General features: G+C 70.7%; 86 protein-coding genes, 1 tRNA gene and 1 pseudogene (1 of these 88 only partly in view). 52 read left to right on the forward strand and 36 right to left on the reverse strand.

All coding sequences use genetic code 11. The features are described 5' to 3' along the window. Positions 1–85, forward strand: partial view of an EF-P beta-lysylation protein EpmB gene (gene epmB / locus RIC11_RS15240; RefSeq protein ID WP_350212798.1) — the final stretch only. It extends 965 nt beyond the left edge of the window; 85 of the gene's 1050 nt are visible here — the last part of the coding sequence; its start codon lies off the left edge, out of view; its stop codon occupies positions 83–85. Beyond that, positions 82–1173: a 23S rRNA (adenine(2503)-C(2))-methyltransferase RlmN gene (gene rlmN / locus RIC11_RS15245; protein WP_350212800.1), complete on the forward strand. Its 1092-nt coding sequence runs from the start codon at positions 82–84 to the stop codon at positions 1171–1173. Before epmB ends, rlmN begins: the two co-directional genes overlap by 4 nt. 10 nt (positions 1174–1183) lie before the next feature. On the opposite strand, the gene RIC11_RS15250 is transcribed toward rlmN, so the two are convergent. The 18 genes from RIC11_RS15250 to RIC11_RS15335 form a co-directional block, all read right to left on the reverse strand. Then, entirely contained in the window at positions 1184–1825 is a 642-nt protein-coding gene (locus RIC11_RS15250; protein WP_350212802.1) for a hypothetical protein, read from the reverse strand. After that, entirely contained in the window at positions 1825–2040 is a 216-nt protein-coding gene (locus tag RIC11_RS15255; RefSeq protein WP_350212804.1) for a hypothetical protein, read from the reverse strand. The genes RIC11_RS15250 and RIC11_RS15255 overlap by 1 nt, the downstream gene beginning before the upstream one ends. Before the next feature lie 4 nt (positions 2041–2044). Continuing rightward, complete coding sequence (locus tag RIC11_RS15260; RefSeq protein WP_350212806.1) at positions 2045–2437, reverse strand: hypothetical protein; 393 nt, start codon at positions 2435–2437, stop codon at positions 2045–2047. Positions 2438–2456: 19 nt separating this feature from the next. After that, the gene (locus RIC11_RS15265) at positions 2457–5210 is read right to left on the reverse strand and encodes a LamG-like jellyroll fold domain-containing protein (protein WP_350212808.1); all 2754 of its coding nucleotides are present in this window, start codon (positions 5208–5210) and stop codon (positions 2457–2459) included. A gap of 95 nt (positions 5211–5305) precedes the next feature. After that, the gene (locus RIC11_RS15270; RefSeq protein WP_350212810.1) at positions 5306–6469 is read right to left on the reverse strand and encodes a phage major capsid protein; all 1164 of its coding nucleotides are present in this window, start codon (positions 6467–6469) and stop codon (positions 5306–5308) included. 73 nt (positions 6470–6542) lie between these two features. After that, complete coding sequence (locus tag RIC11_RS15275; RefSeq protein WP_350212812.1) at positions 6543–7016, reverse strand: hypothetical protein; 474 nt, start codon at positions 7014–7016, stop codon at positions 6543–6545. A 48-nt stretch (positions 7017–7064) separates the two neighbouring features. Beyond that, positions 7065–7970: a hypothetical protein gene (locus RIC11_RS15280; RefSeq protein WP_350212814.1), complete on the reverse strand. Its 906-nt coding sequence runs from the start codon at positions 7968–7970 to the stop codon at positions 7065–7067. Between the two features lie 161 nt (positions 7971–8131). Further along, positions 8132–8326 carry a hypothetical protein gene (locus RIC11_RS15285; protein ID WP_350212815.1) on the reverse strand — a complete coding sequence of 65 codons (195 nt, stop codon included), beginning with the start codon at positions 8324–8326 and terminating at the stop codon, positions 8132–8134. Between the two features lie 59 nt (positions 8327–8385). Then, positions 8386–9747, reverse strand: a complete 1362-nt coding sequence (locus RIC11_RS15290) for a phage portal protein (protein WP_350212817.1) — start codon at positions 9745–9747, stop codon at positions 8386–8388. A 4-nt stretch (positions 9748–9751) separates the two neighbouring features. Continuing rightward, on the reverse strand, positions 9752–11353 hold the full coding sequence (locus RIC11_RS15295) for a phage terminase large subunit family protein (protein WP_350212819.1): 1602 nt from the start codon (positions 11351–11353) through the stop codon (positions 9752–9754). After that, complete coding sequence (locus RIC11_RS15300) at positions 11350–11814, reverse strand: hypothetical protein (protein WP_350212820.1); 465 nt, start codon at positions 11812–11814, stop codon at positions 11350–11352. The genes RIC11_RS15295 and RIC11_RS15300 overlap by 4 nt, the downstream gene beginning before the upstream one ends. A gap of 37 nt (positions 11815–11851) precedes the next feature. Continuing rightward, the gene (locus tag RIC11_RS15305) at positions 11852–12979 is read right to left on the reverse strand and encodes a GNAT family N-acetyltransferase (RefSeq protein ID WP_350212822.1); all 1128 of its coding nucleotides are present in this window, start codon (positions 12977–12979) and stop codon (positions 11852–11854) included. Between the two features lie 20 nt (positions 12980–12999). Further along, the gene (locus tag RIC11_RS15310; protein ID WP_350212824.1) at positions 13000–13548 is read right to left on the reverse strand and encodes a ParB/RepB/Spo0J family partition protein; all 549 of its coding nucleotides are present in this window, start codon (positions 13546–13548) and stop codon (positions 13000–13002) included. Further along, the gene (locus RIC11_RS15315) at positions 13545–13781 is read right to left on the reverse strand and encodes a hypothetical protein (RefSeq protein ID WP_350212826.1); all 237 of its coding nucleotides are present in this window, start codon (positions 13779–13781) and stop codon (positions 13545–13547) included. Before RIC11_RS15315 ends, RIC11_RS15310 begins: the two co-directional genes overlap by 4 nt. Before the next feature lie 122 nt (positions 13782–13903). Then, the gene (locus tag RIC11_RS15320; protein WP_350212828.1) at positions 13904–14752 is read right to left on the reverse strand and encodes a hypothetical protein; all 849 of its coding nucleotides are present in this window, start codon (positions 14750–14752) and stop codon (positions 13904–13906) included. A gap of 41 nt (positions 14753–14793) precedes the next feature. After that, positions 14794–16035, reverse strand: a complete 1242-nt coding sequence (locus RIC11_RS15325) for a S1 family peptidase (protein WP_350212830.1) — start codon at positions 16033–16035, stop codon at positions 14794–14796. A 2-nt stretch (positions 16036–16037) separates the two neighbouring features. Next, positions 16038–16616, reverse strand: a complete 579-nt coding sequence (locus tag RIC11_RS15330) for a hypothetical protein (RefSeq protein ID WP_350212832.1) — start codon at positions 16614–16616, stop codon at positions 16038–16040. Positions 16617–16841: 225 nt separating this feature from the next. Continuing rightward, entirely contained in the window at positions 16842–17936 is a 1095-nt protein-coding gene (locus RIC11_RS15335; RefSeq protein WP_350212834.1) for an endonuclease/exonuclease/phosphatase family protein, read from the reverse strand. A gap of 149 nt (positions 17937–18085) precedes the next feature. Between RIC11_RS15335 and RIC11_RS15340 the strand changes: the two genes are divergently transcribed. Further along, on the forward strand, positions 18086–19321 hold the full coding sequence (locus tag RIC11_RS15340) for a HEAT repeat domain-containing protein (RefSeq protein WP_350212836.1): 1236 nt from the start codon (positions 18086–18088) through the stop codon (positions 19319–19321). 41 nt (positions 19322–19362) lie between these two features. Then, on the forward strand, positions 19363–19740 hold the full coding sequence (locus RIC11_RS15345; RefSeq protein WP_350212838.1) for a CoA-binding protein: 378 nt from the start codon (positions 19363–19365) through the stop codon (positions 19738–19740). 180 nt (positions 19741–19920) lie between these two features. Here the strand turns inward: RIC11_RS15345 and RIC11_RS15350 are convergent, their stop codons facing one another. From RIC11_RS15350 to RIC11_RS15360, 3 genes are all read right to left on the reverse strand, one after another. Next, the gene (locus RIC11_RS15350) at positions 19921–21246 is read right to left on the reverse strand and encodes a hypothetical protein (protein WP_350212840.1); all 1326 of its coding nucleotides are present in this window, start codon (positions 21244–21246) and stop codon (positions 19921–19923) included. An 82-nt stretch (positions 21247–21328) separates the two neighbouring features. Then, positions 21329–22351 carry a MerR family transcriptional regulator gene (locus tag RIC11_RS15355; protein WP_350212842.1) on the reverse strand — a complete coding sequence of 341 codons (1023 nt, stop codon included), beginning with the start codon at positions 22349–22351 and terminating at the stop codon, positions 21329–21331. 109 nt (positions 22352–22460) lie between these two features. Further along, entirely contained in the window at positions 22461–23627 is a 1167-nt protein-coding gene (locus tag RIC11_RS15360) for a hypothetical protein (protein ID WP_350212844.1), read from the reverse strand. A gap of 293 nt (positions 23628–23920) precedes the next feature. On the opposite strand from RIC11_RS15360, the gene RIC11_RS15365 reads away from it, so the two are divergent. From RIC11_RS15365 to can, 4 genes are all read left to right on the forward strand, one after another. Next, entirely contained in the window at positions 23921–24640 is a 720-nt protein-coding gene (locus RIC11_RS15365; protein WP_350212846.1) for a lipoate--protein ligase family protein, read from the forward strand. Then, on the forward strand, positions 24637–25239 hold the full coding sequence (locus tag RIC11_RS15370; protein ID WP_350212847.1) for an NUDIX hydrolase: 603 nt from the start codon (positions 24637–24639) through the stop codon (positions 25237–25239). The genes RIC11_RS15365 and RIC11_RS15370 overlap by 4 nt, the downstream gene beginning before the upstream one ends. Before the next feature lie 29 nt (positions 25240–25268). Then, positions 25269–26894, forward strand: a complete 1626-nt coding sequence (locus tag RIC11_RS15375; protein WP_350212849.1) for a SulP family inorganic anion transporter — start codon at positions 25269–25271, stop codon at positions 26892–26894. Between the two features lie 126 nt (positions 26895–27020). Continuing rightward, on the forward strand, positions 27021–27668 hold the full coding sequence (can, locus tag RIC11_RS15380) for a carbonate dehydratase (protein WP_350212851.1): 648 nt from the start codon (positions 27021–27023) through the stop codon (positions 27666–27668). Here can and RIC11_RS15385 read toward each other — a convergent pair. Both RIC11_RS15385 and RIC11_RS15390 read right to left on the reverse strand, forming a co-directional pair. Next, entirely contained in the window at positions 27665–28183 is a 519-nt protein-coding gene (locus RIC11_RS15385; RefSeq protein WP_350212853.1) for a DNA-deoxyinosine glycosylase, read from the reverse strand. The two genes, can and RIC11_RS15385, sit on opposite strands and share 4 nt — an antisense overlap. Before the next feature lie 7 nt (positions 28184–28190). After that, a complete protein-coding gene (locus RIC11_RS15390) occupies positions 28191–29495 on the reverse strand; it encodes a beta-ketoacyl-[acyl-carrier-protein] synthase family protein (protein ID WP_350212855.1) in 1305 nt (434 codons plus the stop codon). A 216-nt stretch (positions 29496–29711) separates the two neighbouring features. On the opposite strand from RIC11_RS15390, the gene RIC11_RS15395 reads away from it, so the two are divergent. Then, on the forward strand, positions 29712–30875 hold the full coding sequence (locus RIC11_RS15395; protein WP_350212857.1) for a fatty acid desaturase family protein: 1164 nt from the start codon (positions 29712–29714) through the stop codon (positions 30873–30875). 8 nt (positions 30876–30883) lie between these two features. On the opposite strand, the gene RIC11_RS15400 is transcribed toward RIC11_RS15395, so the two are convergent. Then, on the reverse strand, positions 30884–32056 hold the full coding sequence (locus tag RIC11_RS15400; protein ID WP_350212859.1) for a GNAT family N-acetyltransferase: 1173 nt from the start codon (positions 32054–32056) through the stop codon (positions 30884–30886). Positions 32057–32152: 96 nt separating this feature from the next. Between RIC11_RS15400 and RIC11_RS15405 the strand changes: the two genes are divergently transcribed. The 7 genes from RIC11_RS15405 (at position 32153) to RIC11_RS15435 (ending at position 35896) form a co-directional block, all read left to right on the forward strand. Further along, positions 32153–33178 carry an NAD-dependent epimerase/dehydratase family protein gene (locus RIC11_RS15405; RefSeq protein WP_350212861.1) on the forward strand — a complete coding sequence of 342 codons (1026 nt, stop codon included), beginning with the start codon at positions 32153–32155 and terminating at the stop codon, positions 33176–33178. 187 nt (positions 33179–33365) lie between these two features. Further along, a complete protein-coding gene (locus RIC11_RS15410) occupies positions 33366–33998 on the forward strand; it encodes a DUF6677 family protein (protein ID WP_350212862.1) in 633 nt (210 codons plus the stop codon). A gap of 51 nt (positions 33999–34049) precedes the next feature. Next, entirely contained in the window at positions 34050–34247 is a 198-nt protein-coding gene (locus RIC11_RS15415; protein ID WP_350212864.1) for a hypothetical protein, read from the forward strand. Positions 34248–34294: 47 nt separating this feature from the next. Next, a tRNA-Arg gene (locus RIC11_RS15420) sits at positions 34295–34368 on the forward strand. Between the two features lie 416 nt (positions 34369–34784). Further along, a complete protein-coding gene (locus RIC11_RS15425; protein WP_350212866.1) occupies positions 34785–34964 on the forward strand; it encodes a hypothetical protein in 180 nt (59 codons plus the stop codon). A gap of 269 nt (positions 34965–35233) precedes the next feature. Next, a complete protein-coding gene (locus tag RIC11_RS15430) occupies positions 35234–35704 on the forward strand; it encodes a hypothetical protein (RefSeq protein WP_350212868.1) in 471 nt (156 codons plus the stop codon). Positions 35705–35710: 6 nt separating this feature from the next. Beyond that, positions 35711–35896: a hypothetical protein gene (locus RIC11_RS15435; RefSeq protein WP_350212870.1), complete on the forward strand. Its 186-nt coding sequence runs from the start codon at positions 35711–35713 to the stop codon at positions 35894–35896. Between the two features lie 31 nt (positions 35897–35927). On the opposite strand, the gene RIC11_RS15440 is transcribed toward RIC11_RS15435, so the two are convergent. From RIC11_RS15440 to priA, 5 genes are all read right to left on the reverse strand, one after another. Further along, complete coding sequence (locus RIC11_RS15440; RefSeq protein WP_350212872.1) at positions 35928–37361, reverse strand: C25 family cysteine peptidase; 1434 nt, start codon at positions 37359–37361, stop codon at positions 35928–35930. 157 nt (positions 37362–37518) lie between these two features. Beyond that, on the reverse strand, positions 37519–39480 hold the full coding sequence (locus tag RIC11_RS15445) for a UbiD family decarboxylase domain-containing protein (RefSeq protein WP_350212874.1): 1962 nt from the start codon (positions 39478–39480) through the stop codon (positions 37519–37521). Between the two features lie 94 nt (positions 39481–39574). Then, on the reverse strand, positions 39575–40522 hold the full coding sequence (locus RIC11_RS15450) for an ABC transporter ATP-binding protein (RefSeq protein ID WP_350212875.1): 948 nt from the start codon (positions 40520–40522) through the stop codon (positions 39575–39577). Between the two features lie 70 nt (positions 40523–40592). Then, a complete protein-coding gene (locus RIC11_RS15455) occupies positions 40593–42821 on the reverse strand; it encodes a DUF8725 domain-containing protein (RefSeq protein WP_350212877.1) in 2229 nt (742 codons plus the stop codon). A 95-nt stretch (positions 42822–42916) separates the two neighbouring features. Next, the gene (priA, locus tag RIC11_RS15460; RefSeq protein WP_350212879.1) at positions 42917–45235 is read right to left on the reverse strand and encodes a replication restart helicase PriA; all 2319 of its coding nucleotides are present in this window, start codon (positions 45233–45235) and stop codon (positions 42917–42919) included. A 101-nt stretch (positions 45236–45336) separates the two neighbouring features. On the opposite strand from priA, the gene nadD reads away from it, so the two are divergent. The 15 genes from nadD to RIC11_RS15535 all read left to right on the forward strand — a co-directional run bounded on the left by nadD (position 45337) and on the right by RIC11_RS15535 (position 73531). Next, positions 45337–45915, forward strand: coding sequence for a nicotinate-nucleotide adenylyltransferase (gene nadD, locus RIC11_RS15465; RefSeq protein WP_350212881.1), 579 nt, complete (start codon positions 45337–45339; stop codon positions 45913–45915). Positions 45916–46213: 298 nt separating this feature from the next. Continuing rightward, positions 46214–46909, forward strand: coding sequence for a hypothetical protein (locus RIC11_RS15470; RefSeq protein WP_350212883.1), 696 nt, complete (start codon positions 46214–46216; stop codon positions 46907–46909). A 392-nt stretch (positions 46910–47301) separates the two neighbouring features. Beyond that, positions 47302–49002 carry a GspE/PulE family protein gene (locus RIC11_RS15475; RefSeq protein WP_350212885.1) on the forward strand — a complete coding sequence of 567 codons (1701 nt, stop codon included), beginning with the start codon at positions 47302–47304 and terminating at the stop codon, positions 49000–49002. A gap of 559 nt (positions 49003–49561) precedes the next feature. Next, positions 49562–50671: a type IV pilus twitching motility protein PilT gene (locus RIC11_RS15480; RefSeq protein WP_350212887.1), complete on the forward strand. Its 1110-nt coding sequence runs from the start codon at positions 49562–49564 to the stop codon at positions 50669–50671. A gap of 60 nt (positions 50672–50731) precedes the next feature. Beyond that, on the forward strand, positions 50732–52456 hold the full coding sequence (locus RIC11_RS15485; protein WP_350212889.1) for a GspE/PulE family protein: 1725 nt from the start codon (positions 50732–50734) through the stop codon (positions 52454–52456). 116 nt (positions 52457–52572) lie between these two features. After that, positions 52573–53898 (forward strand): type II secretion system F family protein, encoded by a 1326-nt coding sequence (locus RIC11_RS15490; RefSeq protein WP_350212891.1) that lies wholly within the window; start codon positions 52573–52575, stop codon positions 53896–53898. Between the two features lie 78 nt (positions 53899–53976). After that, positions 53977–55167, forward strand: a complete 1191-nt coding sequence (locus RIC11_RS15495) for a prepilin-type N-terminal cleavage/methylation domain-containing protein (protein WP_350212893.1) — start codon at positions 53977–53979, stop codon at positions 55165–55167. Positions 55168–55250: 83 nt separating this feature from the next. Next, entirely contained in the window at positions 55251–56438 is a 1188-nt protein-coding gene (locus tag RIC11_RS15500; RefSeq protein ID WP_350212895.1) for a prepilin-type N-terminal cleavage/methylation domain-containing protein, read from the forward strand. A gap of 348 nt (positions 56439–56786) precedes the next feature. Beyond that, the gene (locus RIC11_RS15505) at positions 56787–58313 is read left to right on the forward strand and encodes a prepilin-type N-terminal cleavage/methylation domain-containing protein (protein WP_350212897.1); all 1527 of its coding nucleotides are present in this window, start codon (positions 56787–56789) and stop codon (positions 58311–58313) included. Between the two features lie 194 nt (positions 58314–58507). Beyond that, positions 58508–59923 carry a hypothetical protein gene (locus tag RIC11_RS15510; RefSeq protein ID WP_350212899.1) on the forward strand — a complete coding sequence of 472 codons (1416 nt, stop codon included), beginning with the start codon at positions 58508–58510 and terminating at the stop codon, positions 59921–59923. 208 nt (positions 59924–60131) lie between these two features. After that, positions 60132–69155, forward strand: a complete 9024-nt coding sequence (locus RIC11_RS15515; protein ID WP_350212900.1) for a hypothetical protein — start codon at positions 60132–60134, stop codon at positions 69153–69155. Then, positions 69152–69739: a TlpA disulfide reductase family protein gene (locus RIC11_RS15520; RefSeq protein ID WP_350212902.1), complete on the forward strand. Its 588-nt coding sequence runs from the start codon at positions 69152–69154 to the stop codon at positions 69737–69739. The genes RIC11_RS15515 and RIC11_RS15520 overlap by 4 nt, the downstream gene beginning before the upstream one ends. 250 nt (positions 69740–69989) lie before the next feature. Continuing rightward, positions 69990–71099: a UDP-3-O-(3-hydroxymyristoyl)glucosamine N-acyltransferase gene (gene lpxD, locus RIC11_RS15525; RefSeq protein ID WP_350212904.1), complete on the forward strand. Its 1110-nt coding sequence runs from the start codon at positions 69990–69992 to the stop codon at positions 71097–71099. Further along, positions 71089–71988 (forward strand): LpxI family protein, encoded by a 900-nt coding sequence (locus tag RIC11_RS15530; protein WP_350212905.1) that lies wholly within the window; start codon positions 71089–71091, stop codon positions 71986–71988. Before lpxD ends, RIC11_RS15530 begins: the two co-directional genes overlap by 11 nt. A gap of 556 nt (positions 71989–72544) precedes the next feature. Beyond that, complete coding sequence (locus RIC11_RS15535) at positions 72545–73531, forward strand: sigma-54 interaction domain-containing protein (RefSeq protein ID WP_350212907.1); 987 nt, start codon at positions 72545–72547, stop codon at positions 73529–73531. 34 nt (positions 73532–73565) lie between these two features. Here the strand turns inward: RIC11_RS15535 and RIC11_RS15540 are convergent, their stop codons facing one another. Next, positions 73566–75857 (reverse strand): sulfatase-like hydrolase/transferase, encoded by a 2292-nt coding sequence (locus RIC11_RS15540; protein ID WP_350212908.1) that lies wholly within the window; start codon positions 75855–75857, stop codon positions 73566–73568. A 128-nt stretch (positions 75858–75985) separates the two neighbouring features. On the opposite strand from RIC11_RS15540, the gene RIC11_RS15545 reads away from it, so the two are divergent. Further along, positions 75986–77587: a sulfatase family protein gene (locus tag RIC11_RS15545; RefSeq protein WP_350212910.1), complete on the forward strand. Its 1602-nt coding sequence runs from the start codon at positions 75986–75988 to the stop codon at positions 77585–77587. Between the two features lie 67 nt (positions 77588–77654). Here RIC11_RS15545 and RIC11_RS15550 read toward each other — a convergent pair whose 3' ends face one another. The 4 genes from RIC11_RS15550 to infA all read right to left on the reverse strand — a co-directional run bounded on the left by RIC11_RS15550 (position 77655) and on the right by infA (position 83482). Then, complete coding sequence (locus RIC11_RS15550) at positions 77655–79607, reverse strand: DNA-methyltransferase (protein ID WP_350212912.1); 1953 nt, start codon at positions 79605–79607, stop codon at positions 77655–77657. A 158-nt stretch (positions 79608–79765) separates the two neighbouring features. Then, on the reverse strand, positions 79766–81151 hold the full coding sequence (lysA, locus tag RIC11_RS15555) for a diaminopimelate decarboxylase (RefSeq protein WP_350212914.1): 1386 nt from the start codon (positions 81149–81151) through the stop codon (positions 79766–79768). 79 nt (positions 81152–81230) lie between these two features. Further along, positions 81231–83006 (reverse strand): hypothetical protein, encoded by a 1776-nt coding sequence (locus RIC11_RS15560; protein WP_350212916.1) that lies wholly within the window; start codon positions 83004–83006, stop codon positions 81231–81233. Positions 83007–83248: 242 nt separating this feature from the next. After that, positions 83249–83482 carry a translation initiation factor IF-1 gene (gene infA, locus RIC11_RS15565; RefSeq protein WP_350212918.1) on the reverse strand — a complete coding sequence of 78 codons (234 nt, stop codon included), beginning with the start codon at positions 83480–83482 and terminating at the stop codon, positions 83249–83251. Positions 83483–83766: 284 nt separating this feature from the next. On the opposite strand from infA, the gene RIC11_RS15570 reads away from it, so the two are divergent. The 9 genes from RIC11_RS15570 to RIC11_RS15610 all read left to right on the forward strand — a co-directional run bounded on the left by RIC11_RS15570 (position 83767) and on the right by RIC11_RS15610 (position 99261). Further along, the gene (locus RIC11_RS15570) at positions 83767–85962 is read left to right on the forward strand and encodes an efflux RND transporter periplasmic adaptor subunit (protein ID WP_350212920.1); all 2196 of its coding nucleotides are present in this window, start codon (positions 83767–83769) and stop codon (positions 85960–85962) included. 65 nt (positions 85963–86027) lie between these two features. Continuing rightward, a complete protein-coding gene (locus tag RIC11_RS15575) occupies positions 86028–86996 on the forward strand; it encodes an HlyD family secretion protein (RefSeq protein WP_350212922.1) in 969 nt (322 codons plus the stop codon). A gap of 98 nt (positions 86997–87094) precedes the next feature. After that, the gene (locus tag RIC11_RS15580) at positions 87095–89365 is read left to right on the forward strand and encodes an HlyD family efflux transporter periplasmic adaptor subunit (RefSeq protein ID WP_350212924.1); all 2271 of its coding nucleotides are present in this window, start codon (positions 87095–87097) and stop codon (positions 89363–89365) included. Between the two features lie 202 nt (positions 89366–89567). Further along, positions 89568–93134 (forward strand): hypothetical protein, encoded by a 3567-nt coding sequence (locus RIC11_RS15585; RefSeq protein WP_350212926.1) that lies wholly within the window; start codon positions 89568–89570, stop codon positions 93132–93134. A 3-nt stretch (positions 93135–93137) separates the two neighbouring features. Beyond that, the gene (locus RIC11_RS15590; protein WP_350212928.1) at positions 93138–94466 is read left to right on the forward strand and encodes a hypothetical protein; all 1329 of its coding nucleotides are present in this window, start codon (positions 93138–93140) and stop codon (positions 94464–94466) included. A 201-nt stretch (positions 94467–94667) separates the two neighbouring features. Next, positions 94668–95954 (forward strand): serine hydroxymethyltransferase, encoded by a 1287-nt coding sequence (gene glyA / locus RIC11_RS15595; protein ID WP_350212930.1) that lies wholly within the window; start codon positions 94668–94670, stop codon positions 95952–95954. A gap of 127 nt (positions 95955–96081) precedes the next feature. Further along, positions 96082–96531, forward strand: coding sequence for a response regulator (locus tag RIC11_RS15600; RefSeq protein ID WP_350212932.1), 450 nt, complete (start codon positions 96082–96084; stop codon positions 96529–96531). Next, a complete protein-coding gene (locus RIC11_RS15605; RefSeq protein ID WP_350212933.1) occupies positions 96528–98432 on the forward strand; it encodes a tetratricopeptide repeat protein in 1905 nt (634 codons plus the stop codon). Before RIC11_RS15600 ends, RIC11_RS15605 begins: the two co-directional genes overlap by 4 nt. Positions 98433–98436: 4 nt before the next feature. Continuing rightward, positions 98437–99261 (forward strand): alpha/beta fold hydrolase, encoded by an 825-nt coding sequence (locus RIC11_RS15610; RefSeq protein ID WP_350212935.1) that lies wholly within the window; start codon positions 98437–98439, stop codon positions 99259–99261. A 46-nt stretch (positions 99262–99307) separates the two neighbouring features. Here the strand turns inward: RIC11_RS15610 and RIC11_RS15615 are convergent, their stop codons facing one another. Then, positions 99308–99952: a DUF2617 family protein gene (locus tag RIC11_RS15615; RefSeq protein WP_350212937.1), complete on the reverse strand. Its 645-nt coding sequence runs from the start codon at positions 99950–99952 to the stop codon at positions 99308–99310. Positions 99953–100263: 311 nt separating this feature from the next. Here RIC11_RS15615 and RIC11_RS15620 point away from each other — a divergent pair, with 311 nt between their 5' ends. Next, on the forward strand, positions 100264–100959 hold the full coding sequence (locus tag RIC11_RS15620; protein WP_350212939.1) for an endonuclease III domain-containing protein: 696 nt from the start codon (positions 100264–100266) through the stop codon (positions 100957–100959). On the opposite strand, the gene RIC11_RS15625 is transcribed toward RIC11_RS15620, so the two are convergent. After that, positions 100946–101485, reverse strand: a complete 540-nt coding sequence (locus RIC11_RS15625) for a DUF1499 domain-containing protein (RefSeq protein ID WP_350212941.1) — start codon at positions 101483–101485, stop codon at positions 100946–100948. The genes RIC11_RS15620 and RIC11_RS15625 overlap by 14 nt on opposite strands. Positions 101486–101653: 168 nt before the next feature. On the opposite strand from RIC11_RS15625, the gene RIC11_RS15630 reads away from it, so the two are divergent. The 10 genes and pseudogenes from RIC11_RS15630 to RIC11_RS15675 all read left to right on the forward strand — a co-directional run. Next, positions 101654–102823, forward strand: a complete 1170-nt coding sequence (locus tag RIC11_RS15630) for a LysM peptidoglycan-binding domain-containing protein (RefSeq protein ID WP_350212943.1) — start codon at positions 101654–101656, stop codon at positions 102821–102823. 130 nt (positions 102824–102953) lie between these two features. Beyond that, positions 102954–103517 (forward strand): orotate phosphoribosyltransferase, encoded by a 564-nt coding sequence (gene pyrE, locus RIC11_RS15635; protein WP_350212945.1) that lies wholly within the window; start codon positions 102954–102956, stop codon positions 103515–103517. A gap of 92 nt (positions 103518–103609) precedes the next feature. Then, positions 103610–104296, forward strand: coding sequence for a DUF8091 domain-containing protein (locus RIC11_RS15640; protein WP_350212947.1), 687 nt, complete (start codon positions 103610–103612; stop codon positions 104294–104296). A 137-nt stretch (positions 104297–104433) separates the two neighbouring features. Next, a complete protein-coding gene (locus tag RIC11_RS15645; RefSeq protein ID WP_350212949.1) occupies positions 104434–105471 on the forward strand; it encodes a 3-oxoacyl-ACP synthase III family protein in 1038 nt (345 codons plus the stop codon). Between the two features lie 103 nt (positions 105472–105574). Next, positions 105575–107371, forward strand: a complete 1797-nt coding sequence (pepF, locus tag RIC11_RS15650) for an oligoendopeptidase F (RefSeq protein WP_350212951.1) — start codon at positions 105575–105577, stop codon at positions 107369–107371. A 215-nt stretch (positions 107372–107586) separates the two neighbouring features. Further along, complete coding sequence (locus RIC11_RS15655) at positions 107587–108735, forward strand: type IV pilus twitching motility protein PilT (RefSeq protein ID WP_350212953.1); 1149 nt, start codon at positions 107587–107589, stop codon at positions 108733–108735. Then, positions 108735–110699: an ATPase, T2SS/T4P/T4SS family gene (locus RIC11_RS15660; protein WP_350212955.1), complete on the forward strand. Its 1965-nt coding sequence runs from the start codon at positions 108735–108737 to the stop codon at positions 110697–110699. Before RIC11_RS15655 ends, RIC11_RS15660 begins: the two co-directional genes overlap by 1 nt. Before the next feature lie 53 nt (positions 110700–110752). Then, the gene (locus RIC11_RS15665) at positions 110753–111376 is read left to right on the forward strand and encodes a hypothetical protein (RefSeq protein WP_350212957.1); all 624 of its coding nucleotides are present in this window, start codon (positions 110753–110755) and stop codon (positions 111374–111376) included. A gap of 24 nt (positions 111377–111400) precedes the next feature. After that, a complete protein-coding gene (locus tag RIC11_RS15670; RefSeq protein WP_350212959.1) occupies positions 111401–112138 on the forward strand; it encodes a hypothetical protein in 738 nt (245 codons plus the stop codon). A gap of 267 nt (positions 112139–112405) precedes the next feature. Next, a pseudogene (locus RIC11_RS15675) lies at positions 112406–112830 on the forward strand (hypothetical protein); the annotation flags it as partial.

Consider the following 112830-nt stretch of genomic DNA (forward strand, 5'->3'; position numbering starts at 1 on the left):
GCTCCGGCTCCGCCTGCCGGGCTACGCGGTGCCGCGCTTCGTCCGCGAGGACCCGGGCGCCCCAGCGAAGACGGTGCTCGCATGAGTGCGCAACCGGTTTCCTTTTACGACAAGGCGGCGATCGACGGCCTCGCCGCCCGATCGAAGATCGACCCGCACCGCGTGCGTCGAGCCCGGACCGCCTTCTTCAAACGGGCCCTCGGGAGCGAGGCGACTCTGGCCGAGTTGCCCGAGCGGGTCCGACCGGAGTGGCGGGAGCGCGTCGCGTTTCACCCGCTGGCCCTCGCCCGCCGGCACGCGTCGCGCGTCGACGAGGCGCAGAAGCTTGTCTTCCGGACCGGAGCGGGATTCTCGATCGAGTCGGTGCTGATGCAGCCCAAGACCGGCAGGGTAGCGCTCTGCATTTCGAGTCAGGTGGGCTGTGCGGCGGCGTGCCGCTTCTGTGCGACCGGCCAGATGGGCGTCGCGAAGAGCCTCTCGCCGGGCGAAATCGCCGCCCAAGTCGCCGCCGCGAATGAACTCCTGCGAGGGTCGGGGCGCCGGGTGCGGAACGTGGTGTTTATGGGAATGGGCGAGCCGATGCACAACGCGGCGGCGGTTCGCAAAACGCTCGGGGCGCTAACCGACCCGGCCATGTTCGACTACTCGCCGGCGAGGATCCTCCTCAGCACGGTAGGGGCGCCCGCTCCGTGGATCGAAACGGTCCGTGCCTACCCGGGCGTCAACTACGCACTGAGCCTCCACTCGGCAGTCGATTCGACTCGCCGCCAGATCATCCCGCTCGCAGCGAAGCACGGCCTCGCGGAGCTCCGAGACGCGGTCCGTGCCGTGAACGAGCTCCAGCCAGAACGGCGGGCGGTGATGATCGAGTACCTCGTTCTCGAGGGATTGACCGATTCGACGTCCGACGCGGACGCCCTAATCGGTTGGCTCGACGGCTTACGTGTCCACGTGAACCTCATCCCCTACAACCCAGTGGCCGGGGCCCCGGACCTGCGCCGTGCGCCGCGGGACGTGACGGAGCGATTCGGGGCTCGAGTCAAAGCGGCCGGCTACCCGACGACGATCCGCTACTCCATGGGACAGGACATCGACGCCGCGTGCGGCCAGCTCGTACGCGACGAGAATCGGGCCGTCCAAGCCGAACTCGCAACAGCCTTACTTCGGCATTGACGCCGAGCGGCTATTTCCCTTCTGCCGGCGCTACTAGGAGCGTCTGAGGCCCCGTTGGCGAGCGCGGCGCCGAGATCTCCTCGATCAAGAAAGCCCCGGACTGCGCCGACCGAAGCCGGTCGCCCGGCCACAGCGTGGCGCCACAATCCAGCAGCAGCCGACGCCGCTCGGCGAGGGAGAAGCCCTCGTACCCAGGCAGCCAAACGCCCGGCAGCGCCGGCCGAAGCAGACGCCAGCCAACGAACGCACGCCCGAAGGGGTGTTGGGCAAAGGCGGGCGTCTCTGCGTCGAAGAGTTCCGCCTGCGCCCCCGATAATTCCACCCGCCGAGTACGGCAAAGCCAGCGGGTCCTTGCCCGTAGCCACCTGGCCGAAAGGACGACTCCGGCCCGGCCCTCGGAGTCGACGATCGAGTCCCCGACCGCGGGCGCGATCCCGTCGCCGGGCGTGGGCAGTTGCCAGTCGGTGGTTTTGGTCCACGCGGTGGTGATGCTCCCGTGCGGCGGATCGTCGAGCGCGATGGCCTCGCTATCGAATCGCCAAGCGGCCACGTCGATCGACGGCGCGGCCGACGACCGACGCACAAGCCGGACGGTCTCCAGCGTGTCGACGACCGATCCGAAGTCGGCGTCGGCGTCCCAGTCGATCGGCATCAGCTCGTTCCTCCCGACCGCAGCTCGTAGGGCGCCAGCTCGTTCAGCTTCCGGTCGCACCAGTCGACCGTCCGCTGCAACGACTCGACGTACTGCTCCCAGTGCACTCGCTGACCGTCCACCCAGTAGGTCGGCTTGAGCCCGCTACGCACCTCGTGGATCTGGGCCAGGGTGTTTGCGCGGATCGTAGCGATCTGTTCGGCTTCTTCGTTCATAGGCTCAAAGGACCTCCAAGCGGAAACGAAACACGACCGGCTGGCCGTCTGCGTCACGGAGCTCGTATCGGACCAGGCACCGGTTGCCGCTCGTGGGAAACGCCGGGGCGTCCGTCACGTCGATCCGGTGGCGGAAGTTGTAGCCAAGCTCGTCGACGAGCCAGTGGTCGTCGTTTTGCAACGTTGCGAAAAGCACGTCGTCCGCTTCGAGATCGATTGCTTGATGGCCCGCCACCGGCGAGGTGGCCGACGCGTCGGACAGCTCTTCGATCGAGTAGCTCGCCGACGCGATCCCCGCAGGGCCCAGCGGCGCGCCCCCGTCGTCGACCACGCGGGCCAGGAGGGTCGCTGTCGCGCCGCGGTGCACGGCGCCACACAGGTCATGGGCGGTCAACATTGCTGAGGCAGTCCAAGAGTTAGAGAAAGTCGACGCCACCCACGGCGACCGTTCCGGCCACCGCGCCGGCGACACGCACCGCGCCGGCCACCGAGGGCGGCGCCGACCGATCAGGACGGGGCGGAAAGGCCACCGCGTTCGAAACGATTGCCTTTTCGGGATCTGCCCCACCGAGATTTGAGGCAGCCAGAACGACGTCGAACACGCCCGGCAGGCCGCTCGTTACCTCAAAAGACGCCCCATCCGGACCGCTGAGAATCGGCCCGTTAAGCGGCAGGCCGCTCCGCCGGACCGTCGACGTGGTCACCACCGCGCCATTGCCGAACGAGTCCCACTCGACCGCCCGCGAACCGTTGGAGCCGTCCCAGTGGAGCACGCCGCTCCGGTAGAGCAGTTCAGCAAACCCCATCGGCGCCGGCTCGGGCCCGCTCGCCTCTTCGGCCAACTCGCTCGGCCACAAGGCCCGGGCGTAGACGCGTACGTCCCAAACGGCGCCCGCAAAGACGTCTGCCTCGTCGACGGTCGCGCCGATCCGAGCGTCAGGCGTCGCGGTGTCGAGCGTGACCTCCGCGCCACTCGCGGTTGCGACCGCTCGTTCGGACCCGTCGACATAGAGCCGCGCTGCGCCAGAAGCTTCCGCCCCGTCGGGGATCACGATTGCAACGTGCGTCCACTCGTCCTCTGCGATCTGCGCGCCAACGGTGCGAATCACGTGTCCGCCGAAGTCCACTTCGAGCTCGCCCGCCGCGACCCCGAGCGACAGACCTCGTCCCGCCAAGCCGGCGGCGTATCCGAGCAAGCCGCGATTCGCCGTGACCTGATCCGCCCGGAACCAGCAGCAGATCGTCCGCGACGCCGCGCCCGAGGGCCAGTCGTCCCGTACGCCGAGCCGGACAAACGAAGCGCCATTTGTTGCGAAGGCATTGCCGAGCGTGAACGGTCCCGCCGCGTAGCCCGCCGTGTTTATCCATTCGCCCGGACTGCCTTGGACCGTGTCGCTGGCGTCTGGCATTCCGTCCGCGTCGCCATCGCCGTCGTATCGCGCGGCTAGGCTCGGGTCGGTTGCCAAAGCCCACCAACTCGCCGCGGTCGTTGGCGGCTCGACGGGACCCCCGTCGCTGCTCGCAATCACCCCCGTCGGCGCGGTCGGCGTGTCCTCCGCCGCATCGAACCCGCCCGTGTTCGTCCGCCGCTCGACCGCCCGCACGTACTTGGTGACATCTGCCGCTTGCAGCACGTACGTCGAAGCCGTCGCCCCGCTGATCGCGGCCCAGCCGGTTGTGCCGTTGTCGGAGCGCTCCCACGTCCAGGAGGAGCTAGCCGAGCCGTCGCCGTAGTCGTTCCAGATGCCGGCGGTGGCGGTGAGGGTCTCGCCTTCGGTCTCGGTGCCGGCGATCGTGCCGGGGTCGGTGTTCTGGGGTTCGGGGCCGGCTTCTAGCTCGCCCGCTTCGGCGGAGCTGATCGTCTCGTCGAAGAGCGCCACGTCGGCCACGTCCACGTCACAAAAGCGGGCCAGTGCCGTGTCGACTTGGTAGCCGACCGACAACCGGTGCCGCCAGTAGATGTACGAAAGGTCGAGCCCCGACACGTCCACCGCCGCGCCTTCCTGGACGCCGTCGATGTAGAGCGTCAGCGTTTGGGCCGAAGCGTCGATCGAGATCGCGTAGTGTTTCCAGGCGGTGAAGCTCAGGCCCGTGAAGTCGTGCGTTACCTTCGTGCCCGAACCGAAACCGTCCGCTATAAAGAAGCGGAGCGTCGTGTCGTCCGAAAGGATGTAGGCCCCGATGCCCCGCTCCTCGTCGTCCTGCGCCGCGCTTTCGCCGACAGGGTCGCCCAGCGCCCACACCGCTTCGGTCGCGTCGACGCCCGAAGTCTTCATCCACCACGACATCCCGAAGTCGCGGTTGTCGGCTAGCGGGATACGCACCACGCGGTTGCCGCCGGTCTTCGACTGGTGGTACTCGTCATCCATCGTGACGAACACGTCGCTGCCCTTGACCGTCACGTCTTCGACAGCCGCCGGCGCCGCGTAGGCCGCCGTGATCGATCCGTCCGCGGGGTTGACCACCAGAACGCGGTCGGGCAAGCCGGCTTGGGCGGCGTTCCGGTCGGCGCAGACGTACATCGTCGAAGCGTCTACCCAATGGCAGCCGTCTAGCGAGAAGTAGCCGCCCGTTCCGATCGTGACCGAGATGCTCTTGGTGCTCTGGAGCGAACCGCCGGTCGTGTACTCCAGCAGGTTGTTCGTGCCCGCAGCGTAGGCGATCACCAGCAGGTTGCCCGATCCGTTCAGCGTCACGCCGGTCGGACTGATGCTCAGGCTGATCTCGGCGCCGGTGTCTTCCGTGCCCGTGCTCTTGGAGAACTTGCGGAGCGATTGGCCGGTGAAGTCGGCGACCCACAGATCGGTCGAGGTGGCGACGATGCCTTGCGGGGCGAAGCCGAGCGCGATCGTGTCGAGAACCGAGAAGTCGTCCGGGTCGATCAGCTTGGCGGCGCTGTTGGTGAAGTCCCCGACCCAGAAGCCGCCGGCGGCCGAGTCGTAGTGCAGCCCCGTGCAGGTGAAGCCGCCGGGAACCTCGAAGTTGCGGGGCAAGTCGCGCGGCTGGAGGATCGCCCCGTCGTCGGTCCCGTCAAACGACAACGCCCCGCCCGCATTGCCCCACGGCCCGGTGATCGACGACGGCGCGCCGACGACAGCGTTAGACGCTTCGACCCCACCGTCGAGGCGGTCGTAGAGCAGGGCGGCGGCGATCTTGCTGTGGTAGCTCATTCCGTCGGAGGGCTAGGCGATCGAATCGGAGGCACGTCGACGCAACGAAAGCCAGCGGGCGGCCGGCTGGCCGCCCGCTGGCGCGAAGCCACGCGTCACCCGGTGCACTTCACGACGTACCGAGGGTTCATCACCGCGGCGGCGCCCCGTTCGCTCGCTTTGAAACGGAGCACGATGTCGTTCGTGAAATCGGCCTCGCTGCCCATCGGCGATTGGGTGACGGTGATCGGCCAGTTCTCCATGTAGGCGAACGCGCGGCGGAAGTCGCCCAGGAACCACCACTTCTTCGCGTCGTCGGCCGCCACGCCCGACGCCAGCACACGCCGGTAAGCGAGGCGGCTCTCCTCCACCCGGTACGAGCCCAGCGGGTTCGCCGCCACGGTCGTCGACTGTCCGCCGGCAGGCGCGTAGGCCACCTCGGACGCGTTGAACGTGCGGTGGGCGGCGTGGCGGTAGGCTGGCATGACGAGGGCCGTGGTCGCCCCCAACAGCACGGGCTCGCCGGTGGTGGGGTCGAGCATCTCGGCGAACAGCTGCTCCGCCGCGTCGACGCTGGTCCAGTCGACCAGCTCGTTGCCCGTGATCACGTTCACCCACGGGCCCGACGATTGGTACGTGTCGTACGCCACTCCGTTGTAGTTGTACGGGTTGCTCACGCCGACGATCAGGTCGAGCAGCCGCTTCTCTTTGTTGAGCCCGAGCACCTCGCCGACCTCCGCGGCGCGGCTGAGCACGAGGTTCGTCCGGTCGAAGAAGATCGCTTCGCGGGTGACCGGCACGATGAACCCGTGCTTGGTCGTCTGGGGCGTCTCGACGTACTCCTCTCCGAAGCCGAGGCTCGGGTAGGGCATCCCCGGCCCGACCTCGTCGACCAGGTCGCTGATGCGGCCCACGCCAGGGATCTTCTCGCCGTCGAACCGCGTCGGGATCGTATCGACCAGCCGCGACGCAACGAACGCTTCCTGGTTGTACGCCTCCATGATCTTCGACTGCACCACCTGCGCCGTCACGTTCTGGAAAGCCGTGGCGTCGACGCCATCGCCGCTCTCCAGCAGCGCCGTCCCGCCGGACGAGCGGGGGTCGAGCGACCGCACCCACTCGCGCCCGTCTGGCACGAGCGCCTCGGCGAGGTCGCGTAGGCTGAAGTCCTCGGGTTTCAGGCTCTGCTCGCGCAGGGCCTCTTGGAGGTGGTTGACCGTCTTGGCGGCGCCGTCCAACTCGTACCGGCGTCGGAGTTCCCGGTAATTGAGGCTGCTCATACAAACTCGCGGGTGTAGGGAGAACGGCCTTGCGAGGGCCGAGGGAGTTAGCACATCGCAACAAGGCCGACGCTCAAGCGACCGGCTGTGGGCCGCCACGCGCCACGGTGCTCACGATGTCGATCAGCACGCGGGGCGTGGCGTCCGGCTGCTGTTTCGCGCAGCGGCCCAGCGCCGAGTCGATCGTCGCGCCCGCGGCGACCTGCTGGTCGAACAGCTCGTCCCCCGAAGGCGCCACGCCGACCGACAACAGGTCGCCCAACTCGTGGGCGGCAGCGTCGCAGTCGAATTCGAAGACGCCCGTCGTCGCGATCCGGATCGCCGACTCCTGGCCCGCCGGCGAGGCCTGCATCGCCACGCCGACAAACGCGTCGTGGAAGGCGTGCAGGTTCAGCAACGACGTGCCTTGATCGGCTTGAGCCGAAGCGGGTTTCGCTTCTCCCGCTTCGAGGTAAACCAGGTCGCCGATCTCGATCTCGGTGTCGGACGCGACCGGCAGCCGCACCGGGTTGGTGTCGCCGTAGCGCCAGCGCATGGTGTTCGCCATCTAGAACTCCGAAAGGGGGCAAGTAAGGACTGACTTGGTCGCTCCGGCTCAACGGGCTGCGCCGGTCACGGCGGCGAGGAAGCCGTCGTAGCCGCCCTCGGCGGACTGCTCCCGGAGCACGGCTTGCTCTTGCGACTGGGGGCGGCCGGCGGGCCGCCGGCGCCACACGCCGAGCCGGTCCTGGATCAGCGCCAGGGCGTCGTCGTCGGAAGCCGCCTCGATCAGCTGGCGCGCGAAACGCTCGCTGAGGATCTGCGCCCGGTCGCCCGCCTCGACGCCGTGAGAAACGAGCGCCTGCTCAACGAGCGCCTGCCGCGATTGCCGCGCGACCTGGGCCTTGAGCCGGTCGACCTCTTCCCGCAGGCGGAGCAGCGCGTCGCCGGGAGCGGGGTCCGCTCCGCCCTCGCCCCGGTCGTTTGCTTCGTAGAGCCCGCAGGTCGTCGCCGGGTCGGCGACCAGGTCGACGCTCTGCACCCGTGTGATCGCCTCGACGATCACCCCGCCGGCCGCGTTGCGGGTGCGGGCCAGCACGTTGTGCGACAGCCCGAGGTTCTCGGGCGCGTGCCGCGCGTCCCACGCGAGCTGTTCCGCCAGCGGGTGCCGCGGGTTGTAGTGCAGGTCGCCGAACAGCCCCTCGCCGGGGCGCATCCGCACGTTGCGGATCGTGCCAAGCCGGTCGCGGTAGTCGCGCGGCGCCAGGGGGCCGCGCTCGGGGTGGTTCACGTTGACCTTCGAGCCCTCGTAGAGGGCAATCGCCTTGCCCAGGGCGGACTCCAGGTAACGCCGGCCGTTGCGCGATCGCAGTCCGAGCAGCTTCACGCCGCGGAGCACGTGCGTTGCCGAGTCGGTGTGTAGCGAAGCGCCGGCGGAGCTCACGAACTCTTGCAAAGCCTCTTCTCGCGGCTGCGAGCCTTCGGGACTCGAGCCGGCCCCGGTGGCGGGAGCATTGGTCACGGGCGTTCGCCTCTTAAAAAGAAAAAGCCCACGCCAGCACGACAGGTGCGCGGGCGTGGGCTCGAGGGGGGACGCCGCCCGCCCCCGCGAAGGGGCCAGAGCGGCTCGGCTCGATGCCGGATCGGATGGAGCCGGCGCCCTCTGGCGCCGGCGGGCGTCGGTTAACGCAGCAAGCGATCGACGCCGAGGCGCGTCTGCTGGACGCAGCCGTCTTGCACGGAGAGCGTCAGGCTCACCGACCCGAAGAAGCCGCGCTGCGAAGCGACCCGCATCAGCTCGTCGAACGCGGCCTCGGCTTGCGCCGCCTTGGCGCCGCCGCGTTGCTTCGTCGTCGCTCGGTGCTCGTTGTTGATCATGGGCGTGATTCTATCGCGCCGCGCGGCCAACCCTTGCGGAATTGGCCGGCGACGGCCGGTCACGAATGCGGCCGCGTGTGGTACAGCCGGTTCTGTTGCTCCTGGTCGTAGTCCAGACCGAGCCGCTGGCTCCACGTCTGCGCCGACAGCACGCCGTTGCGGTAAGCGACCTCGTTGACCCGCGTCTCCTCGAGCGGGTTCCGCACACTCAGCGACGGCGCGGTGACCTGCACCTCGACCGCCGCGTGCACGTCGGGCGACAGCCGGCCCGCGGCGACCGCCGTGTCGATCACGCGGCTCAGCACCGCCCGGTCTTGCTCGATCATCGTCGATTGCAGCCGCTCGAACATCTTCACGGCCGGCCCCTCGGCGACCATCGTCGACGCGAAGTTGGCGTTCGACGCGTCGGACGTGAACATGAACTCCGGCATCACGAGCCGCGCGGCGATCGCCCGCAGCTCCGCCTGCAGGATCGCCACGTACGCGCCGGCGTCGATGCCGGTCGCGGGGAAGTCGTATTCGAGGCCGGCCGGCGCGTCGAGGATCGTGCCCGGGCCGTACTCGGTGACCCGCCGGGTGGCGCCGCCGCGGGCGGTCTGCGTGGCGGTCGCCCCGCTCGCGACGAACTGCTCCACCCCGGTGCGCGACGCGCTGCGGTGCTTGCGGATCAGGGCGATCGCCGATTGGACCTCGGCCACCACGCTCATGTTCCGCAGCAGCTTCTCCGCGCGCCGCAGGTTGGTCCGGACGGGCGTGTAGAGCGGCAAGCCGCGTTTCACGTTGCGGTCCACGTTGGCTTTGCGGTGCTGCACGTCCGCCGCGTCGACCAGCTCGCCATTGATCCAGTACCCAACGACCGACTCCACGTCGTGCGCCTCGGTCTGCACCCCGTGGCTCGCGCGGGGGTCGGTCGAGGCCGCCACCGGCGCGGCGACCGCTTCGGGCTCGACGAAGCGGACGAGCGTGTCGCCGGCGGGGCTCGTGAAGAACCGCAGGAACGCCTCGCCGTCGCGGTCCACGCGGCGAACGATCTCTTGTTGGCGGTCGTGCCAAGCGTTGGTCGCCAGGAAGCGATCGATCACCTGTTGCGTGTCGGTCGCCAGGTCGAACGGCGCGTCGATGCCCTTGCGGATCGTCGCGCGGTAGACGTGGCCGGCGCCCACGACATAGCTGATGCGGTTCTCGTGGCCGTTGATAGCGAATTCGTTGGCCAGCGCCAGGCGGCGGCACTCCTCCCGGAGGGTCGCCAGCCCCGGGGCGGCCGCCCCGGAAAGCCCGGCGCCCCCGCCGACGCCCGCCCAATACAGGCCGTCGTCGCCCTGGAACGCCTCACGGGGATCGACGTACCCGTCCCAGAGGCTGGCGATCGCCTCGGCCAGCGCCGACTCGAGGGCGGTGCTCGTGGTTTCGCGTTGGTTCACGCTGTCACTCCGGGGATCGAGGACCGGGGGTTGTTTCGACCAAGGGCTCTTCGGTGCGGCGCCGCCACACGTCCTCCGCCAGGCGGAGCGCCATCTCCAGCGCGTCGGGGCCGTCGTCGTGGGCGGCCAGCGGAAAGTCGCGGAGTTGTTCGACAAGCAGCACGGTCGACGCGCTCCCGCGGCGGAAGCGGAACCGCCGCTGCGACAGGTACGCGCCCAAACGCCGCACACGCATCGGCTTGTTCTTGTAGTTGGTGAGCTCGCACGGCGCGACACCGAGCAGGCCCTGGCGCTGGAACTCCGCCAGGAACTCACCGGCCAGCAACTGCTGCCACTGGTTCGACTCGACCCCGAACGCGTGCGGCCGGAACCGCGTGCACAGCCGCACGCCGTCGGCGACCATCCGCGCGACGGGCCGGCGGTCGAGGTCCGCCTCGACGTGCAACAAGCCGGAGCGATCCACCCCCAGCAGCACGTAGGCCGAGTAGTCGCCGTGCCGCGCGTCGGCGCCCTTGCTCGGGTCCAACGCGATCACGCGGAGCGTGAGGTCCCGCGGCCAGTCGTCGAACCAAACCGACTCGTCGAAGTAGCTCTCGGGCCACTCGCAGCGCGTGGGGTCGATCGGCTGGGACTGCTTCTCACGCTCGAAAGCCGCTTCGCCGAGCTCGATCCGCAGCCGCATCAGCGTGTAGAGGTCCTCTTCCTCGGGCCACAACACCGCCGCCCCGCGGTCCATCGCCGCGCGATTGGCCTCGTAGAACCGCCGCGCGTCCCCCGCCGGGTCTGGCCGGTCGGCGGAGCGGAGCACCTCGGCCCATTCGTCCCACAGGCCCTCGGCCTCGGGCCACCGCACGAGCGCGGCGAACGTGCGCGACGCCCAGCCCGGCGAGCGCGTGAGCTTCACGGCGACCGCTTCGCGGTGCAGCGCCGTCGCGACGTTCACGACGTTCGTCCTCCGCGTGCCGGCCGGCAGCAGCGTGCTGTGGAACCACTCGGCCGAAGCCTCGCGCAGCGCAGCCGACGCGATGTGCCGCTCGTTCTGCAGGTCGTCGCAAACGATCAGCGTGGGTCGACTCGCGCCGCGGCGCCGGCCGCGGAGCCGCTGACCGGCCCCGAACGCTTCGATCACCACGCCGTTCCGCAGCTCGATCGACCCCTCCCGCCACCGCGGCCCCCGGCCGCACGCGTCGGGCCACGCGTCGGCCAACGCGGAGTTCTCTACCAGCTCGACCCGCAGGTTCTCCAAGTGGGCCCGCGCTTGGGACTTTGTGTCGGACACGATCCACACGTAGGGTTCGGTCGCCTCGACGGCGCACCGCAGCGGGTAAGCCAGCGTGGCGATGGTGCTCTTGGCCGCCCCCCGTGGCCCGATGGCGTTGACCTTCAGCCCACGGGCCCCTTGCATCGTGTCGAGTCGGTCGGCCAACCACACGTGCATCGCCGAGGGCGGCTTAGAGAAATGATGCGGCAAGTGCCGCCGCGCCCAATCGAGCAGCCCCAGCCCCGGCGGGGGAGGGCGGCGCGCCGGCGTGGCGTCGAACGCCCCGCGCAGCGCGGCCAACAGACCCGCCGCAAGGCGCTGATTCGGTCGGTCGTAACGACTCACGACGGGCCCTCCGCCGCTTGGGCCGCCGCGGCGTCGGCGTCCGCGACCGTGTGCCATCTCATCTGCTCGAGCCGGCGGAGCAGCCGCTCCCGGTCGCAGTCGCCGCGCACCTCCTCGGCGACCGCTTCCGCCAGCTCCGAAAGGAAGTTGTTCACCGCCGCGCGGGTCAGCGACTCCGACCGGCCCCTGCCGTACCGCTCGGGCCGCACGGTCTCCATCCACCACACGCTGGAACGCCACTGCCTCGATTCGTTGCTCGCTTGTCGCACGCAACGCATGTGCGCGATCTCACAGCTCGCTTCGGCGCGTCGCAGCTCTCGGGCGAATTCCGGCTGGGTGAGCTCGGCCTGTTGGATCTGCTCGATCGTGCAGCCGACGAAATCGGCGGCCGTCTGCCGGCCGCACCCCGCGGCGACGACGAGCGCCGCATCGCGTTTTTGTTCTTCGCTCAGGCGCGTCACGAGCGACGGCTCCGGGTTCTGGGTGTCGGGCGGTGTGCTAGGCGTCGTGGGGCGGGGCCGAGCCGAGGTACTCGAACGACACGACCGCGCGGCCTGCCGAGTCGCGATAGGCTCCGAACGACGCGCCCCGCTTGGCGGCTTGGCCGTTCCGCTTCACGCCGATCGCCCGCCACCGGTCGGACCGGCGGCAGTGTCCGATGAGCGCGGGGTGGCTGCTGGTGACATTCACCCGCCGGCCCACCTGCCTCTGCAGATCAGCGACCGCCTCGGCGGTCCGCATGCCGATCCCCATGCCCTGGTAGTCGGGCAGCGTCACGATCCGAGTGAAGCGCCGACGCCCCCGCCTGCCAATCACCGGCAGCAGCGCCGCGAAGGCGACCGGCTCGCCGCCCCAAGCAGCCACGTAGCAGCACGACTGCGGCGCCAGCGAGCCGCTCAGATAGTGATGACGCGCAAACAGCCGCCAAGCCGCCAGTCGGCAGCGGTGGACCTTGATGTCGATTGGGGAGCGCCGAAGGCGCCTCCGGGTGAGCGTGCCGGTCGCCGTGTCGAGCACCCAGTCCGGCTCGAGCCACTCGGCGATGTCGTAGTGGCAGCTCACAGCGACAAAGCGGCGGCCGAGCCGCCCCGACCGCACCGCCTTGGCGATCGCCGCCGACGCGACCTTCGCCACCGTGCGGTCGACCACGCTGGTGAACTCGTCAAACACAACGATCTTCGCGGGGTCGCCGGGCGTCTGTTTGACGAGGGCCGCTGTCCCGCCGGCGAGCGACCTCGCGAGGTCGCAGCGGAACCGCTCGCCGTTGCTCAGCGCCGCGTAGGGCTTGATCCAGCTCGGCGGCGAGCCGAAGCCGACCGCTGTGAACAGCTCGGTCACCTCGCGGGTCGGCGTGTCGCCGAACCCGTCGACCACCGCGCGACCCGCCGGCCACTCGCTCGGCTCGTGGTACGCGTCGGCGAACGCCGCGCGGGCGAGCGTCGTCTTGCCGGAGCCGGACGGGCCCACGATCAGCCCGATCGACCACGGCTCGCTCGCGTCCGGGACCTCCGCATCGAACGTGTGCTCCACCCGCTCCGCGAGCGGCAGGTCGAACATCCCGGCCACTTGCTGCACGCGGAACGAGTCGTGCACGGGGCACCCCACTCGGGCGGTGACTTTCGGCATGGTTCTCGGCGGGGCGGGGTTCAAAGCGTGAGCACGCGGCAGCGGTAGCCGTCGGCCTTCAGGCGCTCGTAGAGGGCTTGCTGCTGCGGCTCGTCGTCGACGTCGGCGACCACCTGGTAGCTGGCTCCGATCGCCACTTCCGGCGGCGGCAAGAGGGCCTCCGGCGCCGACTCCCGGGCGAGTTTGCCGAGCAGCTCGCGGATCGGCGCCGACCGGGTCTCGACGCCCGCCAGCAGCTCGGTCAGCCGCGCCTCGTCGGCCACGGCCAACGCGGCGAGCGGGTCGTGCGTGAGCAGCACCTTCTCGGCCTCCGCCTCGTCGAGGTCGAGCACGAGCACCGGCACGGTGGCCGACGGCGAGAGCGCCGCGCGGAGGTGCCCGTCCACCAGCTGCAATCGGCCGTCGGGCAGCTCGCGTGCGAGCAACGCGTCGGCCACGCCCACCTCGCGGAGCAGGTCGCGGAGCACGTCTTGCTGAAACCGGGGGTGGCTCCGCCAGTTCTTCGGGTGGGGCACAAGCTCCGACGCGCGGACGCGCCGCAACTGTTTAACCCGGTCGCGCACCTTCACGGTCGCTGCCTCCTGGCCAGTTCGCGGACATCGTCCTGCAACAGCGCGACGTTGCCGTGCAAGCTCGCTAGCTCGGCGTCGACCGCGGCCAGCCGCTCCCGGTTGGTCCGCGCAAGCTCGTGGACCTCGAGCAACGTCGCCCCCAGCAACGAAACGATCGTCAACGCCAGAGTGCCGATCCCGAGCCAGTCCAGGCGCTCCAGCCGCACGCGGTTGTTGTTGGTCGGCGCCATCTCGCCACGAATGAAGAATCAGAAGGAAAGGTCATCCGGCCGGCCTCGCCTCGCGCAGGGGGGCGGCGCGGCGGACGGCGGTCTCGCCGTCGCTGGCCGCCCCCCCCGGACGGCCAGCGGGCTCACGGGCCCGGCGCCGGCGGGATGATCGGCCCCGCGGGCGCCGCGGCGGGCCGGCCCTCGCCCGAAGCCCCCGCGCCGACCACCCCGTCGCGCCGCGTGGCCGAGTAGAAGCTCGACAGGTTCGTAGGCCAGGGGCCGATGTCGGCCGGGAGTTCGGTGACGGGGATCCCCTCGGCGAGCAGCTCAAGCCGGTCTTCGGTGAACACCCGGTCGAGCCGCGGCACCGTGTCGACCATCTCGGTCGACGTGAAGAACCGCGACGGGTCGTACGCGGCCAGATCGGCGTCGGACAGGAGGAAGCCCTCGGCGGTCGCTTCCTCCCGGCCCTTGCCGAACAGCTCGATCGCCATGTTCACGTACGTGCGGCGCAGGTACTGGCCGACCTGCCCGGCGAACGCGGTAGAGATCTCCATCTCCTTGCGGTTCTCGGTGTGCTGCATCGCCTCGGCGAGCGACACCAGCACCATCCCCGCCCACCGCCGCATGAACGGGTTGCGGACCTTGAAGTAAGGGACCGGGTAGACGCGGAACACCTCACCGGCGGGGCGCGAGTGCAGGGCCTCCATGTTGTCCTCGCCCGGCGCCACCGCGCGGCCGGCCAGGATGTTCGCCGCCCGCAGGTAGAGCTTGTGGACCCGCTTGCAGGTGTTGATCGACGGCGGGATCCGCAGGTCCACGTCCTCGTGGTGCATCAGGTGGAACAGGTTCCGACCGACCAGGTCGACCCAATCGAGGATTTGTGGGTTCAGGCTGCCGACGTCGTTCGACCAGTTCGGCACGGCGTAGCCGGCGTCGCCGAACACGCCTACTCGGTACCACAAGACCGCGTCGGTGTTTGTTAGGGGCATGGCGTTTCAATCAAGAAAGGGAGCGGAAGGGAAAACCTGTTTCAGCCGGCCGAGCCGTTGAGCTTCTGCCGGATCAGCGAGTCGAGACTCGTGAGCAACTCGACCGACCCGGGAAACTTCCGGGCCAATTGCTCGCTCGCCCACTGGTGGGCCAGCGCGAACTGGTCGTTCTCGTACGACACGTAGTGCGTTTGCGGCACGACCCGCTGCGGCGGCGGCGGGCTGTCGACCGCCACCGGGCGAGGCTCGCCCGCTGCACGCGTCACGGTCGCGGAGCGGGTCGTGGAGCGGGCGCGTGTCTCTCGCCAGAGCCGGATCGCCAGCAACGCGGCGATCGCCGTGGGCCCACTTGCCGCCGCGAGCACCGCCCACACACGGGGCGTCCAAGCGCCTCCCAGGGGCCACGTTCGAGGTGTCCCCGGCGGATCGGCGGCGACCCACTCGCCGCCCGGCGGAGTGGGGCGTCCGGGCTCGGAGCGCGGCGCCCGGCGCGGGCCGGCGTCCCAGCCGAGCGCGGGTCGCTGTTGGGGGGAAGGATCGACGCGCGAAGTGTCACGCGACGATCCAGGAGGACGCCGCGGGATCGGCGCTGGCGCGCCGGCTTGGGGAAGGCGCTCCAGCAGCCCCCGCAGCGGCGCCCCGCCCATGGCGTAGGTCTCGCCGTCGCGCTGGCCCCACACGACCGCCACGACTCGGCCTTGGTCGTTGAACACCGGGCCCCCGCTGTCGCCAGATCGGACCGCGCCGTTGATCCGGATGCTCGGCGCCGACGCGCCGGTCGCTGTCGCGGCGCCGACGACTCGCCCCCGCACCGCCCGGAACACGCCCGACGGCCCGAACCCGCAAGCGGTCACCGGCCCCGCGCCGACCCTGTCGCTCGGCTCTGCGGCAGGCCCCGGCAAGGAGCCGACGCTCAGCAGCGCCAGATCGTGCGACCTGTCCAACGCGGCGACACGCGCCGCGTACCGCCGCGAGCCGCGCACGACCTCCGTCGCGCCTGGCCCGTCGAACAGGTGGGCGCAAGTCAGCACGTACGCGGTTCGCCGCCCGCCGCCGATGATCACCCCCGAGCCGAGCGAGGCGCCTCCGGCCGACCGATGGACCACACGCACAACCGAGGCGAACGCCCCTCGCACCGCGGCCGGCGTGGCACGCTCGGCCGGCTCGCTCGGCCGCGAGGGCGGCGGCAGCAGGCAGCCGCCGGGCCCGCACTGCGCGGCCGCGGAGGGCGCGCACGCGGCGACCGCCAACAGGCAAGCGATCACTCGGAGAGCGTTTCGCATGGTCACTCTCCCAAGAAGGTGTACTGGTACGCGTAGAAGGGGCTCCGCGCGAGGTCGGCCGGCTCGGTCAGCCGATCGGCCAAATACGGCGTCGGGTCCACCCCGCCCGCGATGCGGTCCGCCATCGCGCAGGCTTGGCTGCAGAACGGCGGCCGCCGGCTCACGGCGTCGTCCTCCACTTCGGCGCGAACCCACGCCCGCACCAGCGGCAGGTGCAGCAGCGCCGCCCGCAGGACCGCGGCGTACCCGTAGTCGCAACCGGCGAGCTCGCGCAGGTAGCGTGTCGACGCTTCGCGGTCGTACTCCGGCCAGCGGGCTGCGGGGTTCACGCGGAACAGGTCGATGCGGCCGGAGCGGCGCTCGACTTGGCTAGCGAGCGTGACGGCGCGGCCGCCGTGCCACTCACGCACCTCCACGCAGAACGGCGTGTCGCCCCACCAAGCGACCTTGGCCGCGTGGCAATGCAGCCCCCGGCCGGCGATCGAGATCAACCCGCGCCGCCGGAAGAGCAGCAGGTCGCCGTCGCGCAGCTCGTCGGCGACCGACGAGAGCCTCACCAGTTTGCGTAGCGGCGCCGTCATCCGGTGCTCCGATTGGGGCAGGGCAATCGTTCGGCGAGGGCAAACGAAAAAAGCCCGCCGCCGCGTGCTTGCCAAGCAAGAACGCGGCGGCGGGCTCTTTGCGACGCCGCTCAGGCGGGCCTTGGCCCGCGGCGGCTCACGAGGACGCCTCGCCGTGTGATGAGCGGTATTCTACCGCGGGGCGTGGCCAACTCTCGCCGCTTTCACAAAAGCGCCGGCCGAGCCTCACCGCGCGGCGCTGCGGTACGCCCGCCCTTCGATCGCGCTGAACTCGCCCCACACCGGCAGGTGGTCGCTGATCATCTCGGCTTGCTCGAGCGTGAGCGGCCGCGAGTAGCCCAGGTCGCGCTGCAGGTCGAGCACGCCGCGGTCGACAAACTCGGTGGTCATCAGGCTCGAGATCAAGATGTTGTCGTACAGCCGCGTTCCGCGCGTGTTGGTCGCCTGCCGCCGCACCAGCGGCGACAACCCCGGCAGCCGCGCCAGCAGGCCCAGGTCGCTCGGGGTGAGGGAACGGGCCGACGGGTTCGGCCGGTACGGCGAAGCGGCGGGCACCGGCGTGTTGAAGTCGCCCAGCAGGATCACGTCGTCCTCGGTCGCGTCGCCGGCGATCCGCGCACGCTGGACCTGCTTGTACACCCCGTAGAGCGCGTCCAGCTCCTGGCCGACGAGGTCCGGGTCCACGTGCACGTTGATCAGCGTGAACGTGAACGGCGTGTGCGGCGCGCGGATGTTCGTGCGGAACAGCGCCGCGTACGGCGGGCGGTGCAGCCGGTCGTCGGGGTCCGGCACGACGGAGCAAAAGTTCGGGTGGACCGCGATGGTCGACGTGTTGAACAAGAACGCGTACTGCTCGGTCGACGTCGTGCGCCCCAGCCGCGGGCTGACCCGCGCGTCGTACACGGGCCCGCCGGGCGCCGCGCCGGCGTTCACGTACTGGCTCAAGAACCGCGGGATGAAGTTGTCGTCCTGCGTGCGGATCTCTTGGATCGCGACCACGTCGAACCGCTTCACGACGCGGGCGATCGCGTCCATCACGTTGGGGTTCTCGGCCTTCTTGTCGCCAAACACCCGGATGTTGAAGGTCGCGACGCGGATCGTGGGGGCCGAGTAGCCCCGCTCAGGCGGCGCGAACTGCGGCGCGCCGGCCGCCGGCGGGGGCGCCGATTGGGCCGGACCCGCCCCTTGCGCAACCTCCGGCAACGCCGCGCCGACGCGCTGGGCGGCCTCGCGCCACTGCGCGGGCCCCCAGCCGCTCAGGAGCGACCATCCGCCGCCGGCGATCGCCAGCAGCACCACCAATTGCACCAGACGCTGCACCTTGCCCCTCCTTGGGCGGTCCGCAGTTTCCCTACACATCGGCTCATCGGACGCGTCTGCCGGGCGCAAATCGCTGCCGAGCCTGCCGAGGCGGGGTAAGATTAACGGCGCGTCGAGAATTTACCTATGCGAGTCAAGAGCGGCTTTTCGTGGCGCCACCGCTGCTAGCACCGCCGTCGCCGCCCCGCGCCCTACGGCGCGGCTGGGCCGGCGGTCCGTTGCTGCTGGGGGCCATCGCGATGCTGGGGGGCCCGGCAACCCACGCCGACACGGTCGAACTCGACACGGGCGGCCGCTTGCACGGCGAGGTCGCTGCCGATGCGGCGGATCGCCGCCGCGTCGTCGTCGAGACGCAGTACGGCGCCATCAAGCTGCAGCGCAGCCGGGTCGCCCGGATCGACCCGGAGTCGCCGGCCGAGGCCGAGTACCGCCGCCGCACGCCCACCGTGGCCGACAACGTCGAGTCGCAATACGCGCACGCGATGTGGTGTCGCGACCAGGGGCTTGCGGGCGAGTCCCGGCGCCACCTCGCGCGGGTGGTCGAGCTCGACCCGAGCCACGCCGAAGCGAGACAGTTCCTCGGCTACCAGAACGTCGACGGGGACTGGCTCACGCGGGAGCAGGTGCTCGCCGACCGGGGACTCGTCCGCTGGGACGGGGAGTACCGCACCGCTCAAGAGATCGAGTTGCTCAAGCGGCAGCGCGCCGCCGAGCAGCTCCAGCTCGAGTGGCGCGACCGTCTCGCCGCTTGGCGCGAAGGGCTCGCCGACCCGGCGACCGCGCGCGACGCGGAGCAGCGCTTCCGCGAGCTATCCGACCCGGCCGCTTCCCAGCCCTTGGCCGACCTGTTCAACCAAGAGCCCGACCCGATCGTGCGCCGGCTGCTGGCGGACACGCTGGGCCACCTCGGCACGCCCGCGGCGCTCGGCGCGCTGGTCGACGCCGCCTTGGCCGACGCCGACCCCGAGGTCCGCGCGCTGGCGATCGAGCGGCTCGCGAGCGACCCCCGCCCCGGGATCGAGAGGCCCTTCCTCACCGCGCTCAAGTCGAAGGACAACGCGGTGGTCAACCGAGCGGGCGCCGCGCTCGGCGCGTTCCGGTCGCCGGCGGTGATCGAGCCGCTGATCGACGCCCTGATCACCACCCACCAGCGCCGCGTGGGACCCGATTCGGGCGGGCAGCAGTTCGATATCAACACGGCCAGCGGCGTGTTCAACGTCGGCGGTGGGCCGAAGGTCATCCGCGCCGACCTCCGCAACCCGGCGGTCCACGCGGCGTTGGTCCAGGCGACGGGGGTGAATTTTTCTTACGACAAGGGCCGCTGGCGGGAGTGGCTGGCGAGCCAGCAGGTCGCCGAAGATGTCGACCTCCGCCGCGACCCCTAGCGGCGACGCGTTCCTACTTATCCGAGCGACGGAGCACCACGATGGCCAAACCGACGGTCGCCGTGATCGGCGCGAGCAGCAACCCGGCCAAGTTCAGCGCCCAGAGCGTCCGCGCCCACGCGGAGTGCGGCTACGAGGTCTTCCCGGTCAACCCGCGTGGCGGCGAGGCCGAAGGGCGCCGGGTCTACCGCGCCATCGGCGAGGTCCCCGCCGGGCCGCTCGACCGGGTCACCATGTACGTGCCGCCCGAGGTGGGCCTCACGCTGATCGACGCGATCGCCGAGAAGGGCTGCCGCGAGCTCTGGCTCAACCCCGGGGCGGAGTCCGACGAGCTGGTCGAGCTGGCTCGCCAGCGCGGCCTCAACCCGATCGTCGCGTGCAGCCTGGTCGACTGCCGCTCGCGTGGCGCCCACGACTAGCAGCCTGTTGAAGAGCGCCGCCCGGGCGTTCGTCGACCTCGCCGGGCTCGGAGCGAGCTCCTCGCGGCTCGCAAAACACCGGCTTTCAGCCGCTGTTTTGAGGCCGCCATCCCGGCGGCGGCGCAGCCCGGCGATAAATCAACGGGCTGCTAGTTCACGTTCGGCGGAGCCGCACTCCGTTCATGCGGCGGCGGCCCGGTCCCACATGCCGCGGTGCACCACGGCCGCGGCCACCCGGTCTTCGAGGTTCGGGCGGAAGACCGTCAGCAGCGCCAGCGGCAGGTACCAACCGATCGCCAAGCCTCCGCTGTGCGCGTGCCAGAACTGCACGCCCAGCATCAACGCGGCGGTGCCGCTGAGCAGGGTCGCCAGGTTCTTCTGCGAGGGCCACAACGCGAAGCTGCCGGACAGACCGAGGAAGGCGAGCATGATCGGCAGACGGTACCAGCCGTTCCAATAGGCCCACACGCCGCTCAGGCCAATCATCGGCGGCAGCCGCACGCCGAACATCTGCTGCAGCCGCGCGAAGAACATCGCGGCGTCGGTCGACGTGAACACGAGCGTAGCGACGAGCACCGCCAGGGTCGCCGCGACCCCGCCCGCGAACCGCCAGAAGCCTCGGCCCCAGTAGAACGAGCCCCACAAGGGGAGCAACGCGAACGGGTAGTAGATGGCGCCGCACGCCAGACCGATCAGCAGCCCCGACAGGGCGGGGCTGCGGTAGAAGTACACCGCCCAAACCAACAGCGCCGCCGGCAACGCGTGGGTGACGTTGCCGGTCCACAACGCGGTGTAGGGCATCAACAGGTAGAGGGTGGCCGCCGCCAGGCCCAGGTGCAGGTTGCCGAAGTGGCGCTGCGCTATTAGCAGCAGGCCGGCCACGACCGCCAACTGGCACACGATCGCCATCACCTGCGCGGTGACCACGTTGCGTCGCGTGTCGTCGCGCAGCGCGTCGGAGACCTCGCCGCGGTCGGCCACCAACGCCCTGGTAGAAACGTGGGGCAGCGTGAGCAGCAGCGAGAAGCCCGGCCCGTGGGTGTCGAGCGTGTTTTGTTCGACCTCCGAGGCCTCGCGGTTCGCCAGGTGCTTCGCCCGCTGCACCGCCTTTAGGTCGGACTCGTCCGGCCGGCCGGTCAGCACGTTGGCGGTCAAGAACGCGAGCAGCGACGCCGTCAAGAAGCTGAGCCCCCCCGGCGACAGGTTCGCCTCGAGCAGCGGCCGACGCACCATCGAAGTGTCGTACAGCATCCTCACCAGCAGCAGCAGGCTGACCGCCAGCAGCCACACGTAGCCGATCAACGCGACCGACTCGCCCACCTGCCGACGCAGCGACTGCTCGATGCACAACAGGCCCGGCGCGAGCAGGATCAGCAGCACCAGGTCGAGGTTGCGGAAGCAGAACAGACGGTTGAACTTGAAGAACAACGCGATCGTCAGCAACGACGACAGGTACGCCCACGACGTGGGGTTGACCCGCTCGTACTGGAACAAGAGTTCGCTCATCGTGGCGTGCCGCCTACTGCGGTGCGAAGCGGGGCCGGCTGGGATACTGAACGATACGTGAACGCGGGAGCCGAGCAAGCGGTCACGACGGTTCGCCCCCGGGCGGGCACGACGCGGGAGCCACCCTTGGCGGCCCGTTCGGCGCGCCGGCGGCCGGGCCGCCATCGGCTTCGGCGAGGGCCAGCCGCGCCTCGGGGTGCTCGTCGTCGAGCTCCAAGGCCGCGTGCAGACGCTCGCGCGCCGCTTCGGCTTGGCCGGCCATCTGCAACCACTCCGCGAGCACGAAGTGGTCGTCGGCCGACGGGGGGCTCTCGGCCAACGCCGACCGCCACAACGCGATCGCTCGGCCGAGGTCGCCGTCGTCGAAGCAGCGCCAGGCGCGCTCGCGGAGCGTGGCCGGCGCCGAGGGGGCGCGCTCGCGCCACTCCAGCACGGCCGGCTCTTCGCCCTGCTCCGCGCCGGCCGGCTCGAAGAGCAGCCGCCGCTGGCCGCTGGCCTCCGTCGGGCGCGTCGGGTCGACCACCACCACGCCGTGGTCGACGCTGACCGGCAGCGACACGAGGGGGCGGTCGACGTGCGGGTGCCGCGCGGCGAGGCGCTCCGCCTGCTTCTCGATGTCGGGCAGCGACAGCCCCGAGTCGAGCAACCGGGCGAGGGTCTTGGCGGCTCGGGCCTCGTCGAAGTCGAAGAAGTCGAGCCGGTTCACCGTCAGCCGGGGGCGCAGCAGCCCGCGTCGCCGCCAACGCTTGATGGCCTGGATCGGGGCGCCGACCAGTTCGGCCAGCATCGACGGCGTGTGCAGCACGCCGCGCGGCGCCGCGCAGTGGTCGGGCGTGTCGAGCAACCCCAGCCGACGCCAGAGCTCGCTCTCGTCGATCACCTCCACGCCGGGTGCGACCCGTGCGCCCAGCGTTCTCGCGTCGGGCCCCGCGTTCTCGCCGATCACGACGAGGTCGGGCGTGAGCGCGTCGAGCGTGGCGCCGCTGCGCCGGACGGCCGCTTCGACCGCACGCCGCGACGCGGCGCCGAACCGCCCGACCAGGTGCACGCGTCGCGCGGCCAGCGGCGGGGCGTTCTCGGTAGGCGGCGGGGCGTTGATCGGCACGGCGCGGGAGCCAAGAAGCGGGGCGGGCGCCGCAGAGCGGCACGGTCCGCCGGGCTGTGGAACGCCATCATCCGTTCCCGCTACGCCACGTCAACCGCCGCGGCGCCGACTAGCCGCAAACGTCGCAGGCGGGCGCCTCGACGGGGCGTTGCACCATCACCGTCCGCGGCACGCGGTACGTGTAGGTGACCGGCTCCATGCGCGTGACCGTCTTGGGGACGCGGACCGTCTCGGTCTGGTCGACCAAGCGGCACACGCGGACCTCCACCGGTTCGACACGCTCCTCGGACACCATGCGGCACGTGGTCACCGGCACCTGCCGCACGCGCTGCTCCGTGACCATCCGGCAAACGCGGACCGGGACCTTCCGCTCCACCCGCTCCACCACCTGGCGGCACGTCTGCACGGGGACCTTGCGGGTGCGCTGCTCGGCGACCATCCGGCACACCTGAACGGGAACGCGCCGCTCGCGCTCCTCGGTCACCATCCGCGTGACCTGCACCGGCACCGAGTCGGTCACCTGCTGCGGCACGTAGCTGACGACCGGCGTCTGCACCGCCACCGGGTTCGGCCGGAAGACCCGCTGGACCTGGTGCGTGGGGGGGCGCTCGTTGGTCACCCACGACAGGCCCGGGCGGACCGTCTGCACGAGCCCCGTCTGCGGGTTGACCGTCTGCTGCGCGGGCAGCCAACGCAGGTGCGGCCACGACTTCGAGCCGGGCGTGGTGACCACCTGGTCGACGAACGCCCCCTGGTCGACGACCTGCGTCTGGAAGGTCGTCACGGGCCGCATGACCGTCCGCGTGCGCGGCTGCATCACCGTGTCGCACACCGGGCGTTGCACCAGGTACCGCTCGACACGCTCGCGCGTCTCGTACACGGGCCGCTGCACGGTGTAGCACTCGTCGCGGTAGGAGGTCTCCACCACGTTCCGCACACGATCGTAGCTGCAGTCGCGGTAGCGCGTCTCGTACACGGGCCGCTGCACGCAGTAACGCTCTTCGCGCACGCTCGTCTCGCGGACCGGCTTGAGCACCTTGTACCGACGCTCCCGGACCTCGGTCTCGTAGACCGGCACCTGGCGCGTCACCTGCCGCTCTTCGTACACGGTCTCGGTGACCGGGCGGTAGCAGGTCGCTTGCCGCTCCTCGTACACGGTGCGGCACTCGACGACACAGGCCGTCGCGCACGCGTCGCACGCGGCGCCGCCCTGCGCGCCGGTCGATGCCGGAGCGACGCAAAGGACCGTAGCTAGGGCTGCTCGCAACGCCTTCATCGGGGAGCCGTCGGGTTGGATAGAGTATCGTTTGGTTTGGGTGGGCGGCGCGCGGCGCCGTTCGTTCCGCTAAGTGAGTGTGCGGCAGAAACCGGTGGCCGGCAAATCGAAATCGAGCCTCACGACCGCGCGCGAGCCGCTTTTCCTAATGCCGCTGTGCGGTTGCGCCGCTGGGGCAATCTAGGAACCCCCCGCCGCATGCACTCGACACTCGGGGGCGGGCGCCCGCCGGTCGCTGCAACCGCTACAACCCTCCCGCCACACGCCGCCGACCCACCTTCAAGAGACGCCGCTTGCGACTGCTCGACCTCACTCTGCCGACCCCCGAAGAGAACCTCGCGCTGGACGAGGCGCTGCTCGTCGACGGGGCGCCGCCGACGCTGCGGCTGTGGGAGTCGCCCACGGTGTTCGTCGTGCTGGGCCGCTCGTCGCGCCGGGAAGAAGAAGTCAACCTGCCCGCTTGCCGCGAGCAGGGGGCAGGCGTGTACCGACGCGTCAGCGGCGGCGCGACGATCCTCACCGGGCCGGGTTGCCTGATGTACGCGGTCGTGCTGGACCTCGCCGAGCTGCCGCACCTGGCCGACCTCACCCGCGCGCACGAGCACGTGCTCGGCCGAGTCGCCGGCGCGCTGCGCCGCCTCGAACCCACCGTCGCGCCGATGGGCACGAGCGACCTGGCGGTCCGCCGCGGCGGCGCCGCGCGGAAGGTGTCCGGCAACAGCATGCGGCGCACCCAGTCGCGGCTGCTGTACCACGGCACGCTGCTCTATGATTTCGACCTGCCGCTCGTGGGGCGCCTGCTCGGCGCCGCGCCGCGGCAGCCCGAATACCGCCGCCGCCGCAGCCACGAAGAGTTCGTCGGCAACCTGCGGGCGAGCGCCGCGCAGATCAAGGCCGCGCTGATCGACCAGTGGCGCGCCGAACACGCCGCGCCGAACGAGACGCTGCTGCGGGTCACGTCACGGCTGGTGCGGGACCGGTACGCGAAGCCCGAATGGAACGAGTCTAGGTGAGCCCCCGAGAACAGCTACGCGCCGACCTGCTACGCTACACTACACGGCATCCCCACGAACTGTCTGTCGCCGAGCGGATAGTTCGCCTCATCGACGACCGCGCCGACTGCGCTTCGAGGACCTGCGAGCCCGGCCACCTGACCGGTTCGGCCTGGGTCGTCTCGCGCGACGGCCAGCGGCACCTGCTCATGCTCCACGCGAAACTCCGCAAGTGGCTGCAGCCCGGCGGCCACGCCGACGGCGACTGGGCCCTCGCCCGAGTCGCCCTCCGCGAAGCGGCCGAAGAGACCGGCCTGGAGGGCCTGGAGCTGGTCGCCGACGGCGCGGGTTTCCTGCCGCTCGACATCGACGTCCACACCATCCCCGCCCGAAGCGACAAGAGGACCGGCGCCGTCGAACCGGCGCACGAGCACCACGACATACGATTCCTGGTTCGTGCTTCGGGCGCCGACACGCTCCGCCAGAACCGCGAATCCAACGAGTTGCGTTGGTGCACGGCCGACGAGGTGCGTAGGCTCACCGCAGAGACCAGCGTGCTCCGCCTGCTAGAGAAGGCCGAGCGGCGCTTGGCGGGGCGAGCCGAGCGGGCCTTGCATTAGCGAACCAACTTACGCAAAGAGAGCGAAGCATGGCGTCAGTCCCTGTCGGCAACGACAGCGAACGACTCGGTTGGGGCCAGGCCATCAAGTCGGACCTGCCGGCCTCGATCATCGTTTTCCTCGTCGCGCTTCCGCTGTGCATCGGCATCGCCGAGGCGTCCGGCGCGGAGCCCGCGCAGGGGCTGATCACCGGCATCATCGGCGGCTTGCTGGTCGCGCTGATCTCCGGCTCGCCGCTGCAGGTGAGCGGGCCGGCCGCGGGGCTGTTCGTGCTCGTCGCGCAGGTGATCGAAGAACTCGGCCCGCTCGCGCTGGGCGTTGTGGTGCTCGGCGCCGGGCTGATCCAGGTCGGGGCGGCGTTGCTCAAGTTCGGCAACTACTTCCGCGCGGTCTCGCCCGCGGTCATCCAAGGAATGCTCAGCGGGATCGGCGTGTTGATCCTCGCCAGCGAGTTCCACGCGATGGTCGACGACCACGACGCGGCCGTCCCCTGGCTCGACGCGGGCTACCCGAAGGGGATCGCCAACCTGCTGTCGATCCCCAAGTCGCTCGAGCTCGGCCTCGTGCCGCTCGACGGGTCGCCGCACCACGTGTCGGCCGCGCTCGGCGTGGGCACGATCATCGTCCTGGTGCTGTGGAATTTCCTCCCGATCAAGAGCCTGCGGATCGTGCCCGGCGCGGTCATCGCCGTGACGCTCGCGGCGGGCGTGACCCGCATCATGGGATGGGAAGACACCATCACGCACGTGATCGTGCCGGACAACCTGCTGGACGACGTCGTCCTCCCCACGGCCTGGCCCGTGGCCGGACTCGCGTGGGGGGCGGTCCTCGTCGCGGCGATCGAGATCGCCCTGGTGGCCAGCGCCGAAACGATGCTCTGCTGCGCCGCGGTCGACCAGATGCAGTCCAAGGTCCGCACCAAGTACGACAAAGAACTGCTCGCGCAAGGCGTCGGGAACTCGCTCTGCGGGTTGGTCGGCGCGCTGCCGATGACGGGTGTCATCGTCCGCAGCTCGGCCAACGTGCAGGCCGGCGGCCAGACCCGTCTGTCCGCGTGGCTGCACGGCCTCTGGCTGCTGATGTTCGTCGCCGCGTTGCCGTGGGTGCTGAACTACATCCCCCGCGCGAGCCTCGCGGCCGTGCTGGTCTACACCGGGTGGAAGCTCATCAACCCCAAGGGCGTGTACCGCCTGTGGAGCGTGAGCCGCCCCGACGGGATCATCTGCCTGATCACGCTCGCGCTGGTGGTCGGCGTCGACCTGCTGACCGGCGTGCTCGTCGGCGTGGCCTGCACCGCCGCGCGGCTGCTCTACACGTTCGCCCGGCTCGACGTCGACCTGGTCGAGGTCCCCGAAGCCGGACGCACCGACCTGCACCTCCGCGGCGCCGCGACGTTCCTCGCTTTGCCCAAACTCACCGAGGCGCTGGACCGCGTGTCCCCGAACACCGAGCTGCACGTGTCGCTCCAGAACGTCACCTACGTCGACCACTCGTGCCTCGAACAGTTCATCAACTGGGAGAAGCAACACGAGGCCACCGGCGGCAAGCTCGTCATCGACTGGGACGACCTGACCGCCACGTTCCGCGACGCGGGCAAGAACCTCAAGAACAACTCCGAATCGGCGGGCGCAACCGTAGGCGGCGCTAGTCGTTAGGCGCTAGGCGCTAGTCGGCAGGGAGGCGATCGAATTGGGAGCCGATCCTTTCAGCGACGACTAGCGCCGCTCGACGACGCAAGCCCACCAAGCCACTCCCCCACGCCCGTTCCGGCGAGGCCCACCATGAGAGAACTCCCCCAGCTTTTCGACAACAACCGCGAGTGGGCGAACCGGCAAACGTCCATCAGCCCCGAGTTCTTCCACGAGCTCGCCAAGCAACAACGCCCCGAGTACCTGTGGATCGGCTGCGCCGACAGCCGCGTGCCGGCCAACGAGATCATCGGCCTCAAGCCGGGCGGCGTGTTCGTCCACCGGAACATCGCCAACGTGGTCGTGCACAGCGACCTGAACTGCCTGTCGGTGATCGAGTACGCGGTGCGGGTGTTGGGGGTCAAGCACATCATCGTGTGCGGCCACTACGGCTGCGGCGGCGTCGGCGCCGCGCTGGCGGACCAGCCGATCGGGCTGATCGACAACTGGCTCCGCCACATCCGCGACGTGCGGCAGAAACACGCCGACGAGCTCGCCCGCCTGCCCGACGACGCCGCCCGCGTCGATCGCCTCTGCGAGCTCAATGTGCTCGAGCAAGTGAAGAACGTGTGCCACACGTCGATCGTGCAACAGGCCTGGCGCGACGGCCAATCGCTCTGCGTGCACGGCTGGATCTACGGGCTCAGCGACGGGCTGCTCCGCGACCTGGGGGCGTGCATCACCGGCCCCTCGGAGCTGGACGTCGCCTACCGCCTCGACCCAAACCAACAGACCGCCTAGCCGCCGACCAGACCATCGCGCCACGCGGCCAGCTTCTGCTCGAAGCTCCGCCCCGCGTGCGCCGGACTGGTCGACGGCAGCCGCACCAGCCGCACGCGCGCCAGCTCCTCCGCGACCACCGGCGCGACGTGGCGCCGGAAGGCTTGCTCGGCCTTCTGCCCGTTGAACGCGACCAACTGCGAGCGCGGATGCCGCCGGAAGAACGCGGCGAAGTCGTTCGCCTGCTCCGACGCGGCGTCGATCGACGCGTCGAGGCTCCCCAGCCGTCGGCAACTGCGGAGCACGTCCCACACCGCGACGCCCGCCTCGCAGAGCCGCCGCTGGCGGTCCGCGTAGGGCAGGGCGGGGCCCGCGCCGTAGAGCTCGCCCATGATCGGCCAGAACGCGTTGCGCGGGTGCGCGTAGTACTGGCCCGCCGCGAGCGACGCCGCGCCGGGCATCGACCCGAGCACCAGCCGCACCGCGTCGGCGCGCGCGATCGGGGGGAAGCCGCGGGCGAGCGGCGCGGCCGCCATGGGCGCCTCAGCCCCCGCCCGACGGCGCGCGCCGCGGGCCGTCTTCGGCGGCGATCACCGCGGCCACCGACTGGCCCGTGAGCGCGTAGTTGAGCGCGAGGATCGAGGAACCCTCGGCGTCGCGGTGCTCGGCCGCGACGTTCAGCGGGCAATCGGGGTCCGCCGTGGTGTAGTTCAGCGTCGCCGGGACCAGCCCGTCGCGCCACGCGACGAGCGCCAGCGCCAGCTCGACGGCCCCGCCGGCCGCGCCGGACGAGCCGACGTAGCTGGTCGGCGCGGTGACCGGCCGGTCGCCGACGACACGCGCGATGGCCTGCGCCTCGACGGCGTCCGACTCCCGGCGGCTCGACCCGTGGGCTTTGACGAACGCCAGCCGATCGGCGCCGACGCCGGCCGCGTCGAGCGCGGCCGCGGCCGCGGCTGCGATCGACTTGCCGGTCGGGCGCCGCGACGCGACGGAGTCTTCGAACCGCGTCGCGACCGACGCGACGCGTCCCCACGCGGCGCCGCCCCGCACGCCCAGGCCGCGTCGCTCGGCGTGTTCGCGGCTCTCGAGCACGAAGTACGCGGCCCCCTCGCCGGCGACCGCTCCGTCGCGCTCCGCGTCGAACGGCCGGCACGCGCCGCGGGGGTCGTCGGCGCGGCGGCTCAGGCCGGCGCCGCCGTGGAACAACAGGTCGGTCAGGTCGAGCTTGGTGCTCGTGCCGCCGGCGAGCATCACGTCGGCCGCGCCACGCTCGATGGCGGCCGCCGCCTCGCCGACGGCGAGCAGGCTCGACACGTCGCCCAGCGAAATCGTGTTCGTCGGTCCGAACGCTTGCCGGCGGATGCCCACGTGACACGCGGCCATGTTGGGCAGGTACTTGAGCATCCACAGCGGGAACAGCTGCCGCAGGCCCCGCTCCCCCCACTCGACCAGGTCGACCTCGCCCTGCGCGTTGAGGCTCTCGGCGAGCGGCGCGGCGAGCTCCTCCAGGTCGCAATAGAGCAGGCCCGCGCCGCCGACGACCCCCACCCGCTCGGGGTCGACCGAAGTGTCCTCCAAGCCCGAATCGGCCCAGGCCAGTTCTCCGGCCGCGAAGGCCAACTGGATCTCGCGCGCCATGACCTTGAGGCTTTTCCGCGGCTGCACGTACTTCTTCGGATCGAAGTCCGTCACCCGTCCCCCAAACGGCGCGATCCAACCCACCTCGGCCAGCTCCGCGATCCGGTCGATCCCGGTGCGGCGCTCGCGTAGCGATTCGGCCACAGCGTCGACCCCGATCCCTATCGGTGAGACGACGCCCACGCCGGTGATCAGCACCTCGGGCATCTGTTCGGTCGTACGATTCGGGGCTTTGGCAAAGGGCGTGACGGCCGGCGGCCGATTTAACAATCTGGGCAGTCTAGCCTCCCCAGCGGGATCGTGGGCGGGGGGGCGGCTCTTGCAAGCCGGGCGCCACGCCCTTTAGTTGTCGGTGAACCGCACGGTCCCGCGTCGCGCGAATCGCCGCCACCGAGCCACCGCCACGCAGCCCTTCGGTTTTCGATGTCCGACCAAAACCACGCGACGGCCCCCGACGCGCCCGCCTTCTCGATGCGTCAGGCGCGGTCGCTGCTGACCGACGACGACCTGCGACCCCGGCCGGCCATCTACTGGGCGGACCTGATCGCTAGCTGGGCGGGGATGATCGCCGGTTTCCAGGCCATGCGCCTGACGCCGCTGGGCAGCCCGTTGTGGGTGATCGGCTTCGCAGCCGCGGTGATCCTGGGCTACCGGGCGGCGCTGTTCATCCACGAGCTGGCTCACCAGCCCGAGCGCGAGCTGCGGGGCTTCCGCGCCGCGTGGAACGCGCTGGTCGGCGTGCCGTTCATGATCCCGACGTTCGTCTACCAGACGCACCTGGACCACCACCGCCGGCGCCACTACGGCACCAGCCACGACGGGGAGTACCTGCCCTTCGGCTCGCGCCCCGTGTGGCACGCGATCGGCTACCTAGCGCAGAGCTTCGTGATCCCGATCCTGGCGATCGTGCGGTTCGGCGTGCTGACGCCGCTCACCTGGTTCGGCGGACCGGTCCGCGACTGGGTGCACCGCCACGCCAGCTCGATGATCATCGACCCCAAGTACGTGCGTCCGCTGCCCAGCGACCGGCAGCGGCGGTTGATCCGCTCGCAGGAGGTTTCCTGCTTCGTGTTCCTGCTCGTGGCCGGCGCGCTGGTCGTCGGGGGGTGGTTCGGCGTGGGGCCGGCCGACCCGTATGTCCTCGTGCGGCTGTACGCGGTCTCGGTGAGCGTGATCCTGATCAACGCGGTCCGCACGCTCGGCGCGCACCGCTACGTGTACGACCGCCGCGCGGCGGGCGACCAGCCGATGACGTTCACCGAGCAACTGCTCGACTCGATCAACTTCCCGCACCGCCCTTGGCTGACCACGCTCTGGGCGCCGGTCGGGCTGCGGTACCACGCGCTGCACCACCTGTTCCCCTCGCTCCCGTACCACGCGATGGACCGCGTCCACCACAAGCTGATGCGTGGCTTGCCCGAAGACTCGCCGTACCGGCAGACGGTCAGCCCGGGCCTGGGGCACACGCTGCTCGACCTCTGGCGCCGCACGCGCGAGGCCCGCCCGGCGCAGGAACCATCGGGGATCGCCCTCCCGCAGAGCGATCGCCCAACGCGCCGCGACCGCGACGTGGCCGGCGCGGCGTGAGGCCGCGTTCACCCGGCGGGCTGGGGCGAGATCGCCTTCTCGAACACGCGCCACGTCTTGTAGCGTTGGGCGCCCCCCTTCTCGATCGTCTTGCGGCTCAGGTTGTTCGACTCGAGCACCCAGCTGAACTCGCAATCGGTGATCCCGTGCGACAGGCAGGGCTCGAGCATGTCGACCACGAGCGTCACGCCGACGCCCCAGCTCTGGTACTCCGGCAGCACGTTGGTGCTCACCATCCGGATGCGGCGGATCTGGGTCTTGTTCCTCAGCAGGCGGACCCAACCCAGCGGGTAGAGCCGCCCGTCGATCGCGCGGATCCGCGGGTTGTAGTCGAGCAGCCCGAACACGCAGCCGACCGGCTTGCCGTCGACCTCGGCGATCCGGGCGAGCTCCGGCACGAGCAGCCGCCGGAGGTCGGCGCCGAAGTGCTGGACCTCGGCGCGCGACATCGGCACGTAGCCCCAGGTCTGGGTGAGCGCGCGGTTGTAGATCGTGAGGAACGTCTCGATCTCGTCGGCGAACCGCTTGGGCCGCATCGGCCGCACGGTCACGCCGAAACGCTCGCGGACCATCTCGTCGACGGTCACCAGCTTCTTGTCGTGCGCTAAGCGGTCCAGCATCGACGTGTCGCCGCGGTACGCGTACAGGTCGTGCCCCTTGCCGTAGCCGGCCGACTCGATCAGCCGCTGGTAGTAAGGCGGGTTGTGGGTCAGCAGGAAGTACGGCGGCGTGTCGAAGCCGTCGATGAGCGTGCCCAGCTCGTAGTTGATGGTCGGGTTCATCGGCCCGCGGCACGCGTGGAGGCCCCGCCGCGCGAGCCACGCCTCGGCCGCGGCGAACAGCCCGGCGGCGGCCGCCTCGTCGTCGAAGCACTCGAAGAACCCAAAGAAACCCGTCTTGTCGCCGTGCGTCTGGTTGTGCACGCGGTTCTCGATCGCCGCGATCCGGCCGACCGGCTCGCCGCCGCGGGTCGCCAAGAACGCGGCGATGCTGGCCCCGTCCCACGCCGGGTGCCGCCCGAAACCGGCCAACCGCCGCTGCACGTCGCGCAGCGGCGGGACCCACATCGGGTCGCCCCGGTTGACCTTCCACGGCAGCTCCAGCCAGTCGCGCCGCATCGCGCGGGTCGTCACGGGCCGCACCACCAGCGGGCGATCGGCGGGTCGGGGAGCGTCTGGCATCGGCGCACCGCTGTGGGACAAAGAGCGAAGGGCCGATAAACTCGCACGCCCGGCCACCCGTCACAACCTCCGCCCCCTCCTGCCCGCCACCGCCCGATGCCGCGAACGCTCGTGACCGGCGCGACCGGCTTCATCGGCAAGCGCCTCGTGCGGCGCCTGGTCGAGCGGGGCGACGAGGTCGCCTGCCTGGTGCGCGCCGCCAGCCGCACCGGGCCGCTCGAGGAACTCGGCGTGGCCCTCTGCCGCGGCGAGCTGGACGACCCGCGCGGCCTGATCGCGGCGCTGGGCGGCGCGTTCGAAGGCCGCGGCGCCGAGCGGCTCTTCCACCTGGCCGGCCTCACCCACGCGGTGCGCTACGAAGACTTCCACGCGGCCAACGCCCAAGGCACGGCCAACCTGCTCCGCGCCGCCGCGGAGGCCGGCGCGCCGACCGTCGTGATGACCAGCTCGCTGGCCGCCGCCGGCCCCTCGACGCCCCAGGCGCCGCACAACGAAGCCTCCCCGCCGGCGCCCATCTCCAACTACGGCCGCAGCAAGCTGGCCGCCGAACGCGAAGCGCGCCGCCTGGCCGGCGCGGCGCCGATCTCGATCGTCCGCCCGCCGGTGGTGTTCGGCCCGGGCGACCGCGACGGGCTGATCCTCTTCAAGTCGATCCGGCGCACCGGCCTGCACGTGGTGCCGCAGCGGCGGGGGCTGCCGTTGTCGCTCGTGTTCGCGGACGACCTGGTCGAGGCCTTGCTCGCGGTCGCCCAGCACGGCGAGCGGCTCGCGCCCGGCGGGCCCGAAGGCGACCCCCACGGCCTCTACTACGCGGCCGATCCGGCGGTGTCCTCTTACGCCGAAATGGGCCAGATGGCCGCCGCCGCGATGGGCAAAACGGCCTGGGTCTTCCGCCGGCGCAAGTACCCGTTCTTGCCGGTCGCGCTCGCCGGCGACCTGATGGGTCGCGTCCGCGGCAAGGCGCCGCTTTTCGGGATGGACAAGCTCCGCGAGGCCTCGGCCTCCGGCTGGGTTTGCGACCCAGCCAAACTGATCGACCAGACCGGCTGGGCGCCCACGCGGCCCGCCGCCGAGCACTACGCCGCGACTTACCGCTGGTACGTCGAACACGGTTGGCTGTGAGGCTCGTGGCTCTGGCCACACGACGCGCCGGAACCCCTACGGCGGGAAGACCGTACAAAGCACGACGAGCACCGGCGGCCTAGCGGACGCGGCCTCGGGTAGCCCGCACGCCCCCGCCGAGCCTAGAATCCCGGACCTCGCTCCGACCCGCGACTGGCGCCCGTTCCGACGTGACCCACCCCCCGACGTGACCCACCCCACGCCCGCAGACGCGATCCAGCCGCCCAACCCGCGCACCGCCGCGCTGCTAGCGTGGTTGGTCCCCGGCCTCGGCCACCTGTATCAGGGCCGGCGCGCCAAGGGCGTGTTGTTCATGACGTCGATCATCGGCTTGTTCGCCGCCGGCATGGTGATCGGCGAGGGCAAGGTCGTTTACGCGTCGACCCTGCCGTTCACCCCGGTCCGGAGCTACGTGTACGACGGCTGGCCCTTCCTCTGCCAGTCGGGCATCGGCGCCGTGGCGATCCCGGGCTGGATCGAGCGGGCGCGGTACCTGGCCGACGAGCCATCGATGTTCGGCCCGACCTTCTACCCGCCGGTGTCGGCCGACCGAGTCGGCGCGAACCCGCCGGTGTCGATCGACGAATCGCAGAACCGGGTGATCCACCCCGACGGCGCGGCCAAGCGGCGGTACGACTTGGGCTTCCGCTTTGAAGTCGGCATGGTCTACACGGTCGTCGCCGGCCTGCTGAACCTGCTGGTCGTGTACGACGCGTACTCCGGCCCGTTGGTCCCCGACGAGAAAGACGGCGCCGACGACGCTCCGGACGGCGCCGACCCGGCCACGAAAAACGGCGACCGCTCCCCGCCGCCCGACTAGCAAGCCGCGCGCAGCGCCGATCCCCCCCCGAGACGTTCCTGAGCCGATGGCATGTTGATCCTGCTCGCCGAGGTAAACCGCTTGGTCTACGCCCCGCTGCTGCTGGCCGCCGTGAGCCTGGTCTACGCCGGCACGCGGCACGAGGACCTGAGGTCGATTCTGCGCCACGCGGGGAGCTTCGGCGTTTGGACGGTGGTCTTCATGGCGGCGATCGCCGCGGTGATCGAAGTGCTGGCCTTTTTCCAGTAGGCCCTTTCCCGGTGAGGCCTCCCCTCCGGTAGACTCGGTCTGGCCACGCGTCCGTAGCTCAATTGGATAGAGCACCGGTCTTCGGAACCGGGGGTTGGGGGTTCGAGTCCCTCCGGGCGTGCTTCTTGGCGCCGCGTTCTGTGGCGCCCCGCCACCCGCTCAGCGGGACTAGGGCTTGGGATTCGGCTGGGGCTGGGGCTGGGGCTTCGGCTTCGGCTGGGGCTGGGGCGCCCTCGATCTGGTGAAGGGTCCCCGATTCGGTGAATCGGCGGAAAACCCCGCAGGCCAAGGCCTCTTTCCTCGGTGCGCCGCGGCGGGCTCACCAGAACGGGGAATCTCGCCAGCCGGCACGGCGCGGGGGGCGGCTCCATTCGCCACGACCTAAGTCGTCTTGTGGTAACGGCTTGCGATTCGGGGAGCGGCCGTGTTCGCGGCTTGGCATAGGCCTCGCTAAGGAGGTCCCCACGCCCCGCGGCGGTTGGTCCGCCCGGGCGATGACAGACCCTCGCGCAACCGCGCCCCAACCGGAGAAGGTCAATGAGCACCGACCACAGCTACGGACACGACGACTTCGAGTACGGCCGCAATTCGTCTCCCAGCAAGAAGCGGGCAGGGGAAACCGAGCGTAGCCGTCCGACGCTGAGTCGCCGACGCGGCAAGAGCCCGCAGTCGGTCAACGGCATCCACAAGCGGCGCCGCCGCAAGATGTCGTGGTGACTCCCGCTCGCTCCGCGAGCGGCAGGTCGCAAAGTTCCGTCGCGTTACGAGCCGAGCCAAACGGGGGTGGCCGATCCGCCCGCCCCGCTGTTGGCCGCTTGGTCGTTGCGCATGCGAGTCTCCCTGCGGGGGCTGGCGTCGGGCCCGCGGGCCGCGCGCCGGCTCCCGAGCAGGGGGGAGCTTCCTGTTTCCACCATGGCTTTACACCTCGCGACCTCGACGGCCGGCGCCTCGCTGCAGGCGGGGCGGGTCGCCCGGAGTTCGATTCGATGAGTCACACCGTCACCGCGACCCACACGACGCTGCGTCAGGGGGTCCGTCCGCACCGGCAGAAATCGAGCGAGTCGGTCTGCCTGCTGCTGGCCGCCAACGCCGGGCGCCGCGCCGGGCTGTCCAAGGCGGCCAAGTCGGCCGGCTGGCGAGTGCTGGAGTGCGACTCGGCGACCGAGGCCACGCGTCAGCACCAGCGGTGGCTGACCCAGCTCACGGCGATCGACCTCGGCGCCACCGCCGAGTCCGTCCGCAAGGCGTGCCAACAGTTTGCCGAGTCGATCCGCCAGAGCGATCGACTCCTGCTCATCTACGACGAGCCCGGCTCGCCCGAGACCGAGGTCTGGGCCCGTCAGAACGGCGCCTGGGCGTACGTGCCGTCGCCGGAGTTCAACGACGGCTTGGTTGAGCTGTTCGCCGAGGCCCTCACCGCCGCGGCCAAGTCGGGCCCTTCGGCGGTCGCGCGTTAGGCCGTCATGACAGACCACCAGCCCAGCCCGCCGCCGCCAGACGGCCCGCTACGCCGCTCGGCACCCGAGCGGCAATCGGCGCGGCCCGGCCGGTCCGAGCGCCGCAAGGCGCGCCGCGCGTCGCGGCAGAAGCAGCACGGCAAGCCGGTCGAAGGCCTGCACCGCCGCGGCTCCCATCGCGAAGGCGCGTAGCCCTCGCCTGTTCGAGCAGCCCCGGCGCGGCTCACCGGGCCGTCGCCACGCCGGTCGAAGCCGTTCGCGGCGCCGCTTCGACCCGCACCCGGTGCGAAGCCACGGCCAGGCCGTCGGGCCCCTCGACGCCCAGCCGCGCGATCAGCTCGCCGCGCCGGACCAGGTCCTCTAGCGGCGCCGCCAGCTCGAAGCGCTGCCCGGCCGCGACCGGTTGCTCGACCCGCGCCACCGCGGGCAGGTCGGGACGGCTTGCCCGTTTGACCGTCAGCCGGAGCCGGCCCCGGATCGGCGCCCGCCCCCGCACGGTGACCGCACCGCCCGGCGCGACGCGTGGCTCGGCGACCGACTCCATCGGCGCGGCCCGCCCGATGGCGAGCAACGGGTCGCCCATCAACTGGTAAAGCCGGGCGTGGTCCTGCCGCTCGTCGTCGAGCGTCGCGTCGCCGGGGCCCAGCAGCCGCGCGAGCGAGTCGAGCCCCTGCAGCAACGGCGTGCCGGCCGGAGCGAGCGTCGCGGCTCGCGCGTCGGCCAGCCACCGCCCGGCGCTCGGCTGGCGGGCGCCCTCGCAGCCCGCCAACAGCGCGGCGCCGAGCCGTGCGTTGCCGTAAGGCATCGACACGCCCGTCGAGGCCACCACGGCGAGCGGCCCCTCGCTTGCGCTGAGCAGCTGTTCCACCACGCCGAGGCCCGGGGCCGCCGTGTCGCCCGCGTAGCAAGCGAGCAGCACCGCGATGTCGGCGCCGCCGGTGAGCCGAGCCAAGTCGGCGGGGTTCACGCCGGGCAGCCGGTCCCGTAGCCCGTGCCCCAGCCAGACCCAAACGCCGCCCCGCCGTGGCGGTTGACCGTTGTCGTTCGGCCGCGGCACGGCGGGGGCGGCGCCGTCGATCCGCTGGAACGACAGCTCCGAGGCGCTCGGCGCCAGTTCGATCAGCACCCGCCGCGCTGCGCCCTCGATGGCCGCGTCGGCCAGCGGCCCAAAGCCCCCCGCGCCGGCGGCGATCTGCAGCCGCGTGTCGCCCCAGTTCGCGGGCCGCGTTTCGCGCTGGATGACCCGGTCGAGGTACTCGCCGAGCGACCGCGCGTCGGTGAACGGCAATCGGCCCACCGTGACCGGCGCCGCCGGAGCGGCGAGCAACGCGTCGGTGGCGATCGATTGCTCCGGCCCGTAGCGGTGCACCGCCCGCGCCGGCGCCCGCGCCATCGGCGGGCCGACGGCGCCGCCATCGCCCACCAGCACGACCGTCCGCGCCCCGTGTGGTTCACCGCCGAGCGGCGAGAGCGAAGGCGCCTGGTCGACGCGCTCGACGATCGACACCCGCAAACCTTGCCGCTGGCGGAACGCGATCCACCGACCCAACGCGGGCTGCAACTCGCGCGGGCAGGCCACGACGACCTCGTCGCCGGCGGCGACACGCGGCGCCGAGGCCAACAGCAAGCCGATCGTAAGAAGTGCGAGGGCTTTCATAGGGTGCGAGCCTAGCCGGCGGCGCCCGGCGTGTCTCGGGCAATCGGGGTGGGTCGTCACGACGGTGCTCGTGGCTGGCGGCTCGCACGCCCATCTCCTTCGAAGGCGGGCGGCGTGCCACCCGGCCACGGACCACGGACCGCTGACCAAGGACACGTCAAAACAGCCCCGCTAGCGGGCCTCCGCTCGCGGCCATCGCTTCGACCTTTGCGGATACCTCCGGGTCCTCTTCCATCGCCGGCGCGTGGTGGGGCTTGATCCGTGCGTCGATCACCAGCGGCCCGCGGCAACCCCAATGCTTGCGATCGGTAAACGCGCCGACGCCGTACAGGTCGGCCGCCGGGTTGGCCCGGGTGAAGGCCGTCCAGAGGAAGTTGCCGATCCCCTCGCGGCCGCTCTTGGCCGCCACGAAGGAGGGGTCGTCGGCCACGACGATCAGCCGGAACCGGCACGCCGGGTGGTCCAGCGGGAGCCGGTCGACCAGCCGCCGGATGTCCGCGGCGCCGGCCGACTCGGCCGCGGCCAAGCCGTCCGCTTCCGCCTGCGGGCCCGACGAGTCGCCGCGTCGGACGGCGTCGTAATCGAAGCTGGGAGCGGGGAGCCTCGGGCCGCGGACGGCCAGCACGCCGGGCATCACGACGCGCGGCTCGTCGAACCCCTCGGGCAGCTCCGCGCCGGACGCGTCGAGCTGGCGGGCGAGCTCGAACCGGGGCGGGCCGGCCGCGGCGATCACGACCTTCGACCCCGCGTTGAGCGAGTCGCCCGAGTAGTCGAGCGTGTCGATCGTGGTGCGGGTGTGGAAGTGCAGGTCGCGTGTCCAGTCGGCGCGGCGGAGCGCCGCCTCGAGGAACGGCGCCACCTCGTGCAGGTCGTGGAGGGCCGCGGCGCGGTCGGGCCAACAGCCCGCGTCGGCGATCCAGAGGAACTTCGCCAGCGACAGCTGGCCCTGGCCCAGCAGCGCCGAGGCTTGGGTCAGGACCTCTTGCGGCCGGGCCTCGTCGTAGAAAGGCATGTAGCGCTCGCTGCCCAGCGCGAGCAAGAGCGGGTGCACGCCGGCCGCGTCGACCGCGTTCACCCCCACCACGCCCGGCAGCACCGAGGGGATCACCGGCCCGGTCAGGTCGTGGATCAGTTGGCCGAAGGCCGTGTCCTCTTGCGGCGGGCGGCCGACCACGGTGAACGGCCAGATCGCGTCGTGCCGGTGGTACACGCGCTCCACCCGCAGCACCGGGAACGGGTGCCGCAGCGAGTAGTACCCCAGGTGGTCGCCGAAGGGGCCCTCGGGCTTCATCAGCGGCAGGCCCGCCGCGCCCTCGTGGCCGGGGACCACCGTGCCGCAGATAGCGAAGTCGGCGTCGGCGTAGATGGGCAGGCCCTCGCGCCGGCGGATCATCGGTATCCGCCGGCCGGCCAGCGCGCCGGCGAAGGTCAGCTCGCTCATGCCCTCCGGCAGGGGCATCACGGCGGCCAGGGTCATGGCGGGGTGGCCGCCGACGAACGTGTTCACCCGGAACGGCCGCCCCAAGCGGCGGGCCTCGGCTTGGTGCACGCCGATCGAGCGGTGCAGCTGGTAGTGCAGGCCGACCTCGTGGTCCGGCTCGTAGTCGTTGCCGCCGAGCTGGATGCGGTACATGCCGAGGTTCGACCGCATCAGCCCCGGCGCGTGGGGGTCCTCGGTGTAGACCTGCGGCAGCGTGACGAACGGCCCCCCGTCGCGCGGCCAGCTCACGAGCTGGGGGAGCTGCCCGAGCCAGGTCTTGTGCTGCAAGACGGGGCCCGTGCGCACGCTACGCGGCAGCATCCGCAGCGCCGAGATCGGCGCGCCGGCGTAGCGGAGCGGCGACCTCAGCGCGCGCGTGGGGTCGATCTTTAGGTCGATGAGCCGCTGGACCGAGTCGTACGTCTTGCGGAAGAGGAAGCGCGACCGCTCGAGCGTGCCGAACAGGTTGCTCGCCATCGAGAAGCGGCAGCCCGCCACGTTCGTGAACCACAACGCCGGCCCCCCCGCCTGGAACACCCGGCGGTGGATGGCGGCTGCCTCGAGGTAGGCGTCGACCGGCGCGTCGATCCGGCGCAGGTGGCCGTGACGCTCCAGGTCGATGAGGCAGTCCCTTAGCATTGCGGATTTCGGATTTCGGATTGCGGAAGGACTGCTGGCGGCGCGGCAAAGTCGGCGGCGCGCTATTCCGCAATCCGCAATCCCCAATCCGCATTCAACTGGTGATTCCCTGCGTGAGCGTCATGAAGGCGGTCTCGAGGTTGATCTCGTCTTCCTTGAGCAGCGTGAGCGCGTAGCCGGCCTCGAACAACGCGCGGGCCACCTCGCTGGGGTCGTTGGCCTCGGCCTTGAGGGTGACCGTGAGGGGCCCGCCGGGCTGGGCGGGGGCTTCGACCGAGTCGACCAGCGGGTGCGAGGCGAGCAGCTCGGCCGCGCCCTCGGCGTTCTTTCCGTCGCGCTGGGCCACGCCGACCTTCAGCACCGTCTGCTGGCGGACCTGCTTCATCACGTCGGCCACGTCGGCGTTCACGATCAGCTCGCCGCGCTCGATGATGCCGATCTTGTTGCACACGTCGGCCAGCTCCGGGAGGATGTGGCTAGAGACCATGATGGTCTTGCCCATCGACCGCAGCTCCTTGAGCAACGCGCGGATCTCGATCCGCGCGCGGGGGTCCAGGCCGCTCGCCGGCTCGTCGAGCAGCAGCACCTGCGGGTCGTGCAGCAGCACCCGCGCGAGGCCCAGGCGCTGGGTCATGCCGCGGCTGAGGCTGGTCACGAGCGCGTCGCGTTTGTAGCCCAGGTCGACCAGGTCGAGCACGTCGTCGCAGACCTGGCGGCGTTTCGGGCCGCGGATGCGGTACGCGGCCGCGAAGAACTCGAGGTACTCGATGACCTTCATGTCGTCGTACACGCCGAAGAAGTCGGGCATGTAGCCGATCGCGCGGCGGATCTCTTTCGGCGCGGTGTAGATCGAGTGGCCGGCGACCGAGGCCTCGCCCCAGGTGGGCTGCAAGAGCGTGGCCAGGATCCGCATGGTGGTCGTCTTGCCGGCGCCGTTGGGGCCGATAAAGCCGAACACGTCGCCCGCGGCCAGGTCGAGGTCGATCTCGCGGATGGCGAACAGATCGCCGTACTTCTTGGTGAGGCCGCGGAGTTGGATCATAGGGAGAAGGTTCGATGTGTAAGGAAGTGGGGAGGGGCTGACGGGGCTTTCACATCTCGCACCTAACCGCTCACTTCTCTACCGGCAGGATAAACCTCGCGTACGACCAGGTCCGGTGATCGTCGGCGGCTTCTTGAGGAACGAGCGTCGTGGTTTCCCCGGTGGCCGGGCTGACCCGCACCAGTTCGCTCTGCGCGCCGCCGGCGACCTCGGCCAGCAGCACCGCGGCGCCGAAGTCCAGGTGGGCGCCGATGTCGACGCCCGGCAGGTAGCGGCTGACCGGCTCGGTGGCGCCCGTCGCGCGGCTGCCGACCGACAGGGCCTCGGCCAGCGGCTGCACGCTGTTCACGTTCCGCCATGTGCGGCGGCCCGAAGTGGCCGCTTGGCTGCGTAGCAGGGTGGTCACCTTCAGCGGGCTGGTGTCGCGGTCGATGAGCGTGGTCTCGCCGTCGGCCAGGTCGGGCAGCTTCCACGCCCAATCGCCGTACAGCAGCCGGCAGTCCTGCAGGTCGGCGCCGGTGTCGTTGGTGATCGAGCCCTGCACGAGGCCGTCGCCGTCGGGGGTGAGCTGCGCGTCGACGAGCCGGTCGGTCTGGCCCGCGGTGTGGCTCAGCAGGGTCTTGGTGCTCCAGACCTGGATCGGCATGCCGACGACCGGCGGCCCCGCGCCGCCGACGCCCGGCGTGGCGTCGATCTGGTAGTCGGGCCGCACGCCGGTCGGGCCGGCGCCGCCGAACCGGCCGCCCGACGTGGCCATCCACGCGGTGCGGGCCTGCGCGCCGGGGTCGGCCGAGCCGTCGAGCCGACGCGGCGACAGCGCGAGGCTGTAGCGCGAAGCCTCGGGGCTGAACAGGTGCGAGACCACCAGCGCCCGCGTGCGGCCGCTCGCGCAGTCGACGTCGGTGATCTCGACCTCGTTGACCCGCAGCTTGTCTCCCTTGAGCCAGTACGCGCCGAGGTACGCGGCGGCGCTGGTCGCGGCGACGATGATGGGGAAGGTGATCCAGGTCGCTTCCATCCGGCCGAGGACCTTCTTCACGAAGAAGTAGTCGCCCGGCCCGATCAAGAGCAGGTAGAGGACCACCAGGCCGACGATCGCCAAGAACGGCGTCGCGTTGACGTCGGCGAACGAGTTGTCGAGCACCGACACGAGCGAGTCGACCACCTCGTAGCGGTAGTACGAGCCGGGCTCTTCGCTGGCGGGTTGGTAGCCGACGAGCTTCCTGAGCAGGGCCCCGCTGCCCGGCCAGCCCCGGATCGCCGGAGCGTCGAGGTCCACGGCGACGAACGTCACCTGGCCGAACCCCAGCGGCGACCGCACGACGAGCGGCGCCTCCTGGGTGGTGCGGCCGGCGAAGGCCTCGACCACGCCGCGCACGTCGGCCAGCCCGCTGGCGGTGAGCGAGCCGCCGGCCAGGTCGATCCCCTCGGCGTCGGCCGGCGCGTCGGCGAAGCGCTCCAGCGGCGTGGCGACGGTCAGCGTCGTGGGGCCGGTGTACCTGCCCGGCAAGAACGGCTCGAGCGCCCCGCCCGGCGCCACGAGCGCGGCGCCCCCCGACCCGCACGAGACCACCAGCCGGCCGCCCGACTCGACCCACTGGATGAGCGCCGTCAGACGCGGGTCGCTCGGCGAGACCGCGCCGAGCCAGCCGCCGCCGGTGGACCCGGCCCGCGACCCGGCGAGGAGCACCACCGTGTCGAAGGCGTCGTAGCCGATCGCGTCGCGCGGCAGGTCGGCCGCGTCGGTCACGGCGGCCGTGGCCGGCGGCGCCCAGCGGCTGGCCACGTCGGCCGGCAGCAGTTGGCCGACGAGCCCCGGGTCGCCGCCGAGCTGGAGGAACAGCCGCGTGTGGGTCTCGCCGCCGAGGTCCAGCGCTTGGCCCGACTCGATCGCGTCGGCGGCGCCCGACGTGAAGAGCCGCTTGTCGATCTGCTTGCCGGCCGCGTACAAGCGGACCTCGACGGTTGGGATCGACGAGCCCGGCCGCACGTACAGCCGCTGCACGCTGATGCGGCCCGGCTCGGTCGACATCGGCTGCCGGCCCGGCGCGAAGGTGGCCACGCCGACGCCGTCGCCGTCGGGCGTGGCGGCGACCACGTCGACGGCCAGCGGCTCGTCGCCCCCTTCGACCGTCACCGTGAGCGGCGCCCAGCAGCCGGCTTTGTACTCGCCGCCCAACCCCAGGCGGCACGCCGACACGCGCGGCCCCTCGGCGAGGGCCGCGGCCGATCCGACGACCGTCGCGAGCACCGCGGCGACAAGGGAGAGCCGGTCGCCGATCGGGGTCGGTCGCGTCAAAGCGGGGCGGCTGTGGGTCAAGGCTGAGCGGGTGCGACGAGCGTCGTGGGGGTATTGTTGCTCGGCCCGGCCGACGCGTCGACTGCCGGGGGGGGTCAGAGCATGTCGGTCGGGTCGATGTCGGCGATCCACCGCACGCCGTCGGGCGGCTTGAGCGGCAGCCACGCGTCGCGTAGCAAGCGGCGGAGGGCCTCCGCGTCGGGCGAGTGCAGCTGCAGGTGGTGGCGGTACTCGCCACGCAAGCGGGTGATCGGGGCCGGCGCGGGCCCCACCAAGCGGGCCTCGACGCCGGCCGACTCGGCCGCCCGGCGGATCGCGTCGGCCGCGTTCTCTAGGCACGCGCCGACCAGCGGCTCGCTCTGGCCGCGGGCGATCAGCCGGGCCATCGCGCCGTACGGCGGGTAGCCCAGCGCCTGGCGAGCCGGGGCCTCGTAGCGGGCGAAGGCCTCGTAGTCGTGCCGCGTGGCGGCGGCGATCGCCGGGTGGTCTGGGTCGAACGTCTGGACGATGACCCGCCCCCCCTTGGCCCCGCGGCCGGTGCGGCCCGCGACTTGGGTGACGAGCTGGAAGGTGCGTTCGGCGGCGCGGAAGTCGGGCAGGTTCAAGGCGGCGTCGGCCGACACCACGCCGACGAGCGTCACGTTCGGGAAGTCGAGCCCCTTGGCGATCATTTGCGTGCCCAGCAGGACCTGGGTCTCGCCGCGGCGGAAGGCCTCCAGCGCGACCTCGTGGCTGCCGGGGCGGCGCATGGTGTCGGCGTCCATCCGCGCGACCGCCGCGCCGCGGAACCGCGCACGGACCTCGGCCTCGAGCTTCTGCGTGCCCAGCCCGCCGTAGCGGATCCGCGGGCTCTGGCACTCCGGGCAGACCCGCGGCGGCGCCCCGCGCCAGTCGCACCAGTGGCAGAGGACCGAGTCGTCGGCCCGGTGGAAGGTGAGGGCCACGTCGCAGTGCTCGCACCGCAGGGCGAAGCCGCACGCGGGGCACTGCACGTGGGTGGAGTAGCCGCGGCGGTTGAGCAGCAGGATGACCTGCCCGCCCCGGCGGAGCGACTCGTCGATCGCCATGCACAGCGGCCGGCTGAGCGCGCCGCGCGCGCCGTGGCCCGACTCGACCCGCATGTCGACCGTGCGCACCGCGGGCATCGGCCGGTCGCCGATCCGCCGCGGCATGCTCGCCAAGCGGTAGCGCTCCGCCGGCGGCGCGTCGGGCTGCGTGCGGCGCCACGACTCGAGCGACGGCGTCGCGCTGGCCAGCACCAGCGGCAGGCCCTCGGCGTGGGTCCGCTGGAGGGCCACGTCGCGTGCGTGGTACCGCGGAGCGGAGTCTTGCTTGAAGGTGGTCTCGTGCTCTTCGTCGATCACGACCAGCCCCAGGTGCGGCGTGGGGGCGAAGACCGCGCTGCGGGCGCCGACGACCACCTGGACCTCGCCCGACGCGATCCGCCGCCACTGGCGGTGCCGCTCGACGTCCGACTGGTGGCTGTGCAGCACGGCGATGCGGTCGAAGCGTTCGCGGAAGCGGCCGACCGTCTGCGGCGTGAGGCTGATCTCCGGCACCAGCACGATCGCTTGCCGCCCGAAGGAGACCACCCGCTCGATCGCTTGCAGGTAGACCTCGGTTTTGCCGCTGCCGGTCACGCCGTGCACGAGGATCGTCTCTGGCTGGCCCGAGTCGACCGCCGCAAGGATCGCGTCGAGCGTGCGGCGTTGGTCGCCGTTGAGCCGCTTGGGCGACTGCCGCTCGATGGGCGTGTCCTCGGCCGATAGCGCGTCGGTCGCCAGGCGCTCGACCCTCGACTCGATCAGCCCTCGCTTGCGCAGCGCGTTGATCGGTGCGCTGGTGCAGTCGACCCGCATAGCGAGCTGCTTCAGCGAAAGCGGCTTCGGGCTCGCGGCCAGCGCTTCCAAGGCCTGCCGCTGTTTCTCGGGCAAATCAAGCGACGTCAGCCTGGCGGCGACCGCCGTGGGCACGCTGAGGAGCATCACGTCGCGCGTGCCGGCCCGGCCACGCACTCCGGAGGGAACCACGGCCTCCAGGACCTGGCCCCACGGCGTGAGGTAGCGGTCGGCCATCCAGCGGGTCAGCCGCAGCATGGCCGGCGAGAGCAGGCTCTCCGGGTCGACCACGGCCCGCAGCGGCTTGAGCGGCCGGGCCGGCGAGACCGCCTTCGCCCCGACGGCCACGCAGTACCCCACCAGCGGCCGGTCGCCACGCCCCAGCGGCGCACGCACCCGCCGGCCCGGCTCGGCGAGCGACTCGGGCCGCCGCTCGTCGGCCATCGGGTCGGGCACCGCGTAGTCGAATTCGCCCGGCGGCCCGCTGGGAAAAACCACGGTGGCCGCCAGCCGCGTCGCCCGCGCGTCCAACTCCCACTCAGGCGGCTCGGCGTCGAAGAGCGAGTGTTGGGACAAGAGGCTGGAGGCCGGAGGCCGGAGACGGGAGGCTGTAGAGGTCGGCGTCGCCGACTTATCCTCCCGCCTCCCGCCTCCGGCCTCTAGCCTCTCCTTCCATCATGCGTCTGGGTGTGTTTGGCGGCAGCTTCGATCCGGTGCACGTCGGCCATCTGCGGCTGGCCGGGTGCTGTTGCGATCAGGCGGGGCTCGATGCGGTGTGGTTCGTGCCGGCCGCGGTTCAACCCTTCAAGGCCGAGGGGCCCGTCGCTTCGGACCCGCAGCGTTGCGAGATGCTCCGCCTGGCGATCGCCAGCGAGCCGCGTTTCGGCGTGTCGACGATCGAGATCGACCGGGGCGGGGTGAGCTACTCGGTCGACACGCTCCGCGAGCTGCACGCGGCCCGGCCCGGCGACCAGCTCTTCTTCCTGATGGGCGCCGACACGCTCCGCGACCTGCCCGGCTGGCGCGAGCCGGACGAGGTGTTGCGGTTGGCCACCCCGCTGGTCGTGCAGCGTCCCGGCGAGGCCCCGCCCGACTCGGCGGTCGACCACGTGCTGGTGACCATGCCGCCGATCGACATCAGCAGCAGCGAGGTCCGCCGGCGGCTAGCCGCCGGCGAGCCGGTCGACGGCCTGCTGCCGCCGGCCGTGCTCGAGTACATCCGCCAGAACGGGCTGTACGGCGCGGCGACCGGCTGACTGGATTGCGGGTTGCCGCGTTTGAAACGCAACACCCACTCAAAAAACACGGTGTCACGTTTGAGGCGTCTTTTTTTGCGGTTAAGTCGTTGCCGCCAAAAGGTTTAGTGATGCGTTACACGCTCCACGGCCTGTAAACTTTCGCCGGCGAGAAGCCTCACCGCGGGCTCCGCGATCGGCCCGCCAATTCTCGCCGACAGCGCCGGCCAACAAGCCGCGTTTGTCCGCAATCAGGGCCGGTGGTAGGCTCGACCGCCGGCGGCTCGATCACTCGTGCTCTCTCGGACGGAGGCTGGCGATGAAGCGGTTCCTGATGGCGGCGCCGCTGCTCCTGGCGGCTGCCGCGTGCGCCCACGAAGAGCCTCGCGGGGGCCGTGTCGACAAAGAGCTGCTAGAGACCTTCAACGAGATCCGCGATGCGGTCGGCCCCGTCGCCGGCGCGCCGGGGGAGTTCGCGCAAGCGCTGCGGCAAGCGGCCAGCGACCCGCCCCGCGCGGATTCGCCGAGTCGGAACAGCGGCGAGTTCCAGCCCGGGCCGTTCGGGGCGCGGGAGCCGTTCCGTGATCCGCTCGGGCCGCCGGACCCTGTCAGGCGGGGGCCCTTCTTGCTCGGCGACCCGCCGCGAGCGCCGCACCCGCCCGACGCGCCGCGGCCCCGCCCGCACGATCCGCACGATCTACACCACCCGCACGACCAGCGCGACCCGAAGCGGCTCTTGCAAGAGTCGGCCTTCGAACTGGACCAGATCGCCCACCGGTTCGAGATGGCAGGGTTGTTCAGCGAAGCCGACGCGCTGCGTGACGCGGCCGGCGCCCTGCGGAAGTCCGCTCGCAAGCTGGCCAAAGGAGGCTCGGACGAAAGCATCATCGACCCGGGCCCGACCGGCGACCGCCGCCCGCGGCTGGAGTGGCACGACGACCGGCACGACGACCGGCGCGGCGAGCAGCGCGGCGCGTTCGGCGAAGAGCGAAACCGAGGGGACAACCGCGACTAGCGGGTGGCCGCGACCGTGGCGAGCGAGACAGGTCGATCCACCGAGCCGCGACCGTGAGGGAGCGACCGGGCGGCTTGCCGGCGGGGTTGGTCGCTCCCATACGGTCGCGGCTCAGCGAGCGTCACTTTGGGCCGCGGGGCGAGCTGACAGGGCTCGGTGGGCCGACGGCGCGCGGCTCGTTTGACACCCGCTGCGGGCCGCTTTAGCGTAAAGGCAAGCCGCCGCTCGGCTTGCGCGCGGGCGACGGGAGGGTTGCGGCCGTCGGCGGGAGCCGAGGGACTTTCGCGCTGGCAGCGGGTTTCTTGCGCTCCGATCCGTCGGCTTCTGCCAGCGGTTGAGCCCGAGCGCTGCGGTGACCATTTCAATCAATTGCCTGCGCTAGGTCGGCGTCGATGTCCAAGCTCGGAAAGTTTCTCGTCGACAAAGGGGTGATCGGCCCCGACCAGTGGACCGAAGCGACGGGCGTCGCGAAGAAGAAGAAGGGCAAGCCCGAGGACTCGCTGGTCGACCTCGGCTACGCGAGCGACGAGCAGGTCACCCAGGCGAAGGCCGACCTGGGGGGGTTCGACTTCATCAACCTGCACGACGTGCCGATCCCGCCGTCGATCGTTGAGCTGGTGCCCGAGTCGGTCGCGCGGGAGAACGCGGTGATCCCGATCGAGGAGAGCGAAGACGGCTCGCTCAAGGTCTGTATCGGCGACCCCGACGAGTTCGAGACGATCGAGAAGCTGCAGTTCATCCTGAACCGCAAGATCGACATCGCGTTGGCGACCCGCGAGCACATCCTCGAGGCGATCAACCGCAACTACGGCCAGAACATGGACGAGTCGGCCGACTCGATGCTCCAAGAGTTCACCGACACGGCGATCGACTTCACGGAGACCGAGGGCGACGACGACGACATGGGCGACGAGGTCGACGAGGCCTCCGCCCCCGTGGTGAAGCTCGTGCAGCTGATGATCGGCGAGGCCGTGCAGCTCCGCGCGTCGGACATCCACGTCGAGCCGTTCGAGGACCGCATCCGCATCCGCTACCGCATCGACGGCGTGCTCGTCGAACGCGACAGCCCGCCCCGCCGCCTGCTGGGCGCGCTGCTCTCGCGCATCAAGATCCTGGCGAAGATGGACATCGCCGAGCGCCGGCGCACGCAGGACGGGCGGATCAAGATCACCGCGGGCGGCAAGGAGCTCGACCTGCGTGTGAGCATGCTGCCGACCAACCACGGTCAGAGCTGCGTGATGCGGTTGCTGGACAAGGACAACATCAAGGTCGGCGTGCGGCAGCTGGGCCTGTCGGAGCGCGACTTCAAGGTCTTCAACCAGCTCATCCGCCGGCCCAACGGCATCTTCCTCGTGACCGGCCCGACCGGATCGGGCAAGACGACCACGCTGTACGCGTCGCTCAACGAGCTGAACCGCCCCGACCGCAAGATCATCACGGCCGAGGACCCGGTCGAGTACTACCTGCCGGGCATCAACCAGGTGGAGGTCAAGCACTCCATCGGCCTGGACTTCGCGCTGATCATCCGCGCGATGCTCCGCCAAGCGCCCAACATCATCCTCGTCGGCGAGATGCGCGACTACGAGACCGCGTCGATGGGCATCCAGGCGTCGCTGACCGGTCACTTGGTCTTCAGCACGCTGCACACGAACGACGCGCCGGGGGCGGTCACCCGCATGATCGACATGGGAGTGCCGGCCTACCTGGTGGCGGGGAGCGTGATCGGCATCCTCGCGCAGCGGCTGGTGCGGGTCGTGTGCCCCAAGTGCAAGGCGCCGCACGAGCCGACCAAGTACGAGCTGGAGTCGGCCGGCATCACGCCGGAGATGGCCGCCGACGCGAATTTCATGAAGGGCCGCGGCTGCAACAACTGCGGCGGCAGCGGCTACCGCGGGCGGCTGGGCGTGTTCGAGCTGATGACGATGAGCTCCCGCGTCCGCGAGCTGGTCTTCCAGGGCGCGTCGACGCAAGAGATCGGCCGCGAGGCCCGCAAACTCGGCATGACCACCCTCTACGACGACGCGATCGTCAAGGTCCTCAAGGGCATCACCACGCTCGACGAGGTGTTCCGCGTCGCGAAGAAGGCGGAGTGAGGGTGGCCGGTGGCCGGTGGCTCGTGGTTTGCCGACGGGGCTTGAGCCGACGGCGCTTGAGCCAGAAAGGGCGCTTGCCGACGGCCGTTGGGCTTGAGCCGACGGCGCTAGCCGCGGGCAAACGAAGCGTCGCGGCCGGCGCTCCGTTCGCCCGACGCCAGCGCGTTCGGCTCAAGCGCCGCCGCGCCGACAGCCCCCGCCCAGCGGCTCTAACTCGTTTGCCGCGAAAAACTTGTGCCATTCGGCTGCTGAGCGAATAATGCTTAAGCTGCCGGCTTGGCCTCCGGCGGCGACGGAACACAGCACTGCGGTCCGCACCCGCTGCCCGCCTGCTCCCCCCTCGGGACGGGCTCCCGTGCGCCCCTTGGGGGCAAGGCGCACAGGGGCGTTCGACCGCCGGTCGGAGGCGTCCGCGGGCGGATCGGGCTGTTTGTTGCTAAACTGCGGCCACGACCGACACGCGCCACCGCTCGCCCCCCCCGCTCCCGGCACGGGCGGCTGGTGGCCGCCGTCGGGCTGAGCTAACCCCCCCCTTATCCGGGACGACGCGGAAGACGGCATGGGCACGATCCTCATCGACAAGCTGCTCTCGGCGGTGGTGAAGCAGGGCGCGAGCGACCTGCACATCACGGTCGGCCAGCCCCCGGTGCTGCGGATCAGCGGCCGCATGCAGAAGCTCAAGACCAAGGTGCTCGAAGAGCCCGACACGATGGGCCTGATGAAGAGCATCACGCCGGACCGTTGTCAGCAAGAGTTCCAAGAGACCGGCAGCACGGACTTCGGCTTTGCGTTCGGCGACGAGGCCCGGTTCCGTGTGTCGGTGTTCCGGCAGCGGGGCAAGGTGGCGATGGTCCTGCGGCAGATCCCGGTGGACCTGTTCACGATGGACCAGCTGAGGATCCCCGAGGTCTTCAAGAAGATGATCACGCGTCCGCGTGGGCTGGTGCTGGTGACCGGGCCGACGGGGTCGGGTAAGTCGACGTCGCTGGCGGCGATGATCGACTACCTGAACGACAACATCGACCACCACATCATCACGATCGAAGACCCGATCGAGTTCCAGCACAACCACAAGAAGTCGACGATCAACCAGCGCGAGGTCGGCACCGACGTGACGAGCTTCGCCGAGGCGATCCGCCGCGCGTTGCGTCAGGACCCCGACGTGATCCTCGTCGGCGAGATGCGCGACCTGGAGACCATCGAGGCCGCCATCACGGCAGCGGAAACGGGCCACATCGTGTTCGGCACGCTGCACACCAGCAGCGCGTCGGGCACGATCAACCGCATCATCGACGTGTTCCCCACCAACCAGCAGGACCAGATCCGCACGCAGCTCGCCACGGCGATCATCGGCATCCTCTCGCAGCAGCTGCTGAAGAAGGTCGGCGGCGGGCGCATCGCGGCGTTCGAGACGCTCGTCGTCACGCCGGGCATCGCCAACCTGATCCGCGAGAACAAGATCTTCCGCATCACGTCGGCGATCCAGACCGGCGCGAAGCAGGGCATGCAGCTGCTGGACGACCACATCTTCCACCACTACCGCAACGGCGACGTCAGCAAAGAGGACGCGCTTGCCAAGTGCAACGTGCCCGAGGAGCTCGCCGCGCGGATGGCCGAGTACGACAAGACCGGCGGCGAGCTCGAACGCGAAGCCGACGACGACAAGTAGCCGCCGCCGGCCGCCAATCCAACCGACCCTCTTCCGACTCCAACCGCGAAAGCAAACGCCATGGCGATGCGACGGCTCGGCCAAGTGATGGTCGACATGGGCTTCATCGACGACGAACAGCTCGAGCTGCTCGTCGACGAGCAGAAGCAGCAACCCGGTCTGTTGATCGGGCGCGTCGCGATGGACATGGGCCTCATCGACGACGAGAAGCTCACCCAGGCGCTGGCCGAGCAGATGCTGCTCGACGTGGTCGTCGCGCACGAGGTGAAGATCCCCAAAGACGCGCTGGCGATGATCTCCGGCACGATGGCCCAGATGTACCGGGTCATCCCGATCCACTTCGACGAGGCCAGCGACACGCTCACGGTCGCCATGTGCGACCCGCAGAACATCGGCGTGCAGGACGAACTCCGCACGTTCCTGGGCCACAACATCAAGGTCCAGGTCGCGAGCGAGTCGAGCATCAACGCCGCCCTGGAGCGGTACTTCGGCGAGAACACCGAGAGCGTCGAGTCGATCGTCGAGTCGCTCGAGGACGACCAGGAGCTGGCCGCGGCCGCCGCGGCCCTGGAGGCCGAGGGGCCGATCGACCTCACCAGCGTCGAGGCCCTGGCCGACAGCGCGCCGGTCCGCAAGCTGCTGAACATGGTCTTGTTGATGGCGATCAAGGACCACGCGAGCGACCTCCACTTCGAGCCGTTCGAGGAGGAGTTCCGCATCCGCATCAAGGCCGACGGCGTGCTCTACGAGATGGTCCCGCCGCCGCGCCACCTGGCGTTCGCGATCACCACTCGCATCAAGGTGATGGCCAACCTGGACATCGCCGAGCGCCGCCTGCCGCAGGACGGCCGGATCGAGCTGAACGTGGGCGGCCACCCGGTCGACCTGCGCGTGAGCGTGCTGCCCACGATGTTCGGCGAGTCGGTCGTGATGCGGGTGCTGGACCGCAGCGTGGTCAACCTGAGCCTCGAGAACGTCGGCCTGGACAAGAAGACGATGGCCCAGTTCCGCGACGCGATCAAGAAGCCCAACGGCATCGTGCTCGTGACCGGGCCGACCGGCTCGGGCAAGACCACCACGCTCTACTCGGCCCTGTCCGAGCTGAACAAGGTCGAGGACAAGCTGATCACGACCGAGGACCCGGTCGAGTACGACATCGACGGCATCGTGCAGGTGCCGATCGACGCGTCGATCGGCAACACGTTCGCCGCGTGCCTCCGCGCGATCCTCCGCCAGGACCCAGACAAGGTGCTCGTCGGCGAGATCCGCGACCTAGAGACCGCCGAGATCGCGGTCCAGGCGTCGCTCACGGGGCACCTGGTGTTCAGCACGCTGCACACGAACGACGCCCCCAGCACGATCACGCGCCTGAAGGACATGGGCGTGCCGACGTTCTTGATCACGGCCACGGTCGAGGCGATCCTCGCGCAGCGGCTGGTGCGTCGGATCTGCAAGAACTGCAAGGAAGAGTACACGCCGGGCAAGGAGCTGCTGGACGACCTGGAGCTGACCGACGAGGACACCCGCGGCAAGAAGTTCTACCGCGGGGGGGGCTGCGAGATCTGCAACAACACGGGCTACAAGGGGCGCGTGGGGCTGTTCGAGCTGATGATCATGTCCAACAACCTCCGCGACATGATCATGCAGAACTGCCAGACCGAGGAGCTGCGCAACGCGGCGGAGAAGGAGGGGATGGTCACCCTCCGCACCGCGGGCCTGAGCGCGATGTACGAGGGGACCACGACCGCCGAAGAGGTGGTCCGCGAGACCGTTCTGGAAGCGTGAGGGAAGGGGCCTTCGGCTACCGGCCGGCGGCCCGCGGCGGCAACAAGTCAACCCGGCGAGAGAGAAGCTGACAGCCCAAAGCCGATAGCTGACAGCCGTTTCCGAAGGAAACAACCATGCCAACGTTCCAATTCGAGGCGATGGACGCCACCGGCGCCGAGATCAAGGACGTCATCGATGCGCCCACCGAGGAAGAAGCCCAGGCGACGATCCGCCAGATGGGCTACTTCGTCACGAAGATCAACGTCAAGAAGGTCCGCAAGAAGTCCGAGACCTCCGGGCCGGCGAAGAAGAAGCGCGGCTTCGTGTTCGGCGGCGTGAAGAGCAAGGACCTCACCACGTTCACGCGCCAGCTGTCGATCCTCCAGGACGCCGGCCTGCCGATCCTCCGCAGCCTGCGGATCCTCGCCGAGCAGCAGAAGCCGGGCCGCCTGAAGTACTCGCTCGAGGACACCTGCGACGAGATCGAGGGCGGGTCCACCCTCTCCGAGGCGATGTCCAAGAGCCCCAAGTGCTTCGACCGCCTGTACGTGAACATGATCAAGGCCGGCGAGGCCGGCGGCGCCCTCGAGCTGATCCTCCAGCGCCTGGCCGACTTCAAGGAGCGCGCCGAGTCGCTCAAGCGCAAAGTCCAGGGCGCGCTGATCTACCCGGTGGTCGTCATCACGGTGGCCGTGGCGATCCTCACGGGCATCATGATCTACATCGTGCCGTCGTTCCGCGACATCTTCACGGAGTTCGGCCTCGAGCTGCCCGTCATGACCGAGGCCCTGGTCAGCGTGAGCAACTGGGTCGCCAACTTCTGGTACCTGATCCCCGGCATCCCCGTGGCGATCGTGCTGTTCATCCGCCTGCTGCGGAAGTTCAAGCACGGCCGCATCGGCTGGGACCAGTACATCATCAAGGTGCCGATCTTCGGCCAGCTGATCGAAAAGAACACCCTCGCACGCACCACGCGAACGCTCGGCACGCTCATCGCCTCGGGCGTGCCGATCCTCGAGGCGCTCACCATCACGCGCGACACCGCCGGCAACGCGGTGTTCGAGCGGATGTACCAGAAGATCAGCGAGGCGATCCGCGAGGGCGAGGCGATCGCCAAACCGATGAAGGAGAACGCCATCCCCGGCTTCCACCCGGTCGCGCTGTTCTTCTGGTTCGTGTCGATGCCCGTGATCGGCGGCCTCCTCTACATCCTCAAGATGCGCCAGCCGATCGTCGACGAGATCGTCGTCAACATGGTCGACGTGGGCGAGGAGACCGGCGAGCTCGACACGATGCTCTACAAGATCGCCGACGTGTACGACGAACAAGTCGCCGTGCTCACCGACGCGCTCACCAAGCTGCTCGAGCCGCTGCTGGTCATCTTCCTCGGCGGCGCGGTCGGCTTCATCGTCATCGCGCTGTTCATCCCGCTCGTGTCGCTGATCGAGAACCTCAGCTGACACGTCAGGCGAGAGGCCGGAGGCCGGAGGCGGGAGGATAGACAGTCAGGGGCAAACCCAAACGACGGACTTAGAAGCATGCGGCAAGAAACAAAAAAACGCGTAGCGGAGCATCATTCCGCCTTCCGCCTTCCGCATTCCGCATTCGCCCGACACGGCTTCACGCTGGTGGAGCTTTTGGTCGTCATCACGATCATCGCGATCCTCGCCGGGCTGCTGCTGGCCGCCGCCGGCGGGGCGCTGGGGGCGGGGGCTCAGGCGCGGATCACGACCGACATCACGCAGATCACCACCGCGCTGGAGGACTACAACAACAACGTCGGCAGCTACCCGCCCAACGCGCAGACCAACCCTCAGGGCGGCCCGTTCCCCTATCTCGAGCCCGGCCACGCGAAGACGCTCCAGACCTTCAAGCGGCACTTCAAGCAGGCGTTCCCGTCGCACCGCGAGCCCGACGCGCTGCTCGCCGCGATGGTCGGCCTTGCACCCAACGGAACCGTCCCAAACAGCCCCAACCCGGGCGAGGTGCTCGTCGGCGGGATGAACGCGGCCGAGTCGCTCGTGTTCTGGCTCGGCGGCTTCAGCCAGGACCCCAAGTACCCGATCTCCGGCCCCGGCGGCCCCTCCTACACGTTCAATGACCTCGGGACCTCCGCTCAAGAGGACCCGATCGAGAACCGCGCGTGGACCTACCCGGCCAACGTGCAGAACCTCGGCCCGCGCACCGCCGAAAACTTCTTCGACCAGACCGACAACCGCTTCATCGTCTACAGCGACCCACGCAACCCGCAGGTCAGCCGGCGGATCAACTTCTGGTACCTGAAGCCCTCCGGCTCGCCGGCGCCGTACCTGTACTTCGACACGTCGCGCAGCTCTTCGGCTATTGCTCAAGAGGACCCGCCCGCTTCCACCATTGATGGCTACAGCGGCGGCCAAGAGGCCGCGAAGCTCAACGAGCTGGTCTTCGTGCACGCGATCAAGGCGCTCAAGGAGGACCGCTCCGCGCCCCAGCCGTTCAAGTTCGCCAACGACAACAAGTTCCAGCTCCTCCACCCGGGCGTCGACGAAGACTGGGGCGAGCTGCCGGTCGTGAACCCGACTCCGCCGAGCACGATTGTTCCTACCCAACCCGCGTTTAAAAACTGGTTGGTCGATTCAGGTGGGCAGGTGCTGTACCTCTACTACCCGGTCGGCCCGTGGACTCTTGAGCTCGCCGACACGTTGACGAACTTCGCCGACGGAACGCTGGCCGACGCGCAGGAGGAATGACCGTGCGCTGCAAGCAGCTTCGAATCCGGAATGCGGAAGGCGGAAGGCGGAAAGTGGAAAGCCATGACCCGCCCGCAAGCCCGATGTATTCCGCATTCCGCATTCCGATTTCCGCATTCGGCCCACCCCCCCCGGTCAAGAACCCACGCCGGGCAATCACCCTGATCGAGCTCCTCATCGCGATCGCGATCATCTCGGTCCTCGCGGCGCTGCTGGTGGGCGTGGCGGGCCGCGCGGGGGAGGTCGCGCGCGACGCGCGGACCCGCTCTCTGGTGGGGCGGATCCACACGCTGGTGATCGAGCGCTACGACCTGTACCGCACGCGGCGCGTCGAGCTGAACCAGAACGCGGTCGCGAACCTGGCGATCGACAGCAACAGCGACGACCGCTCGGACCTCGCCGGGATCTACCTGGACACGCTCAATTCGATCCAGGGGAACGCCGCCGCCCGCTTGGCCGGGCAGCGCGAGCTGATGAAGTTCGAGATGCCCGACCGCTGGACGGACGTGTGGGGCGGCCCGCTGCCGAGCATCGATCAGCTAAGCGATGAGGACTACGCCGCGTTTCCGCCGGCGTTCGTTACCGGGGCGATCCCGCTCCGCAACAAGTACCTGCGCGAGCTACGCGCGGCGGCCGGGCGCGATAACCGCTCCACCCTCATGGGGAACACGATCCCCGAGATCCTCGCCAACCAGTCGGCCGAGTGCTTGTACCTGATGGTGATGAACGCCACCGGCGACGGCGAGGCCCCCAGCCTGTTCAACGAGAACGACGTCGGCGACACCGACGGCGACGGCCTGCGCGAGTTCCTCGACGGCTGGGGCCAGCCGATCGGCTTCCTCCGCTGGGCGCCCGGGTTCGACTCGGACCTGCAGTGGTCGATCGCGTCGCTGCAGCGGCGGTACGACCGGCCGCCGACGGGGCTCTCGTCGGTCGAGGCGGTGCGCGAGGCGGTCCTCGAGGACCACGACCCGCTCGACGTGTTCCGCCTCGACACGCCGGCGCCCAGCCTCAGCCCGTTCGACGCCACGACCGACGCGCTCACCGTACGCGGCTGGCGGCTCGTGCCGCTGGTGTTCAGCATCGGCGCCGACGGCGAGGCGGGCATCGAGCCCGGCGTGGCGAATTACGTGGCCTACGCGAACCCGTACGCCGACGCGTCGGGCGGCGGGTCGACGATCGTGCGGATCGGCCAGCTCACGCCCGACTTGGAGGGTTACGCGGACAACCTGCACAGCCACAACGTGGGCTCGCTGAGCACGCGGCGGTAATTTTCCGCCGAATAGGACGCGGATCGACGCGGATCGAGCGGATGATCGCGGAGGAGGTTCGATGATTCAGATCGCCGGATGGCCGGGCGCCGTCGCGGGCCCGATGGGGTGACACCCTAGCCGCGAGCCTCCGCACCATCCGCGTTTATCCGCGTTCCATTCTTTCACCCGGAACGACATAGCGAACCGAATCGGCTCTGGCGCGCTCCCCGGCCTGACGGCCTGGGGCTCCCTGGGCCTAAGGCTGCCAGGGCTGCTGCAAAACACACGACGCGGCCGCAAATCGGCTTACAATAGAAGGATAGGCCGACCGGGCAAGGTGCGGCCTCTAGCTTCAGGTCCGGAGAAATGCGTCTGGCAAGAACCGCCACCCCCTCGCCGCGGCCGCCAAGCGGCGGCCCGCCGACAGCCGACAGCCGACAGCCGACAGCCGCCCCGCAGGGGCTCACGCTGGTCGAGCTGCTGGTGGTGATCGTGCTGATCTCGATCCTGGTGGCCACGGTCATCCCGGTCCTCGCCCCCGGCGGCGACGAGCGCCGGCTGCGCGAAGCGTCGCGCAACGTGAACGCGTACCTGCAGGGCGCCCAGGCCCGCGCGATCCAGACCGGCCGGCCCTTCGGCGTGGCCCTGCGTCGGGCGTCCGAGGACACCCAGAACGGCGCCGACAACGCGGCCGTCGTGCGGCTGGAGTACGTGGAGGTCCCGCCCGCGTACGCCGGGTTCGACGACGCGTCGCTGGCGCGGGTCTGCGTCGAGGAGCGAAACGGGATCCGTCGCTTCGCGCTGCAGTTCGTGCGGTACGGCGACACCCAGAACGACGGGCTGCCGGCGGGCGTCGACCGCGACCTCGCGCCGGACCGCTTCTTCCGCCCCGGCGACGAGGTCCACATCGGCGGCAACGTGTTCCGTTTCGTCGATCCGGCGATCTTCCTGTCCGTGCCGGGCATCGAACCGTTACGCTTCGGACAGGGCGACGCAGCGCTGCCCGTTTACCAGCTTTACGAGACCGGGGCCTCGGCTGCGGGTCGGTTCAACACCGCCGCGGGCGCGACGGGCGTGTTCCGCCTCACGCCGGCGAGCGGCATCGACGAGCGGATGCGGACCTACGGGCAGTCCGACGGCGTCGAGCCGGACCTGCGGCTGGTCTCGCTTCCGGGCGGCGAGGAATTGGCTTCGGCCGACCAATTGGCCCGCGCCGACGCGCAGCCGAGCTGGCTCGCCACGCGGCCGATGCCGTTCAAGGTCTACCGGCAGCCGGTCCCCGCGGCCGGCGAGCCGCTAGAGATGCCCTCCGGCACGGCGATCGACTTGCAGGCGTCGGTCCTCGGCAACGGGCGGCGGCTCTACAACCCGTCGGCCGACTACGTGCCCAGCTCCGACGAGTGGCGCGTCGACGACGACCCGATCATGGTCCTCTTCTCGCCCGAGGGGTCGGTCGACCGGATCGTCGGCGTGCCAGACTACGAATACCCGCTAAATCGGCCGCCAACGTTTCAGGACGCGCGCGTCAAGGAGACCGTGCTCTCGACCACGTGGCTCGCGCTGCTGGTCGGGCGGCGGAGCCAGATCCCGGCCGACCCGACGATCGTGCCCGGCGGCGCGGCGAGCTCGCTGGCCTACGCGAACCCGATCGACCTGGGCGCCGTCGCGACGAGCCTCTCGGAGGAAGAGGCCAAGGAGCTGACCGACCAGTTCAACTGGCTGAACCTCGAGAGCCGCTGGGTCGTGGTCGGCGGGCAGTCCGGCGCGATCACCACGGTCGACAACACGGCGGTCTACGTGCCGCCCAATGCGACCGGCCAGGTGCTGATGAACGACCAGCTCCGGGCCGCGCTAGAGAACGCCCCCCGCCGCACGTCGAGCGGCGGCCGCTGACCCGGCGGCCGTACGCGTCGCGTAGAGGTCGGTAGAACCGAAGCCTTTTGCAAGAAACAAACCCCAGAGCCTCGGGCGTCAGCCCGGGGAGTCGCTAGCCGAACCGGCCCGCACGCACTCCCCGGGCTGACGCCCGAGGCTCTGGCCTCCCCGCCAGGGGAAGAGAAACTCACGACGCAACCTCGATTCTGAGTATGACCCGCCCGCACCCTTACCTCCGGCCTCCCGCCTCCGGCCTCCAGCCGAAGCGCAGCGCCCTGACCTTGGTCGAGGTGTTGCTCGCGATGGGGTTGCTCACGCTGGGGCTGCTCGGCGTGGCGTCGATCTTCCCGGTGGGGGGGCGGTACGCGCAGCTCGGGGACATCGCCGACCAAGGGGGCGCGGTCGCGCAGGCGGCCCTGGACGACGCGGTGATCGAGGGCTACCTCGACCCGGAGAACTGGATCATCCACCAGAAGACGGCCCTCAGCGGCGGCACGGCGAGCTTCGTGAAGCTCACCACCGGCGACGGCCAAGCCGGAGCAGGCATCAACCAACTCGGCCTCGGCGAGGCCGCGGTGTGGCCAAGCCTGAGCGCGTTCGGCGTGACGAAACCGACCCGAGAGACCTTCATCGGCGCGCTCTTCGGCGGCGCGATCGTCATCGACCCGCTCGGCCTAGCCGGCGTGCTCTCCAACGCGCCGGCCAATGGCTTGCAGAACCCCGTGTTGTCTTCTCCGATGCGTCGGTTCCCGGCCACGATTGGCCCGCTGCCGACCTACAGCCCGTACTGGCAGTTGTGGATGTCGGGCGGTGGGAACTGGCCGGTCCGGCGGGCGACCGTCGAGCCGGTCCACTACGCGAATAGCCAGCTCGGCGTGCTGCGGAACCTGAACCTCTTGCGGGGGAGCCCCCCCGATTTCGAACGCCACCTGCGCAGCGCCGAGGCCGCTTTCACGTCGGCCGACGACCCGGCGCTGGTGGACCCGGCCAGCGGCGACGACCCGGTCCGCGGCCGCTGGGAGACCTGGCAGAACGGCTCGGCCGCTTACCCGTCGAGCCGCCAGTCGCGGCGCGACTACTCGTGGCTGTTCACCATCGCGCCGGGCTCCGCCCAGGCGGTGATCGACTGGGCCTCTCCGCCGTACAACTACCCGGTCGAGGTCTCGTCGGTGGTGTTCCACAAGCGGGTCGTGCCGTCGGACCCGCAGAGCGCGGTGGAGAACGAGCGGCTCGTGCGGGGTCAGGTGATCACCGCGAGCCCCGGCGGCGGCGAGCTGCGGCTGATCCGCACCGACACGACCGCGTCGACCAGCCCGTTCGAGGAGCTGCGGCCGGGCAACTACGTGATGGTGGTCGCGCCGCACCCGTCGGCTTCGGCGAGCCAGCCGGTGCTGGCGCTGCGGTGGTGCCGCGTGCTGCGGCTGGAGGGGGACACCGACGGCGACCTGATCACCGTCGCGCTGCGTAGCAGCGACTGGCCGTGGTTGCCCTCGGGCGCCGAGTGGCCGGCCGCGCAGACCTCCACCGCGCTGAGCGACGACCTCCGCGTGGCGATCCTGCCGGGCGTGGTGGCCGTCCACACGAAGACGATGCGGCTGGAGTCCTCCTCGGTGTGGGGGATGGATTAAAGGGGAGGGAAGAGGGAAGAGGGAAGAGGGAGGAGGGAAGCGGGAAGCGGGAAGAGGGAAGCGGGACGCGGGAAGCGGGGTGTCCGACGGGCATGATGCGACACGCCGCAGGGGAACCGGAGCCTCGGGCGTCAGCCCGGGGAGCTGCGGGCCGCGAGACCGAGTGCGGCACGGGCGAGGGGCGAGGAATCTTTTGGGACTTGTTTTGATGAGCCGACACGACGAACGAATCCGCCGCCGCAAGCGACTGGCGCGCCGCCCACGCGACCGCCGGGGCGTGCTCTTATTGGTGGTGCTCAGCCTGCTCACGCTGTTCTTGTTGCTGGGGACCACGTTCCTGGTGACCGGCAACCAGTACCGCACGGCGAGCTCGGTCGTCGAGAAGGCGAACCGCACCACGTTCCAGCCGGCCGACCTGCTCGACCGCGCGTTGATGCAGCTGCTGCGCGACACGAACAACGGCACGTCGGTCATCCGCTACCACAGCCTGCTGCGCGACCTGTACGGCGTCGACGGCTTCGTCGCCCGCGCGGGCGTCAGCCCGCCGACCGGCGTGAGCCCCACGGAGTTCGCGCCGCACTTCGCCGGCGCGACGAACGCGGACCCGCTGGGGCCGACGAACGGGCAGATCGTCGAGTTCTACGTGCTAGACGACGACACCCGCCCGACGCTGGAGGACCTCGACTTCAACGCGGTCGGCCTCGACTTCGGGTCGGACGGCCTGCCGCTGCCGCACACGCTGGCTCCGACCAACGGCTACTACGAGGGCTGCCTGCTCACGTTCACCGACGGCCCCTGCCGCGGCAGCACCGTGCGCGTGCTGGACTACCAGTACGAGGGCCGGTACTCGTACGGCTACAGCGACCCCACGCGCAGCATCAACATCAACTCCAGCGCGGCGGTCGGGCGGCTGCGGATCGTCGCGCCGCGGCGCTCCGACGGCGCGCGGCTGACGGTCGACGGGTCGGCCGGCTTGGCGATCCGCGAGCTGATCGAGACCGACCGGCTGGGCCGCCGCTTCCTCGTGAACGGCCGCCCCTTCAACGGCGCCGGCGTGGGCTACAACGCGCTGGCGCTCTCCAGCCCGAACCTCGTGCGCCCCGTGCCGCGCCTGTCGGCGATCGAGGCCTTCAGCTTCACCGAGGGGACGGGCGACGACAACTACGGCTTCGAGATCGCGCTCACGCCCAACTCGGTCCACTTCAACGAGTCGCGGGTCGCGCACCTGAAGCCCAACCGGTTTATCGATCCGTGGCAGGAGGGGCTGCAGAACGTGCCGGGCGACCCGGGCAGCGACTACGAGTACCTCAACTACGTGAACGACCTCACGTCGCCGCGCGCGATCCCGCTGTACGGCGGCTTCGCCGGGCCGGGCGACACCGACGAGTCGTACGACGCGCCCGACTACCAGAACATGGCGCTCGCGGCCCAGGCGCTGGAGCCGCAGGCGCGGGGCAAGGTGGTCAACGAGAACGGCGTGTCGGTCGACCCGGCGGCTTACTACGGCAATGCGACCGCCGCGCCGCAGCGGCTGGACCTCGACGCGGTGACGATCCCGTCGTTCCACCGGCCGGCGCTGGCGAACTTCTGGTTCCACCGGCTGGTGAACTGCGAGTGGCTGCAGGGCCAGGTCGGCGACCCCGACCAGCGTGTCCGCGCGGTCCTCGAGCCGTACGACGCCAACGGCGTGCCCCAGTGGGGCCTGAGCGCCAATGCCGCTTTCCAGATTGCGTCGATCAAACGCAAGTTCATCCTCCGCCCGCTCCGTGAGGACCACCCGAACTTCGACGGCAGCAACCTCTTGTCGCGCTACGGGACCACGCTGATGCGCAATGCGCTGGCGGGAGCGCGGCTGGTTAATCGGGCGACCGGCGAGATCACGTTCCCTTCGTGGGAGGTGGCCGGGCCGTGGGACGTGGACAACGACGGCGACGGCGTGCCGGACTCTGTTTGGGTCGACCTCGGCTTGCCGGTCCAGCAGACCGAGGACGGGCGCTGGTACAAGCCGCTGGTGGCGATGCTGGTGGAGGACCTCGACGGCCGGCTGAACCTCAACGCGCACGGCAGCCAAGACGAGCTGGTCCTCGGCGACGGGCTCGACGATTCGAGCGGGCCGGGCAATTGGCTGGGGAACCTGGCGCGCGACCTGAAGCGGGACAACCCCGCGGACCCGGCGACGACGCCGCCGAACTCGCTCGGCTCGAGCGAGCAGCTCGCGTCGGGGGCCGGGTGGGGGCCGGCGGACACGTCGCTGCGGCCGGTGCTCTCGCCGACGCTGCCGCTGGCGAACTTCGCGAACGGCGGCGCCGCCAAGCCGGTGATCCCCGGGACGGCTGTCCAAAGCTTCTCCGGCCACTACCAGTACGACGACTACGCGCGGCTGCTGTTCGGCCGACCCGACCCGGACGCGGCGTCGCGGCAGGTGGCGGCGGCGATCGACGTGGCCGTGCCGTTCGGCCGCTACGGCAGCCTGCCCGGGAGTGAGAACCCCAGCGTGCTGAGGCTCAGCGAGCCGGGCCGCACCACGCGGTTCCTCGGCCAAAGAGCGCAGGTAGCCGCCGGCACGCTCGCGTTCGTCGACCCCGTGACCCGCGACCCCCGTACGCCGCTCGACTTCCTCGGCTACCCGGGGGCCGACGCGGCCACGCCGCTGGGGTTCTTCGCCACCCCGCCCGACCTGCGGGCGCGGTACGCGGAGGCCGGCGCGCTGACGGGCGCCGCTGTCGGCGAGTCGAACCTCAACGCGTTCGACTCGCAGAGCCTCGGCGGCACGCGGCATCTGATCTCGCCGCTCGACTCGCCGTACGAGGTGAACCTGTCGACCAGCAACCGCCGCCTCGCGCCGGCGAGCCTCGACGCGATCCGGCAGAGCTACCAGGCGCAGCAGGCGCCGATCGTCGAGGACGCGCCGTACTCGCCGGCCGAGCTCGAGCGGGTGCTCCGCGCCAACGACGGCGACGCCGACAAGCTGGCCGACCGCTTGTGGAACGTGGTCGACGGGTTCGACCCGGACAAGCTGGCCGCGCAGACGGACGTCAACGACCAGATCGCCGCCGGCCAGAACCACCCGATCAGCAACCAAAACTTCCGCCCGAACTCGCTCCAGAGCATCGTCGCGCAGTCGCAGGCGGCGATCAACCGCCGGGTGGTCACCACCGAGAGCTGGGACCTGCCGGCGCCGAACGAGAACTGGACCGACCGCCTGATCCTCGGCGCCGACGGCTTCCCCGGCGTGCCGTGGATCGACTCGAACGACGACGGCCTCCGCGCGCCGCCCGACCTGGGCGACGACGACGGCGATGGCCTGTACGACGAGGGCGACGAGGCGATCGTCGGCTACGAGGCCGCGCAGGACGCGGCCTACGACACCTTGTTCCAGAATGGCTGCGACGACTACGCCGTCGTGATGCGGGCCACGCCCCCCACGCCGGGGCGGATCCTCGACTACCTGCGTTACCGGGTGGTGCTCGAGTTGAAGCGGAGCAACCCGGTCCGGTTCCCGCCCAACCTGCCGCACACCGACGCGAACCTGTCGGCGGCGGTCAACAACGTCCTCTACGGCGACAACACGCTGGCCGCGAACAACACGGTGCGGTACCAGCAGCCCTACACGTTCGGCGGCATGCTCGCGCCGGAGGTCCTCGCCGGCCGGCGGATGAACCTCAACCGCCCGCTGGGCGACGGCCGCGACAACAACGGCAACGGCGTGGTCGACGAGCCGGACGAGGCGGGCGAGCCGTTCGTCGACGGCAACGGCGACGGCCTCATCGTGAACAACTCCGGCCGGCGCGAGTACCTCGACCTGGACAACAACGCGCTGTTCGCCGGCGAAGCGCCCAGCACGGCCGACGGCGATTACTACCGCGACGCCAACAACGACGGCGGCCTCGACGGCTTCGACCCGGACGACTTCGGCCGCGACAACGTGCCCTTCGTCCGCACCGACTTCTTCTGGAACGACGCCAACGGCGACGGCCAAGTCACCCTCGACGAGGTCCGCCCGTTCGACCACACGCCGGGCGTCGACGCGAACGGCCGCGGCGCGGTTGTGGCGCCCGGCGGCGTGCGGGTCTACGACGACCAGCGGATGGCCCGCCAGCTGTACGCGCGGCACCTGTACTGCCTGATGCTCGCCTTGATGGACGAGAACTACCTGGCGCCGTACGACTCCGAAGACCCGCAGGTGCTGAACTACCTCGACCCTTACAGCGGCCGCCTCTTCCCGGGCGGGGTCCCCTCGCCGGACTCGAGCGTCGCGTTCCGGCTCGCCGCGGAACTGTACGGCGGGGACCACACGGTCGACCCGTCGACCCTCGACGCGGCCCAGAACGCCCGCCGGATCGCCGCGGTGCGTCAGGCGCGGCGCCTTGCGCAGCGGAAGCTGACCTGCCGGAACATCGCGCAGTGGTGCGTGAACGTGGTCGACTTCCGCGACCCGGACGCGATCCAGACCCCCTTCGAGTACGACGAGAACCCGTGGGACGGCTGGAACGTGGTCGACACGGCCGGCACGCCGAACAACCGCAACGACGACGGCGTCTACCCGCTCGACGGCGACCTCACGACCGACGAGAACTACCACCAGGTCCGCCGGATCACGAGCGCGGGGATCGGCGACCCGGTCCGCGTCGACCGCAACGGCGCCCCGCTCACGCCGGCCACCCGGCGGATGCGGATGCTCGACCAGACCCGCGGCGTGGTCTGGGGCGCCGAGCGCCCCGAGGTGCTGCTGACCGAGGGCCTGGCGTGGCACGACCGGCGGCTGGAGGACGAGCCGGGCGACGACGGCACGGTGCTGACCGCTACCGGCGGCGGCGACGACGACGACGACCTCGACCAGAAGCGCAAGCCCAAGGGGCACACGTTCGTCGAGCTCTACAACCCGTGGGAGGCGTCGGGCCAGCAGCCCTCGGAGCTCTACTCGTTTGTGAACCGGGGCGGTCAGCTCGCCGAGTCGGCCGGGATCCGCTTCGACCGGCTGTCGAACGTGCCCGCGGACCGCACCAACCCGCTCATCACCCGCTCGCCGGTGTGGCGGATCGTGTGCGTGGAGGAGCACCCGCTCGTCCGCAACAGCACGTTCTCGGCCGGCCTGGGGGGCGGGCCGCAGGTTTCCGCGTCGGACGACCCGTACCAGCCCAACCTGTACGAGGAGTACCTCGACGTCGACCTGAACCAAGGCCCCTGGGCCTACCCGGTGACGGCCGCCGCGTCGGCCAGCGCCGGCACTGCCGGCGTCGCGCAGCCGGCGATGGCTGCTTCGGACGAGGGCTTCTGGGCCGCGAAGCGGGCCGAGCTGCTGTCGGCCTACGCGACCGAGCGCGACCAAGCGACCGGCGCGCGGCTCGCCGACAGCGACGGCCTGTCCGTGCCGCTGGGGGTCGTCGAGTCGCCACCGACGGTGACCGACACCGCGTTCCCGACCTTCGACCGGCAACGCCAGCCCGGCCGGCCGCCGGGGCCCGGCCAGCCGCCCGCCACGGGCCTGCTGCAGAACATCGAGATCTCGAGCCGAATCGACGGCACGGAGGTCGGCACCGAAGACATCGAGGGCGAGACCGTATCGATCCGGGTGATCGACCAACGCGCCGTCGCGCTGAAGCCAACACGCTACATCGAGCGCGCGTTCTACATGGCGCCCGCCGACCTGTTCGAAACCGGCCCCACCGCGTTCATCCGCCGCGTCGAGCCGAACCTCGTGAACCCCGGCTACCGCATCCCGCAGTTGTCGTACGAGCTGCCGCTGCAGGTCAGCGGCGGCGTGCGGGGCCAGTTCAACCAGCAGGGCCAGCGGCTCGGCGTGCAGGCGTACGCCGCCGCCGGCGGGAGCGGCGTGCGGGTGTCGGCCAACAAGTTCGCCGCGGCGATCGACCACTTCGATCTGGACCGCAACGGCAACAAGCGAGAGATCGTGCCGCTGGCGCCGCTGTTGCCGGGCCGGCACGCGATCGTCGGCACGGCCGGCGCCCTCTACGGCGACGCGAACCTCAACGCGAACGAGCGGATCGACTTCTTCGGGCAAGACGCGCGCGAGCTGTCGCACCGGTACACGACCGTCGTTTCGCACCCCGTTCCCCCGAACAACGACTCCGCTTCCGCGATCAACCTGGGCAGCGGCCCGAAGCAGTATCTCTCGTTCCGCCGCTTCGAGATGGCGCCGCACCCCTCGTCGGACAACCACCAGTTCGCCGTGCGGATGAACGGCTCGTTCGAGTCGACGCTCTTCTCCGCCAACCCGGCGATACCGACCCCGGCGAACGTCGACGTGACCAACTTCAACCTCACCGCCGGCGAGGCGCTGACAACCGGCTTCGCCGCGATCCAGACGACCCGGCCGGTGATCGCGATCCCGATCGACTCGTTCTCGATCTCCGAGCCGCTGGATGGCTACTTGGTGCGTCAGTTGGAGCTCGACCCGTCGCTGGAAAAGGAAGCTCGAGCAACCCGCGCTGGCCGCGCCTACCAGAACGTGCCGGTCGAGGAGTACTTCGAGTCCGGCGCCACCGGCGACGCGAGCCACTTCGACGAGCCGTTCGACCTGCTGCCGGAGCTGATCGAGAACCAGACCACGCCGAACTACCGCTCGCTGCACCTGGAGCGGCTGGCGAACCCTCTGATGCCGTGGAACCCGGAGCCGTTCAAGCCGGACGGCGAGCCGAACGCGCAGCACGTGGCGTCGCTGCCGGTGAACCCCTACCTGCCGGCCGACTCGCACTCGCTCGACCTGACCGCGTTCAACAGCACGGCGAAGCCCGAGGCCGAGAACCAGGTGGCCGCGCCGCAACAGTCGACCAAGACGGTCTATGTGAGCGACGACTACGGCCCCGAAGAGCGGCACCGCCGCCCGCGCGGCTTGCCGCTGCGGGGGCTGGGCCGGATGGAGACCGCCCTCGGCTTCCTCTCCAACGAGCGGGCCCGCCTGGGCAGCCCCTTCGCGGCGCTGACGGCGCTCGAGCCGGTGCGCTTGCTCTGGGGCCAAAACCGGGCGACGACCACCAGCGAGTGGACCCACCCGAACAGCACCAACAACTACAACGCGCAGTCGGGCGACACCGTGACCTCGCTGCAAGCCAACAACCAGGAGCTGCTGAACTACGACACGTACAGCCTGACCGAGCCCGACAGCACGTCCGGCAACCAGTACAAGCAGCTCAACGTCGACTTCCCGTGGCGGATGAGCCTCGGCTTCCTGGACCGCACGTGGGGCGAGTTCTTCGCCGGCAGCCGATTGGTCTGGTCCGGCGACGGCGGCGCCGACGCGCCCGCGCCCGAGAACGTCCGGATCGGCGCCGTCACGCCGATCGGCTCGGCCGAGATCAACGAAGAGCCGCCGGCTGCGGGCCCGCTCGCCGCGAGCGGCTACCCGGCGAACCCGGGCGCGTTGGTCGACAACTCGGCCCCGCCGCGGCTGCACTGGCCCAACCGGCCGTTCGCTAGCGCGGGCGAGCTGCTGCAGGTGCCGGCTTGGAGCGGCTCGCGGAACCTGACGCGTTACTCGGTGTTCGACTGGCTGTACACGGTCAAGCCGGGCTTCGAGCACCGCCAGCAGAAGAACCCGTACAACGGCGAGACCCGCATCCTGCACGACGGGCTGGACTACAAGCCCGGCGCGGCGAACGTCGCGCAGATCAAGGGGGACTCGACCCAGCTCGACGGCGATTACACGAACGACACGGCCGAAGACACCGACAACTTCACCGACGTTGGCGCGACCAACCGCATCCGCTGGCGCGACACGCTGGGGCACTTCGGGCACCTGCTGAACTTCTTCCAGACGGCGCGGTTCCCGTCGTTCGGCGAGACCGGGCAGCAGACGGTCATCCTGAACGGCACGCCGAACGCGACGCCGTCGTTCGTGCCGCGTGGGGCGCCGCACCACTACCGGCTGCTGGACTACGTGTGCGTGCCCTCGGCGTTCACCGCGACGAGCCAGCGGCTCAACTCGGACGTGTTCAGCGCGGCGTCGGTCGCGCCGAACGACCCGCGGGCGGAGCTCGCCGCGCCGTTCAACACGGTGGACGACTACCGCGAGCCGGGCCGCGTGAACCTGAACACGATGGCCGGCCGCCGCGACGCGAACGAGCCGGCCGACTGGTGGAGCGAGACCTACGACGGCCTGATGCGTCGCACGCAGGACGCCGCGCTCGTCGACTACAGCTCGAACACGCTGCTGCTCACCGGCCGGCTCGGCCCCGCGTTCCGCGACGTGGCCCTCAGCCGCCGCGGCTACGTGGCCCCGGACTTCAACCCGACGGCCCCCACGCCGGCGATGGACTACTCCCCCCGCCGGCTGCACCCGGAGTTCCCCACGTTCTACGCGAACCCGTTCCGCGCCCCCGGCGAGGGCGCCAACGTGCCGCTGATCCAGATGGTGCAGACGGGCGTCGACGCCACGATGTTGCGGAGCCACCCGCTCTCGCCCGGCGCCGACGGCGCGTGGGGCGTGCGTGGCCAGGACGACCGGACCGTCAACAAAACGGAGTCCCTCACGAACGACCCCGACCCGGACGCAAACGGCCTCCGCGACGACGCCGGCGAAGCCGGTTTCTTCCAGAACGGTCCGGGTCTGATGCAGGTGAGCGGCTTCGATCAGCCTGTGGCGCAGCGGCTAAGTCGAGACGTCGCGCTCACTCGACTCAACCCGGCGAGCGGCCGCCGCGGAGCGCTGCAAGACACCTTCCTCGAAGACACCTTCCGCGAGGACGCGGGCGACCTGGTCGACATCCGCAACCCGGCGGTCCCGCCGACGGCGATCCCGCGGCCGAACGTCGAGATCAGCAAGCGCGTGACGCCGACGCCGCTGTTCTCGGGCGCGTCGCTCGAGCCGTCGCTCGACACCGAGCGTAACCCGCTGCACCGCTACAGCCCGATCCAGCAGATGGCCGGGCAAGCGACCACACGCTCGGGCGTGTACGCGGTGTGGATCACGATCGGCTTCTTCGAGGTCACGCCCGCCCGAGAGAACCCGCGGATCGTGGAGCGTTACTTCGCGGACCTTGCGAACAACGTGTTCGCGGGCAACACCGACGAGATGCGGGCCCGGGCCGAGGCCATGTTCCACAGCGTGTACCCGGGCGGATGGACGCTCGGGCGCGAGCTCGACTTCGACACCGGCCAAAACCGCCGCCACCGCGGGTTCTATATCGTCGACCGCACGCGGCCGGTCGCGTTCCGCCCGGGCGAGGACGCCAACGCCGACGAGGCCGTGCTCCTGCGGAGGCGGATCGAGTGACGGCCGACGGAACGCCGCCGCCGCAGACCCCACCGACAAACGGCCCCGCGCCGCGCCGCCGGCGCCGCCTGGACGGGCTGGCGGGGCTTGCGCTGGTGGTGCTAGCGACGGTCGCCGTGGCGGCGCTGCTGGAGCGGTTCACCCGTCCCGCCGACGGCGGCGCCTACGGCCCGTACCCGCTGCCGCCGCTGCTGGCGGAGGGCTGGATCAACACGCCCGACGGGAGCCCCACACGAGAGTCGCTGCGAGGCAAGCACGTGGTCGTCGACAGCTGGGCGACCTGGTGCGGGCCGTGCGTGGCGTCGCTCCCGCGGCTAGCCGAGTTCCACCAGCGGTGGCGCGACCGCGGCGTGGCGGTGATCGGCCTCACCTCGGAGCCGGCCAGCTCCGCCGAGGCGATCCGCGACCTGGCCGACCGCGTCGACGGCATGACATGGCCCATCGGCTACGGCGCCGGCATGCTGAACGACCAGCTCGGCGTGACGATGCTGCCCACCTACACGCTCTACGGCCCCGACGGCATGAGCCTGTGGCGGGGCGGCTCGGTCGACGCGCTCGAGCGGGAGCTCGCCTCGCGGCTGTAGGTCGCTGCGCGACGGGCTTCGGGCTTCAGGCTTCGGGGGGCCAGCGCTTCCCGAAGCCCGAAGCCCGAAGCCTGAAGCCCGAGGCCTCCCCCCCCGCCACATCGATCTTGCCGCCCCGCGGCGGCCGGCGTTATCGTCCCAGCCGACCGGCCCTGCGCCCTCGGCGAGGGGCGGGTCGCGCTGGTCGGCGGCGGGCGCCACGGAAGGCGGCCCGATCCCCGGTTTCCGGCGACGCCAAGGAAGGAACCACATGGCAACAGACAACCAGCCGAAGTCGGCGACGCTGCGGGAACTCGCCCAGATGGTCGGCGGCCGCGTCGAGGGCGACCCCGAGACCCCGGTCGCCAGCGCATGGCCGCCGGAAGACTGCGACCGCGATTCGATCACGCTGGTGGACCGGACCGAGAGCCTGCCGCGGCTGGCCGGCTGCCCCGCGGCGGCCGTGGTCGCCCCGCTGGATGGGCCAGCGACCGGCCGGCCGACGATCCGCGTGGCGAGCGTCCACAAGGCGTTCGCGGCGATCGTGCGCCATTTCCGGCCCGACACCACCCGGCGGATCAGCGGCATCCACCCCACGGCCGTGGCGCCGCCGTCGGCCGAGTTCGGCCGCGACGTGTCGATCGGCGCCGGCGCGGTGATCGGCGAGCACGTGGTCTTGGCCGACGGCGTGACGATCGGCGCCGGCTGTGTCGTCGGCGACGGCTGCCGCGTGGGCGAGTCGACCTGGCTCGCGTCGCGTGTGACGCTCTACCCGGGGACCCTCGTGGGCGAGCGTTGCCGCCTGCACAGCGGCGCGGTGATCGGCGCCGACGGCTTTGGCTACCGCCAAGAAGCGGGCCGCCACGTGCTGGCGCCGCAGCTCGGCACGGTCGAGATCGGCGACGACGTCGACGTCGGCGCGAACACCTGCATCGACCGCGGCGTGTACGGCCCCACGCGTATCGGCGACGGCGCCAAGATCGACAACCTCGTGCAGATCGGCCACAACTGCCGCATCGGCCGCCACAACCTGCTGTGCTCGCAAGTCGGCATCGCCGGCAGCACCACCACGGGCGACTACGTGGTGATGGCCGGGCAGGTGGGCGTGCGGGACCACGTTCACATCGGCAAGGGGGCGGTCCTCTCGGCCATGGCGGGCGTGTCGAACGACGTGCCCGACGGCGAGGTCATGCTCGGCGCGCCGGCCACGCCGCTCCGCGAGCAGAAACTAAAGTTCGCCGCGATCGCCAAGCTGCCCCAGCTCCGCAAGGAGTTCCGCGAGCTGAAGCGCCAGGTCGCCAGGCTGCAAGCGGCCGTGACGGGCGCGGGCCAGGCCGGCGACGAACCCTCCGTTCAGGCCGAAGAAAAACGTGCCGCTTGAGAAGTTGGACGACAACTCTACCAAGCCGGTCGGCGTGCTCGCCGCGTGGGGGCGTCTGCCGATCGTGGTGGCCCAGAGCCTCCGCGCCGAAGGCCGCCGGGTGGTCTGCCTCGGCGTGCGGGGCCACGCGCGGCGCGAGGACTACGACGCCCTCGCCGACGCGTTCTACTGGATCGGCCCCAGCCGCTTGGGCAAGGCGATCCGCTTGTTCCGCCGCCACGGCGTGCTGCAAGCAACCATGGCCGGCAAGTTCCACAAGGTCCGCCTGTACGACCCCGGCATGTGGCTCCGCTACGCGCCCGACCCGACCGGCGCGAGGGCGTTCTACCGGAGCTTCGTGACGCGCAGCGCGGACCGGCGCGACGACACGCTGCTAGGCCGGATCGTCGAGGTCTTTGCCGAGGGAGGCGTCACCATGCGACCGGCCACCGATTTCGCCCCGGAGTTATTGGTCCGCGAGGGCCATGTCGCGGGGCCGGCCCCGTCGGCCGCGCAGCGCACGGACATCGAGTTCGGCTGGCGCTTGGCGCGCGAGATGGGGCGGCTCGACGTGGGTCAGAGCGTGTGCGTGAAGGGCCAGGCGGTGCTCGCCGTCGAGGCGATCGAGGGGACCGACTTGTGCATCGGCCGCGCGGGCCAGCTGTGTCGGGGCGGGGGCTTCACCGTGGTCAAGGTCGCCAAGCCGCAGCAAGACATGCGGTTCGACGTGCCCACGGTCGGCCTCCGCACGCTCCGCACCATGCGGGAGGCCGGCGGCCGCGTGCTCGCCATCGAGGCCGACCGCACGATCCTGCTCGACCAGGACGCGTTCCGGCGCGAGGCCGCGCGCATGGGGGTGACGGTCGTCGCCCTGCGGTCGGCCGCAGACTGCTTGCCGCTCGCCGCCTGAGGCGCAGCGGGCGACTGCGGGCTAGCGGCGCCGAAGATAGGCCGTCCGCGTAACCTACGCAGGTAGAAAAGGCCCTATAACCATCAGCGGGTCGCTGATCAGGCAGCTTTTCCTGAGCGCTTTCGTTGAGGGGCCAGCGACCCCTGTTTAGGATGAAGCGGAACAGAGAGCCTCGCCGGCGGGTGGTCCCCGGTGAGCCCCAGCCCACTTCGCAGAGGCCGCGAAGGGGGCGACTTGCGAAACGTTTGGAGTGCTCGTGACCCTGACGAACGTTTGAAGCCCTTCCCACTGGGCCAATCCTGGTCGAGCCCCGCGGCCCGACAGGCCGCCGTGGCGAAAGCCGCAGAGAAAGCCGTAGTGGAAGCCGCAGAGAAATCAGCGTGGAGAGCTTCAAGCGCGGGCCGACGGCCGCCGGTTAGGCGGCGCCAAGGCCCAGCGTAACGACACTCCCCGAGGCGGGCCGAGGCGGCTCGCTGACATCGGCCGGAGGCTGCCGCCGACACGCAAGACACGCGTGGCGCCGGCCGACCCGAGGCGACGGGGCACAGAGACAGGCATGCCGACCACGGCGTCCGATCCGCGAACGACCTCTCCTCTCGACCGCTTGACCAGCCGGCCCGCCGACCAGGCCGGGTCGTGGGTCTTGGGCGAAAGCCCGCGCATGCGGCAGATCGCACGGCACGCCGAGCGCGCCGCCGAGGTGCAGTGCACGGTCCTGCTGACCGGCGAGACCGGCGTCGGCAAGGAGGTCTGGGCCAGGGCCGTCCACGAGCTCAGCCCCCGCGCTAAGCGGCCCTTCGTGCCGGTCAACTGCGCGGCCCTCACGGCGACTCTCGCCGAGAGCCAACTCTTCGGCCACGAGAAGGGCGCCTTCACCGGCGCGGCGGGGCAGAGCCTCGGTGTGTTCCGCGCTGCCGAAGGGGGCGTGGTCTTCCTCGACGAAGTCGGCGAGATGCCCCTCGAGTTGCAGCCCAAGCTCCTCCGTGTGCTGCAAGAGAGCGAGGTCACCCCGGTCGGCTCGGCCCACCCGCAGCGGATCGACGTGCAGGTGGTCGCCGCCACGAACCGCGACCTCGAGCAAGAGGTCGCCGAGGGCCGCTTCCGCGAGGACCTCTACTACCGCCTGAACATGGTGGAGCTGCGGGTGCCGGCGCTGCGCGAGCGGGTCGAAGACATCCCGCGGCTGGTGGAGTTCTTCTCCGAGAAGTACGCGGCGAAGTACTCACGCCCCCGCTGGCGTCCGACGCCCCAGCGGCTGGCCGAGTTCTGCGAGTACCCTTGGCCGGGCAACCTGCGACAGCTCTCGCACGCGATCGAGCAGGGCTACGTGCTGGACTGCGAGCCCTCGCTGCCGGTCACCCGACGCACCGCGTCGGCCGACGCCGCGCTGCCGTGCACGAACCTCGATCGCCTACGCGGCATGGCGCTGCGGCAGGCGCTGCGGGCGACGGGCGGGCACAAGGGGCGGGCGGCCGAGTTGCTCGGCGTGCACCCGAACACGCTCACCCGGCTGCTCGCTCAGCACGCCGACGACGAGGCCTGAATGCCGGCGCCGCAGGGCCGCGTCACACGAGTGGTCACTCTGCGGGCGGCAGGCGGCGGCCGTAGTTCTCGCGCCACAAGAGCTGGTCGTCTTGTTCGACGCGGCCGTCGTAGTCGCCGTCGGCCGATTGGCCGGGCGCCACGTCGGACCCCAGCGCGTCGCGCCAGACGGTCGCGTCGGCCGCGTTGACGGCCCCGTCGCGGGTGTAGTCCCCCGGCAGGGCCGCGCCGGGTTCGGCCATGACGAAGGCTTGGGCCTCGACCGGGTCGCCGTTGGCGGTCTCGTGGCGAGCGGCGACGTGCGCGCCCTTCGGAATCGGCGTGGGCAGCCGCACCGCTTGGCGGAAGAGCCCGATGCCGCGGCGGTCTTGGACCACCAGCCCGAGCTCCCCGGTCGCGGCGGTGTGGGCTATTTGCAGACCGAGGGCTTCGAGCGGCTCGTCGGCCCGGCCGAGCGGCGCCGCCGGCAGGCGGAAGAGCGTTTCGCCGGCGCCGCCGTTGAGCCGAACCAGTTCGGCCGACCGGGGCCGGCCCTCCGCCAGGGCGACCCGTAGCTCATAGCCAGCTTGTTGGTTCTTGTCGGCGACCCGCAGCGACAGCACGCTTGTGTCCCGGCTGACCGGCGCGTGGAGGCACGCCAGGAAGTCTTCCCCGGGGCCCACCGGTTCGTCGGAGAGCTCGCGTGCGGCGCCGTCGCCGGGCAGTTCGACCTGGCGGGCGTCGGCGAGCGGGTCGGTCGCGATGCTCTCGGCAAGGCGTCGCACGTCGGCGCCCGCGCCGCGCGTCCGTGCGACGTGCTCCAGCAGCCGCCTGCCGTGCCAACGGCGGAGGGCTTCGATCCGGTCGGGGGTCATGCCGTAGCGCGCGGCGTGCTCGGCGCCCGACTCGTGGAGCAGGTTGTGGTGCTCCCCGGGATCGTTCTGGCGGTCGTACAGCTCGCCCGAGCCGTCGTCGTAGAAGACCACGCGGAAGCGGTGGCTGCGCACGGCTTGGGCCGAGCCGCCGGACGAAGTGACGACCGCCGCGCCGGGCTCGGCGATCGGGTCGGCGACCAGGCGGAGCAAGGTCCTGCCTTCGATCGACGCGGGCGGCTCGACGCCGGCCAAGTCCAGGAGCGTGGGCGCGACGTCGGCCAGCGAGACCGGGCTCGCGATCCGTTGGCCCGGCGGGATGAGGCCCGGGGCATAAAGCAACAGCGTCGCGCCGGTCGACGCTTCCCAGGCAGTCGTTTGTGCCCACACGCCCTTCTCGCCGAGCGACATCCCCCGAGGCGACAACAGCACGACCGCCCAGTCGTTGCCGGGGTCGAAGTCGTTGTTCATCGCTTCGACGGCGTCGACGATCGGGCCGATCGCGTCGTCGGCTAGGGCGTAGCTGGCCAGGTAGGCTTGGATAGCGGTCCGCCAAGCGAGGTCCGAGTCCGGCGTCGCCCGAAGCAACCGCTGGTGCACGCCGGTCAGCCCCGGCCGCTCGGTGGACTGGGGCTGCTCAGCGGGCGGAGGCAGATCGTCGCGGTCGTCGGCTGGCGACTCGGGGGGCGTGATCCCGTCGAGGGGAAACCGATCGTAGAAGTCGGCCGGCGCGACCCACGGCAGGGCGGGGGCCGACAAGCCGACGGCGAGGAACATCGGCTCGGCGCCCCGGGGCCGGTTGGCGATCTGCTCGGCCGCCCAAATGCCAGCCAACCGATCGTCGAGCGAGTTGGTGAGGTCCTCCCTGGCGAGCGGCGAACGGTCGTCCGCGCCGTCGGTCGTGGGCACGAGCCGCGCCCAACTCAACCCGCCAGCCCCTCCTTCGCCGATCGCCCACTCCTGCGGCACGACACGGTGCGGCTCGGCGGCGTCGCGGCGGAAGGGCCTGACCTCGTCCCAGGCCGCGCCGGGTGGGGCTTCGGCCTCGGGACTGGCGCGTGGCCGGTCTTGCTCAGCAAGCCCGGTCGCCTTGGTGACGTAGCCTTGTTGTTTGAGGAGCGCCGAAACGGTCGGGACGCCCCCGGGCGGGGCTGGCTCTTGGCCGCCAGAGCCGGCGCCGTAGCCAGACACGCCGGTCATCACGGCCGCTCGCGACGCGGGCGTGGCCTGGGCCGCCGTGAAGACCGCCCCCTTGGCGGCGAGCCGCGAGAGATGCGGCGCAAACTCGGACCGTGCTTGCTCATCGGTCAGCAGGCCGGCGAGGCGGTCGGGCTGGCCGATGAAGTTGCTAAGGTCGTCGACGACGACCAGCACGACGTTCCGCGGCCCTTGGGCTGCCGCGCCGGCGCCGCTCAGGCCAGCCAGCACGGTGGCGACCGCGAGGGCAACGCAAAATCGAGTCTTTTCGTGCTCCACCTTCGAGCTTCCTTGGCCGGTAGGTCGTCGGGATCGAATCGGTCGCAGCCAAACGAGCGCGGGGCAAGTAAAGTAGCGGTGCTCGACCTCGCCGCTCGCCCACGCTACCGATCGCATCGGACCGAAGTATGCCCCTGGCCGCCAACCGCATCGCTACGCTGGTCGCCCTCTCGTTGGTCGCCGCGTGGTCGGATGCGAGCGACCCGCGCCCGAACGTGCTGCTGTGCGTGGCCGACGACTGGTCCTACGGCCACGCCGGCGCGTACGGCTGCGACTGGGTCGACACGCCCGCGTTCGACCGGGTCGCCCGCGAGGGCCTGCTGTTCCGCCGATTCTACACGCCCAACGCCAAGTGCGCACCGTCGCGTGCGTGCCTGCTCACGGGGCGGAACTCGTGGCAGCTCGGCGCGGCGGCGAACCACTCGGCGATCTTCCCGCCCGAGTACAAGGGCTTCGTCGAGGCGCTCCGCGACGCGGGGTACCGGGTCGGCTACACGGGCAAGGGCTGGGCGCCCGGCTGGGCCGAGACCGCCGACGGCCGGCCGCGCGAGCTGACCGGCGAGCGCTTCGCCGACCGCCGCCTCGACCCGCCGACGAAGGGCATCTCGGAGAACGATTACGCGGGCAACTTCTCAGACTTCCTCGAGGCCGCCGGCTCGGCGCCTTGGTGCTTCTGGTACGGCTCGCTCGAGCCGCACCGCGGGTACGAGTACGGGTCGGGCGCGCGGCTCGCCGGGAAGACGACCGACCAGATCGACCGTGTGCCCGGCTACTGGCCCGACAACGAGGTCGTGCGGAACGACCTGCTCGACTACGCGCTCGAGGTGCAGCACTTCGACGAGCACGTGGGGCGGATGCTCGAGCTGCTCGGAGCCCGCGGCGAGCTCGACCGCACGCTGGTGGTGGTCACCTCGGACCACGGGATGCCGTTCCCGCGCGGCAAGGGGCAGGCGTACGAGGAGTCCAATCACGTTCCGCTCGCGGTCCGTTGGCCCGACGGGATCGAAGCGCCGGGGCGCACCGTCGGTGGCTTCGCTTCTATGATCGACCTCGCGCCGACGGTGCTCGAGGCGGCCGGCGTCGACGCGGAGGAAACCGGGATGGCCGCGATCACGGGACAGAGTCTGACGGATCGCTTCGGGTCGGCCGACGGCGGTGAGGGGCCGCGGGGCGGCGTGCTGATCGGCAAAGAGCGCCACGACGTGGGGCGGCCGCACGACGAGGGCTATCCGATACGCGGCGTCGTCACCGCCCGCTGGCTTTATCTGCGCAACCACGAGCCCGACCGCTGGCCGGCGGGCAACCCCGAGGCCGGGTACCCGAATTGCGACGCCAGCCCGACCAAGACCGTGGTGCTCGACGCGTTTGGGCAGCCGGGCGGCTCACGGTTTTGGGAGCTGTGCTTCGGCAAGCGCCCGGCCGACGAGCTGTACGACCTCAAGAACGACCCGGACTGCATCGACAACCTCGCGACCGACGCGGGCTACGCCGACGTGGTCCAGCAACTGCGAAGCGAGATGCAGCGCCGCTTGGCCGAAGAGGGCGACCCGCGGATGCGGGGGGAGGGTCGTCTGTTCGACGACTACCCGTACAGCAGCCCCGCGACGCGCGGCTTCTACGAGAAGCTGACCTCCGGCCAGGCGCCGGAGGCCCCTTGGATCGACGCGGCGGACTACCGCCCCGAGCAGAACCCCGACTTCGAGCCGAGCCCCGCCTACCAAAGGCCTTGAGCCGCCGGCGCGAGCGGCTCAAAGGTTTGCCCGCGGCTAGCGCCTTCGGGTCGGGGAGGGCGTCGCTCTAGAAGACTTCGGCGTCGGCGAGCAGGTCGATCGACAGCGCGGGCCGCAGGCGGTGCACGAGGTTCCAGCGCAGCGCGTGGCGGTAGGCGTCGCTCGGCAGCCGGGCGTCCTCCAGGGCGACGAAGTAGGACGCGCCGCGGGCGAGCGGGTGGGCGATCCGCTGCGCGAGTTGCTCGTGCAGGTTGTCGGCTTCGCCGACGTAGACCGCGGCGCCGTCGGCGGGCTTCGGGCCCGTCACGATCGCGTAGACGCCGCCGGCGTCGCGCAGCGGCTGGATCGCACGCGGGGTGAGCTTGCGCGCGCGGCTGTCGGCGAGTTGATCGACCAACTTGTCGACGACGTACCCCCAGCGGCTGGCCTCTTCCTTGTGCGACTTGGCCGCCTTGCGGAGCCGCAACGCGGCCCAGCGGCACAAGGCCGGGTCTTCGCCCGGCGCCCCCTTGGCGGCCGCGCGATCGAAGGTGGCCGCCGTGGCGGGGTCGCTCAGCAGCTGGTCGAGCGAGCGGCCGGCGTGCTTCGTCCTGGCCCGCGCCCACGCGGTCTCGCCGGCGACCATCGCGGCGGCCGAGACCCCGCCGGGGCGGTCCGCCTTGGAGGGTTGGTCGTTCGGAGCCGAGGCTTTCAAGAGGCCCGCCTTGCGCAGCTTGAGCAGCTCGCGGTTCCAGTCGGCCGGGCCGCCGAGCAAGCCGGCCTCCTCGCACCGCTCGTGCAGCGCCGCTTGCAGGTCGGCGCGGCACAGCAGCCAGTCGAGCGACGCGCCGCCGGCGGCCGCGTGGAACGCGTCGACGAGCGCCTGCCGCGTCAGCTCTCGCAGCTCCTGACCCGCCCCGCCCGGCCGGGCGGGGGCGGGGGCGGGGGGCGGCGCCGCGTGGCCGTTGGCCGAGGCCTCTTCGGCCATCGGGTGGCCCTTCAGGCGACGGCCCTTGGCGGTGGTCGGCGCGCTGCGGACCGGGTCGGCGGGGCCGCACAGCGGGTCCCCTTCGGCGACCGACCGCACGCGATCGGTCCCGTAGCGCACGTAGTCGCGCGAGAGCTCGAACCCCATCCACCGCCGGCCGAGCTTCTTGGCGACCGCCAGCGTGGTGCCGCTGCCGGCGAACGGGTCGAGCACGAGCTGGCCTTCGTTCGAGCTGACACGCACGATCCGCCCGATCATCTGCTCTGGCATCTGGCAGCCATGGAAGCCCTGCCGCTCCTTGAACGTGCCGGCGACACGGCTGAAGTACCACGTGTCGTCTTGCGGGTGGAACGCGTCGGGATCGTCGCGGAGGTCCTGGGGACGGAGGACGAAGTCAGGCTGGAGGGACCGGGATGCAAGAGAGTCTTCCTCTGGCCTCCCGTCTCCGGGCTCCGGCCTGACAAGCCACGTGTCGTCGGGCAGGCGGCCGGTGGGGTTCGCGCGGCGGTCGCCGTAGACCAGCGCGCGGGCCGACGGGACGCGGATGGCCGGGTCGGCCGCGTTGAACGTGTGCCGCTCTTCGTCCTTGATGAAGTGCAGCAGGTGCGCGTGCGAGCGGTTGAACTTGCGGGTGCAGTTCTGGCCGAACGTGTAGTACCACACGACCCAGTTGCGGGTCGTGAAGCCGATGCGCCGCGCGGCGACCTTCAGCTCCGCGGCGTACTCGTCGCCGATGGCGAGCCAGAACGCGCCGGTCGGCTTGACCACGCGGTAGAGCTCGGCGATCCACCGCTCGCACCAAGCGAGGTAGACCTCGTCCTCGTGGCGGTCGTGGTACTCGTCGTACTTGAAGCCGATGTTGTACGGCGGGTCGGCGAACGCCAGGTCGACCGACTCGTCGGGCACGCGGCGGAGGAGCTCCACGCAGTCGCCCTGGTGGATCGCGCCGGGGGCGGGGGCCGCGGCGTGCGCTCCGGCGCCGGTCGACACGGGCCTGCGGGCGGGGGACGAGTGGGCCGGCGGGGCGGCGGCTTCTTCCGTGAGGCTGGGCATCCGCCGAGCGTACCAGAACGCCCGGTGTGCTAGCAACGACCTTGCGGACCGAGCGGGCGAACACGGTGTTGCCTGGGCTCGGCGCCGACTGCCCTCCAAGCGAGTGTCGTTCCAACGGCTTGGCGGAAGAGAGCACGGCGATGTTCGCCAGAACGGCGCTACGACAGCTCGCCCGCAAGCTCCGCCGCGATGAGCTCGTCACTCGTTTGCGCGCGGCGGATCAGGCGAGCCGCGCCGCCGTCGATCAGCACCTCGGCGCACAGCGGCTTGCTGTTGTAATTGCTCGCCATCGTGTAGCCGTAAGCCCCGGCGCAGCCGATCACCAGCAGGTCGCCGACCGCCGGGCGGGGCAGGGGGCGCGGTTCGACGTAGCCCCCTTCGGCCTGGGTGAACACGTCGCCGGACTCGCACAACGGCCCGGCGACGACGAAGGCTTCGCCGTCGAGGCTGGAGGCTGCAGGCTGGAGGCCGGAGGGTCCGCCCGCTAAGTCACTTGCGCTTCCTCCGGCCTCCGGCCTCCGGCCTCCCGCCTGTCGAGGGGCGACCGCCACCGGGTGGTAAGCGCCGTACATGGCCGGGCGGACGAGGTTGTTGAAGCCGGCGTCGACCAGAACGTAGTTGAGGTCGCCTTGCCGCTTGACCGCGCGGACCTCGGTCACGAGCACGCCCGACTCGGCGACCAGGTAGCGTCCCGGTTCGATCTCGAGCGCGACCGGGTGGCCGAAGGCCTCTTCGAGGCGCCGTCGGAAGCCGTCGGAGGTCTTGTAGTAGGCGGCCACGTCGACCGTCGGCTCGTCGCCCCGGTAGGGGACCGACAAGCCGCCGCCGACGCTCACGGTGCGGACCGAAGGCCCGACTTCCGAGGCTAGTCGCTCGATCGCCCCGCCGACGCGGCCGAGGTGGTCCATGTCGGTCCCCGAGCCGATGTGCATGTGCACGCCCGTCACGCGGAGCCCCCAGCGCTCGCAGCGCCGGAGGCAGTCGCCCACGTCGGCGTGCCACACGCCGTGCTTGGAGCCCTCGCCGCCGGTGTTGACCTTCTGGCTGTGGCCGTGGCCGAAGCCGGGGTTGATCCGCAGCGTGACGCCGCGCTCGCGCCCCAACGCGCGGCAACGCTCGCCGTACTGGTCGATCATGTCGGGCGAGCCGCAGTTGACCGGCAGGTCGTGCTCGACGACCGCGTCGAGGCTCGCGTGGTCGAACACGTCGGCCGTGTACACGATCGCCGGGTGGTGGCCCGCGCGGAGGGCCGCGTCGTCGTGGTCCTGGGGCGAGGGGCGGTAGCCGGCCGCCAGGGCCCTAGCGACCTCGCCGGCGCTGACCGCGTCGACCACCACGCCGGCCTCGCGCATCAGGCCCAGCACGGCGAGGTTGGAGTTCGCCTTCTGCGCGTAGCGGACCACGTCAAACGCGGCGAGGTCCGCCACGCGGCGGCGGATCAGGGCCGCGTCGTACGCGTAGACCGGCGTGCCGAACTCCTCGGCCAAGCGCCGGATCGGCACGCCCGCAAAGTGGTCGACGGTGCTCGGCAGCGGCTGGCTCAAGGAGAGGGGCTCGTGCGGGAGCGCGGAGGGGGGCTCCGCCGGTCGGGCGAACAAGCCCCGCGGCGGGCGGCGGCTCGGTTCAGAAACCGCCGGGGGCGCCCCCCTGCATCTGGTTGCCGGCGGCGGCCGCCGCCTTGCCGATGGCGGCCAGCACGCCCTCTTCGAGCAGGTAGCGGATCCTCGCGCCGCGGCCGGACTCCGCGGCCTCGACCGTCACGCGGAGGTGGTCCTTGCCCTCGGCGGTCTGCTCGAGCCCGTCGAGCACCATGCCGATCATGCCGGCTTGCTGCGGCGGCGCGACCTTCTTGGCCGCGGTGAGCACCTGCTTGAGCGACACGATCACCTCGGCCGGCATGACCTCTTGGTCGGCCATCGACGCGGAGCGGTCGATCGCCGCTTTGAGGGCCTCCTCGCCGCGGGGGCCGGCGGCGAAGTAGACGCGCTCGTTGCCCACGCCCATGATCAGCCGCACGCTCTCGCCGAGCGTGTCGCGGGCCTGGCCGTTTTCGGGGACGGGCGCCGACATCCCGTGCAGCTTCACGCCGGCGTGCTCGGCGTAGCCCCACTCGACGCCGGGGAAGCTCTCGTCTTTGGAGGCCGCTTCGGCGACCTTCTTGAAGGCCGACTCGACCTTCTCCGGGTCGCTCACTTTCGCGGCGGCGATCAGGTCCCAGCCCTCGCCGGACAAGTCGAGCGAACCGGCCAGCTCGGCGTCGCCGTCGCGGGCCATTTGGGCGTAGACATCGATCAGGTCGTTGGCGGCCGAGCGGAGGGCCTCACGCATGTCGGGGTCAGCCAGCGGGCCCTCTTCGGACTCGCTGATGGCCTTGTCCGCTTGCTTGCGGAACGTCGCGATGGCCGCCTCGATCTGCTCTTGCTGCTTCTCGAGCAGCTCGTCGGGCGTGTCGCCGTGGGTGAGCAGGCTGGCGGCGGACTCGGGGCGGTGGAAGCCGCTCACGCCGGTCGACGACGGGCGGTAGGCCGTCATGGCCAGCGCCATGTCGGTCTTGGGCGCCGCGATCGCGACGACTTCGAGGAAGGTCTGGCGGTTCTCGGCGTCGATGTTCCAGCCGACCGTGAGCGTGTCGAGGCCCTTGATCAGGTCCTCGATCTGCTCGACCTGCGCCTGAGCCAGCTCGCGCCGCTTGGCGAAGTCCTCGTCCGATTCGTCCGCTTCTTGCTCGAGGCCCTGCTCCATGCCTTCGCGGAGCTGCTCCAGGGCGATCTCGCGGTAGATCTCGGGCACGTTGGCCGCCCGCAGCGTCACGCCGAGGTCGTACGAGTCGACCAGCGACTGGAGCGTGGCGGCCGGGTCGGCCGGCGCCAGATCGAGCGCGTCGACCGACTGCGCGGCGAAGGTCCACTGCCCGACGTTCTTGAAGAACAGGACCTGGTCGTTCGCTTCGAGTTCGTAGACGCCGTTGCCCGCGTCGATCGGCTCGAGGTTGAAGTTCTCGCCGACCTGCAGCAGGCGGTCGATATCGGCGACCGGCAGGCACACGATCGGAGTGAACTGCGCGCCGTCGGTCTGCACGACCACGCCGATCGGCCGCGAGCCGTCGAGCACCTCGAGCGCGCCGCCGGAGAAGAACGTGACGATGCCGCTCAGCCCCGGGTTGCCGGCGAGGCCGCCGAGGAAGTCGATGTCGCTGAGGACCGTCTGGTGACCGCTCAGCGCGGCGACCGCCACGGTTTCGAGCTCGGCGGCGTCGTCGGCGGGCGATTCGGCCGGCGCGTCGGCTTCGGCGGTGGCCGAGGTCTGGGCGAACGCGGGCAGGACGGCGGCGCCGGCGACAAGCGCCGCACAGCAAAACGACATCGCGCTAACGGCGAAGCGGCGGAGCGAAACAGTCACGGTCGCGGTTCCTGGCGGGCGGAGTGATCGGGTGGGGCGAGTTGGGTTTCCGAATCGTACTACATTCCGACCGGCGCGCCGTAGGGCGCCGCCGGGGCCGGCCGACGCCGCTGCGGACGACCGGCGCACCGAGGGCTCGCTGCGGAGGGATTCGTCGCGGCCGTGGCGATCTTGTGGCCGAGGGGCCGGCGTAACGAGCGCAACGAACACGGCGGCGGCGCCAGTGGGGCGCCGGCGCGGCGTCACCGCTCGCGGTACGTGATGCGGCCCTTGGTCAGGTCGTACGGAGAGAGCTCGACCCGCACTTTGTCGCCCGGCACGATCCGGATGTAGTGCTTGCGCATCCGCCCACCGATGTAGGCGTTGACGATGTGCCCGCCCTCGATCTCGACGTTAAACCGAGTGTTGGCGAGGGCTTGCGTGACAACGCCCTCGACTTCCAAGGCTTCTTCTTTCTCTTTCTGTGGCTTCGCCATACGGTCCGGGGGCCGGGTTGGGGGGCCGGCGCCGTGCCGGCCACACACGGGTGACGGGGTCGCGATAACGGGGGAGAGAGGACCACAAACGATGCGGTCTGCACGGCGGAAAGCCGCCGAGCCCCGTACAAACGCACCGCAAGAGTACCAAATCCCGACCGGTAGGGCCAGTTCGCGCGATTGTTCCGGCCGCGGTCGCCGGCGCGGCTGGTGGGGCCCGGTGAGCCAATTCGCACCGCACTGGACGCTGCGCCACCGGGCTTTTGCTGTAGGCTTAGGAGACTGTGAGCAGCCAAGAATCCACCGCCGCCCCCCAAGCAGCCGGCCCGTCGGTGTCGGCCGGCCAGACAGCCGCGTCGGCCGCCGGGGTCGACCACGCCGCGGTGCAGCGCGCGAAGGCCGAAATCCAAGCCATCGTGCAGCAGATCGGCGAGCTCTCTCGCCAGGACGTCGCGCCCGACCACTACTACGAGGAATTCCTCAACAGGGTGGTCCAGGCGCTGGCCGCGATGGGCGGGGCGGTGTGGACACTCAGCGAGTCGGGCCAATTCCGGCTGGCGTACCAGATCAACCTGCGGCAGACCGGGCTGGCCGAGAACCCGATCGCCCAGGAGCAGCACGGCCGCTTGCTGCACCGGGTGCTTTCGGCGCCGACCGGCCCCGGGTTTTCCGAAGGGGCGGTCGTGCAGCCGCACTCGGGCTTCGGCGAGGACGACCAGGTCATCTCGGCCGAGTCCCACGAGCACGCGCCGGCCAACGCTACGGATTTCCTCCTCGTGCTCGCCCCGGTGCACAACGACCAGGGGCCGCAGGGCGTGGTGGAGGTGTTCCAGCGGCCCGGCGGGCGGCCGCAGGTCCAGGCCGGCTACCTGAAGTTCCTGCTGCAGGTCTGCCAGCTCGCCGGCGACTACCTCCGCAGCCGCCGCCTGGCGCACCTGGCGGACAAGCAGTCGTTGTGGGAGCAGCTCGAGTCGTTCACGCGCTTGGCGCACGACCGGCTCGACGTGCGGCACAGCTCGTTCACGATCGCCAACGAGGGCCGGCGGCTGATCGGCGCGGACCGTGTGACGGTCGCCGTGGGGACCGGCGGGCGGCCGAAGATCCAAGCGATCTCCGGCCAAGACATGCCGGACACCCGCTCCAACGTGTCGACCCTGCTCACCAAGCTCGCCCGGGCCGTCGCCCGCACCGGCGAGGACGTTTGGTACACGGGCGACACGTCGCAGCTCGCGCCGCAGGTGGAGCGGGCGCTCGACGCGTACGTCGACGAGTCGGAGACCAAGGCCATGGCGATCCTGCCGCTGGTGGACCGGCGCGGGGTGGACCCTGAGGCCACCGAGGAGGACCTCCGCAAGGGGGGCCGGCGCGAGGGGGAGGTCATCGGCGCGCTGGTGGTCGAGCAGATGGTCGACAACCGGATCGCCGAGGGCTTCCGCCAGCGGGTCGACGTGGTCCGTTCGCACAGCGAAACCGCCCTGGCCAACGCGCTGGAGCACGAGGGCCTGTTCCTCATGCCCGTGTGGAAGGCGCTCGGCAAGTCGACTTGGCTCTTCCGCCGGCACACGCTGCCAAAGACCGTAGCGGTCACCGCGGCGGTCGTCGGCCTGGTGGCGGCCGCGCTGCTTGTTCAGAAGGACTTCATGCTCGAGGGCGACGGCAAGCTCCGGCCCCGCGAGCTGCAGGGCGTCTACGCGCAGATCGACGGCAACGTGAGGACGATCCTCGTCGGCGAGGACCAACCGGTCGACGAGGGCGACACGCTGCTGGTGCTCGAGAACATCGACCTGGACAAGGAGATCGCGTCGATCCGCGGCGACCTGGCCACGATCGACAAACAGCTCGACTCGCTCCGTTACGAGCTCAGCACGCGCGGCGGCGAACAACTCACCCGCGACGGGCGTCTCGAGATGCAGCGGAAAGTCGCCGAGGAGACCGAGTTGTCCGCGCAGCGGCGCAAGCTCGAGAACGAGCTGTCGACCCTTCGGCTGAAGCAAAAGACCCTCGAGGTCACCAGCCCGCTCACCGGGCGGGTGATCACGTCGCGATCGCGGATCAACGAGCTGCGTAGCCGCCCCGTGCAACGCGGCGCCCGCCTGATGCAGGTGGCGGACCCCACCGGAGAGTGGGTCCTCGAGGTCGAGATGCCCGAGAAGCGGATGGGCCACATCACCCGGGCCATCCACGAGGCCGGCGGCGAGCTGCCCGTCGAGTTCTTGCTCGCCACGAACACCGAGAAGACCCTCACCGGCCGCCTGACCGAGGAGAACATCGCGTCGTCGGCCGAGGTCCGCGACGAGTCGGGCGCGACGGTGCTGCTGACCGTCGAGTTCGACCAGCAAGAATTCAACGAAGCGGTCGCCGACCCGAAGGTGGGCGCCGAGGTAATAGCGAGGGTCCACTGCGGCGAGGCGTCGCTGGCGTACGCTTACTTGCACGACCTCGTCGATTTTGTCCGGTCGAAGGTCTTGTTCCGGTTGTGACGCATCCCATAAAGCAGAAGCCCTCCGCCCGAAGGCCCCAACCTCTCGTTGCGAGCGTTCCGATCATGTCCACCCGACCCGCCGTTCTCGGCCTGGCAGCGTTGCTGGCCGCTTGCCCCGCGACCCACGGCCAACAAGCGGCGCCCGGCGGCGCGGCGGTGCACGAGATCCGCGACTGCACGATCGGCATGGTTAGCAAGATCGACCTGCCCGCGACCGAGGCCGGCGTGTTGACCTACGTGGGCGTGAAACGCGGCTCGCGCGTGTCGTCCGAAGAGGTCCTCGCCAAGATCGACTCGCGGGAGGCCGAGCTGACCGAGAGGCGCGCCCGCGCCGAGCTCGCGCTGGCCGAGCACCGCGCCTCGCAAGACATCCAGCTGCGTTTCGCGCAGGCGTCGGAGCTGGTCGAGCGGGCCGACTACGAGGAGGTGCTCGGCGTGCGGCGCCAAGTGCCCGACGCGGTGACCAACGCCGAGCTCCGCAAGGAGGAGCTCGAGTGGCGCAAGTCGCAACTCGGCGCCGAGAACGCGGAGGAAGAGCTCAAGGCCGCCCGCATCGAGCTGGGCGTGAAGGAGGCCGAGGTCGCCCTGGCCCAGGTGGCCGTCGAGCGGCGCCAGGTCCGCGCGCCGTTCAACGGCGAGGTCCTCGAGCTGCACCGCGAGCAGGGCGAGTGGGTCCAGCCGGGCGACGTGATCGCCGAGGTCGCGCAGCTCGACACGCTGCAGGTCGACGGCAAGGTCTACTACGACGACGTGTCGCCGATGGACATCGCCGGGTGCCGCGTCACGGTCGACGTGCCCCTCGGCCGCGGCCGCACGGTCGAGGCCACCGGCTGGGTGACCTACGTCGACCCGGTCGCCGAGTACACCGGCGACGGCCCCCGCTACCGCGTCCGCGCGGAGATCGCCAACCGCGAGTCGCAGGGCCGCTGGCTGATCAGCCCCAACATGAACGCCACGATGCGTGTGCACCTGGGAACCGCCGACGACACGCAGGTGGGCGACCGCACGCCGCAGACAAGGCTGGCGAAGTGAGCGGATCGCGGAATCGGGATGGCGGATCGCGGAGTGCCCCCCGCACCGATTCCGCCGCGCCCTAGCCCGCGTCCCGAAATCCCCAATCCGCAAGCGCTTTGCCCTCCCTCGCCGACAGCCTGGTCTCTTCCAGCTCGCGGCGGATGCCGATCCGCGTGCGGCCCGACCTCGAGGCGCGTAAGCAGCGCTACCAGGGGCGGGTCTACTGGGTTGTGAAAGACCCTGTCGCGTTGCAGTACTTCCGCTTCGAGGAAGAAGAGTTCGCGATCCTCGAGATGCTCGACGGCCGCTCGAGCCTCGACGACCTGGCCGAGCGGTTCGAGCGCCGGTTCCCGCCGCAGAAGATCCGCACCGAGGAGCTGCAGCAGTTCATCGGCACGCTCTACCGCAGCGGCCTGGTGATCGCCGACGCGCCCGGCCAGGGCGACCAGCTCAAGAAGCGGCGCGAGGAGCGCCGGGGCAAGGAGCTCAAGGGCAGGCTCTCCAACGTGCTGTCGATCCGCTTCAAGGGGATCGACCCCGAGCGCGTGCTCAACCTCCTGTACAGCCTGCCGCCTGTCCGGTGGTTCTTCACCCGCACGGCGCTGTACCTCTGCGTGGCGCTGTGCCTGTCGGCGTTGTTGTTGATCGGCGTGCAGTTCGAGGAGTTCCGGGCGAAGCTGCCCGACTTCAACACGTTCTTCGCCGCGAAGAACTGGCTGCTGCTAGCCGCGGTGCTGGGCGGCACGAAGGTCCTGCACGAGTTCGGCCACGGCCTGGCGTGCAAGCACTTCGGCGGCGAGTGCCACGAGATGGGCGTGATGCTCCTGGTGCTCACGCCGTGCCTGTACTGCAACGTGAGCGACTCGTGGATGCTGCCCAACAAGTGGCATCGTGCGGCGATCGGCGCGGCGGGCATGTACGTGGAGGTCGTGCTGGCCTCGGTCTGCACGTTCGTCTGGTGGTTCACCGAGCCGGGGCTGCTGCACTACACGTGCCTGAACATCATGTTCGTCAGCTCCGTCAGCACGATCCTCTTCAACGCGAACCCGCTGCTGCGTTACGACGGCTACTACATCCTCAGCGACCTGATGGAGGTGCCCAACCTCCGCCAGAAGTCAAACCAGATCCTCCAGCGGACGATGTCCAAGTGGTGCCTCGGGATCGAGCAGCCCGAGGACCCGTTCCTGCCCCAGCGGAACCGCGCGCTGTTCGCCGCGTACACGGTGGCCGCGTCGATCTACCGCTGGGTGGTGGTGATCTCGATCCTGTATTTCTTGAACATGGTGTTCGAGCCCTACGGATTGAAACCCCTCGGTCAGGCGATCGCGCTGATGGCGGTGTGGGGGCTGGTCGGCCAGCCGTTCTGGAAGCTCTACAAGTACTTCAAGGTTCCCGGGAGGCTCAGCAAAGTGAAACGCGCGCCGCTGCTGGCGACCCTGGCGGTGATCGCCGCGATCGTCGCCGCGGTCGCGCTCGTGCCGCTCCCCGCGTACGTGTTCGCGCCGGCGGTCATCCACCCGCGCGACGCGGACAGCGTGTACTGCGAGCTCACCGCGACGCTCGAGGAGGTCCTCGTCGAGCCGGGAGACCGCGTCGACGAGGGCGAGGCCCTGGCGCGGCTGCGCAGCGTCGACCTCGAGCTGCAGACCGCGCGCTTGGAGGGCGAGGTCGCCGCCTACCAGGCGGAGATCCGCTCGCTCGAGAACCTCGCCTACCGCGACCAAACCGCGTCGCTTAGGCTCGGCGGCGCCCGCGCCCGGCTGGCGGACGCCGAGGAGCAGCTGCAGAAATTCCGCGAGGACGCCGAGCGCTTGCTGCTCCGCGCGCCGAAGGCGGGCGTCGTCATGCCGCCGGACTACCGCAGCGACCGCGGCCACGACCAGGAGCAGCTGGCGGCTTGGACCGGCACGCCGCTCGACCCGGCGAACCGCTACTCCACGCTCGAGACCGGCGACCGCTTCTGCCGGATCGGCGACCCAGACCGGCTCGAGGCGCGGCTCGCCATCGCACAGGACGACATCGAGTTCGTCGCCGAGGGGCAGCCCGTGCGCCTGTTGCTGAACCAAGCGACCGGCGTGGTCTACCGAGGCCAGGTGCGGTCGATCTCGCGCGAGGAGCTCCGCGAGACGCCGCCGCGGCTGTCGAGCCTGTCCGGCGGCGCGCTCGCCACCGAGACCGACGCGTCGGGCGTCGCCCGGCCGCTCGAGCCCACGTTCGAGGCGGTCGTGCCGCTAGCCGACCCAAAGAAGCTGCCCGAGCAAGCACAGCGCCTTCACGACCTCCTGCGGGTCGGTCTCGTCGGCGAGGCGAAGATCACGATCGAGCCGCGGACCCTCTGGCAGCGTTTCTACCGCTACCTGACGCGGACCGTGAACTTCGACCTGTGACGGACGAGGGGTCGGGCACGGGGCACGGGGGACGGGGGACGAGCGGAACCGGGCCCGCCGTTGGGCGAGCGAGCCCCACCGGCGTCAGCCCGGGGAAGGCCCCGGAAACGACTCGCATGGAACCCGCCACACGAACCGAGCGTGACTCGGCGCGGCGGTAGGTCGTAGAATCGGCCGGCCCCCTCCGCCCGCAGCGCCGCCGATGTCCGACCAGCCGCCCGCCGCGCCCCAGCGAAAGCGACGCCCCTGGGTGTGGCTGGTGCTAGGAGTGCTGGCGCTGGTTCTCCTCGGGCCGATGCTGCTGAGCCTCACGCCGTGGCCGGGCGAGCTGATCTCCGGGGCGCTGCCCGCGTCGGCCGGCCGGCTGACGGTGCGGTCCACGTCGCTCGGCTGGACCGGCCCGCTGTCGCTCGCCGGCGTGACGCTCCGCACGCCCGACGGCGCCGAAGCGGTCGCCGTCGAGCGAGTCGCCCTTCAGGGCGGCCTGCTCGGGCTGTTGGCCGGCGACTCGGCGCCGCTGGTCGTGTCGGTCGAACAGCCGCGTGTGAACCTGGTGGTCTCGCCGCAGGGGACGAACCTCGACTCGCTCTTCGACGAGGCGCGGCGGCGCTCCGAGCAAGCCGACGATCAGCCCGACGCACCCGCCAGCCGCCGGCCCTTGTCGATCGCCGTGTCGGACGCCGCCGTGGGGGTGACCGACACGTCGACCGGGGAGCGTTGGCTGCTGTCCGGCGCCAACCTGCGCGTCGAAGACCCCGGGCGCGGGCTGAATTCGATCGAAGCGACGATCGAAGCGGCCCTGTCGCGGCTGGTCGCCGAAGGCGCCGCCGAGCCGCCCGCGGGGCGGATCGCCGCGCGGATCGGCGCCGCCGAGGGGGGCGGCCGCCTGGCGTACGTCGAGGCCGAGTCGCTGCCGCTGTCGCTCGTGGCGCCGCTGGTGCGACGCGTCGACCCGACGGCCGACCTCGCCGGCTGGGCAAGCATCCAGGGACAGACCGCCTGGTCCGACGAGGGGATCGACACGTTCGACTCGCTCGCGCCGGCCGACGTGCTCGCCACGCTCCTCGCCGGCGGCGTGCGGAGCTCGGGCACGGCGCGGCTGGCGTCGGTCGACTACCGCGGCGCGGCCACCGAGGGCCAGACGGTCCGCTTCGGCCAGGTCGAGGCCCCGTGGCGACTGGCCGCGGCGGGCGACCGACTCGCGGTGGAGCGCCTCGACTTGGTCACGCCCGTCGGCGAGGTGCGGATCGCCGGCTCGCTCACGCCGGCCGAGGCCCGAGCCTGGGGCGAGGGGACTCCGCTCGCGCCGCGTGACCTGCGGTTTACGGGGGGGATCGATTTTGACCGGCTGGCCGAGATCGCGCCGCGGCTGGTCCGCCTGCAAGACGATGCGCGGATCGAATCGGGCCGAGTCGACGCGACCCTCACGTGCGACGCGGGCCGGGTGCGCGCGCGTCTGGTTTCGAGCCCGCTGACGGGGCGGGCGGGGGGCGAGCCGGTCCAGTGGCGCGACCCGATCGACCTGCGGATCGACGCGTTGCAGCACGACGCCACGGCCGGCCTCGCCGGCTGGGTGCTCGAGTCGCTCGCGGCGGACGCGACATTCTTCTCGGCCGCCGCGCAGGGCGACGCGCAGCGGCTCCGCGGCCGGCTCGATTTCGACCTCGACAAGCTCGCCGAGCAGCTCGCGCCGATCGTCGACCTCGGCGGCACGCGGCTGGCCGGCGCGGGCGAGGCGCGGTTCGACGCGAAACGCACGGCGGCGACCGGCCGCTGGCGCGTCAGCGCCGACGGCGAGGTCAACAACCTGCTCGTCGGCGAGCCCGACGCCCCGCTGGCGCGCGAGCCGAAGCTCGCTTTCACCGCCGAGGTCGACGGCGCCGTGCTCGACGAGACCACGCCGACCGGCACGGTCCAGCTCACCGCCGGCGACGACCGCCTGGTGATCGACCTGCCCCGCCCCGACGGCGCGGCCGCCGGGCCGCAGCCGCTGCGGATCGAGCTGGCGGGCGACGCGGCCCGCTGGTTCCGCCGCGTGGCGATCGCCGGCGAGCTGCCCCCGCCGGAGCGGCTCGGTCTTGTCGGCGCGATCGAGCTGACCATCGCCGGGCGCCGCGACGCGCAGCGGATCGAGATCGATCGGGCGAACCTCGCGCTGACCGGGCTGTCGCTCGACACCGCCGGTCTCGGCGCCGACGCGACCCGCGTGGTCCTACGCGACGAGCGGATCGAGGCCTCCGGACGCGGCGCGTACGACGCCCAGCGGCGCGTGGCCCAAGTCGACGAGGCCCAGGTCGCAACGAGCGTCGCCTCGGCCCGTGCGCGGGAAGTCTCCGTCGAGGCCGGCGCGCCCGAGGCGCTGCGGGGCGAGGCCGTTTACCGGTTGGACCTCGAGCGGCTGTCGGCTTGGCTGCCCGCGGCGGCGGGGCCATCGCGCTACGTGGCGAGCGGCCTGGTCGACGGCAAAGTCACCGCCCGCGGCGTGCCGGAAGGGCTGAACCTGAGGCTCTCCGCCCGAGGCAACCGGCTGACGCTGCGCGACCGCCAAGCGGCCGCGGCGGCGGACCAGGTCTTGTGGTCCGAGCCGGCGCTGAGCGTCGTCGGCGACGCGATGGTCGCGTCGCGCGTCGATGCGTCGGGCGCCAGCCGGGTGGCCGTCGAGTTCCGCGACATGCGTGTCGAATCGGAGACCCTCAACGGCTCCTTCGGGGGCCGCATCGCCGACGCCGCCACGCTGCGCGGCGTGGAGGTCGGCGGCGGGGTCGACTACGACCTCGAGAAGCTCACGCCGGTGCTCTGGCCGCGGCTCGGCGACGGCGTGCGCCTCGTCGGGCGCGACCGCGCGACGTTCCGCCTGGAGTCGGACGACACGGCGCCGCCCGACGCGCCGGCCGTGCGGCGGTTGGCGGGCCGCTTCGAGGCGCCCTGGCAAGGGGCGAACCTGTTCGGCCTGCCGGTCGGCCCCGGCCGGCTCGCGGCGACCCTGCGCGGCGGCGTGCTGCGGACCGACCCGCTCGACGTCTCTCTCGGCGAGGGCCGCCTCACGGCGACGGCCACCGCACGGCTCGACCCGCCGCCGGCGGTCGTGTCGCTCGCGCCGGGGCCGCTCGTTTCGGACGTGGCGATGTCGGCCGAGGTCAACGGGCGCGTGCTGAAATACATCGCGCCGGTGCTGGCCGACGCGGCGCAGATCGACGGCCGCTACTCGATCGCGCTGAGCGAGCTGGTCGCACCGGTCGACGACGAGCTGCTGCGGCAGCAAGGCCGCGCGGCCGGCGTGCTCGACATCCACCGCCTGCGCGTCACTCCGGGGCCGGCCGTGGCCGAGTGGGTCGCGCTCGTGCGGCAGATCCAGGGCGTGGCCCGCGACGGCGTCGAGTCGGTCGTGCAGCCGCGGCAGTCGGTGCTGGTCGCGATCGACAACAACCGGACCGAGTTCCAATTGCAGAACGGCCGCGTGTACCACCGGGGGCTGGCGTTCTTCGTGGGCGACGCGATCGTCCAGTCGTCGGGCTCCGTCGGCCTCGACGAGTCGCTCAACCTGGTGCTCGCGGTGCCGATCCTCGACGAGTGGGTCGACCGCCGCCCGCAGTACCTCGGGCGCTTGCGCGGGCAGGCGATCCGGATCCCGATCCAGGGGACCTTCTCGCGCCCGAAGATCAACAGCGACGCGTTCCGCGAGCTCTCCCGCGGCCTTGTCGAGAGCGCCGCCGCGGGCGCCATCGAGGGCGGGCTTAATTTGTTGTTCGAGAAACTCCGGGAGAGGTGAAAGTTGCGTTGGTTGCTGGTGAGCGTGGCGCTGGCCGCGGCGGGCGTGTGCCACGCCGGATGGCCCGAGCCCCGGCCGATCGACGCGGGTCGCTTGGCGGCGGCCGGGCTGCGCGTCGTCGAGGCCGAGCAGGCGACGCTCGTCACCGACGCGCCGCCCTCGGCCGAAACCGACCGCCTGCCGGGCCTCATCGCGCTGGCCGCGCCGCGGTGGGCCGAGCGTTTCGGCGTGGCCCGCTCCGCCGCGAAGAAATGGCGGCTGCGCGTCTACTTGATCGAGGACGAAGCCCGCTTCCGCGCGCTCGGCCTGTGGCCGGACCAAAGCCCCGACTTCCAGCACGGCTTGTCGCTCGGCTACGAGGTCTGGGTCCGTCAGCAAGAGAGCGACTACTACCGCCGCCACCTGCTGCTGCACGAAGCGACCCACAGCTTCATGGCCACCCGGCTCGGTTCGTGCGGCCCGGGGTGGTACATGGAAGCGATGGCCGAGCTGTGCGGCACGCACCAGTACAACGAAGCGACCGGCGAGCTGCGGATCGCCTCCCCGCCGGAGACCCGCGAAGCCGCGCCCGACTGGGGACGCGTCCGCTTGGTGCGCGACGCGGTGGCGAGCGGCCGGCTGTTGTCGGTCGACGCGGTGCGGAAGATCGACAACCGCCGGCTGCTCGCCACCGAGGAGTACGCTTGGGTTTGGGCGCTGGCGTCGTTCTTGGACGGCCACCCCGCGTACCGCGAGCGGTTCGCAAGGCTGCCGGGGTGGGTCAACGAGCCCGACTTCGACTCCCGCTTCGACCGCCTGTACCAGCGCGACCGCCGCCGCTTGGAGCAAGAGTGGCGGCTCTACGCGGCCACGCTCTGTTACGGGCACGACCTCCCGCGCGAAGCGATCGATTTCCGCCAGGGCGAGCCCCTCGCCGCAGACGGATCGGCCGCCGCGACCATCGCGGCCGACCGCGGATGGCAGTCCTCAGGCGTGGCGGTCGAAGCGGGCGAGCCGGTCCAGATCACCGCCGAGGGTCGGTACGTGATCGCCCACGAGCCGGACGGCGCGCCGTGGCCGTGCGAGCCCGGCGGGGTGACGCTCGCCTACCACGCGGGCCGCCCGCTGGGCGAGCTGCTAGCGACCGTCGACGCGGGGCCGGGCGCGTTCGTCGACGCGGCGCCGGTCGGCCGATCGGCCGCGTACACCGCGCCGGCCAGCGGCACGCTCTACCTGCGGGTGAACGACGCCGCGAACGCCCTGGCGGAAAACGAGGGCTCGCTAAGCGCGGCCCTGCGGCGGGGGGGCGGGCCCGCGGGGCGAGGTGCTCGACAATCGCGGGTCGATCGCTGAGACTAACGGTCGCGGCGCGTGCGTGACCGGGCCGCCGCCGGCTGCGGTTCCTAACGCATCAGCAAGGCCCAGCCGTCGGCGCCGCGTCCTCAGGGGCGCCCTAGTGCGCGAGCCGAGGGCGGTAGCCCCGGGCGGCGCCGCCGAGTCGGCCCGGCGAGCGCGGCAATCGAACGAGGAAGAGCGACCTTAACGAGCGAGCGTATGAACGTTATCGAGCAGCACGACCCCGAGGTTTGGTCCGCGATCGCCGCCGAGCAAGAGCGGCAGCGCGACGGCCTGGAGATGATCGCGAGCGAGAACTACACCAGCGCCGCGATCCAGCAAGCGGTCGGCAGCGTGCTCACGAACAAGTACGCCGAGGGCTACCCCGGCCGGCGCTACTACGGCGGCTGCGAGCACGTGGACGTGGTCGAGGACCTCGCGCGGGACCGGGCGAAGGAGCTTTTCGGCGCCGCGTACAACGGGGATATCTTCGCCAACGTTCAGCCGCACAGCGGCTCGCAAGCCAACGCCGCGGTCTACCTGGCCTTCCTCGAGCCGGGCGACACGATGCTCGGGCTCGACCTCGCGCACGGCGGGCACCTGACACACGGCATGAAGCTGAACATGTCGGGGCTGCTCTACAACTGCGTGTCGTACGGCGTGCGCAAGAGCGACTGCCGGATCGACTTCGACCAGGTCGCCAAGCAGGCCCGCGAGCACAAGCCGAAGCTGATCATCGCCGGCGCAAGCGCCTACCCGCGCGAGATCCCGCACGCGAAGTTCCGCGAGATCGCCGACGAGGTCGGCGCGCTGTTGATGGTCGACATGGCGCACTACTCGGGCCTCGTCGCCGCGCGCGAGCACGACGACCCGGTCGCCGTGGCCGACGTGGTCACCACCACCACCCACAAGACGCTCCGCGGCCCGCGCTCGGGCTTGATCCTCGCCAAGAAGGAGCACGCGAAGGTCCTCAACAGCCGCGTGTTCCCCGGCGTGCAGGGGGGGCCGCTGATGCACGTCGTGGCGGGCAAGGCGATCTGCTTCGGCGAGGCCCTCCGCCCCTCGTTCAAGGAGTACATCCGGCAAGTCAAACGCAACGCGGTCGCCCTGGCCGAAACGCTCGCCGAGGGCGGCCTGAAGCTGGTCTCGGGCGGCACCGAGAACCACCTGATGCTGGTCGACGTCACGCCGCTGGGGATCGGCGGCAAGACCGCCGAGGCGGTCCTCGGCGCGTGCGGCGTGACGGTCAACATGAACATGATCCCGTTCGACGAGCGCAAGCCGATGGACCCCTCCGGCGTGCGGGTCGGCACGCCCGCGTTGACCACGCGCGGCATGCGCGAGGACGACATGCGGACCGTCGGGGCCTGGATGCTCGAAGGTCTAAAGAGCCCCGACGACTCGGCCCTGCACGCGAAGATCCGCGAGCAAGTCCGCGAGTTCTGCACCGGCTTCCCCGTCCCGGCCGCCGAGCTCGAAGAGGAACCGCAGACGGTGGCCGGCTAGCGCCGGTGGCTTCGGGCGTCGGGCCTCGGGCTTCAGGGAAGCGCGTGGCTGGCACGAGCCCTCGGCCGAACCGAAGAAGACTGCTCCCGGTACCCCGAAGCCCGACGCCCGAAGCCCGAAGCCTCCCATGCCCCACCGCGTGCTGATCGCCGACGACAACGAGCCGAACGTCGAGTTGCTCGAGGCCTACCTGGCCGGCCTCGACGTGGAGGTGGGGGTCGCCGTCGACGGCCAAGACACGCTCGACAAGGTCGCTAGCTTCAAGCCGCACGTGCTGTTGCTCGACGTGATGATGCCCAAGGTCAGCGGCTTCGAGGTCTGCCAGCGGCTGAAGAGCGACCCCGCCACCAGCGACTGCATGATCCTGATGGTCACCGCGCTGAACGAGTCGGGCGACATCGAGCGGGCCGTCGACGCGGGGACCGACGACTTCCTCTCCAAGCCGGTCAACAAGACCGAGCTCGTTAAGCGCGTCGAGAACATGCTCAAGCTCCACTCGGTGACCGACGAGGTCGAGCGCCTGCGGCGCTACATCGAGGAGATGGAGCGGCGAGAAACCGAGGAGCCGAGCGTATGACTGTCGCGGGGCGGGCCGCGGTGATCTTTCTTGCGCTGGCCGGCGCCGCGCCGGCCGCCGCCCAAGCGAGCGACTCTCCCCCGGCGCTGGTCGCCCTGCTCGGCCACCCCGCGTACGCCCAGCGGCGCGAGGCGCAGCAAGCGCTCGAGGGCCTCGGCCTGGCCGCCTTCGACGCGCTCTACGCCGGCGCCCGAGACCCCGACCCGGAGGTGGCCGAGACCAGCCTCCGCTTGCTGGAAGAGATCACCGCCGACTGGACCCGAGCGGGCGATCCGCCGCCGGTGCGGTACTGGCTGTCGCAGTACGAAGAAGCCACGCCGTCGCAGCGTCTGGGCATGCTCCAGCGGCTCAGCCCGTATTGGATCAAGCGCAACGTCGACACCGCGACGCCGCTCCAACGCGGCCTGCTGCAAAGCTTGAATCTGGTCGGCCGCGTGCGCGCGGCGCCCGCGCTGGTGCGGCTGGCCCGGTTCGAGCCCTCGGACGTGCTGGCCGCCGAAGCGGTCGCCACGCTGCTGGCGTCGCACGAATACCAGATCGACCCGCCGCTGCTGGCCGCCGTCCGCGACGCGACCGAGGACCTCCGCTCTCGCTTTGGCGACGGCGAGCGGCTCACCGCTCAGTGGCTCGCCCTCACGCTCGCCGAGCCGTCGGCCGAGACCGCCGCCAACTGGCGGCGCCACGCCGAGCGGCTGCTCGCTTCGACCCAGCTCCAGCAGAGCGACCTCAGCGAAGAAGTGGTCGCCATGCTGCACCAGCAGTCGCTCCGCGTTGCTCTGCGGGCCGCCGACGACGATCGCGCCCTCGCCGCCGCCGAGGCGCTCGCGAGCCTGCGCGGAGAGGCAGACCCCGACGACCTCGCGCTGGCGATCCGCTGGGTCGGCGCGGCCGGGCGTTGGTCGGTCGCCGACCGCCTGTTCCAGCGCCACGAGGAAACGCTGCGCGACAAACACGGCCTCTACCTGCGGGCCGAGACCGCCGCCCTGCGGGGCGATCAGCAGCGCGCCGACGAGCTCGCCGCCGAGGCGCTGCGGGCGGAGTGGGCCGCCGAAGAGGCCCGCGCCGACGTGGCCCAGATGGGGCCACGCTACGTGATCGCCAAGGAGCTGGCGCAGCGCGGGCTCGTCGAGTGGGCCGTCGCCGAGTACGACGCCGCTAGCGGACCGGCCGACCCGCTCGAGGGCGCCAACGTCAGCGCCCGCTGGGGGGCCCACGAGTTGCTTCTCGACGCGGGGCGCTACGAGGAGGCCGCGGAGCGGCTGATGCCGATCGTGGAGCACATCGGCGGCTCGAAGGCCGCGTGGAACGAGTACGCGAAGCTCCCCGAAGTCGACGAGACCGCCCCCGCCGCGCCGGTCCTCACCGCCCGCGCCCGCTACGCGGCCGCCCTGGCCGCCCGCGAGCGCGACGACACCGAGAGCCAGATCGAGATCCTCACCGAAGCGATCCGCGCCGACCCCGGCGACGCGGACATCGTGATCGCCATGCACCGCGTGGCGGGCGCACCGGACGACTTCGCCGCCGACACCAACCGCCGGATCGAAGAGCTCGCCCGCCAGTTCGAGAACGCGATCTGGGAGAACGCGGGCGACAGCAACCCCTACGGGGAGTCCGCGCCGTACAACCAGTGGGCGTGGCTCGTCAGCAACACCGTGGGGGACTACGACAAGGCGGTCCGCTACAGCCGCCGGTCGCTCTCGATCGCCCCCGACACCGCTGGCTACCTCGACACGCTCGGCCGTTGTCTGTTCGCGGCGGGCCGGCTCGAAGAGGCGATCGACGCGCAGCGACGGGCCATCCAGCTGGAGCCGCACTCGGGGGTGATGCGGCGACAGCTCGCCGAGTTCGAAGCGGCGCTCGCAGCCCGCGACGGGTCCGAACCCGCTACCGACAACGAGTGACAGCATGCCCTCTTTAGAGATCGACGGCGCCCACCTCGTGTACGACGACACCGGCGCGCCGTTCGACGGGGCGCCCACGCTGCTGCTCGTCCACGGCTTCCCGTTGTCTCGCGCGATGTGGGGCGCCCAACTCGAGGGCCTGGCCGACGCGGCCCGGGTCGTCGCGCCCGACCTACGGGGCTACGGCGAGTCGACGCTCGGCGCGTGGCCTGGCGGCAAGAACCCGACGCTCGACCGGTACGGCGAGGACCTCGCGCGGCTCGCCGAGCATTTGGGCGCCGCGGGGCCGGTGGTGCTGTGCGGCTTCTCGATGGGCGGCTACATCGCGATGGCGATGCTCCGGCGTTTCCCCGAGTCGTTCCACGCGCTCGCGCTGGTCGACACACGAGCGAACGCCGACGACGAAACGGCCCGCGCGACCCGGCTGAAGATGGCCGACAAGATCCACGAGTGGGGCGCGGGCCGCGTCGCGGAACTGATGCGGCCGAAGCTCTTCGCGCCGGGCGCCCCCGACGCGGCCGTCGAGGCGACGACCGCCGTTATCGCGGCGACCAGCCCGTTGGCTATCGCCGCTTCGCAGCTAGCGATGGCCAGCCGGCCGGACTCCACCGGGCTGTTGCGGAGCATCGACAAGCCGACGCTGGTCGTGTGCGGCGAGCAGGACGAGCTCAGCCCGCCCGACGTGATGCGCGGCATGGCCGAAGCCATCCCCGACGCCCGCTACGTGGAAATCCCCGACGCGGGACACATGGCGCCGGTGGAAAACCCGTCGGCGGTCAACGCGGCTCTCCGCGAATTCGCCGCGGGGCTAGCCGATCCGGCGGCCTGACCCGCGGCGATCGAGACCCGCGACGAGACCCTGGGCGACGGGTCCCTCAGGAAGGCAGTCGGAAGACCGACTCGGTTTTGACGATCGCGTAGTCGTCCGGGAACGTGTGCATCGCACGCACACGGAGCGAGCGGTCGCGCGACTGCACGTCGACGAAGCTCACCGCGCCGAGGCTAACGCCGGCGCGGCCGCTGGCGTCGAAGCGGTGCAGCAGCCCGTTGGACAAGCCGGGCGCGGCGGGGCCGGCGCTGTCTTGGAGGGTGATGAGGTCGAACTCGCGTTGGTAGATGGCGAACGCCTCGGGGGTGACCGTCTCGAGCGAGAAGTTCGTTTCGTAGATGACGCCGCCGCGGCACTCGATCTGGTCGGCTTGCTCTCCTTCGAGCCGATGGGACATCAGCCGGCGTTTCTGGGGCATCGGCTGGTGGCTCGACGCGGCCACCTCGGTCAGCGTGAGGCCGCCGTGGCGCCAAGTCACGACGTGCCCCGCGCCGGTGATCTGCACCAGCGCCTCGTAGCCGCCCGCGTCGGACGCGGCGAGCGCCGCCTCGTCGTCGGCCGACCCCGGCGCCGGCGCCACGCGCCCGCGTTGCACACGCTTCGAGCCGAAGACCTCGAACAGCTCGGGGTGCAAGGATCGCCCGTACAACTGCAGCACGAGCTCGGCAATTTTGGGGCGGACAGAGAGCACGACGCTATCGCTAAAGCAGTACCGAGGGGTCCTTAAAACGGGCAAAGCGTCGCGCCCTGATGCACAGAGCACGACGCCTGGAACGACTCTTGCCGCACCGGATCGGGACCGCCGCTGGCCCGCGGTGGACTGGTCGTCACCGGGGCGAAGCGGCGCGGTCACGCCGCCGGGGCTTCGGTCCTTCTTGGCCGCTCGCTCGATTATACCTTTGCCCCGACGGCGACAAAGAGAGAAACCACGAGGTCGTTATCTTTCCCGATTGCGACTTGACAATCGCCGAGTCCCAGCTCGCCCACCGCGCGTGATAATCGATGGCGACGATCCGAAAGGCCTACGACCGATTGCTCGACGCGTACGGGCCACAGGGCTGGTGGCCGGCCGCCCGCGGCGGCGTGGCCGACGCGTGGGAGGTGGTCGTCGGCGCGGTCCTCGTGCAGCACACGTCGTGGAAGAACGTGGTGCGTGCAATCGACCGTTTGATCGAAGCGGACGCGATGTCGGTCCGCGCGGTCGACGCGGCGGACCCCGCTCGGCTCGCCGACTGGATCCGCCCCGCGGGACCGCCGCGCGTGAAGGCCGCCCGCCTGAAGAACGTCGCCCGGTGGCTCGTCGAGTCGCACAACGGCGACGCCGACGCGATGCTGAAAGGGTCGCACCAGCGGTACGTAGCGCTCGCCCGTCGCCGGGAGCTGCTCGCCGTCAACGGCGTCGGCCCCGAGACCGCCGACGCGATCCTGCTGTACGCGGGCGGGGCGCCGGTCTTCGTCGTCGATGCGTACAAACGCCGCGTCATGCGCCGGCACGGCTGGGGCGCAGCGGACGCGTCGTACGACGAGGTGCAGCGCTGGTGGCGCCGGCGCTTGCCGACCGACGCGGTCACTTACAGCGAGGCCCACGCGCTGCTGGTCCGAGTGGGAGTCGATCACTGCCGCGGCCGGGGGCCGCTCTGCGAGGGCTGCCCGCTCGAGCCGCTCCTCCCGCGGGGAGGGCCGATCAGCGATCCGTGACCGGGGCTATCCGCTCGGCGAGGCCGCTGAGCAGCTCGTCCAGGTTGCGGGGGTTCTGGCCCAGGTCGCCCTTGCCGACCCGCGAACGGCTCTCGCCCGCGAGCAACACTCCGCCCGCGTCGGCCGGCAGCACCACGAGCCACACGTCGTCGCGGAATCGCATCAGGCCCGTCGTGTGCACTAGGCGCCACACGGCGACGGCGTCGCTGGCGTCTTCCTTCAACGGCGAGTCGCCCGGCAACTCTTTCTCGTCGGCGATCCGCCAAGCACGCCGCTCGGACACGAACCGCTCCAGCGCCGCCTCGACACGGGCCGCGTCGCCGGCGACCCGCCGCGGTCGGAGCCGCTCGTCGGGGTGGTCGATCGCCGTGGCCGCCCGGTTGGTTGTCAGGTCGCGCGACCAATCGTCGACAGACAGCGCCACCACCACTAAGGGCGCCAGCACGGCGATAGCGAGCACGAGGTAAAGCACGCGGCGTCGCTTCGGGCTTTCGGTCGGGGCGGCGGATCGGGGGGCGTTGTCCACCAACGAGTGTTAGGCGATCGGCCGGCCGCCGAACAGGGCGGGATTGGTGTAGGCGCCGGGGGCTAGGTTCACTAACGTCCGCCGCGTCCAGCTCTCCGCGCGGTGTATTCGAGCCGCCGCGTCGGCTGGCTGGAGGTTGAAGCCAACGACACACGGAAAGCGAAAGCCATGAGCACGATCCGCCCGCTCGCCACGATCGCCGTGTTGGCCGTGGTCGGCGCCTTCCTCGCATGGAAGATCAACGAAGGGCCAACGGTGGCCCTCGACGACTCGTGGGCGACCGAAGCGGACACGGCCGCCGCCGCCGCCCCGCCCGCGTGGCCCAGCCCAGACGCGCCGGCGAACGGCGCCGATGAGGGCTCGAGCAGCCTCACGCCCCGCGCAGCGCCCGCTTGGGACTCGGCGTCCGCCGAGCCCGCGCCGGCCGCGGCGCCCTCGCTGAGCCTGCCGCCGATCGCTGCGGCGCCGGCCGCTCCGCCGCAGCCGACCGTTTCGGGCCGCGTTCCTTCGCTCGGTTCTTCAACGTCTGACCTGGCGCCAACGACCGATCTGGCGAAGCAGTCGCCCCCCGCGCCGATGCTGCCCGAGGCCCCCGGCGCTCCGCCGGCGCCCGAGCGAACCGCCGACCGCGAGGTGACGCCGGCCGCCGCGAGCACGCCGCTCGCCGCCGATGCGCCGGCAACCGCCCCCGGCGGATTCGACGCCGCGTGGCCGGCGATCCAAGCGGCCCTCCAGAACGACGAGCTCGCCCGCGCTCACCGCATGCTCTCCCAATGGGCGCTCGACCCGAGCCTGCCGCAAGCCGAGCGGGAGCAGGTCGAGCAGTTGCTGTCGGGGCTGGCCGGCACGGTCGTCTACTCGATGGAGCACCACCTCGAACAGCCGCACGTGGTCGCGTCAGGCGAGACCCTCGCTACGATCGCCGAACAGTACGAGGTGCCTTGGCAACTGCTTGCAAAAATCAACGGCGTTTCCTCCGCCGAAGCGGTCCAGCCCGGTCAAGAGCTGAAGGTCGTTCGCGGTCCGTTCGACGCGCGGGTCGACTTGGCCCGCGGCGAGATGGTCCTGCTGCTCGACGACCGCTACGCGGGCAAGTTCCCGGTGCGGGTGACCGGCGCGCAGCCGAGCGACGGCCTCTGGCAGGTCGACCAGAAGCAGCTCGAACCCACCGCCGCGCCCGACAGGCTGATCGTGCTGTCCGGCGCAGGGGGCGAGTCGGTCGAGCTGAGCGCCTCGCCCACGCCCACCCAGCGGACACAGCTCGCGGTCGCGTCGCGCGACCTGGAGGACCTGTTCGACATCCTGTCGGTCGGCTCGTCGGTCACGATCCTCAGGTGACCGGCGGCGCGTCGGGTAGGAGCCTCGCCGGTTGACACTTCCAAGACCCGGTTGCGGCGTGGGAGAATCTCCGGCCCCCGCTCCGTGAGCGGGCGGTTCGACCGATCCCCGTTTCCCCGACGACCCACCGATGTTCGACCGCGACGCCCTGGCGCAGCTCATCCGCAACCACGCCCTCGAGTTCGGCGACTTCACGCTCGCCTCGGGTAAAAAGGCGTCGTACTACCTCGACTGCCGGAAGGTCACGCTCAACTCCAAGGGCGCGAAGCTCATCGGCGAAGGGATGATCGATCTCATCGGCGAGATGCGCCTGAAGATGGGCCAAGGGCCGAAGCTGGTTGGCGGCATGGCGATCGGGGCCGACCCGATCACCGCGGCGATCCTCACGACGGCCGGCATCAAGGGCTACACGCTCCGCGGCGTGATGGTCCGCAAGGAGCCGAAGGACCATGGCAAGGGCAAGCAGGTCGAGGGCCCGTACGCAGCGGGCGAGTCGATCGTCATCGTCGAGGACGTCGTGACGACCGGCGCTTCGAGCCTCCGCGCGATCGAGCTGGTCGAGGCCGAGGGCCTCAAGGTCGAACGCGTGCTGGCGATCGTCGACCGCCTGGAGGGGGGCCGCGAGGCCTTCAAAGAAAAGGGCTACGAGCTGACGACCCTCTTCGACGTCGGAGACTTCGGGATCAAGCCGTGACGGGCGAGGCGCTAGTTGTCAGGCGCTAGGCGCTAGGTTTGGCTAGCCACCCGACGACTAGCGCCTAGCGCCTCACAACTAGCGCCTTCCCCATGGAAACCTCCCTCCACCGCGAGCTGAAAGCTCTCTACGCGGGCGACGACGGCCAAGTCGAGGTCCGCCTCGGGCGATACCGGATCGACGTGGTGCGCGGCGACTTGTTGATCGAGGTCCAGCACGCGGGGCTGTCGTCGATCCGTGACAAGGTGCGCCGCCTCTGCGGAGAAGCGCCCGTGCTGGTCGTGAAGCCGGTCGTCGCGCGGCGGCGGCTGGTGACCCGCGACAAACCGGGCGGCCGCGTGAAGAGCCGCCGGTGGAGCCCGAAGCGCGGGCGGCTGGTGGACCTGTTCCACGACTTCGTCCACTTCACGAAAGCGTTCCCGCACGAGCGCCTGGCGGTCGAGGCGCCGCTCGTCGAGGTCGAGGAGCACCGCGTGCCGGGCCACGGCCGCCGCCGGCGGTGGCGGCGGCGGGACCACGTGGTAGTCGACCAAAAGCTGCTCGGCGTGCTCTCGACCGTCCGCTTCGAAACCGCGGCGGACCTTTGGCGGCTGGTCGAGGGGCCGTTGCCGTTGGAGTTCGACACGGCCGAGCTGGCCACGGCCCTCGACACGCCGCGCTGGGTTGCGCAGCGGGCCGCCTACTGCCTGCACGCGATGGGCGCGGCCGAAAGGGTCGGCAAACGGCGGGGCGCATGGCTCTACCAGCGCCGGGCGTCCTCCCTCGCCGACGCGGCCTGAGATCCCGCACCGCACGCCGATTCCCGGGCGAGCCCGCCAAGCGACGCGACGCGACAAGCCCTTGCCGATCCTCGCCCCTGGGCCGTAGGTTGCTGCGCTCGCCGATCCAACCCCCCCGCGGCCCAAAGCCGCCAGCGATGTCTGATGCCCCCCTGACCATCCGCCGCGGGCCCCTGTTCCGTTTGACGGGTGTCCGTATCGCCGGCGCTGGCAGTTGCCTGGCCGAGCGGGTCGTGACCAACGAGGAGCTCGGGCGGCTGGGCTGCGACCCCGAGTGGATCCTCCAGCGGACCGGCATCCGCGAACGCCGCCACGCGCCGCCCGGCGTGACGACCAGCGACCTGGCGACCGAGGCGGCCCGCCGCGCGATCGCCGACGCGGACGCCGACCCGGCCGAGATCGACCTGCTCGTGCTAGCGACCTTCACGCCCGACCGCTTGCTGCCGCAGACCGCCACCAAGGTGCAAGACCGGCTCGGGCTGGCGTGCCCGGCGATGGACGTCGTCGCGGCTTGCGCCGGCTTCATGTACGCGTTGGTGACCGGCGCGCAGTTCATCGCGACCGGTTCGGCGCGGCGGGTGCTCGTCGTGGGGGCCGACACGAACACCCGCGTGCTCGACCCCGAAGACAAGAAGACCTTCCCCCTATTCGGCGACGGCGCCGGAGCGGTCGTCCTCGCGCCGGGCGACGCGTCGCAGGGGATGCTCGCCGCCACGCTCGGCGCGGACGGCTCCGGGACCGACTTGCTCACCCGCAGGATGGGCGGGGTCGAACGCCCGTTCGCCGATCCCGACGCCGCCGAGCCGACCGACGCGACTTGCCGCCCGTGGCTCATGGAGATGGACGGCCGGCCTGTCTTCAAGTGGGCCGTGCGGCTGCTGGAGGACACGTTCGACCACGTGCTGACCGGGGCCGGACGCGACAAGGACCAGGTCAAGCTCTGGCTCCTCCACCAAGCCAACGCCCGCATCCTCGACGCGGCGACCGACTCGATGGGCGTGCCGCGCGAGCGCGTCGTGAAGCACCTGGACCGCTACGGCAACACCTCCGCGGCGAGCATCCCGATAGCGCTCGACGAGTCGCTCAAGGCGGGCCTCGTCCGCCCCGGCGACGAGCTGCTCATGTGCGGCTTCGGCGCGGGGCTCTCTTGGGGCACCGCGCTCTGGAAATGGTGATTCGATTGCGGATTTGGGATTGGGGATTGCGGGTCTCGCAGCCGCCCAACCTCAGCCGCCGCACTCCAGCAAGTCATCCGCAATCCGAAATCCACAATCCGCAATGAAAAAGCTCCCCCCGCGCGACAAGGTCAAAGCGGCCGACACCTGGGACCTCTCGAAGCTGTTCGAGTCGGACGACGCGTGGGAGGCCGCGTTCACCAAGTGGGAGAAACAGATCCCCAAGTACGAGAAGTACAAGGGGACCCTCGGCGACTCGCCGAAGCAGTTGGCCGACTGCCTCAAGTTCGACAGCAAGCTCGAGCGCGACGGCGAGCGGCTCGCCTACTACGCGATGCTGAAGACCACCGAGGACCAAACCAACAGCGCCTACCAGGCCATGATGGCCCGCCTGCAAAACGCCGCGAGCCGCGCGGCGCAGGCGGCCAGCTTCATCCGGCCGGAGGTGCTCGGCATGTCCGACGCGAAGCTCAAGAAGATGCTCGCGGCGAAGGAGCTGGCGCACTTCCGGCTGCTGCTCGAGCGGATGGCTCGGTACAAGCCGCACACGCTCTCGGACTCCGAGGAGCGGCTCCTCGCGATGCAGAGCGAGATGGCCGGCGCCGCTAGCCAGATCTTCCGCCAGCTGACGGACGCCGACATGAGGTTCGGCGAGGTCCCCGACGAAGCGGGAAAGCCCGTCGAGCTGACGCAGTCGTCGTTCCAGGCGCTGCTGCTCTGCCCGACCCGGAAGGTCCGCAAGCAGGCGTTCCACCAGTTCTACGACGAGTTCGCGGACCACAAGAACACGCTCGCCGCGTCGCTCCGCGGCTCGGTGCTGAAGGACGTCTACTACGCGCAGGCGCGGGGCTACCGGTCGGCGCGCGAGGCGTCGTTGTTCGACGACAACGTGCCGGTGAGCGTGTACGACAACCTGATCTCAGCGGTGCGCTCGAAGCTGCCGGCCGTGTACAAGTACCTCGACCTCCGGCGCCGCAAGCTCAAGCTGAAGGAGCTGCACCACTACGACACCTACGTGCCGATCGTCGGCGGGCTCGAGAAGAAACGCAGCTGGGACCAGGCGGTCTCGGCCGTCGTCGCCGCGCTCGAGCCGCTCGGCGACGAGTACTGCTCCACGCTCCGCGCGGGCCTCACGGGCGACCGCTGGTGCGACCGCTACCCGAACAAGGGGAAGAACTCCGGCGCGTTCTCCGCGGGCAGCTACGACGGCCCCCCCTACATCCTGATGAACTACCAGCCCACCGTGCTGGACCACGTGTTCACGCTCGCCCACGAGGCGGGGCACTCGATGCACAGCTGGTACTCGTCGAAGACCCAGCCGTTCGAGTACTACAACTACACGATCTTCGTCGCCGAGGTGGCGAGCACGTTCAACGAGCAGCTGCTCAACAAGCACCTCCGCGAGCAGGCCAAGAGCGACCAAGAGCTCGCGTACCTGATCAACGACGAGATCGACTCGATCCGCGCGACGGTCGTGCGCCAGACCATGTTCGCTGAGTTCGAGCAGCGGGTCCACGCGATGGCCGAGGCCGGCGAGCCGCTCACGCTCGAATCGTTCCGGGGCGTGTACCGCCAGCTGCTCGACGCGTACTTCGGCGCGGACTTCGCGATCGACGACTGCCTCGAGCTGGAGTGCCTGCGGATCCCCCACTTCTACAACGCGTTCTACGTGTACAAGTACGCGACCGGCCTGTCCGCCGCGATCGCGCTGAGCCAGCGCGTGCTCGCGGGCGGGCAGGAGGAGCTCGGCGACTACCTGTCGTTCCTCAAGGGGGGCTGCAGCAAGCACCCGCTCGACCTCTTGCGCGACGCGGGCGTCGACATGGAGAGCCCCGAGCCGGTCCAGACCGCGCTGGACCACTTCGAGGGCCTCGTCGACCAGCTCGACGATTTGCTGTAGACCGCTTGGCGGTCTTTACCTTGGCGCCCACTCGGCGAGTCGCCGCACGGCGACGCCCCCGCCGGGGACTTTTCCCCCCACGCGGCATTCTGTGTAAACTGCAGGGCTGCTGAGGCGACGCTCCTCCGGCGTGGGGAGAGCGGTGCGCCGTGGCCGGGGCGGCTTGCGGGCCTCCGCGGCGCGGGATTCTTGGCGCGCGAACCAGGAGCAGGGACATGTCCATCGTCGAAGAAGCCGTCAAAAGCGGCTTGATGCCCAATCCGAAAGACCTCGAGGTCAACAAGCTCTTCCGCGCGACCGTCAAGTACGAGGCCTCGGACCTCCACCTGAAGGTCGGCAAGCCGCCGATGGTGCGGGTGGGCGGCACGATCCGCGAGCTGCAGCGCGGCCCGATCTCCGACGAGGAGATGGTCAGCCTGCTCGTGCCGCTGATGAACGACCGCAGCCGGAAGATCTTCGACCGCGACGGCGGCGCCGACTTCGCGCACACCGTCGACGTCGACGGCACCAACTGGCGGTTCCGCGTGAACCTGCTGCAGCAGCTGGGGCACATGGGCCTGGTCGCGCGGCGCGTGAACAGCTGGATCCCCGACTTCGAGGGGCTCAACCTCCCGGCCAGCGTCGAGAACCTCTGCAAGTTCGACCAGGGCATGGTCCTGCTGGCCGGCGTCACGGGTTCGGGCAAATCGACGACCATCGGCTCGATGCTCAACTGGATCAACCACCGCTACCGCAAGCACATCCTCACGCTCGAGGACCCGATCGAGTTCGTCTTCACCGAAGAGAAGTGCCTGATCAACCAGCGGGAGATCGGCTTCGACGTGGTCGACTTCGAGGTCGGCATGAAGCACGCCGTCCGCGAAGACCCCGACATCATCCTCGTCGGCGAGATGCGCGACCGCGAGACCTTCATGACCGCGATCCACGCCGCCGAGACCGGCCACCTGGTCTTCGGCACGATCCACGCGTCGAGCGCTCCGTCGACGATCGGGCGTATCCTCGACCTCTTCCCGCAAGACATGCACCCCGCGCTGCGCAGCGCGATGGCGTTCAACATGCGTGGCATCATCGCGCAGAAGCTGCTCAAGAGCATCAAGCCGGGCGTGTCGCGTGTGCCGACCGTGGAGATCATGAACTTCACGTCGACGATCAAGAAGCTGATCCTCGAAGAGAACGACGAGAAGCTCGGCGACGCCATCCGCATCGGCGCGGAGGACGGCATGCAAGACTTCACGCAGAGCCTCAAGGGGCTCGTGGACAAGGAGCTCATCGACCGCGAAACGGCGATGGAAGTCGCCCCGAACCGTGAGGCCCTCAAGATGGCCCTGAAGGGCATCGACGTTTCCCAAGGCGGCATCCTCTGATGAGACAGTTGGTAGCGACCGAGTCGGGCGGCAGGAATTGGGCCGCTGTGCGGGCACTGGGCCGCGTCGCCGTGGCGTTGGCGGCGACGGGCTGCGCGCCGTCGGCGCTGGCGCAGGTGGGCCTCGCCGAGCAGGGCGCCGTGCTCGACATCCAGAACGAGGCCGCCGGCCGCGGCCGCTCCGACCGCGGCGCCCAAGCCCCCGCGGCCGGCGAGGCCCCCGGCGAGCAGCCAGCCGAAGCCGCCGACGCCGAAGCCACCGCGGCCGAGCCATCGGCGCCGTCGATCCAACGCGACGAGTGGAACGACCAGCACTCGATCTTCCGGCAGAGCGAAGCGAGCGTCAGCTGGCTGAAAATCGTCCCGGTCGTGTTGCTCTTCCTCGTTTGGGTGCGCAGCGGCGACTGGGTCAACAAAGACTCCCACCGCTTCGCGCTGGGGCACACGACCTGGAACCCGGTTATCGCAGCGCCGTTCCCGATCGCGTTCTTTGTCTCGCTGCTGATCCCGAACTACTTCGTCGGCCTCGCGCTGATGAGCCTCGCGTGGCTGGGGCCGTTCGTCGCGTACGTGGTGCACCACAACAAGTCGGTGGAGCGGCACGAGACCGTGTTCACCGGCAGCTGGTGGCGCTACCAGCTCGCGCTGCTCGGTCGGAAGGTCGGCCTCAACATCGAGGCGGAGAAGAAGGCCGGCTACATGCGCGGGCCGGCCGTCGACCTGGCCGCCCGCGGCGGCGACGAGCGCACCAACCAGGCGAGCCTGCTGACCGCCCGCCAGTCGCCCGGCTACGTGCACGTGAAGGAGCTGGTCTCGGAGATGGTCGATCGGGGCTCCAGCCGCGCGCTGCTCGACTACACGGCCGAATCGGTCGGCGTGCGCTACACGATCGACGGCGTGTGGCACCCCGGCGAGCCCCGCGACCGCGAGTCCGGCGACGTCATGCTGGCCGTCATGAAGCAGCTGGCCAACCTCAACGTGAACGAACGCCAGAAGAAGCAAGAGGGCGAGTTCGGCGCCGTCTACCAAGGGAAGAAGTACGACTGCGACGTCGCCAGCCAGGGCGTGAAGTCCGGCGAGCGGGTGATCGTGTCGCTCCGCGGAGAGTCGCTCAAGGCCGGGTTCGGCTCGCTCGAAGAGCTCGGCATGCGCGAGAAACTCCGCGAGCAGTGGCTGCGGATCATGAACGCCGAGTCGGGCGTGATCGTTTACGCGGCCATGCCCGAGGGGGGGCTGACCACGCTCGTCGACATCGGCCTCACGGAGACCGACCGCCTGCTCCGCGACTTCTTCGCTCTGGAAGACAAGAACGAGCCGGAGTCGGACATCGAGAACATCCAGCCGCACTTCTACGACGCGGCCAAGGGCGAGTCGCCCGCCCCGATGATCCCGAGCCTCTCGCGCAAGTACCCCAACGTGTGGGTGGCCCGCGACCTGGTCGACCAGCAGACCGCCGAGCTGCTCATGGCGGAGGTCGAGCTCGACCGCCTCCTCATCACGACGGTCCACGCCAAGGACGCCGGCGAGGCCTGCCTGCGCGTGCTGAAGAAGAAGCTGCCCCACAAGGGCTTCGCCCGCAACGTGATCGGCGTTCTCGCCACGCGGCTGATCCGCAAGCTGTGCCCCGACTGCAAGGTCGCCTACGACGTGACCCCAGCGTTGCTCAAGAAGCTCGGCATCCCGCAAGGCAAAGTGACCAAGTTCTACCGGCCCCCGAAGGGCGAGGAGATCACCAAGCCGTGCCCGACCTGCTCCGGCATCGGCTACCGGGGCCGCACCGGGTTGTTCGAGTTGCTCGAGCCGGACGACCAGTTCCGCGAGAAGCTGCTCAAGGACCCGCAGCCGGAGACCCTCCGGAAGGCCGCCCGCTCGGCCGGGATGCGGACCTTCCAGGAAGAGGGCATCCTGCTCGTGGCGAGGGGAGTGACGTCGCTGCCCGAGCTGCAACGCGTGCTGAAGGAATGAACGCCCCCGGCGAGCGATCCCGGTAAGCGGCGCCCCACCAACGAAGCAACGACATGAACCTCTACTACGCCTTCGCGGGGATCATCGCCTTCGCCACGTTCGCGATGATGGTGCGCGAGGGGATCTGGAACAACTTGATCAACACGATCGCGATCGTGATCGGCGGGCTGACGGCGTTCGGCGTGCACCAGCCGCTGGTCGTGATGCTCGACGAGCGGCTCGGCGGCTCGTACACGTACCTGCTCGACTTCCCCGTGCTGTGGGGAGTGTTCGCGCTGGTCACCGGCGTGCTGAAGCAGCTGGCCAACCAGCTCTCCGACACCCGGGTGAGCTTCCCCGACGAGGTCGACAACTACGGCGGCGCGGCGATCGGCCTGCTCGGCGCGTACGCGATGACCGGCTTCGGACTGGCCACCTTCCACACCGCGCCGCTCAGTTACGACCTGGGCCGCAACGCGTACGCGATGGGCGTCACGGCGAGCGAAGCCGAGCAAAGCTTGAGCGACGCGAGTGGTCCGCTCCGACCGGATGTAGTTTGGCTGGGGTTGGTCGACTACACGATGAACCCCGCGAGACTCGGCGAGGCCGGTTTCAGCGCACCGCTGTGGGTCGCCGAGCACGGGCGGCACCGGCAGGCCTTCGAGTCGATCCAAGAGACCGCGGTCAAACGCTCCTAATCCCCCGCTCCCGACCGAAGCGGCATGGAAGAACAGCAGGCCAACCGAGTGGCTCTCTCCGACACGCTCACCGACGACGTGGTCGCGTACCGGTCGCTGAGCACGCTCGCCGTGCTCGGTGCGGTGACCGCCGTGCTGTCGTGCGCCGCGCTGGTCACGCCGTACCTGAGCCTCGCGCCGCTCGTGGCGGCGGTCCTCTCGGCCGCCGGGCTGCACTCGGTCCGTTCGAGCCCCGAGTCGCGCACCGGCGAGGGGCTGGCGGCGGCCGGGCTGGCCTTGTCGCTGGCGGTGCTGGTCGCCGTCACGGTCCGCGACCGCTACGCGCAGTCGCTCAACGTCACCGCGGCCGAGGCCGTCGCCGGTGAGTTCCTCGATCGCATCGCCCGGGGCGACACGGCGGGCGCTTTCGAGCTGACGCTCGACCTGCCCAGCCGCCAGCCCACTCCCGAAGCGGCCCGCGACAAGTACGCGGCCGACGAAGCGGCCGCCGAGCGCCTCGGAGAGTTCGTCGCCGACGACACCATCCAGCGCCTGCTGGCCGACGCGCGGGCCAAAGAGTTCGATCCCCAGGCGGTGGGCCGCACGCGGATCGACCGCTCCGGCCCCGGCCAGATCGGCGGCCTCTGGACCTATCGGCTGCCGGCCACCTCGGCCGGCCCGGCGACCGGCCTCATGCTGAAGGTCGAGCGGCCGGCGAAGACCGGCGCCGGCCTGGCCGCGTGGCGGGTGTCGCAAGTCGACTTCGCGCGTCCGGCGGACTGAGTAAACGGGGTCGACTCTCCGGTCGCCACGCAGCCGCTCCGTTTTTAGGCTCGGCAGCTCTTTGCGCCGCACGCGCTTCGCAGCCCGCACAGCTTATCGCCCGAGGGCGATCGGGGCCGTTTTTTCCGCTCCGGCCGACCGCTCACCGTGCATGCGGCCCGCTGGCTTCGTCGATATCACGAGCGATCAGGCGATACACCCTGGCAGAGCGGCGTGCGGTGCGTCGCGCAGGCGGAGACAAGACCCGTACGCTCGCCAGTCGGACGGATGCGAGCAAATTTCCCCCAGAAGGAGCTGATGGCGATGACCCTGCGATGGACCATGAGCGCCGCTCTGGTCGCCTTCGGTGGCGCGACCGCGTCTGCCGAGACGGCGATCGAAGCCGCGTTCGACTACCAACTGACCTGTTGTGAGACGCCCGCCTGCTGCGATGAGCCGTCGTGCTGTGCGGAGCCAAGCTGCGGCTGCGACGACGGCTGCTGCGGCGACGGCCTGTGCGGCGACGGCTGCGGCGACGCTTGCGGCTGCGGATCGACCTGCGGCCTCGGCCTAGGCGGCGGCGGGTGCTCGTTGCTGGGCGACTGCTGCCTGGGCGACGCGTACGCGCTGAAGGACTGCGTGGACCCTTGCGGCTGCTGCCCGATCGACTTCGGCGGGTGGACGCAGTTCGGCTTCCACACCGACAACATCCG

Source organism: Botrimarina sp., from assembly GCF_040219535.1.
In the GTDB taxonomy this organism is placed as follows: Bacteria; Planctomycetota; Planctomycetia; order Pirellulales; family Lacipirellulaceae; genus Botrimarina.

What these genes read in the sequence shown, in the direction of transcription:
- RIC11_RS15550 (WP_350212912.1), bottom strand. Translation starts at nt 79,607, where the DNA reads ATGCCCAGCCTCACGGAAGAAGCCGCCGCCCCGCCGGCCCACTCGTCC.
- can (WP_350212851.1), top strand. Translation starts at nt 27,021, where the DNA reads ATGAGAGAACTCCCCCAGCTTTTCGACAACAACCGCGAGTGGGCGAAC.
- nadD (WP_350212881.1), top strand. Translation starts at nt 45,337, where the DNA reads ATGCGTCTGGGTGTGTTTGGCGGCAGCTTCGATCCGGTGCACGTCGGC.
- RIC11_RS15320 (WP_350212828.1), bottom strand. Translation starts at nt 14,752, where the DNA reads ATGCCCCTAACAAACACCGACGCGGTCTTGTGGTACCGAGTAGGCGTG.
- RIC11_RS15250 (WP_350212802.1), bottom strand. Translation starts at nt 1,825, where the DNA reads ATGCCGATCGACTGGGACGCCGACGCCGACTTCGGATCGGTCGTCGAC.
- RIC11_RS15330 (WP_350212832.1), bottom strand. Translation starts at nt 16,616, where the DNA reads ATGACGGCGCCGCTACGCAAACTGGTGAGGCTCTCGTCGGTCGCCGAC.
- RIC11_RS15660 (WP_350212955.1), top strand. Translation starts at nt 108,735, where the DNA reads ATGAGACAGTTGGTAGCGACCGAGTCGGGCGGCAGGAATTGGGCCGCT.
- RIC11_RS15255 (WP_350212804.1), bottom strand. Translation starts at nt 2,040, where the DNA reads ATGAACGAAGAAGCCGAACAGATCGCTACGATCCGCGCAAACACCCTG.
- RIC11_RS15430 (WP_350212868.1), top strand. Translation starts at nt 35,234, where the DNA reads ATGAGTCACACCGTCACCGCGACCCACACGACGCTGCGTCAGGGGGTC.
- RIC11_RS15315 (WP_350212826.1), bottom strand. Translation starts at nt 13,781, where the DNA reads ATGGCGCCGACCAACAACAACCGCGTGCGGCTGGAGCGCCTGGACTGG.
- RIC11_RS15645 (WP_350212949.1), top strand. Translation starts at nt 104,434, where the DNA reads ATGTCTGATGCCCCCCTGACCATCCGCCGCGGGCCCCTGTTCCGTTTG.
- RIC11_RS15535 (WP_350212907.1), top strand. Translation starts at nt 72,545, where the DNA reads ATGCCGACCACGGCGTCCGATCCGCGAACGACCTCTCCTCTCGACCGC.
- RIC11_RS15405 (WP_350212861.1), top strand. Translation starts at nt 32,153, where the DNA reads ATGCCGCGAACGCTCGTGACCGGCGCGACCGGCTTCATCGGCAAGCGC.
- RIC11_RS15450 (WP_350212875.1), bottom strand. Translation starts at nt 40,522, where the DNA reads ATGATCCAACTCCGCGGCCTCACCAAGAAGTACGGCGATCTGTTCGCC.
- RIC11_RS15585 (WP_350212926.1), top strand. Translation starts at nt 89,568, where the DNA reads ATGTCCGACCAGCCGCCCGCCGCGCCCCAGCGAAAGCGACGCCCCTGG.
- RIC11_RS15545 (WP_350212910.1), top strand. Translation starts at nt 75,986, where the DNA reads ATGCCCCTGGCCGCCAACCGCATCGCTACGCTGGTCGCCCTCTCGTTG.
- RIC11_RS15480 (WP_350212887.1), top strand. Translation starts at nt 49,562, where the DNA reads ATGGGCACGATCCTCATCGACAAGCTGCTCTCGGCGGTGGTGAAGCAG.
- RIC11_RS15265 (WP_350212808.1), bottom strand. Translation starts at nt 5,210, where the DNA reads ATGAGCTACCACAGCAAGATCGCCGCCGCCCTGCTCTACGACCGCCTC.
- RIC11_RS15665 (WP_350212957.1), top strand. Translation starts at nt 110,753, where the DNA reads ATGAACCTCTACTACGCCTTCGCGGGGATCATCGCCTTCGCCACGTTC.
- RIC11_RS15415 (WP_350212864.1), top strand. Translation starts at nt 34,050, where the DNA reads ATGTTGATCCTGCTCGCCGAGGTAAACCGCTTGGTCTACGCCCCGCTG.
- rlmN (WP_350212800.1), top strand. Translation starts at nt 82, where the DNA reads ATGAGTGCGCAACCGGTTTCCTTTTACGACAAGGCGGCGATCGACGGC.
- RIC11_RS15495 (WP_350212893.1), top strand. Translation starts at nt 53,977, where the DNA reads ATGCGGCAAGAAACAAAAAAACGCGTAGCGGAGCATCATTCCGCCTTC.
- RIC11_RS15505 (WP_350212897.1), top strand. Translation starts at nt 56,787, where the DNA reads ATGCGTCTGGCAAGAACCGCCACCCCCTCGCCGCGGCCGCCAAGCGGC.
- RIC11_RS15600 (WP_350212932.1), top strand. Translation starts at nt 96,082, where the DNA reads ATGCCCCACCGCGTGCTGATCGCCGACGACAACGAGCCGAACGTCGAG.
- RIC11_RS15470 (WP_350212883.1), top strand. Translation starts at nt 46,214, where the DNA reads ATGAAGCGGTTCCTGATGGCGGCGCCGCTGCTCCTGGCGGCTGCCGCG.
- pyrE (WP_350212945.1), top strand. Translation starts at nt 102,954, where the DNA reads ATGTTCGACCGCGACGCCCTGGCGCAGCTCATCCGCAACCACGCCCTC.
- glyA (WP_350212930.1), top strand. Translation starts at nt 94,668, where the DNA reads ATGAACGTTATCGAGCAGCACGACCCCGAGGTTTGGTCCGCGATCGCC.
- lpxD (WP_350212904.1), top strand. Translation starts at nt 69,990, where the DNA reads ATGGCAACAGACAACCAGCCGAAGTCGGCGACGCTGCGGGAACTCGCC.
- RIC11_RS15305 (WP_350212822.1), bottom strand. Translation starts at nt 12,979, where the DNA reads ATGCCGAAAGTCACCGCCCGAGTGGGGTGCCCCGTGCACGACTCGTTC.
- RIC11_RS15605 (WP_350212933.1), top strand. Translation starts at nt 96,528, where the DNA reads ATGACTGTCGCGGGGCGGGCCGCGGTGATCTTTCTTGCGCTGGCCGGC.
- RIC11_RS15325 (WP_350212830.1), bottom strand. Translation starts at nt 16,035, where the DNA reads ATGCGAAACGCTCTCCGAGTGATCGCTTGCCTGTTGGCGGTCGCCGCG.
- infA (WP_350212918.1), bottom strand. Translation starts at nt 83,482, where the DNA reads ATGGCGAAGCCACAGAAAGAGAAAGAAGAAGCCTTGGAAGTCGAGGGC.
- RIC11_RS15395 (WP_350212857.1), top strand. Translation starts at nt 29,712, where the DNA reads ATGTCCGACCAAAACCACGCGACGGCCCCCGACGCGCCCGCCTTCTCG.
- RIC11_RS15485 (WP_350212889.1), top strand. Translation starts at nt 50,732, where the DNA reads ATGGCGATGCGACGGCTCGGCCAAGTGATGGTCGACATGGGCTTCATC.
- RIC11_RS15610 (WP_350212935.1), top strand. Translation starts at nt 98,437, where the DNA reads ATGCCCTCTTTAGAGATCGACGGCGCCCACCTCGTGTACGACGACACC.
- RIC11_RS15475 (WP_350212885.1), top strand. Translation starts at nt 47,302, where the DNA reads ATGTCCAAGCTCGGAAAGTTTCTCGTCGACAAAGGGGTGATCGGCCCC.
- RIC11_RS15270 (WP_350212810.1), bottom strand. Translation starts at nt 6,469, where the DNA reads ATGAGCAGCCTCAATTACCGGGAACTCCGACGCCGGTACGAGTTGGAC.
- RIC11_RS15620 (WP_350212939.1), top strand. Translation starts at nt 100,264, where the DNA reads ATGGCGACGATCCGAAAGGCCTACGACCGATTGCTCGACGCGTACGGG.
- RIC11_RS15390 (WP_350212855.1), bottom strand. Translation starts at nt 29,495, where the DNA reads ATGCCCGAGGTGCTGATCACCGGCGTGGGCGTCGTCTCACCGATAGGG.
- RIC11_RS15490 (WP_350212891.1), top strand. Translation starts at nt 52,573, where the DNA reads ATGCCAACGTTCCAATTCGAGGCGATGGACGCCACCGGCGCCGAGATC.
- RIC11_RS15445 (WP_350212874.1), bottom strand. Translation starts at nt 39,480, where the DNA reads ATGCTAAGGGACTGCCTCATCGACCTGGAGCGTCACGGCCACCTGCGC.
- RIC11_RS15260 (WP_350212806.1), bottom strand. Translation starts at nt 2,437, where the DNA reads ATGTTGACCGCCCATGACCTGTGTGGCGCCGTGCACCGCGGCGCGACA.
- RIC11_RS15575 (WP_350212922.1), top strand. Translation starts at nt 86,028, where the DNA reads ATGTCCACCCGACCCGCCGTTCTCGGCCTGGCAGCGTTGCTGGCCGCT.
- RIC11_RS15515 (WP_350212900.1), top strand. Translation starts at nt 60,132, where the DNA reads ATGAGCCGACACGACGAACGAATCCGCCGCCGCAAGCGACTGGCGCGC.
- RIC11_RS15385 (WP_350212853.1), bottom strand. Translation starts at nt 28,183, where the DNA reads ATGGCGGCCGCGCCGCTCGCCCGCGGCTTCCCCCCGATCGCGCGCGCC.
- RIC11_RS15510 (WP_350212899.1), top strand. Translation starts at nt 58,508, where the DNA reads ATGACCCGCCCGCACCCTTACCTCCGGCCTCCCGCCTCCGGCCTCCAG.
- RIC11_RS15500 (WP_350212895.1), top strand. Translation starts at nt 55,251, where the DNA reads ATGTATTCCGCATTCCGCATTCCGATTTCCGCATTCGGCCCACCCCCC.
- RIC11_RS15275 (WP_350212812.1), bottom strand. Translation starts at nt 7,016, where the DNA reads ATGGCGAACACCATGCGCTGGCGCTACGGCGACACCAACCCGGTGCGG.
- RIC11_RS15435 (WP_350212870.1), top strand. Translation starts at nt 35,711, where the DNA reads ATGACAGACCACCAGCCCAGCCCGCCGCCGCCAGACGGCCCGCTACGC.
- RIC11_RS15360 (WP_350212844.1), bottom strand. Translation starts at nt 23,627, where the DNA reads ATGAAGGCGTTGCGAGCAGCCCTAGCTACGGTCCTTTGCGTCGCTCCG.
- RIC11_RS15440 (WP_350212872.1), bottom strand. Translation starts at nt 37,361, where the DNA reads ATGAAAGCCCTCGCACTTCTTACGATCGGCTTGCTGTTGGCCTCGGCG.
- RIC11_RS15345 (WP_350212838.1), top strand. Translation starts at nt 19,363, where the DNA reads ATGGCCAAACCGACGGTCGCCGTGATCGGCGCGAGCAGCAACCCGGCC.
- RIC11_RS15400 (WP_350212859.1), bottom strand. Translation starts at nt 32,056, where the DNA reads ATGCCAGACGCTCCCCGACCCGCCGATCGCCCGCTGGTGGTGCGGCCC.
- RIC11_RS15640 (WP_350212947.1), top strand. Translation starts at nt 103,610, where the DNA reads ATGGAAACCTCCCTCCACCGCGAGCTGAAAGCTCTCTACGCGGGCGAC.
- RIC11_RS15285 (WP_350212815.1), bottom strand. Translation starts at nt 8,326, where the DNA reads ATGATCAACAACGAGCACCGAGCGACGACGAAGCAACGCGGCGGCGCC.
- RIC11_RS15375 (WP_350212849.1), top strand. Translation starts at nt 25,269, where the DNA reads ATGGCGTCAGTCCCTGTCGGCAACGACAGCGAACGACTCGGTTGGGGC.
- RIC11_RS15425 (WP_350212866.1), top strand. Translation starts at nt 34,785, where the DNA reads ATGAGCACCGACCACAGCTACGGACACGACGACTTCGAGTACGGCCGC.
- RIC11_RS15350 (WP_350212840.1), bottom strand. Translation starts at nt 21,246, where the DNA reads ATGAGCGAACTCTTGTTCCAGTACGAGCGGGTCAACCCCACGTCGTGG.
- RIC11_RS15670 (WP_350212959.1), top strand. Translation starts at nt 111,401, where the DNA reads ATGGAAGAACAGCAGGCCAACCGAGTGGCTCTCTCCGACACGCTCACC.
- RIC11_RS15655 (WP_350212953.1), top strand. Translation starts at nt 107,587, where the DNA reads ATGTCCATCGTCGAAGAAGCCGTCAAAAGCGGCTTGATGCCCAATCCG.
- pepF (WP_350212951.1), top strand. Translation starts at nt 105,575, where the DNA reads ATGAAAAAGCTCCCCCCGCGCGACAAGGTCAAAGCGGCCGACACCTGG.
- RIC11_RS15630 (WP_350212943.1), top strand. Translation starts at nt 101,654, where the DNA reads ATGAGCACGATCCGCCCGCTCGCCACGATCGCCGTGTTGGCCGTGGTC.